Source organism: Paludibaculum fermentans (assembly GCF_051172195.1).
Classification (GTDB): domain Bacteria; phylum Acidobacteriota; class Terriglobia; order Bryobacterales; family Bryobacteraceae; genus Paludibaculum; species Paludibaculum fermentans_A.
In genome coordinates, this window is record NZ_JBPJAQ010000001.1 from 6,095,825 (window position 1) to 6,209,009 (window position 113,185).

At 62.8% G+C, this 113,185-nt stretch carries 107 protein-coding genes and 1 tRNA gene (2 of these 108 cut by a window edge); 60 read left to right on the top strand and 48 right to left on the bottom strand.

Annotation, left to right across the window (positions count from 1 at the left end):
• The 5 genes from ACR9Y2_RS24435 to ACR9Y2_RS24455 all read left to right on the top strand — a co-directional run.
• On the top strand, positions 1-1,150 hold the 3' portion of the coding sequence (locus ACR9Y2_RS24435; RefSeq protein ID WP_435044293.1) for an acyl-CoA dehydrogenase family protein. It extends 1,070 nt beyond the left edge of the window; the window shows 1,150 of its 2,220 coding nt (coding positions 1,071-2,220); its start codon lies beyond the left edge, outside the window; its stop codon occupies positions 1,148-1,150.
• Positions 1,151-1,177: 27 nt separating this feature from the next.
• Positions 1,178-2,953 carry a 4Fe-4S binding protein gene (locus ACR9Y2_RS24440; RefSeq protein WP_435044294.1) on the top strand — a complete coding sequence of 592 codons (1,776 nt, stop codon included), beginning with the start codon at positions 1,178-1,180 and terminating at the stop codon, positions 2,951-2,953.
• Positions 2,954-2,978: 25 nt separating this feature from the next.
• Positions 2,979-3,779: an electron transfer flavoprotein subunit beta gene (locus ACR9Y2_RS24445; protein WP_435044295.1), complete on the top strand. Its 801-nt coding sequence runs from the start codon at positions 2,979-2,981 to the stop codon at positions 3,777-3,779.
• A gap of 11 nt (positions 3,780-3,790) precedes the next feature.
• The gene (locus ACR9Y2_RS24450; protein ID WP_435044296.1) at positions 3,791-4,774 is read left to right on the top strand and encodes an electron transfer flavoprotein subunit alpha; all 984 of its coding nucleotides are present in this window, start codon (positions 3,791-3,793) and stop codon (positions 4,772-4,774) included.
• 86 nt (positions 4,775-4,860) lie between these two features.
• On the top strand, positions 4,861-5,364 hold the full coding sequence (locus ACR9Y2_RS24455; protein WP_435044297.1) for a transposase: 504 nt from the start codon (positions 4,861-4,863) through the stop codon (positions 5,362-5,364).
• A gap of 128 nt (positions 5,365-5,492) precedes the next feature.
• Here the strand turns inward: ACR9Y2_RS24455 and fabG are convergent, their stop codons facing one another.
• Positions 5,493-6,227 (bottom strand): 3-oxoacyl-[acyl-carrier-protein] reductase, encoded by a 735-nt coding sequence (gene fabG / locus ACR9Y2_RS24460; protein WP_435044298.1) that lies wholly within the window; start codon positions 6,225-6,227, stop codon positions 5,493-5,495.
• 59 nt (positions 6,228-6,286) lie between these two features.
• Here fabG and ACR9Y2_RS24465 point away from each other — a divergent pair, with 59 nt between their 5' ends.
• Together ACR9Y2_RS24465 and ACR9Y2_RS24470 are read left to right on the top strand one after the other, a co-directional pair.
• Positions 6,287-7,735 carry a menaquinone biosynthesis decarboxylase gene (locus ACR9Y2_RS24465; protein ID WP_435044300.1) on the top strand — a complete coding sequence of 483 codons (1,449 nt, stop codon included), beginning with the start codon at positions 6,287-6,289 and terminating at the stop codon, positions 7,733-7,735.
• A 23-nt stretch (positions 7,736-7,758) separates the two neighbouring features.
• Positions 7,759-7,835 (top strand) — tRNA-His (locus ACR9Y2_RS24470).
• Between the two features lie 77 nt (positions 7,836-7,912).
• Here the strand turns inward: ACR9Y2_RS24470 and ACR9Y2_RS24475 are convergent.
• Positions 7,913-9,262: an NTP/NDP exchange transporter gene (locus tag ACR9Y2_RS24475; RefSeq protein WP_435044302.1), complete on the bottom strand. Its 1,350-nt coding sequence runs from the start codon at positions 9,260-9,262 to the stop codon at positions 7,913-7,915.
• Between the two features lie 150 nt (positions 9,263-9,412).
• Between ACR9Y2_RS24475 and ACR9Y2_RS24480 the strand changes: the two genes are divergently transcribed.
• A complete protein-coding gene (locus ACR9Y2_RS24480; RefSeq protein WP_435044303.1) occupies positions 9,413-10,582 on the top strand; it encodes a metallophosphoesterase in 1,170 nt (389 codons plus the stop codon).
• Between the two features lie 12 nt (positions 10,583-10,594).
• Here the strand turns inward: ACR9Y2_RS24480 and ACR9Y2_RS24485 are convergent, their stop codons facing one another.
• The 21 genes from ACR9Y2_RS24485 to ACR9Y2_RS24585 form a co-directional block, all read right to left on the bottom strand.
• Positions 10,595-14,512, bottom strand: coding sequence for a phage tail protein (locus tag ACR9Y2_RS24485; RefSeq protein ID WP_435044304.1), 3,918 nt, complete (start codon positions 14,510-14,512; stop codon positions 10,595-10,597).
• A gap of 3 nt (positions 14,513-14,515) precedes the next feature.
• Entirely contained in the window at positions 14,516-15,268 is a 753-nt protein-coding gene (locus tag ACR9Y2_RS24490) for a phage head spike fiber domain-containing protein (RefSeq protein WP_435044305.1), read from the bottom strand.
• 1 nt (position 15,269) lies between these two features.
• A complete protein-coding gene (locus ACR9Y2_RS24495; protein WP_435044306.1) occupies positions 15,270-15,626 on the bottom strand; it encodes a hypothetical protein in 357 nt (118 codons plus the stop codon).
• Between the two features lie 10 nt (positions 15,627-15,636).
• Positions 15,637-16,176: a hypothetical protein gene (locus ACR9Y2_RS24500; protein WP_435044308.1), complete on the bottom strand. Its 540-nt coding sequence runs from the start codon at positions 16,174-16,176 to the stop codon at positions 15,637-15,639.
• Positions 16,154-16,405 carry a hypothetical protein gene (locus tag ACR9Y2_RS24505; protein WP_435044309.1) on the bottom strand — a complete coding sequence of 84 codons (252 nt, stop codon included), beginning with the start codon at positions 16,403-16,405 and terminating at the stop codon, positions 16,154-16,156. Before ACR9Y2_RS24505 ends, ACR9Y2_RS24500 begins: the two co-directional genes overlap by 23 nt.
• Before the next feature lie 68 nt (positions 16,406-16,473).
• Positions 16,474-16,860, bottom strand: coding sequence for a hypothetical protein (locus ACR9Y2_RS24510; protein ID WP_435044310.1), 387 nt, complete (start codon positions 16,858-16,860; stop codon positions 16,474-16,476).
• Positions 16,844-18,013: a hypothetical protein gene (locus ACR9Y2_RS24515; protein WP_435044311.1), complete on the bottom strand. Its 1,170-nt coding sequence runs from the start codon at positions 18,011-18,013 to the stop codon at positions 16,844-16,846. The genes ACR9Y2_RS24510 and ACR9Y2_RS24515 overlap by 17 nt, the downstream gene beginning before the upstream one ends.
• A gap of 43 nt (positions 18,014-18,056) precedes the next feature.
• On the bottom strand, positions 18,057-18,551 hold the full coding sequence (locus tag ACR9Y2_RS24520) for a hypothetical protein (RefSeq protein ID WP_435044312.1): 495 nt from the start codon (positions 18,549-18,551) through the stop codon (positions 18,057-18,059).
• Positions 18,552-18,553: 2 nt separating this feature from the next.
• Positions 18,554-19,291, bottom strand: a complete 738-nt coding sequence (locus ACR9Y2_RS24525) for a hypothetical protein (RefSeq protein WP_435044313.1) — start codon at positions 19,289-19,291, stop codon at positions 18,554-18,556.
• 5 nt (positions 19,292-19,296) lie between these two features.
• Positions 19,297-19,620, bottom strand: a complete 324-nt coding sequence (locus tag ACR9Y2_RS24530) for a hypothetical protein (RefSeq protein WP_435044315.1) — start codon at positions 19,618-19,620, stop codon at positions 19,297-19,299.
• 348 nt (positions 19,621-19,968) lie between these two features.
• Positions 19,969-20,880, bottom strand: coding sequence for a P22 phage major capsid protein family protein (locus tag ACR9Y2_RS24535; RefSeq protein WP_435044316.1), 912 nt, complete (start codon positions 20,878-20,880; stop codon positions 19,969-19,971).
• A 63-nt stretch (positions 20,881-20,943) separates the two neighbouring features.
• Positions 20,944-21,537 carry a hypothetical protein gene (locus ACR9Y2_RS24540; RefSeq protein ID WP_435044318.1) on the bottom strand — a complete coding sequence of 198 codons (594 nt, stop codon included), beginning with the start codon at positions 21,535-21,537 and terminating at the stop codon, positions 20,944-20,946.
• A gap of 28 nt (positions 21,538-21,565) precedes the next feature.
• The gene (locus ACR9Y2_RS24545) at positions 21,566-22,948 is read right to left on the bottom strand and encodes a hypothetical protein (RefSeq protein ID WP_435044319.1); all 1,383 of its coding nucleotides are present in this window, start codon (positions 22,946-22,948) and stop codon (positions 21,566-21,568) included.
• 12 nt (positions 22,949-22,960) lie between these two features.
• Positions 22,961-24,247, bottom strand: a complete 1,287-nt coding sequence (locus ACR9Y2_RS24550; RefSeq protein ID WP_435044320.1) for a terminase large subunit domain-containing protein — start codon at positions 24,245-24,247, stop codon at positions 22,961-22,963.
• Entirely contained in the window at positions 24,244-24,561 is a 318-nt protein-coding gene (locus tag ACR9Y2_RS24555; RefSeq protein WP_435044321.1) for a hypothetical protein, read from the bottom strand. Before ACR9Y2_RS24555 ends, ACR9Y2_RS24550 begins: the two co-directional genes overlap by 4 nt.
• Before the next feature lie 186 nt (positions 24,562-24,747).
• Positions 24,748-25,863 carry a DUF362 domain-containing protein gene (locus ACR9Y2_RS24560; protein ID WP_435044322.1) on the bottom strand — a complete coding sequence of 372 codons (1,116 nt, stop codon included), beginning with the start codon at positions 25,861-25,863 and terminating at the stop codon, positions 24,748-24,750.
• Between the two features lie 5 nt (positions 25,864-25,868).
• A complete protein-coding gene (locus ACR9Y2_RS24565; RefSeq protein ID WP_435044323.1) occupies positions 25,869-27,206 on the bottom strand; it encodes a glycoside hydrolase family 28 protein in 1,338 nt (445 codons plus the stop codon).
• A 21-nt stretch (positions 27,207-27,227) separates the two neighbouring features.
• Positions 27,228-28,376, bottom strand: coding sequence for an iron-containing alcohol dehydrogenase (locus ACR9Y2_RS24570; protein ID WP_435044324.1), 1,149 nt, complete (start codon positions 28,374-28,376; stop codon positions 27,228-27,230).
• Positions 28,366-28,677: a putative quinol monooxygenase gene (locus ACR9Y2_RS24575; RefSeq protein ID WP_435044325.1), complete on the bottom strand. Its 312-nt coding sequence runs from the start codon at positions 28,675-28,677 to the stop codon at positions 28,366-28,368. Before ACR9Y2_RS24575 ends, ACR9Y2_RS24570 begins: the two co-directional genes overlap by 11 nt.
• Positions 28,678-28,694: 17 nt before the next feature.
• Positions 28,695-31,013, bottom strand: a complete 2,319-nt coding sequence (locus ACR9Y2_RS24580) for a hypothetical protein (RefSeq protein ID WP_435044326.1) — start codon at positions 31,011-31,013, stop codon at positions 28,695-28,697.
• Positions 31,014-31,052: 39 nt separating this feature from the next.
• Positions 31,053-32,057: an energy transducer TonB gene (locus tag ACR9Y2_RS24585; protein ID WP_435044327.1), complete on the bottom strand. Its 1,005-nt coding sequence runs from the start codon at positions 32,055-32,057 to the stop codon at positions 31,053-31,055.
• 140 nt (positions 32,058-32,197) lie between these two features.
• Between ACR9Y2_RS24585 and ACR9Y2_RS24590 the strand changes: the two genes are divergently transcribed.
• From ACR9Y2_RS24590 to ACR9Y2_RS24615, 6 genes are all read left to right on the top strand, one after another.
• Complete coding sequence (locus tag ACR9Y2_RS24590) at positions 32,198-32,536, top strand: hypothetical protein (protein WP_435044328.1); 339 nt, start codon at positions 32,198-32,200, stop codon at positions 32,534-32,536.
• Positions 32,537-32,645: 109 nt separating this feature from the next.
• Positions 32,646-34,376: a YcaO-like family protein gene (locus ACR9Y2_RS24595; protein WP_435044329.1), complete on the top strand. Its 1,731-nt coding sequence runs from the start codon at positions 32,646-32,648 to the stop codon at positions 34,374-34,376.
• Between the two features lie 53 nt (positions 34,377-34,429).
• A complete protein-coding gene (locus ACR9Y2_RS24600) occupies positions 34,430-36,658 on the top strand; it encodes a redoxin domain-containing protein (protein ID WP_435044330.1) in 2,229 nt (742 codons plus the stop codon).
• A gap of 150 nt (positions 36,659-36,808) precedes the next feature.
• The gene (locus tag ACR9Y2_RS24605; RefSeq protein ID WP_435044331.1) at positions 36,809-37,033 is read left to right on the top strand and encodes a hypothetical protein; all 225 of its coding nucleotides are present in this window, start codon (positions 36,809-36,811) and stop codon (positions 37,031-37,033) included.
• 9 nt (positions 37,034-37,042) lie between these two features.
• Entirely contained in the window at positions 37,043-38,014 is a 972-nt protein-coding gene (locus ACR9Y2_RS24610) for a DUF6976 family protein (RefSeq protein ID WP_435044332.1), read from the top strand.
• Between the two features lie 8 nt (positions 38,015-38,022).
• On the top strand, positions 38,023-40,842 hold the full coding sequence (locus ACR9Y2_RS24615) for a response regulator (RefSeq protein ID WP_435044333.1): 2,820 nt from the start codon (positions 38,023-38,025) through the stop codon (positions 40,840-40,842).
• Here ACR9Y2_RS24615 and mtgA read toward each other — a convergent pair.
• Positions 40,808-41,617 carry a monofunctional biosynthetic peptidoglycan transglycosylase gene (gene mtgA / locus ACR9Y2_RS24620; RefSeq protein ID WP_435044334.1) on the bottom strand — a complete coding sequence of 270 codons (810 nt, stop codon included), beginning with the start codon at positions 41,615-41,617 and terminating at the stop codon, positions 40,808-40,810. The genes ACR9Y2_RS24615 and mtgA overlap by 35 nt on opposite strands.
• A 21-nt stretch (positions 41,618-41,638) precedes the next feature.
• Here mtgA and gltA point away from each other — a divergent pair, with 21 nt between their 5' ends.
• Together gltA and ACR9Y2_RS24630 are read left to right on the top strand one after the other, a co-directional pair.
• A complete protein-coding gene (gene gltA, locus ACR9Y2_RS24625) occupies positions 41,639-43,060 on the top strand; it encodes an NADPH-dependent glutamate synthase (RefSeq protein WP_435044335.1) in 1,422 nt (473 codons plus the stop codon).
• Positions 43,057-43,896 carry a sulfide/dihydroorotate dehydrogenase-like FAD/NAD-binding protein gene (locus ACR9Y2_RS24630; protein WP_435044336.1) on the top strand — a complete coding sequence of 280 codons (840 nt, stop codon included), beginning with the start codon at positions 43,057-43,059 and terminating at the stop codon, positions 43,894-43,896. Before gltA ends, ACR9Y2_RS24630 begins: the two co-directional genes overlap by 4 nt.
• A 15-nt stretch (positions 43,897-43,911) precedes the next feature.
• Here ACR9Y2_RS24630 and ACR9Y2_RS24635 read toward each other — a convergent pair whose 3' ends face one another.
• Positions 43,912-44,760 (bottom strand): M23 family metallopeptidase, encoded by an 849-nt coding sequence (locus ACR9Y2_RS24635; RefSeq protein WP_435044337.1) that lies wholly within the window; start codon positions 44,758-44,760, stop codon positions 43,912-43,914.
• Positions 44,761-44,845: 85 nt separating this feature from the next.
• Here ACR9Y2_RS24635 and ACR9Y2_RS24640 point away from each other — a divergent pair, with 85 nt between their 5' ends.
• Together ACR9Y2_RS24640 and ACR9Y2_RS24645 are read left to right on the top strand one after the other, a co-directional pair.
• Positions 44,846-45,415 carry an ECF-type sigma factor gene (locus ACR9Y2_RS24640; protein WP_435044338.1) on the top strand — a complete coding sequence of 190 codons (570 nt, stop codon included), beginning with the start codon at positions 44,846-44,848 and terminating at the stop codon, positions 45,413-45,415.
• Complete coding sequence (locus tag ACR9Y2_RS24645) at positions 45,385-47,640, top strand: protein kinase domain-containing protein (protein ID WP_435044339.1); 2,256 nt, start codon at positions 45,385-45,387, stop codon at positions 47,638-47,640. Before ACR9Y2_RS24640 ends, ACR9Y2_RS24645 begins: the two co-directional genes overlap by 31 nt.
• On the opposite strand, the gene ACR9Y2_RS24650 is transcribed toward ACR9Y2_RS24645, so the two are convergent.
• Positions 47,559-49,259, bottom strand: a complete 1,701-nt coding sequence (locus ACR9Y2_RS24650; protein ID WP_435044341.1) for a YcaO-like family protein — start codon at positions 49,257-49,259, stop codon at positions 47,559-47,561. The two genes, ACR9Y2_RS24645 and ACR9Y2_RS24650, sit on opposite strands and share 82 nt — an antisense overlap.
• A 98-nt stretch (positions 49,260-49,357) precedes the next feature.
• On the opposite strand from ACR9Y2_RS24650, the gene ACR9Y2_RS24655 reads away from it, so the two are divergent.
• The gene (locus ACR9Y2_RS24655) at positions 49,358-49,885 is read left to right on the top strand and encodes a hypothetical protein (RefSeq protein ID WP_435044342.1); all 528 of its coding nucleotides are present in this window, start codon (positions 49,358-49,360) and stop codon (positions 49,883-49,885) included.
• A gap of 598 nt (positions 49,886-50,483) precedes the next feature.
• Complete coding sequence (locus ACR9Y2_RS24660; protein WP_435044343.1) at positions 50,484-51,251, top strand: PEP-CTERM sorting domain-containing protein; 768 nt, start codon at positions 50,484-50,486, stop codon at positions 51,249-51,251.
• Positions 51,252-51,418: 167 nt separating this feature from the next.
• Here the strand turns inward: ACR9Y2_RS24660 and ACR9Y2_RS24665 are convergent, their stop codons facing one another.
• On the bottom strand, positions 51,419-52,513 hold the full coding sequence (locus ACR9Y2_RS24665) for an alkaline phosphatase (protein ID WP_435044344.1): 1,095 nt from the start codon (positions 52,511-52,513) through the stop codon (positions 51,419-51,421).
• Positions 52,514-52,600: 87 nt separating this feature from the next.
• Between ACR9Y2_RS24665 and ACR9Y2_RS24670 the strand changes: the two genes are divergently transcribed.
• Positions 52,601-53,302 (top strand): hypothetical protein, encoded by a 702-nt coding sequence (locus ACR9Y2_RS24670; RefSeq protein WP_435044345.1) that lies wholly within the window; start codon positions 52,601-52,603, stop codon positions 53,300-53,302.
• On the opposite strand, the gene ACR9Y2_RS24675 is transcribed toward ACR9Y2_RS24670, so the two are convergent.
• From ACR9Y2_RS24675 to ACR9Y2_RS24730, 12 genes are all read right to left on the bottom strand, one after another.
• Positions 53,299-54,108: a flagellar motor protein MotB gene (locus ACR9Y2_RS24675; RefSeq protein ID WP_435044347.1), complete on the bottom strand. Its 810-nt coding sequence runs from the start codon at positions 54,106-54,108 to the stop codon at positions 53,299-53,301. The genes ACR9Y2_RS24670 and ACR9Y2_RS24675 overlap by 4 nt on opposite strands.
• Before the next feature lie 12 nt (positions 54,109-54,120).
• Entirely contained in the window at positions 54,121-54,978 is an 858-nt protein-coding gene (gene motA, locus ACR9Y2_RS24680) for a flagellar motor stator protein MotA (RefSeq protein WP_435044348.1), read from the bottom strand.
• A 34-nt stretch (positions 54,979-55,012) separates the two neighbouring features.
• Complete coding sequence (locus tag ACR9Y2_RS24685; RefSeq protein WP_435044349.1) at positions 55,013-55,420, bottom strand: response regulator; 408 nt, start codon at positions 55,418-55,420, stop codon at positions 55,013-55,015.
• A 72-nt stretch (positions 55,421-55,492) separates the two neighbouring features.
• Positions 55,493-56,551, bottom strand: a complete 1,059-nt coding sequence (locus ACR9Y2_RS24690; RefSeq protein WP_435044351.1) for an EscU/YscU/HrcU family type III secretion system export apparatus switch protein — start codon at positions 56,549-56,551, stop codon at positions 55,493-55,495.
• A gap of 12 nt (positions 56,552-56,563) precedes the next feature.
• Positions 56,564-57,343, bottom strand: coding sequence for a flagellar biosynthetic protein FliR (locus tag ACR9Y2_RS24695; RefSeq protein ID WP_435044352.1), 780 nt, complete (start codon positions 57,341-57,343; stop codon positions 56,564-56,566).
• A complete protein-coding gene (locus ACR9Y2_RS24700) occupies positions 57,333-57,602 on the bottom strand; it encodes a flagellar biosynthetic protein FliQ (protein WP_194450502.1) in 270 nt (89 codons plus the stop codon). The genes ACR9Y2_RS24695 and ACR9Y2_RS24700 overlap by 11 nt, the downstream gene beginning before the upstream one ends.
• 3 nt (positions 57,603-57,605) lie before the next feature.
• Positions 57,606-58,346 (bottom strand): flagellar type III secretion system pore protein FliP, encoded by a 741-nt coding sequence (fliP, locus tag ACR9Y2_RS24705; RefSeq protein WP_435044353.1) that lies wholly within the window; start codon positions 58,344-58,346, stop codon positions 57,606-57,608.
• Positions 58,346-58,621, bottom strand: coding sequence for a flagellar biosynthetic protein FliO (locus tag ACR9Y2_RS24710; RefSeq protein WP_435044354.1), 276 nt, complete (start codon positions 58,619-58,621; stop codon positions 58,346-58,348). The genes fliP and ACR9Y2_RS24710 overlap by 1 nt, the downstream gene beginning before the upstream one ends.
• Positions 58,622-58,623: 2 nt before the next feature.
• A complete protein-coding gene (locus ACR9Y2_RS24715; RefSeq protein ID WP_435044356.1) occupies positions 58,624-58,896 on the bottom strand; it encodes a FliM/FliN family flagellar motor C-terminal domain-containing protein in 273 nt (90 codons plus the stop codon).
• Positions 58,897-58,899: 3 nt separating this feature from the next.
• Positions 58,900-60,150 (bottom strand): flagellar hook protein FlgE, encoded by a 1,251-nt coding sequence (locus ACR9Y2_RS24720; protein ID WP_435044357.1) that lies wholly within the window; start codon positions 60,148-60,150, stop codon positions 58,900-58,902.
• A 9-nt stretch (positions 60,151-60,159) separates the two neighbouring features.
• The gene (locus tag ACR9Y2_RS24725; protein WP_435044358.1) at positions 60,160-60,474 is read right to left on the bottom strand and encodes a flagellar hook assembly protein FlgD; all 315 of its coding nucleotides are present in this window, start codon (positions 60,472-60,474) and stop codon (positions 60,160-60,162) included.
• Between the two features lie 2 nt (positions 60,475-60,476).
• Positions 60,477-62,660 (bottom strand): hypothetical protein, encoded by a 2,184-nt coding sequence (locus ACR9Y2_RS24730; protein WP_435044359.1) that lies wholly within the window; start codon positions 62,658-62,660, stop codon positions 60,477-60,479.
• A 221-nt stretch (positions 62,661-62,881) separates the two neighbouring features.
• Here ACR9Y2_RS24730 and ACR9Y2_RS24735 point away from each other — a divergent pair, with 221 nt between their 5' ends.
• The 5 genes from ACR9Y2_RS24735 (at position 62,882) to ACR9Y2_RS24755 (ending at position 67,278) form a co-directional block, all read left to right on the top strand.
• Complete coding sequence (locus ACR9Y2_RS24735; protein WP_435044361.1) at positions 62,882-63,622, top strand: flagellar hook-basal body protein; 741 nt, start codon at positions 62,882-62,884, stop codon at positions 63,620-63,622.
• A 12-nt stretch (positions 63,623-63,634) separates the two neighbouring features.
• Positions 63,635-64,429 carry a flagellar basal-body rod protein FlgG gene (gene flgG, locus ACR9Y2_RS24740; protein WP_435044362.1) on the top strand — a complete coding sequence of 265 codons (795 nt, stop codon included), beginning with the start codon at positions 63,635-63,637 and terminating at the stop codon, positions 64,427-64,429.
• Positions 64,426-65,343, top strand: coding sequence for a flagellar basal body P-ring formation chaperone FlgA (gene flgA, locus ACR9Y2_RS24745; RefSeq protein WP_435044363.1), 918 nt, complete (start codon positions 64,426-64,428; stop codon positions 65,341-65,343). Before flgG ends, flgA begins: the two co-directional genes overlap by 4 nt.
• The gene (locus tag ACR9Y2_RS24750) at positions 65,340-66,032 is read left to right on the top strand and encodes a flagellar basal body L-ring protein FlgH (RefSeq protein WP_435044365.1); all 693 of its coding nucleotides are present in this window, start codon (positions 65,340-65,342) and stop codon (positions 66,030-66,032) included. Before flgA ends, ACR9Y2_RS24750 begins: the two co-directional genes overlap by 4 nt.
• A gap of 145 nt (positions 66,033-66,177) precedes the next feature.
• Positions 66,178-67,278, top strand: coding sequence for a flagellar basal body P-ring protein FlgI (locus ACR9Y2_RS24755; RefSeq protein ID WP_435044366.1), 1,101 nt, complete (start codon positions 66,178-66,180; stop codon positions 67,276-67,278).
• Positions 67,279-67,592: 314 nt separating this feature from the next.
• Here ACR9Y2_RS24755 and fliS read toward each other — a convergent pair whose 3' ends face one another.
• Entirely contained in the window at positions 67,593-68,057 is a 465-nt protein-coding gene (gene fliS / locus ACR9Y2_RS24760) for a flagellar export chaperone FliS (protein WP_435044368.1), read from the bottom strand.
• 95 nt (positions 68,058-68,152) lie between these two features.
• Here fliS and ACR9Y2_RS24765 point away from each other — a divergent pair, with 95 nt between their 5' ends.
• The 11 genes from ACR9Y2_RS24765 (at position 68,153) to ACR9Y2_RS24815 (ending at position 78,058) form a co-directional block, all read left to right on the top strand.
• Positions 68,153-69,487, top strand: a complete 1,335-nt coding sequence (locus ACR9Y2_RS24765; RefSeq protein ID WP_435044369.1) for a sigma-54 interaction domain-containing protein — start codon at positions 68,153-68,155, stop codon at positions 69,485-69,487.
• Positions 69,488-69,501: 14 nt separating this feature from the next.
• Positions 69,502-71,613: a flagellar biosynthesis protein FlhA gene (gene flhA / locus ACR9Y2_RS24770; RefSeq protein WP_435044370.1), complete on the top strand. Its 2,112-nt coding sequence runs from the start codon at positions 69,502-69,504 to the stop codon at positions 71,611-71,613.
• 4 nt (positions 71,614-71,617) lie between these two features.
• Entirely contained in the window at positions 71,618-72,943 is a 1,326-nt protein-coding gene (locus tag ACR9Y2_RS24775; protein WP_435044371.1) for a hypothetical protein, read from the top strand.
• A gap of 16 nt (positions 72,944-72,959) precedes the next feature.
• Positions 72,960-73,727 (top strand): FliA/WhiG family RNA polymerase sigma factor, encoded by a 768-nt coding sequence (locus ACR9Y2_RS24780; RefSeq protein WP_435044373.1) that lies wholly within the window; start codon positions 72,960-72,962, stop codon positions 73,725-73,727.
• Between the two features lies 1 nt (position 73,728).
• Complete coding sequence (locus ACR9Y2_RS24785; RefSeq protein ID WP_435044374.1) at positions 73,729-74,115, top strand: FliM/FliN family flagellar motor switch protein; 387 nt, start codon at positions 73,729-73,731, stop codon at positions 74,113-74,115.
• Positions 74,112-74,564 (top strand): hypothetical protein, encoded by a 453-nt coding sequence (locus ACR9Y2_RS24790; RefSeq protein WP_435044376.1) that lies wholly within the window; start codon positions 74,112-74,114, stop codon positions 74,562-74,564. The genes ACR9Y2_RS24785 and ACR9Y2_RS24790 overlap by 4 nt, the downstream gene beginning before the upstream one ends.
• A 61-nt stretch (positions 74,565-74,625) precedes the next feature.
• The gene (locus ACR9Y2_RS24795; protein ID WP_435044377.1) at positions 74,626-74,925 is read left to right on the top strand and encodes a flagellar biosynthesis anti-sigma factor FlgM; all 300 of its coding nucleotides are present in this window, start codon (positions 74,626-74,628) and stop codon (positions 74,923-74,925) included.
• Positions 74,922-75,287, top strand: coding sequence for a hypothetical protein (locus tag ACR9Y2_RS24800; protein WP_435044378.1), 366 nt, complete (start codon positions 74,922-74,924; stop codon positions 75,285-75,287). Before ACR9Y2_RS24795 ends, ACR9Y2_RS24800 begins: the two co-directional genes overlap by 4 nt.
• 16 nt (positions 75,288-75,303) lie before the next feature.
• Complete coding sequence (gene flgK / locus ACR9Y2_RS24805) at positions 75,304-76,716, top strand: flagellar hook-associated protein FlgK (protein WP_435044380.1); 1,413 nt, start codon at positions 75,304-75,306, stop codon at positions 76,714-76,716.
• A 12-nt stretch (positions 76,717-76,728) separates the two neighbouring features.
• Complete coding sequence (locus ACR9Y2_RS24810; RefSeq protein WP_435044381.1) at positions 76,729-77,628, top strand: flagellin; 900 nt, start codon at positions 76,729-76,731, stop codon at positions 77,626-77,628.
• 160 nt (positions 77,629-77,788) lie between these two features.
• Complete coding sequence (locus ACR9Y2_RS24815) at positions 77,789-78,058, top strand: hypothetical protein (protein WP_435044382.1); 270 nt, start codon at positions 77,789-77,791, stop codon at positions 78,056-78,058.
• Here the strand turns inward: ACR9Y2_RS24815 and ACR9Y2_RS24820 are convergent.
• Entirely contained in the window at positions 77,995-78,903 is a 909-nt protein-coding gene (locus ACR9Y2_RS24820) for a FliM/FliN family flagellar motor switch protein (protein WP_435044383.1), read from the bottom strand. The two genes, ACR9Y2_RS24815 and ACR9Y2_RS24820, sit on opposite strands and share 64 nt — an antisense overlap.
• Positions 78,904-79,018: 115 nt before the next feature.
• On the opposite strand from ACR9Y2_RS24820, the gene ACR9Y2_RS24825 reads away from it, so the two are divergent.
• The 16 genes from ACR9Y2_RS24825 to ACR9Y2_RS24900 all read left to right on the top strand — a co-directional run bounded on the left by ACR9Y2_RS24825 (position 79,019) and on the right by ACR9Y2_RS24900 (position 94,311).
• Positions 79,019-79,273: a flagellar FlbD family protein gene (locus ACR9Y2_RS24825; RefSeq protein WP_435044384.1), complete on the top strand. Its 255-nt coding sequence runs from the start codon at positions 79,019-79,021 to the stop codon at positions 79,271-79,273.
• On the top strand, positions 79,260-80,135 hold the full coding sequence (locus tag ACR9Y2_RS24830; RefSeq protein ID WP_435044385.1) for a flagellar motor protein: 876 nt from the start codon (positions 79,260-79,262) through the stop codon (positions 80,133-80,135). The genes ACR9Y2_RS24825 and ACR9Y2_RS24830 overlap by 14 nt, the downstream gene beginning before the upstream one ends.
• Before the next feature lie 12 nt (positions 80,136-80,147).
• A complete protein-coding gene (locus tag ACR9Y2_RS24835) occupies positions 80,148-80,960 on the top strand; it encodes a flagellar motor protein MotB (protein ID WP_435044386.1) in 813 nt (270 codons plus the stop codon).
• A gap of 792 nt (positions 80,961-81,752) precedes the next feature.
• The gene (locus ACR9Y2_RS24840; protein WP_435044387.1) at positions 81,753-82,580 is read left to right on the top strand and encodes a flagellin; all 828 of its coding nucleotides are present in this window, start codon (positions 81,753-81,755) and stop codon (positions 82,578-82,580) included.
• Positions 82,581-83,471: 891 nt separating this feature from the next.
• Complete coding sequence (locus ACR9Y2_RS24845; protein WP_435044388.1) at positions 83,472-84,299, top strand: flagellin; 828 nt, start codon at positions 83,472-83,474, stop codon at positions 84,297-84,299.
• A gap of 1,056 nt (positions 84,300-85,355) precedes the next feature.
• Positions 85,356-86,180 carry a flagellin gene (locus tag ACR9Y2_RS24850; RefSeq protein WP_435044389.1) on the top strand — a complete coding sequence of 275 codons (825 nt, stop codon included), beginning with the start codon at positions 85,356-85,358 and terminating at the stop codon, positions 86,178-86,180.
• A gap of 112 nt (positions 86,181-86,292) precedes the next feature.
• Complete coding sequence (gene fliD / locus ACR9Y2_RS24855) at positions 86,293-87,633, top strand: flagellar filament capping protein FliD (protein WP_435044391.1); 1,341 nt, start codon at positions 86,293-86,295, stop codon at positions 87,631-87,633.
• Between the two features lie 49 nt (positions 87,634-87,682).
• Positions 87,683-87,952, top strand: coding sequence for a hypothetical protein (locus ACR9Y2_RS24860; RefSeq protein WP_435044392.1), 270 nt, complete (start codon positions 87,683-87,685; stop codon positions 87,950-87,952).
• Positions 87,953-88,068: 116 nt separating this feature from the next.
• Positions 88,069-88,407: a flagellar basal body rod protein FlgB gene (locus tag ACR9Y2_RS24865; RefSeq protein WP_435044393.1), complete on the top strand. Its 339-nt coding sequence runs from the start codon at positions 88,069-88,071 to the stop codon at positions 88,405-88,407.
• The gene (gene flgC, locus ACR9Y2_RS24870) at positions 88,404-88,841 is read left to right on the top strand and encodes a flagellar basal body rod protein FlgC (protein ID WP_435044394.1); all 438 of its coding nucleotides are present in this window, start codon (positions 88,404-88,406) and stop codon (positions 88,839-88,841) included. The genes ACR9Y2_RS24865 and flgC overlap by 4 nt, the downstream gene beginning before the upstream one ends.
• Before the next feature lie 20 nt (positions 88,842-88,861).
• Positions 88,862-89,179, top strand: a complete 318-nt coding sequence (gene fliE, locus ACR9Y2_RS24875) for a flagellar hook-basal body complex protein FliE (protein WP_435044395.1) — start codon at positions 88,862-88,864, stop codon at positions 89,177-89,179.
• 17 nt (positions 89,180-89,196) lie between these two features.
• The gene (gene fliF / locus ACR9Y2_RS24880) at positions 89,197-90,828 is read left to right on the top strand and encodes a flagellar basal-body MS-ring/collar protein FliF (RefSeq protein WP_435044396.1); all 1,632 of its coding nucleotides are present in this window, start codon (positions 89,197-89,199) and stop codon (positions 90,826-90,828) included.
• The gene (fliG, locus tag ACR9Y2_RS24885) at positions 90,828-91,844 is read left to right on the top strand and encodes a flagellar motor switch protein FliG (protein ID WP_435044397.1); all 1,017 of its coding nucleotides are present in this window, start codon (positions 90,828-90,830) and stop codon (positions 91,842-91,844) included. Before fliF ends, fliG begins: the two co-directional genes overlap by 1 nt.
• A complete protein-coding gene (locus tag ACR9Y2_RS24890) occupies positions 91,834-92,493 on the top strand; it encodes a FliH/SctL family protein (RefSeq protein ID WP_435044398.1) in 660 nt (219 codons plus the stop codon). Before fliG ends, ACR9Y2_RS24890 begins: the two co-directional genes overlap by 11 nt.
• A 20-nt stretch (positions 92,494-92,513) precedes the next feature.
• Entirely contained in the window at positions 92,514-93,851 is a 1,338-nt protein-coding gene (locus tag ACR9Y2_RS24895; protein ID WP_435044399.1) for a FliI/YscN family ATPase, read from the top strand.
• 7 nt (positions 93,852-93,858) lie between these two features.
• The gene (locus ACR9Y2_RS24900; protein ID WP_435044400.1) at positions 93,859-94,311 is read left to right on the top strand and encodes a hypothetical protein; all 453 of its coding nucleotides are present in this window, start codon (positions 93,859-93,861) and stop codon (positions 94,309-94,311) included.
• Between the two features lie 8 nt (positions 94,312-94,319).
• Here ACR9Y2_RS24900 and ACR9Y2_RS24905 read toward each other — a convergent pair whose 3' ends face one another.
• Positions 94,320-94,790 (bottom strand): bacteriohemerythrin, encoded by a 471-nt coding sequence (locus ACR9Y2_RS24905; RefSeq protein ID WP_435044401.1) that lies wholly within the window; start codon positions 94,788-94,790, stop codon positions 94,320-94,322.
• A gap of 87 nt (positions 94,791-94,877) precedes the next feature.
• Positions 94,878-95,825: a diguanylate cyclase domain-containing protein gene (locus tag ACR9Y2_RS24910; RefSeq protein ID WP_435044402.1), complete on the bottom strand. Its 948-nt coding sequence runs from the start codon at positions 95,823-95,825 to the stop codon at positions 94,878-94,880.
• 492 nt (positions 95,826-96,317) lie between these two features.
• On the opposite strand from ACR9Y2_RS24910, the gene ACR9Y2_RS24915 reads away from it, so the two are divergent.
• The 4 genes from ACR9Y2_RS24915 (at position 96,318) to ACR9Y2_RS24930 (ending at position 99,023) form a co-directional block, all read left to right on the top strand.
• Positions 96,318-96,935 carry an outer membrane beta-barrel protein gene (locus tag ACR9Y2_RS24915; RefSeq protein WP_435044403.1) on the top strand — a complete coding sequence of 206 codons (618 nt, stop codon included), beginning with the start codon at positions 96,318-96,320 and terminating at the stop codon, positions 96,933-96,935.
• Positions 96,936-96,952: 17 nt separating this feature from the next.
• On the top strand, positions 96,953-97,288 hold the full coding sequence (locus ACR9Y2_RS24920) for a hypothetical protein (protein ID WP_435044404.1): 336 nt from the start codon (positions 96,953-96,955) through the stop codon (positions 97,286-97,288).
• A 36-nt stretch (positions 97,289-97,324) separates the two neighbouring features.
• Positions 97,325-98,473: a diadenylate cyclase gene (locus ACR9Y2_RS24925; RefSeq protein ID WP_435044405.1), complete on the top strand. Its 1,149-nt coding sequence runs from the start codon at positions 97,325-97,327 to the stop codon at positions 98,471-98,473.
• A gap of 151 nt (positions 98,474-98,624) precedes the next feature.
• Positions 98,625-99,023 carry a TraR/DksA family transcriptional regulator gene (locus ACR9Y2_RS24930; protein ID WP_435044406.1) on the top strand — a complete coding sequence of 133 codons (399 nt, stop codon included), beginning with the start codon at positions 98,625-98,627 and terminating at the stop codon, positions 99,021-99,023.
• Between the two features lie 28 nt (positions 99,024-99,051).
• Here the strand turns inward: ACR9Y2_RS24930 and ACR9Y2_RS24935 are convergent, their stop codons facing one another.
• The 5 genes from ACR9Y2_RS24935 to ACR9Y2_RS24955 form a co-directional block, all read right to left on the bottom strand.
• Positions 99,052-100,440: an efflux transporter outer membrane subunit gene (locus tag ACR9Y2_RS24935; RefSeq protein ID WP_435044408.1), complete on the bottom strand. Its 1,389-nt coding sequence runs from the start codon at positions 100,438-100,440 to the stop codon at positions 99,052-99,054.
• A complete protein-coding gene (locus ACR9Y2_RS24940) occupies positions 100,437-103,592 on the bottom strand; it encodes an efflux RND transporter permease subunit (RefSeq protein ID WP_435044409.1) in 3,156 nt (1,051 codons plus the stop codon). The genes ACR9Y2_RS24935 and ACR9Y2_RS24940 overlap by 4 nt, the downstream gene beginning before the upstream one ends.
• Positions 103,593-103,595: 3 nt before the next feature.
• Positions 103,596-104,840, bottom strand: coding sequence for an efflux RND transporter periplasmic adaptor subunit (locus ACR9Y2_RS24945; RefSeq protein WP_435044410.1), 1,245 nt, complete (start codon positions 104,838-104,840; stop codon positions 103,596-103,598).
• 58 nt (positions 104,841-104,898) lie between these two features.
• Positions 104,899-105,468: a TetR/AcrR family transcriptional regulator gene (locus ACR9Y2_RS24950; RefSeq protein ID WP_435044412.1), complete on the bottom strand. Its 570-nt coding sequence runs from the start codon at positions 105,466-105,468 to the stop codon at positions 104,899-104,901.
• Positions 105,469-105,602: 134 nt separating this feature from the next.
• Entirely contained in the window at positions 105,603-107,561 is a 1,959-nt protein-coding gene (locus ACR9Y2_RS24955; RefSeq protein ID WP_435044414.1) for a hypothetical protein, read from the bottom strand.
• A gap of 290 nt (positions 107,562-107,851) precedes the next feature.
• On the opposite strand from ACR9Y2_RS24955, the gene ACR9Y2_RS24960 reads away from it, so the two are divergent.
• The 3 genes from ACR9Y2_RS24960 to ACR9Y2_RS24970 all read left to right on the top strand — a co-directional run.
• Positions 107,852-109,528: an ArnT family glycosyltransferase gene (locus ACR9Y2_RS24960; protein WP_435044415.1), complete on the top strand. Its 1,677-nt coding sequence runs from the start codon at positions 107,852-107,854 to the stop codon at positions 109,526-109,528.
• Positions 109,529-109,586: 58 nt separating this feature from the next.
• The gene (locus tag ACR9Y2_RS24965) at positions 109,587-111,923 is read left to right on the top strand and encodes a hypothetical protein (protein WP_435044416.1); all 2,337 of its coding nucleotides are present in this window, start codon (positions 109,587-109,589) and stop codon (positions 111,921-111,923) included.
• Between the two features lie 272 nt (positions 111,924-112,195).
• Positions 112,196-113,185: the beginning of a hypothetical protein gene (locus tag ACR9Y2_RS24970; protein WP_435044417.1), read on the top strand. Its footprint extends 1,989 nt past the window's final position; 990 of the gene's 2,979 nt are visible here — the first part of the coding sequence; it begins with the start codon at positions 112,196-112,198; the stop codon falls past the right edge of the window.

The window sequence follows — 113,185 nt, forward strand, 5'->3', positions numbered from 1 at the left end:
CTCCTCCCTCGGTTTCGCCACGGCTCGCATCTTTGACTCAATCGACCCTGTCGAAAAGGCCAAGGACAAATTGTTCGCTGAGCAGGGCATCGGCGGCGGCACCACCGCCATGAAGGCCCTCCGCAAGCGGATCCCCGACGCCCTGGAGTTCATCGAACTCAACGGCAAGGGCGAGTTGGCCCGCCAGTCCGCCCGCTACGCCGAACTCGCGGCCGACCCCGTGGTCCAGTTCATGATCGTCGACGCCGAAGCCAGCGTCCTGTGCCCGGCCACCAAGCTCTGGAACACCGGTAACGGCTCGCGCGTCATGCGCGAAGCGGTCAGCCTGATGGGCGGCTACGGTATTACTGAAGACTGCCCCGGCTTCCTCGGCTACAAGTGGATGGACACGCAGCTCGAAGCGACGTACGAAGGCCCCGAGGCCGTCCAGCGCCGCCAGCTCTCCGTCACGATGACCAGTGAGGTCTTCCTCGCCCAGTTCCGCCAGTGGACCCAGGAGATGCGCAAGGTCGCGGCCCAAGCCCCCGGCACCGGAGCCTGCACCCTCGCCTCCGCCATGAACCTCTGGGCGTGGACGCTCGACTACCTGCAACACGGCAAGGATGCCTCCGGCCAGCGCCTCTACCAGGGCACCCGCCAGGGCGTCACATTCCCCATGGCCGACGCTCTCTGCTGGCTGGTGTCATCCCGTTGCCAGATCCTCGACGTTGAGAATCTTCGCAAGAACGCAGACCAGTTGCAGGACGGCGCCGAAGGCACCATCCAGTTCCTCACGGACCTCTGCCACATCCAGTCCGCCCACGCCGCCGGCGAAGTCGCCCGCATCTGCACGGAACTCGTCTACGGCTACATGCTGCACCCCTCCTGGACCCGGCCCGAAGACTGCGGCAACTGCTTCCGCGAAGAAGAGCTGCAGCAGATCGAATCCATCATCCCCGGCTCCTCCAGCTTCGTGGTCGACGTCAGGAACGACGACGGCACGCATTCCAGGAAGGCCGGCCCCTGCGTGCACGCCACCGGGCTCAGCGACTTCACCCGCCTGCGCAACAAGCTCGATGGGTGCCTGGCCGGCGCCATGCTCGCCAAGGACCGCGCCGGAGAGTCCCTCCAAAAGGTGATGATCCCGGCCGCCCTGGATTACCCGCTCTAAACCGCGCCGCCGCGGAAAGGAACTCGCATGAATCCTCAGCCCAGCGACGAATCCGAAGTCAAACCGCTTGACGCAGACATCGTATGCGTCGGCTATGGTCCGGCGACAGCGGGCTTCCTCACCACGCTGACGCGCGGCCTGCAGGAAGAATCCGGCCAGGCGCTGGAGTCCCGCGCCATGCCAGGACTGCCGCCGCAGGTGCTCTGCTATGAACGCGCCGACGACATCGCCTTCGGTGTCTCGGGTGTCGTCACGCGCGGCCGCGCCATCCGGGCGTCGTTCCCGGAACTGCCGCTGGAAGAGATCCCGATGGCCACGCGGGTCAGCGACGAGAAGCTCGTTTACCTGCTCGACCCGGTAGGCGCCAGCCGGCGTCCGGCCCTGATGCAGCTCGCCGACAAAGTCCTGCAGGCCTTCGGCATCAAAAACAGCGGCTGGGAACTGCCCTACTGCCCCGCCTTCCTGCACAAACGCGACGGCTTCATCCTCTCCCTCGGCCAGTTCAATCAATGGACCGGCCAACAGGTGATGATGTCCGGCCTGGCGCAGATCTGGCCCTCCACCCCTGTCGCCGAAGCGCTCGTAGAGAACGATAAGGTCACCGGAGTCGTGCTCGCCGGAGACGGCACGGAAGTACGCGCCGAACTCACCGTGGTCGGTGATGGCCCCATCGGTCCGGTGGGCCGCCGCCTCGACGAAACCATGGGCATGCCGGAAGGCCACGCCCGCGACGAATGGGCTGTCGGCATGAAGATGGTCGTCGAGCTGCCCGAGTCCTGCACCCTGCCCGAAGGCACCGTCTTCCACACCATCGGCTATCCGGAACCTGAAATCTTCGGCTTCTTCTATGTCCACCCGGGCCGCGTCGCCTCGGTCGGCATCTTCGTCCCCTCGTGGCTGGAGACTCCGGCCCGCACCGCTTACCGCTACCTGCAGCACTTCGTCCAGCATCCTTACCTCTGGCAACATCTTGAAGGCGGCCGCATGCGCAGTTGGGGCGCCAAGTCACTGCTGGAAAGCGGACGCCGCGGCGAACCGCACCTCTGCGGCGACGGCTATGCCCGCATCGGCGAAGGCTCCGGTTCCACCAACGTGCTTACCGGTTCCGGAGTCGACGAAGCCTGGCTCACCGGCACGCAACTGGCTGAAGCGGTGCTCGAGATCTACCGCGCCGGCCTGCCGTTCTCCAAAGAGAATCTCAAATCCCGCTACGAAGCGCGCCGCCGCCGCTCGTGGCTGGAAGACGAATCGATCATCGCCGAGAAGGCCCGCAACGGCTTCCAGCGCGGGGTCCTCACCGGCTTCATCGGCATGGGCCTGGCCGGGCTCACCAACGGCCGCGTGTTCGTCCCCCGTCCCAAAGAAGACAAGCAGCCCGCCCGCCTGGAAGACTTCTACGTGGGCCGCGTCTCCCACTCCCAGATTGAGAAGATCCGCGAACACTGCAACCGCGACGGCAAGCCGCTACACGACGCCCTGATGGACGCCGCCGGCTGGCCGCCCATCGAGTTCGACGGCCAGTTGCTGGTCTCCCACCAGGACGCGCTGCTGATGGGCGGTAAGGTCCAGGCGCCGTCCGAGACCCCCGACCACGTCATTTTCCTCGAGCCCGACGTCTGCATCGCCTGCCACGACAAGATCTGCATCGAGATCTGTTCCGGCGAAGCGATCCACCCTGGCTCGGGCGTGCCTGCTTTCGATCACGAGAAGTGCGTCCATTGCGGCGCCTGCCTGTGGAATTGCCCGCTGGACAACATTGAGTTCTGTGCCGCCCCGGGAGGCCTGCACAGCGCCGAAAACTGAGGCCCAGCGCCCCAACGAGTTACCTATGCCATACCAAATCATCGTTTGCGGAGGGCTCGCGCCCGATCCGCTACAAACCCTGGAGCCGGTCACCACGCCGGCGGGCCCGGGCCTGAAGAACGAACTGATGCTGCCTGCCGTGTTCGATCCGTGGGCCGGCCATGCGCTGTATGAAGCCGCCAACCTGGCGAAGAACGTGCCCGGCTCCGTCATCAAAGTGGTGAGCATCGCCCCCAAGGCCAAGCTCCAGCAGGTGATGATGACCGTCGCCCAGAAGCTGCCCTTTGAACTCGTGCCGCTCGACGGACCTGGCGGCGGGTTTACTGACTCCGCCTCGGTCGCCGCTGCCCTGGCCGACGCCATCGCCGCCATTCCCGGCCTCGACAAGTCCCAGATGCTGCTCTTCGGTGGTTGGGAATCGGCCACCCGCGGAGCAGGCGTCGTCATGCAGATGGTAGGCGAGAAGCTCGGCATCACCGAACAGTTTCTGGCCGTCGACGAACTCAAGGTCGACGAGTCCGGCGCCCTGATCATCAAGGAACGCGTGGAAGGCGGACGCCACCAGGTGTCGAAATGCGCCGCGCCTCCGGCCGTCCTGGCCTGGGCCACCGGCAATCTGCCCGAACCCTCGAATCACCCCCAGACCGGTATGGCCAACATGCGCGCCATGATGCCTGCCTTGCAGAAGGCCAAGGCCGCGGCGCTGACGACGACAGTGAGCTACGCCTCCGTGGCCCTGCCGGCCGTCACCCGCCAGACGAAGATCGTGAAGGATGTTCCGGCCGCCCAGATCGCCCAGGAACTCGCCGACTGGATCAAGCAATAAGGAGCGCGCCCATGGAACCCATTCTCGTTTTACTCCACACCACCGACGAAGGCGCTCTGCCCAAGGCTGCCCTGGAGACGCTGGCTGTCGCCCGTACGCTCGGTTCGTATCACCTGGCCGTTCTCGGCGCCAATGCAGCGGCCGCCGCCCAGTCTGTCTCGGAAGGCGCCCTCAGCGTTCGCGCCGTCGAAGGCGATATCGTGTCGGTATCCCGCTATGCCACCGACGCCGCGGCCGCCCAGGCCCTCGCCCTGGCCAGCGGAGCCACAGTGATCCTCGCCCCCTGCACCCTGCGCTTCCAGCGCGCGCTGCCCGGCGTGGCTGCCCGCCTCAGCGGAGCCTGCGACACCCATGTCGTCGCCGTGGATCCCGATCTCTCCGTCCACCGCTGGTACTACCGGCAGCGCATGGAAGCCACCCAGAGCCGTACGGCCCGCCCGTGGTTCGTCCTCATCGAGCCCGGCGCCGCGGATCCCTGCAGCACCCAACCCGGTGCCGTCGCCGAGGTGCTGCCCTGCGCTGTGGAGACCCGCACCGAAGTGATCGGCTACCAGTCGCCCAACGCCGACCAGCAGACCATCCGCCCCGACGCGCAACTCCTGTTCGTCGCCGGAGCCGGTTGGACCAAGAAGCAGAAGGACGGCCAGACCCACACCGACGAGGCGGGCAGCCTGATCCTCAACTTCGTCCAGCACAACAAGTCGTCGTTGGGTTCCTCGAAGTCGCTGGTCGATCTGTCGGGCGAAGGCCAGGCGGTGCTGCCGTTCCTGACGCATCTCCATCAGGTAGGCCAGACCGGCTCGACCCCGCGCCACCGCAAGGGCCTGTCGACCTGCTGCCATGGAGAGGAACCGCACGTAGTGGGCTGGCGCTTCATCAACGAGCGCCGTGCCATCAACCTGGACGCGGCCTGCGGCTGGGCGAGGGGCAAAGCAGACGTCCTGTATGTGGCGGACGCCTTCGAAGTGATGCGCGAGCTAGCGAAGCTCCTGTAGCCGCCCGCAAACGGAGCCGTGAGCGTAAGCGAGCGGATATCGACGCCAGCGGCTCCCAGTCCTAAACTAACTTACAAGCGCGAAACGTGACGTACCTGATCACCTTCGCCTGCTATGGATGCCATCTCCACGGCAGCGCCAGCGGCTCGGTCGACCGCCACCACAACAAACCCGGCACGCCAGTCCTCCTGGCCAACACCCTGCGTCATTCCGCCGACACGGCGCGCATGGACCAAGCACCCTACTTGCTAGACGCAATCCGCGGCGAGGCAATCCTGGCAACGACGCGCGAGGTGTGCGCCTACCGAGGTTGGGCTCTACTGGCCGTCCAAGTCCGTACAACCCACGTCCATCTCGTCATCCGTGCGCAGGCGCCGCCGGAGCGTGTCATGAGCGACATCAAGGCCTACTCCAGCAGGCGTCTGAACGCCCTGGACCTGGACGAACCAGACCGCAAGCGCTGGGCGCGTCACGGCAGCACTCGCTGGCTGTGGAAGCCCGAGGAAGTAGCTGCTGCAATCCAATACGTGGCGGAAGAGCAAGGCGCCCCGATGTCCGTCTATCGGGAAGACGATGAAGTCGAGCCGTGAGTGCAAGCGAGCGGCGGAACCCGCGGACTACTTCGAAGTCCGACAAGGGAACTTGCAAGTCTGCGTGGAACTACCCGCTCTCTGACGATCGCGGCTCCGTTTAGGGCGGCTCTGTCTACCGGCCTCCCCTACATATACATCCCGCCATTCACCTTCAAAACCGACCCCGTAATATACCCCGCCTCTTCACTCGCCAGAAACTTCACCGCCGCCGCCACATCCTCCGCCGACCCCAGCCGTTTCAACGGGATGGCCGCCAACAGCTTCTGCTTTACTTCATCACTCAACACCGCCGTCATGTCCGTCGCAATGAACCCCGGAGTCACCGCATTCACCGTCACATTCCGGCTGCCCAACTCCATCGCCAGCGACTTGGTCAACCCAATCAGGCCAGCCTTCGACGCGACATAATTCGCCTGTCCGGCGTTGCCCGATTCCCCCACCACCGACGCGATGTTGATGATCCGCCCCCAACGCTCCTTCAACATCCCCTGCATCACCGCCTGGATGCACAGGAAACTGCCCGTCAGGTTCGTCTGCAGCACCGTGTCCCAGTCCACTTTCTTCATGCGCATCGCCAGCCCGTCTTTCGTGATGCCCGCGTTGTTGACGAGAATCGTAATCGGTCCGGCCTCCTGTACGGCCTGCGCGAAAGCCGCCTTGATCGACTCCTCCGACGCCAGGTCGAGTGAGACGACCGACGCCGCTCCGCCCCCGGCCAGAATTTCCTCCTTCACAGCTTCCAACTTCTGAACGTCACGGGCGGCCAGAACCACCTTGTGTCCGGCCGAAGCCAGGCTCAAAGCGCACGCGCGGCCGATGCCGCGGCTGGCGCCGGTGACAAATGCGATACGGGATGACATAAGAGTGCCTCAAAGCTCCGAAAAGATTCATCATAGTAGAACGAAGGTTTCATTCATACATGGCTTACGCGGATTTGCGCGAATTCGTTCGCACACTGGAAAAGGCGGGAGAGCTCAAACGCATCCCATTCGAGGTCGATCCCTATCTGGAGATCACCGAGTTTGCCGATCGCGCCGTCAAAACCGGCGGGCCCGCCCTGCTGTTTGAGAAGCCCAAGGGCTACGCCGCCCCGGTCCTCATCAACGCGTTCGCCAGCCACAAGCGCATGCGCCTGGCGCTGGAGTGCGAATCGCTCGACGACATCGCCGGCCGCATCTCCGAGATGCTGGAAATGCGCATGCCGCAGGGCCTCATCAACAAACTCAAGATGCTGCCCAAGCTCGCCGACATGGCGAACTTCTTCCCCAAGATCGTCGACCGCGGCCCCTGCAAAGAGGTCATTCGCAAGGACAACTTCTCGCTCAAGGAACTGCCCGTCCTGCACTGTTGGCCCCAGGACGGCGGCCCGTTCATCACCCTGCCCATGGTCTTCTCCCGCAATCCGGAGACCGGCAAGCGCAACTGCGGCATGTACCGCATGCAAGTCTACGATGAGCGCTCCACCGGCATGCACTGGCAGACCCACAAACAGGGCGCGGAACACTACCGCCGCCTGATGCGTGAGGGGAAGACAAAGCGAATGCCGGTCTCCGTGGCCATCGGCGCCGACCCGGCCACCATGTACTCGGCCATCCTCCCCCTGCCGCCCGATCTGGACGAAATGATGATCGCCGGCTTCCTCCGCAATAAACCCGTCGAGATGGTGCGCTGCGAAACCAACGACCTGGAAGTGCCCGCCAATGCGGAGTTTGTCCTCGAAGGCTATGTCGAACTTGGCGAGACCCGCACCGAAGGCCCCTTCGGCGACCACACCGGCTTCTACTCCCTGGAGGATCCTTACCCGGTCTTCCATGTAGAATGCATGACGCATCGCAAGGACCCCATCTACCCCACCACCATCGTCGGTCCGCCGCCCATGGAAGACTTCTTCATGGGCAAGGCGATTGAGCGCGTCTTCCTGCCCCTGATGCGCCTGCAGCTGCCCGAGGTCCGCGACATGTCGATGCCGGCCGAGGGCGTGTTCCACAACCTCATGCTGATCTCCATCCGCAAGTCCTACCCGGGCCACGCGCGCAAGGTCATGCACTCCATCTGGGGGCTCGGCCAAGCAATGTTTTCCAAGGTGATCGTTGTGGTGGACGAGGATGTCGACGTCCAGAACTACAGCGAAGTCGCCTGGCGGGCCCTGAACAATATCGATCCGCAGCGCGACATCGAATTCGCCCTCGGACCCGTGGATTCCCTCGACCACGCCAGCCGCCTGCCCGACTTCGGCTCCAAAATGGGTATCGACGCCACCCGCAAATGGCCGCAGGAGGGCTTCACGCGCCGCTGGCCCGACGTGATCCGCATGGATCCCGCTGTGGTTCAACGGGTCAGCGACCTCTGGAAGAAAGCCGGCCTTTGATGGTAAGATAAAGGGGTACTGCGGCGGGTGTAGCTCAGTTGGTAGTAGCGCCAGATTGTGGTTCTGGATGTCATGGGTTCGAATCCCATCACCCGCCCCAAAAGCCCTTCAGATCGCCTCTCCCTTCCACCAGTCCGGTGGAATCTTCCAGGAACCAAGCTCAACAGCCGCTGTGCGCTAGACAGTCGGTCCGTGAATCTTCCGCTGCCGCGCTTCCAGTGCCAGATGCTCCTTGAAGATCAGGCCCGCGATCGTCAGCCACAACACCGTCATCACCATCGTCACCGCGGCAAAGCTCTGCAGCCCCAGCGCGAACTTCGTACCCGTAAACACCAGCGCCGCCTGCAGCATGTCGCCCATGCGCACCACAAACGTGTCGATGGCCGTCTTCGCCTTGTACTTCGCCTCGCGGCTGGTCATCAGGAACAGCGCCTGCTTTGTCGTGCTCTGGATCGAGTAGTCCGTGCTGTTCTCCAGGATCTTCACCATCCGCACGACCGCCAGCACAGGGTAGACCAGCAGCAGCCCGTACGCGCCGAACGCGATCACCGGCAGGATGAAAAGTGCCCCCCGCACGCCCAGGTACTTCAGCACCCGGGAAGCCAGGAACGCCTGCATCAACAGGCCCAGTAGGTTGACCGCGCCAAAGAACTCACCGTAAAACTGCCCGATGTACTTACCCCGGGCTGCCGCCAGCGCCGCACCAGCCCCGACGTGCTTGATCGCCTCGGCCGTCACCAGCTTGCCCAGCAGGAACTCGCCCGTGCTGTTGACAATGTTCAGCAGCAGCACCAGCGTCGCAATCAGCAACAGGTAGCGGTCATGAAAGATCAGCTCGAAGCCCCCGTCGGAGCTCAACGGCTTGGCGGCCGAGCGCTGCTGCGATGCACTGCCGCTCACCGCCCAGTTGTTGCTCACCCGCGTCAGCAGTACACACAACACCAGGACAATGGCCACCACCAGCATCGTCGGGTAAGGCCCGAAAACACCGATGGAATACTTCGCCGCCTCCGCGCCCAGCCACGCGCCCAGCGAACTCCCGATACCGATCACCGGGAATAGCCGCTTGCCCTGATCCTCGGTGTAAATGTCGTTGGCGAACGCCCAGAACTGCGCGATGACGAAATTGTTGTAAATCCCCAGCCAGAGATAGAAGACGACACCTTCCCGCAGCCCGGCCTGGCCCGCCACGTAGAACAGCACCAAGTTGGTGGCGAAGAACAGGGAAGTCCACGTGATCAGCTTGATGCGGTTCATCCGCGAGGCCAGCGCGCCGTAAGCCGGGATGACAAACAACAGCAGCAGCGCCTGGCCGGCCGAGGCGTAGCTCTTCACCTCGGCTCCGCTTTCGCTGAGGATCAGGGCCTCGCGCACCGTTTTCAGCAGGTAATACGACCCCAGCAGCATGAAGACGTTCAGCGCCAGCAGCAGTGCTCCGGCGCCTTCGCCGGCCCGCACTTCTGTCGCCAACGACATCATCCGGTCCACCCAGGACCGGCGTACTGCTGGAATTACCGCCGTACTCATCTCCGTCATTCTCGCTGATCTGTGCCCCTAGCCGCTGGCCACCCATTTTCGTTCACACTGGTGGAGATGGGTGCTTTCGCCAGAAGAACTCTAAACTTTACCGTCTGGTCTATTATCCTCGCAGCCGCCGTCTCGGCAGCCCCCCAATTCGTGTATGTCGGACCTACCCAATCCCGGAGCGTCCTCATCGCCTGGGGGACCACTGAGGGCGGGGGCCGCAACACCATTGGCCGGGCGTCCAAAGCGATGGGCAATGCCGTGCTCCGCCTCAACGGCGATCACCCCGTCACCGGCCGCAACTGGGAAGAGGTGGGCGGCCTGACACCGGATACGGCCTACCCCTACGAAGTGCTCATCGATGGCAAGCGCATCGGCGGAGGCACCGTTCGCACCTTGCCCGAGCGCGCCACCATCCTCAATTTCTTCGTCATCGGCGACTACGGCACCGGCGATCTCAGCCAGTTGGAAGTCGCTCGCGTCATGGCCCGCGAGTATCAGCGCCTGGAGGCTGCCGGTAAGCACGTCCGCTTTGTCATCACTAACGGCGACAACATCTACGCCAAAAAGGTGTTTGGCGTGCCCACCCGCCGCGGCACCGGCAACGACGACGCCCACTGGGAGAGCCGCTTCTTCCTGCCCTACAAGCCCCTCATCGAGCACATCCCCTTCTATCCGAGCCTCGGCAACCACGACGGCAACGAATCCGAGTCGACCCGCGACCTGCCCGTCTACCTCGACAACTTCTTCTTCCCGGGTAATGTCCCGGCTCGCTACTACACCTTCTCTGTGCCCGGCCTAGCCGATTTCTTCGCCCTCGACACCACCCGCAACGTCGCGCACGACTGGCCAGTACCCGGCTTCGATGTGCGCTCCGCCCAGTATCAGTGGCTCAGGAAGACCCTCGCTGCCTCCTCCGCCCCCTGGAAAATCGCTTACGGCCACCACCCGCCCTTCACTGCCGGTCCCAACCACCCGGCCTCTTACAACGATCTCCTGCCCTTCATGAATCTGTTCCGTGACAATCGTGTGGCGGCCTACTTCTGCGGTCACGAGCACAACTTCCAGCTCGCCACGCCCCATCCAGAGATGGGGAAGGCCATCATGATCCTCTCCGGAGCCGGCGGGGAACTCCGCGCCGGCGATGTCCGGGATCGCATGCGCGCCGCCGGCATCGCCGCCTGGGCCGACACCATCCATTTCCTCAGCGTGGAAATCGAGGGCGACGAGATGCGCATCACGCCCATCTCGCCTTACCCCATGCCCATCCGTGACCCGGAGAGCAAGCAGATTTCGCTCCCCATCGTCATCCACAAGCCCTAGTCGACGTCACCCTCAAACTCGAATCGTGACCGTCAAATCCCGGCCCGGATCACTCCCCCCCGCCGTCCCGACAGCTACGATCTCCACCCTCAACTCATCCCCCTCTCCTAACGGCGCCCGCCCAAATCCGCTCACCTGCTCTGAACCTGTCCATCCGGCCCCTACCGTCAAATCGCAGTACTCCGACCCGTTCACCAGTAAGCGCACCACCACCGGTTCCCCCAGCGGAGCCACACCCATCCGGGCCGAGACGTCACGCACCGCCGTTCGCGCGTCCACCACCAGCGGAGGCGCGATCGACGTCATCACCGCCGGCACCCCCTCATACTGCATCGTGTACTGCCCGCCCGACATCGTCCGCAATCCACCCTCCATCAGGTTGGCGTACGACTGCCCCGTCGCCGGCCCATCCCCCTGCGAATTAGTGAAATGTAGCTCCGCCGCCGCAATCCGCGCCGCCGGCAAAGCCAGCCTCTGGGAATACCCGCCCGCAATCGCGCTCCCGAAGAATCCTGAGGGGAAGGGCAGCACCACCACCCTCGTGGCCAGCGGATACACACTCTCCCCCGCCAGGCGCCTCGCCACGCTGGACTCGTAGCACCCCCGCTCCACCTCGCACGACAGCCCGTCCGCGGCCACCGTCAACACCCGCATCAACTCGTCACCCACCTGCAGCAGGCCGCCTACCTCGGCCCCTGCCGGACTGTTGAACGACACCGTACTCGCCTCAACCGCCGCCTCCGCCTCCGCCGCCAGCGCCAGCAAACTCGGGCTGGTCAACTCATCCCAATAGTGGAGCCGCAATGTGCCCGCCTGGATCGTACGCGTATTCTCCAGGCTCTCAAAACCGATGCCGCCCACTTCCAGTTCGCCGCGGCCAACTGTCGACAACCCGAATGTCGCCACGCCCGGCACAGCGCCATCTCCGCCTTCGGCCGACCCGCCTACTTCAAACCGCGTGACGATCGCCTCCCGCCAGGCACTCTCCACCCCCAGCGCATTCACCGCCACTCCGGTCACCTGCACCCATTGCCCCGCCAGGTTCGGAACCAGGAAATCAATCGAGTCCGTCTGCGTGATCCCAATCGACTTCCAACCCGCCTCCACAATCGTGAAGAAACTGGTGCCGTCCGGAACCACCAGCCAATCCTCGGTCACCGTCAACACTTCATCCGTATGCCCGCTGATCGTCCGCTCCTGTCCTGCCCCCCTTCCTCGAGTAATCCGTACAACACACCCGGCCCACAGGTCTTCTTCCAAGCCCAACCCTTCGTGCCCAATCAACCGGAGTCCGTACGTCGTAGCCGCCACCTCCGGACCCATCTCGAACCGCCACTGGAACCGCGCATGATCATAGTTCCCATCCGGAGCCGCCGCCGCCTGCGCCGCCAACCCCGCATCGACAAAGGGCCCATTCACCGCCGCCTGCTCCGCGATCCGGTCCAGCACGCCCGGCGTCGACCCCCGGTACACTCGCATCCGCTCACTGCCCGGCCCGAACCGCAGCCCCTGCAACTCCACCGAGTACTGCGCCGGACCCGCCGGCAGTGTCGCCCGCACCACAAATGACAAAGCCGACTCGTCTCCCTCCGCATTCAACGCACTCACCGCGTAGTAGTACGTTGCCCCCGCGGCCAGCGTCCCACCGCCCGCGTGCAATGCCGGCGCCAACCCCACTACCGGAGCCGCCAGCCCCGTCAACACAGGCCGCCGAGGCGGACTGAACTTCACCGTCAGTTCGACGAACGCGCCCACGCCGTCTTCGCTTTCGGTCACGCCGAAGTCCTGCCCGCCGTCCGCTCGCACCACAGTCCCGCTCAACGGCCGTGGCGTCCCCAAACCGCCCTGTGGCTCGCTCCCTCGTCCCTGCGCGTCTTCCGCCGCCCCACCCGCCAACGCATACCAACCGTCCTCGTGCCGCTGCGCCGCAATCCGCACCCGCTCGAAATTCACCGCCGGCGTCAACCGCAAAACCCGGTACAGCGCCCGATCCAACCCCTCCTTCGCATGCGACAACGCAATCAGGTCGCCCGGCCGCAGTCCAATCGCCTGCACGCTCGTCTCAAACTCCACATAATGATTCCCCTGGATGTTCTTCTGAATCTGCAGCCGCAGGACACGCGCCGCCTGGTCGAAGTGCGGCAGCCCCATCGCCCCAAACGGAGCCGCCACCTCGCACCCCGACGCCGCCGCATCCTCGAAGTCCACCAGCGACAGGCTGTCCTGCTGGTACTGATTGAACTCATCCTGGAACTCGACGCTCAGCCGGTTCGGACTCTCGCTCTGCCCCCTCCGCGTGATGCGAAACGTGGATTGCCCGCGCCCATCCCGAGCAATGCCCGAGAACCCGTTCAGCCCGTCGCCAAACTCGTACGCCGGCCACCCACCCGCCAGCGGCGCCGTCGAATTGGTCACCTCACTCTTCTCACCCTGCTGCCGCGCCAGCGTTGTCTCCGGCGACAACCGCACCTGCCCGCCTTCGTCCACCGTGATCATCAGCGCCGACGCCAGTCGCAGCCCGCCCACCACGTCGTTCAGGCTCCGCCGCTGCGTCAGCAACAGATTCGTCTCGAACCGCGGAACCTGCACCTCTACGCCCTCCGGAGTCAGCGCCGTCACAAATTCATCACAGTACGCCGCCGTCGCCGCGAAGCTCTTCAGATTGAGTTCACTCTCCGCCCAACCACTGCGTCGCAGCAGGTCCAGCAGCACCCAGGCCGGATTCTTCGTGAACACCACATCCAACGCCGCGCCCTCCGCATCGTATCTCTGCAGCTTCAACCCGTTCGCCAGCACATCCACCTTCGGCAGCGCACCCGTCTTCAATAGTGAGTTCGGCAACACAACTTCCAAACACGCCATGCCCCCATGGGGATCCCCCAACGCCTGCCCCTGCGCATCCGCAAAGCTCAGGTTGAATCCGCCATTCCGTTCACCCCGGCTCAGCACGTTATACCAGCCCGTCCCCGTCATGTCCTGGCCCACCTGGCCCAGCGGCAACTCCACCCCGTTCGCCACCACCTTCAAAACACCCTCAATCGGGCCCGACCCCACCAGCACCTCGGCATGTGTCAGATTCCCATCACTCCGCGCAAAAATCACCGGAGCCGCCAGCCACCCCGTCCCATACAACACCGGTACCGCATCATTCGCCTTCGCCCGCCCATCCACGGCCTCCGCGGTCTTCGTCTGCTCCCCATGCGGCCGCACCGCAATGCTGGGAGGGATGAACGCAAACCCGCCAAACCGCGCCGTAGCCCTGCCCTCCGCGTCCTTCGAGAGCATCCCCCGCGCCGCGCAATCCGCCCGCGTCCGGTTGCACCCCGTGAACGCCGCCCCGTTCTCCAGATTGCCCACCCCACCTTCGACTCCAGCCGAATACCCGCAGTGGAAGAACGGCGAATAGCCCTCGCCACCCGCCGCCTCCGTCCGCTCCTCTTCACTGGAGGGAAATCGCCACGGGCACCGAGCCTGGATCCGCAGCGTCGGCACCGCCACCCTCTGCAGACTGAGCCGGTTCGTGAAACTCAGCCGCGCCGTCGTCTCCGTCAACTCATCCACCGGATTCGCGCTGCCCAGGAACACGCCCGTCAGCTCCGACACCGGCACGCCCGCCTCGATGTCGAAGAACCCGAACCGCACCTTCAACCGCGCACCCTTCCATCCGGCGCTCCGGTCGATCTGCGACACCACGCCATCCACATTCGACAGCTCCAGCCAGAACCGCGACCCCGCGTCAATCGCGTCATCGCCGGCCAGTCGCAAATCGAACCCTCCATGCCGCAGCAGCCGCGGAGCGTACTCCTCGCCCTCCACCATCACCCGGTGCGTCGCCCACCGCTCCACGCGCCCATCGGCCAGCGTGCAATCAAATACCAGCAGCGGAGTGTCCAACACCTCCTGCTTCTTCCTGCTATGAATCGTACCCATGGTTCACTCCGCCACCTTGCTCTTCAAAATCACAATCACCGCATTCCGGTTTGGACCCGTCGCCGAAATCTCCAAACCGTCCGTCGCAAATCTTGTTTGCGGATACACGCCCGCCGCTCCATACGTCGGCTTGTAGGGCGACGGCGCGGCCTGCGCTTCCACCTGCAGGCCGCGCACCATCGCCTGGCCCCCGCCGTCCACGTCCAACCGCGCGGCGGTCCCTTCGCCAAGCCCAAATCCGTTCACCCAAATCCGCTGCCAGCCCGCCGCCGCCGCGAAATGCCGCGACACTCCGCCCAACGACAACGTGACACCTGCCCCCTTCACTTCCGCGCTGAGGCAGCAGGGGGCGCCCGCCGGTAGCGCCACACCCTGCTGCACCCCTTGCGCCGCCAGGCTCCCGTTCGACACTGCGAACTCGCCCGGCCCCGTGACGCTCACATTCAAAAGCGCGTCCCTGCTCCACGCCCCCGTGGTCAGGTCCTCGCTCGCCGCCAGCAGATTCGCCAGCGGATCCACAAATGTGAACGCCATCAACCCGCCCCGAGTCGCCGTATACAGCGCTTCAATCGCACCCGCTTCGCTGTCCGACAACTCGGCATATTCCAACCGCCACGTCACCTCCGCCGGACTGCCTGCCAGCATCCGCGACACATGCCCGCCCGGTGTCACCGTCTCCAATCTCTTCCTGCGCTCAGTCCGCACCAGCGGATACTGCGCCGCCGCGCCCGTCGCCAAAAATGGATAGACCAACATCTCAACCCACCTCCTCAGTCACCACCAGCGCCACTCCGCATTCCACCCGCGAAGCCGCCCGCACCGCGGCTTCGTCCCCTTCCAGCACACACTGCTCGTACACCAACCCGTTCCAGGGATCCCTGAATCGGAACGGCTCCAGCGTGTTCAAATACTGCGCCGCGAACGCCGCCACCCGCATCGCCTCGCCCTCGTCCAACTGCTCCATCCGTACCACCCACCGGCGCCGCATCCGCTGGGACGCGAATCGCTGCTCGCCCCCATCCAGGAACTCCACTACGGTCGTCCCCGTCCGGATCCCCCGTCCCAGCGGATACTGCGCCACCGCCCCTGTCTTCAAATTTGGAAACTCCGGCATCGTCTTTCTCCTAGAACTCCTGCATCACTCCGCTCAATCCCTGCGACTCCAGCAGCGCCCGTTTCACCGCCTGCGCGATCTCCGGTGCCCGGTCGACAAACGACCGGCTGTCCATCGCCTCCACCTGCACCACCACGTTCGCCCCCGCGCTGCGCACACGCCCGTCTTCCCCGCGATCCAACGGCATCATCAGCCCGCCGTCACTCTCTGAAAACGCAACGTCATATTTCTGTTTCAACGGCATCACGAACGGCGATAGCGGTGCCTGTGTGTCGTCCGCCCCTCCCTCGAACAGGCTCATCAACCCGCCCACCAGGGGATTCACCCACGACACCCAACTCGCCGCCCCACCGCCGCTGCTCTTCGAAACCACCGGAGCCAGGCTGTTCGAGACCAGTGACGAGACGGCGCTCGACACACCTGTCCCCATCACCTCCTCCACCTGCCGCGGCATCGGCGCCCCGTCCTGGCCCGAGGTCACCGGCACCGCCACCTCGTCCACCATCCGCCGCAGAATCTCCGCCAAGTCATTTCCTGTGTTGTTGCTCATCTCGCGCTTTCTCCCATTCCCGGTCCAGCAGGATCATGGCCTCCACGTCCCGCGCCCACTCCACCACTTCCTTCCGCGCCTGCCACGCCGGATACAGTTCGAGCCACATCAGGCTCTCCGCCGTAATCTCCGGTTTCGGACACGCAAACCGCACCTCGTCTCCGTGCGCCCACACAATCTTCGACCCCGGCTCGTGCCCCATCCATGCGCACCGCCGCCGCTTCTCCAAACCCTGCCGCCTGCAATCCCCGCACCTCCACCCGGCTGCATTTGCTAGATGGAAATGGAAGGCGAGGATCAGTTTTTTCTTTCTTCTCCGGTCAGGTGGCACTGCTTCCGCACGCACCCCGCAATCTCCCGGCACAGCTCCTCCGGACCCTTTTCCACCAGCAACTCCAACGTCGCCGCCTGCGTGTCGATGACCAGCCCGAGCACGGCCAGCAAGCCCCACTCGATGTACTCTCGATCGATCCGCGCCTCCAGTTCCGTAGCCGCCAATCGGTCCGCCAGGCCGGTGCCCGCCGCCTGAAACTCCAACTCGCTGATCAGCCCGCGCATCCGCCGGCTGATCTCCGCCCGCCGCGCCAGCGACATCTTCGCCACAGCGAAGCGGACCCCCGGCATTACCAGGGAGTCCACAATTTCGCCGCTCGCCCACTCCACCCGCTCAGCCGAATGCGACATAAATTTCATCCTCTCCGCTGCCCAGCGCCTGCGACCCCTTCAGCCGCCACCGCATCCGCGAATCCTCGCCGTCGAACTCCGGCACCGCCGGAACAAAGCTCGGCAGGAACACTCCGCACAGCGCGCCATCCTGCTCGCCCAGTTGCAGCATCAGCGGGATCGGGCTTCTCTGCCGCGCCGCCTGGTAGATCTCCTCGAATACCGGCTGGTCCTGCCCGTACATCTCGAGATCCACACTCACCTCGCGCTGTCCCGGCACCAGGCAGCGTGGAGTCAGCGTCCCGAAATCGCGCGTCCGGAACTCCATGTTGTTCTTCACCACCACCCGCGCATCGCTCAGCGTGAACAACCGGTTCGCGCCATTCCCAATCCACACCTGGCCCAGGTGGCCAGGCACCGGCATCTCGCTCAACCCCTGCAGAGCCGGCTCCACCGGGAACTGCGTCAGCCCGCCTTCGCCGCTCTGGAAACTGGCGCTGTCGATCACGTCCGCCGCCTGCCCGGCAAACCGGATCTCGTGGAAATCCCCATTCACCCGGATCTCCATCTCGTCCACCGCCGCGCCCCGCAAAATGCGCTGCACCGCCGTACCCGGCGTCCAGTAGTCGTGGACACTCACCGTCGCCAAGTCCACGGCCGGCGCATACACAATCGCGCCGCCGCACACCGCCCCCGCCGCCTGCCCTTCCGTGAATGGGGCGTTCACCACCACCGTCAACGCATCCACCACCCCCACCACAAAGCGCATCTCGCCCTGCACCACCACAGCCGACCCCGGCTGCAATCCATGCGCCTGCGCGAACGTCACCGACGTTCCATGGATCGCGCTCACCCCCAACTCCATCGAAGCGATCGGAGCCGCGCCCAACGCCGCCTGCAGCAACGCCCCATAGCGCGGAGCCTCGCTGCCCGACCCGCGTCCATACACATACGTCCGCAGGTCAAAGGACGTCCGCCGCCGCAGCCCGCCCTGGATCCCCTGGAACGTCCGCGACCCCGTCTTGTCTTTCCGCCGCGGAGTCTCTGTCTCCTGCCGCGCCGCCAGGCTCATCGCCGTGAACCTCTCGGCCGCCGTCACGCCCGCCACCACGCCAAAGTCACTCTCCAGCGCCGCATACAGGCGGTTATTATTCGAACTGATATAACAAGCCATCTCTTCATCGCCCTTTCAAATCCATACAAACCACCACCCCGCCTTACCTGCTCACCCCCACCCAACACACCACCCGCCCCACCTGCAGAAAGTTCAAACCACCCTTCTTCACCGCCTCGAAAGCCACCTCATACCCGGGCTCCAGAAATACCCCCTCCCCCAGACACCCTGCATTGCGCTCCACCACATCGCGCACCGCGTCCACATAGAAGTGCAGCCTCTCCGCCAATCCCTCCAGCCGGTCCGTCGACACCCGCACCTCCGTCACCAGGCGCATCCGGCCCGAGAACGCCCGGAACTGCTCGCTCCGCTTGTTCTCGATCTGGTCGCAGTACGTCTGGATCACCGGATACCGCGTCGACCCCGCCTTCTCCTGGAACTCCGCTGGAGCCCGCACCAGGCCCACCGCCACCTCCTGCGTCGCCTCCGGGCTCAACCCGTAGTAGCCCTGCAGCGACGCCATGCTCGTGCCCAGGCCCCACTCGCCGGCCAGCAGACCCTGCAGGCGCGACACCACCTCCATCGTTGGGAACGTCATCGTCAGCCCCTCCTCAGCAGCCCGCTGCGGACCACCGTGAAATCCACCGGTTGCCCGTCGCCGGGCGGCCGGCCCGAAACAAGTCCGCTCGCCGGCAGCACCCACGTCTCGCTCACCGGCATCGGTTCGGCGTTCTGCAATCCAAGCGAGGTCTCCTCAGCCCCCGCATACAGGTTCCAGTGCGTCGCGTTCTCCAGCGGGAACATCAGCGTCGCCTGCATCGAATGCGGCACCGGAGAAGTCAGGACCACCTCTCCACTCGGAGCGCTCTCCCGGCCCTCCGCATCCAGCACCGTTGCTTTCAGCCAGTAGGTCGCCGCCGGATGCAAACCGTCGAGGCCCTCCGCACATACCCGGAACGGCCGGCGCACCGGATGCGTCACCATCTGCACGCCCGCCTCGAAATAGCGCTGCCGCTGCTCCGCGGCCAGCGCCAGGTAGTGCTTCCACTTCTGCCCGTACCGGTCGTTCAGCTGGCTGAAATAGGCATCGCGGTAGACGGCTTCCAGTGTCTTCAGCACATGCCAGCGCTTCAGGCCCGCGCTCGCCATCACCTGCTCCACGCGCCCTCTCTCTTCCCAACTGAGGAACGCTTCCACTTCCACCTGAATTTCCCTGGCCGCCAGATCCAACTTCTCCTGTGGATCGATACCCTCTCCGTTCGTCACATCGGGCAGCTTCGAATCCTCAGCCCGCAGGTCATCGATTTCGCTATAGTTGCCGTCCACCATCAATGCCATGACCCTTACTCCTTTCCCATCTCCGGTTCAGTGCGCAGCAAACCCATCGGATCCGAGATCACCTGGACCTGGATCCGGCTCACCGCTTCCTGCTTCTCGTGCGCCAACCGCCGAGCCGTCTGGTCGCCCTGAAACTTGGCGATCTCTTCATCGGTCGCCTGGCGAGCCTTACCCTCGACAATCAACTGGCAACCCACCCGCCGAGCGACCTGCGTCAACACGCCGGCCCGTCCGCCGTCCTGGGTTGCCAGGCTCATAATGTAAAAATCCCGGTCCTGGATCTTCTTCTCCAGGTCCTTCACTTGTCTGAAATAGCCCTTCAAATCCATACCAATTCCTTTCCAACCAAAAATTCCACCCAAGCCCCAACCACAGCCGCGACCTCAAACGCATCCGCGACCTCAAACGGAGCCGCGACCGTAAGGGAGCGGGGGAGCCCGCAAACGACCCCACCCAACCCCCAATCCCGCCGCGACTCCAATCCCGCCGCGACCAACCGAGCCACGACCTCAAATTGAGCCGCGACCGTAAGGGAGCGGGGGAGCCCGCAAACGACCCCACCCAACCCCCAATCCCGCCACGACCCCAAATTGAGCCGCGACCGTAAGGGAGCGGTGGAGTCCGTATACTCCTCCAGACCCCACCCACCCCCAAACCAGCCGCGACTCCGAGAGCGCCTAGCTCCTCACCTGCACGCCGTGAGCATTCCGCAGAACCCCCACCCCGTACAGCATGTCCACCGTGAACTGCTGCGCCAGCGTATTCGGCTGGTAGCTCATCGTGATGCGCATGCCCAAATTGCCCAATTCGGCGTATTCAGCAATCGCACCAGTCCCCGGCAGAGGCCGCGGCAGCCGGCGAATCGCCAGGCCCAGTGCATTCTTCGCGAACGCAATGTTGTTCGTCGTCGTCGGACCCGTGCCCGTCTTCTTCACGAACTGCGAACGGAACACATAGAAGTCCTTGATCCGTCCGATGCTGCCGTCGATCAGGGCCCGCAGCCCCGCATCGCCCGACGTCTGGTACTCGCTGAACCGCGCAATCTGCCGCAGTTGCGAGTACGCATTCCCGTCCACCACCAGGTACTTCTGCTCGCTCGCCGGAACCTTCGCGTTGAACAGGGCTGTCTCCGCCGAATCCACCACCCCTTCCAACAGCGCCGTGCCGCCCGTACCCAGCGGAGTGTTCGCCGTGAACTGGCTGTACAGGTTCAACAGGTCGCTCTCCACCTTCTCGGCCAGCGCGATCATCGCCGGCTGCATGTACAGCCGCAGAAGATCCGGCACCGCGATCACCTTCGTCACATCCGGGATTTGGAATGTCGCCTCGGCGTGCGTATTCAGCACGATCTGCGCATTCGCCACATCCGGATTCTGGCTCTGCACCGAGCCGCCTTCGGCGATGTTATTCGCCACCATCGTCGGCGGAATCGGCACGTTCACCGTGTCGCCGGCCTGCGCCAGCGTCGGCGAAAAGTCCCGGTTCACCAGGTTGCCCATCACCAGTTGGCCCGACAGGGCCGGCAGGGCGTCCACCGCCACAAGCTTCACAATCGCATTCGCCAGATTGGCTGAAGTAATAGCTGACATTTCTCTTTTCCTCTTTCTCTTTCCCGATCTCTCAAACTGCGCCGCGTCTCTGCAGACCGCGCGCTATTCGCCCCGCAGGCTCTGTGCCGCCACCTGCGAGATGTGCTCACGCACGCGCTGCAGCTCGTCCGCGCTCATGCCCGGATGAATTCGCTCCAGTTCCACGCCGTAGCTGCCACCACCCGCTCTCTGCGGGCTCAATGCACCCGAGCCGCCGGCAATCCGCGCCGGCAGAAACTCGGGGTTCTCCTGTACGAACGACGTCAGGTGCTCGCGCAATCCGCGCTCGCCCTCCGCCGTCTTCGCCATCAGCGCGCCTTCCGCCGTCCGCACAATCTCGTCCTTCACGATCTTGAAAGCGAGGTCGATCTTGGCCACGCCCAGCCGCTGCAGCTCCGCTCGGATCTGCGCGCCCCGGTCCGTCTCCTCCGCCATCTGGCGGCTGCGCTTGTTCTCTTCCACCAGTTCGTTCACACGCCGTTCCAGCGACTCCCGCCGCCGGCGCTCTTCCACGAGTTCGTTCTTGTAGGCCGGCTCCGTCTGGCGCCGCTCCACCGTCACGTACTCCTGAATCACTGAACGCACTACGTTCTTCCAGTCCTCGCCCTGTGTCTGTGAAGACACCTCGGGCGTCTGGTCTTGCGACTTCTGCTCCATTGCTGTCCTTCCTTGTTTGCTCGCGCGCTTAGGCGGTTGCCTGCGCGTCGATCTCCTGCGCGATGCGGTCTTTCACCTGTTGGCTCGCATCGCAGAGATACTTCATCGCCAGCTTCTTCTGGATCTGCGTCTCCAGGGTCTTGGAAGGGATCCCCAGCGACAATAGCCGCTGCGCATCCTCCAACTCGCTGCTGAATTCCCCGATGTCGAATTCATCCAAACCCGACACCCCAATTTCAATCTCGTCCTGGCGGGCCGCTGCCAGCGTGCGCAACAGCCGCTTCAAGGTGTCTTTCACCTTGTCGCCGAAGCCGCGCAACACCTCCTGCGTCACCAGGTAATCCCGTTGCTTGCTCAGGCCCGTCATCGCTGAGTTCTTCGAAAGCGCCCCGCCGGCCTGGCTCATCATGTAGCAGATCCGGTAGATCTCCTCCTTCAGCCGGTCCGTGTTCTGCAGCGCGATCTCGAACACATGCCCCTCCGGCTCGGTCCAACCAAAACGGTCGTCCTTGCCCAGTTGCACGTAGTAGCTCTCGCCCATCGTCTGCTTGAACTCTTTCTCCGAATAGATCACCGGCATCGAGAACAAGCCCATCGTCAACGCCCAGGCCAGCGCGTTCGACTTGTTGAAGTGCTCCAACTGCAGCGACGACGCTTTGTTCATCAGCCACATGCCGTCCCCCAACGTGAACTCGAATACCGGCACCTTGCCTAGCCCGGCCAGGCCGTGCCGCCCTTCGTCCACCTGCACAATCGCCGCCTGGGCGCCGTCCCGCTCGTCCTGCCGGAAAATCGCGAACCGCTCCCGGTCATAACGAACCCACTGCCGCTCAATGTGCCCCGGCTCGTCGCCGCCGCCCACCAGCCGCTCTCCGCGCAGCACCACCCACTCGTACTCGCCGCTCTCGTCCCTCTGCCAGTGGATCGCGCTCTGCGCCGGATACTGGCTGAAGTAGCCTCGCGACAACCCCAGCGCATCCTCCTCCGCCTTTGAGCCCGCCTGCACCCCCAGCCTCGGGAAGTCCAGCACGATGTAGCTGCGCCCCATCACCAGGGCTTCAATAACCTGCTTGCGGAAGAAGTCGCTCAACGTCGACCCCTGCCGGTCGCAGTCCTCCGCCAGCGCGTTGAAAAACTTCCGCGCGCCGTCGTCATGCCCTTCCAGCGTCACCAGCGGCTCGCGCCGGAACAGCGTCGCCGCATACCAGTCGATGATCGAGCCGATATAGTTCTCATAAAACGCCCGGCTCACTCTCTCCTGGTAAACCTCAGGCGGCTCCTTGTGCCTCGGAATCAGATAGCGGTCCGCGTTCGCCGTGAACTGCTCACCGCCCAGGTAGAGGTCGCGATACCGCGGCCACACTCTCTTCCACGCCGTGTATTCGGGATGTTCCCGGTTAATGTCGAACACTGCCTTTCCCCCTTACCAAAACAGCCGTCTGTTTCTTTCGCCAATACTCGCCACCGGCTGGTTCTCCTGCCACAGCAGGTAACCCACCGCATCGCTCAGGTGCGTCCGCTTCAGGTCGCGAGCCTTGTCGATCTCGCCCGTCCCCTCCAGCCACCGCACCCGCTCGAAGTCGAGCATCAGCTCCTTGCACCGCGCATCCACCATCAGCCCCGTTTCGCCGTTCGCCGATCGCAGCTTCGCGTTCACCAATCCCACCCGGTCCCGCACCGGCGGATTCCTCTTCGGAATTCGAAACACCGGTGCGGAACCCCCGTATTCCTCGAAGAATCCCTGCAGAATCTCCCGGTCCGTCGTCCCCGCTGTCTGCAGGTGCGACGCACAGGCGTCCGCAAAGATCTCCAGGCCCGCCGGCCACTCCGGATACCGCCTGGTAAACTCCAGGCACGCATCCCTCGTACTCGCCCGCTGCAGCACGATCTCGTCCAACACCACCAACCGCCCCGCCTGCTGCTGCGCCACAATCGAACTCATCGGATTCACGTTGAAGTCCAATGCCCACAGCACCGGCAGCTCCGCGTCCCACTCCGCCGCACCCACGTTCTCCTTGCGGTCGAACGCGTGGTACACCATCCCGTCCTTGGGGCTCACATACTGCCCCAATACCTCTTGCGCAAAGAACGCCTCGTCGTAGCTCCTCTTCAGCCGGTCGTAAAAATCCGGCACCTTCTCCAACAGGTGCCGGTTCTCATTGGGCTCCGCCTGCACACACTCATACCCGTCCACCGGGTTTTGAATGAAGCGCTCATACACCCAATCGAACCCCTTCGGGGTCCACACCGCGAATCCGCACAGCCTCGCTGCCAGCGGATCCCGCAAGCGCCCTTCCAGCCGGATCCAAGCCTGTTCGGGCGAGTAGGTCAACTCGTCCACCCCGAACCATGCAAGATTCGTCCCCCGCAACCGCTCGAAATCATCGAGCGGGCGGAAAATGATCTTCGAACCCGTGTCCTTCAGCGTCAGCTGGTTCTCCGCCTTGTTGAAATCGAACGGCAACCCGTTGTCCCTCAAGACTTCGAACAGCGACGTTTGCGTCGCGTCCCGCAGCATCGGGTACGTCGGAGCCCCAATCAGCCCCGCCCGCCCCGGATTCAAATACGCCAGCTTGATCGCCTCATTGCACAGCGCCTGGCTCTTTCCTGACCCAATCGGGCCCGAAAATCCTTTAAATCGCGCCGTCGAGTCGTGGAAACGCAACTGCGACGGCAGAGGCTCGTATTGGATTTCGCGGCGGATCTTCATTTGTCCTTCCGCTCCACCCACTCCACCTTCACCGAACTCACCTTCTCCGGTTCCACACTCTCCCTGAGCTGGATCAGCTTAAACGCGTCGTTCACTGAGAACGACATGCTCTCGTCTTCCACCTGTTCGGCAAACTGGACCAGCATCCGGTCCATCAGTTGCCGCATCTGCTTCGCCCGGAACCTGCGCTTCCGCGGCGTCTTCGCAACTTCCTCCACCGGTTTCGCCGGAACAGAGGCCACAGCCTCCGCCACCGGTTCGCCCGCCTTCAGGAAGCGCCCGTTTTTTGCCCGCCCAACCGTTCTCTGTTCCATCAGCCTTTCTCCGTGCGAGTTGCCTCGACGCACAAAGACTACCGGAGCCCAAAAAGCGTTTTTTAAGGAATTTCTGCTAAGTGATTGAAAACAGGCGCACGAATTTTTCTGAAGTCCTGAACCGATTTTCGGGAGACCCCAAAAACCGCCTACTTCTGCCGTTTGTTCGCCTGTTTGGGTTGCCGTTTAGCCGAACTGGTAGGTCGCTTCGGACAGCTTCAGGCCCCGAACTTCGATGTTCTTCAGGTCCGCCGTCCCCAAACCCAGCCCCTCGGCCAGCAGCAGCATGTTGTCGCAAGTCTTGAACGGCCCCGTGCCCTTCACTGAACGCGGGTCGTACCCCATCGCCGCCGTCCCCACCGTGTCCGTCGTCACCGCATTCGTCCCCAGGATCAGCAACCCCGGGTTCACCATCTTCAGCCCGCGGATCCACGGTCCTTCGCCGCCCGTCACCGTCTCGATCCCGTCGATAAACGCGATGTCGATCGGCCGCGCGGTATTCAGCTCCGCCACAATCCTGGGCATGCGATGACCCGGAACCCGGCTCGACTTCGGGTCCAGTTCGCCCGCCGCCGCCGTCGCCGGCTGCCGCTTGCCCTCGTGGCACACGCTCACCCGGCCATTGCCCGGCTTCTCGTTGGGCTCGTCCTTGCCCGCGTCGTCCCCATAGATCGAGGCCGGGGTGATGCCGAACATGTTCTTCATGGCCAGCGTCACGCCGCAGGTCTCGTGGTTCTTCAGCTTGGCCATCGAGACCATGACGTCGGTCTCCTCATAGGCCATGTTCAGGTCATAGCTGGGGAAGATCAGCCCCCCGCCCGGCACCTTGAACCGCGCATACTTCCTGGCCGACCCCAGGGCATTGGTGTTCTCGAAGACGACATTCGGCGCGGCCGACTTCAACGTCCGCACGTTCCAGCCCGACTCCAGCAAATACTCTTCCAGCGGCCCCGACGAGGCCCAGGCGCTTTCCACAAACCGGATCCGCTTCGCCCCGGCCCGCCCCAGCAGATGCGTCATCGCTCCGGCGGTCTTGGGGTGAGTGTAGTGCGTAATGCCCAACGGCCTGCCCTGGAACCGCAAACCCGGGCTCCCGGTCAGGTTCAGCTTGATCGTGACGGTCTTGCCCTTGACCAGCCGCTCCAGTCCGCCCAGCTGGTCGAACATCGTCCCCAGGGTGGAGACCAGGTCTTCGTCATAACTACGGCAGCGCGCCAGCGTCACCGGCGCGGTAGGAGGGGCGGCCTGCAAAGTGCCTGCGGCGGCCGTGCCCAGTACGGCGAGCAGTTCACGTCGGGTCATTGACTCTATTGTAGAGCTTTGCCGTTCACCTGGACGTTGGTCAGCTTCAACCCCTCGACATGCTCCAGCGTGTCCGGCTTCGTGGCAACCTCAAAGACTGAGTCCTTCACCGTCAGGTCCTTGATCGGGGCGCTGGCATACCCTCGCAGGTACAGCACCGACCGCATTTTCTTCACCGTCAATTTCTCCACGTGGATACTCCGGATCACCGGCGGGAACTTGCCTTTGTCGCCCTCTTCGTAAGTCAAGTCGATGTCGATCGCACCCCCAGCCACCTGGCCCACGGTGACATTGCGCAGGTAGATGTCTTCGATGAATCCGCCCCGCACCGAATTCGTCTTGAGCCGCAATACCCGGTCGAGATGAGGGCTATCCATGCGGCAGTCCTCGATGAAGACATTCCTGCACCCGCCCGAGATCTCGCTGCCGATCGTCACCCCGCCGTGGCCGTCCTTCATGTCGCAGTTGCGCACGATGATGTTCTCACTCGGGACGTTGATCCGCCGCCCATCCCGGTTACGGCCCGATTTGATCGCAATGCAGTCGTCGCCCGTGTCGAATTGACAATTCTCAATCAACACATCCGTGCAGCTCTCCGGATCGCAGCCGTCGTTGTTCGGACCATGGCTGTTGATCTTCACCCCGCGCACGATGACGTTCCGGCAATGCAGCGGGTGGATCTCCCACATCGGCGACCCGACGATGGTCACGCCCTCGATCAGTACGTTCTGGCATTCAAAGGGCTGGATGAAGTTCGGACGTAGATTCGAACCCTCGCCGAAGACACGGTCCTTGGCCGGCACGTCCCGCTCCGCCATCTCGGCCAGCGCCAGCCTGGCCTTGTTCTGGTTAGGACCCGAGGCGTTGCCCCGCGACCCCTTCCACATCCACCAGTGCTGGTTGTCGGCCTGTCCGTCCAGCGTGCCCTCACCTGTCACGGCGATGTTCTTCTGGCCCCGGGCGTAGATGAGCGGCGAGTAGTTCATGCACTCCAGCCCCTCCCAGCGCGTCAGCACCAGCGGCAGGTACTTCTTCGGATCCGTGTCGAACTTCAGCGTCGCCCCCTTGGCGAGGTACAGATTCACGTTGCTCTTCAGGTGGACCGCCCCGGTGAGCCATTCGCCCGCCGGCACCACCACCCGTCCACCCCCGGCCTTGGCACAGGCCTCGACAGCCTGGGTTACGGAGTTCCCATACTTTGTGATGACAAAGTCCTTTTTCGGGAACACCGGAGCCTTGATCCTGGCCAGGATCTGGTCGCGCAGCGCCCAGCCCTTGGAGTCAGCGGAAAACAGCGGCAGCGCAGCCAGCGCGGCGGTGAAGCGACGGCGGGTTACAGACATATCAGTCAGATCATACTGAAACTAGAGCGCCGCGGCGAGTGTCTGCCGCAGTTCCTCCGCCGTGAGTACGATCGGGTTCGCCTTCATGCTGCTCGCCTTGGCCGCCTTCTCGCAGACATCGTCGATCTCCGTCGCCGACAGGCCATACGAACCCAGTCCAGGGATCCCCAGGTCCTTCGTCAAGGCCATCAGCCACGGTACGAGATCGTCAGCCTGGGCCTGGTCCCCAATCAGGATCCGTGCCGCCTCGTCATAGCGAGCCAGGGCAGGACTCTCGGGTTGCCTTGCGCGCAGGGCGGCCAGATTCGTCGCCGTGCAGTGTGGCAGCAGGGCGGCGCACACAGCGCCGTGCGGGGCAGGGAACATCCCCCCAATGGGAGCCGCGAATCCGTGCACCGCGCCCAGCCCCGAGTTGGCCAGGCACAGTCCGCCCAGGAGACTGGCGTAGGCCATGGACGTACGCGCGTCCACGTCCTTGCCATTGTCATAGGTCCGTCGCAGGGCGGTCGCCTGGCGCAGGCCGTCCCGGGCCCAGGCATCCGTCATCGGATTCGCCCTGATCGAGGTGAACGGTTCCAGCACCTGCGTCAGTGCATCCAGGCCCGTACTGGCCGTAACCGCGGACGGCAGGTCCAAAGTCAGTTCAGGATCGACCACAGCCAGCGCGGGCAGCATGTGCGGGCTGCGCAGGCTCGCCTTCACGCGATGACCCGGCGAAGCCAGCACGGCATTCCTGGTCACCTCGCTCCCTGTCCCCGCCGTGGTGGGCACGGCAATGAAGGGAGCCGAAGGATTGGGCAAGGCCTTGCCCTTGCCCACGACTTCGAGATAGTCCAGCAGTTCGCCGGGATTGGTCAGCAGCGCGGCGATGGCCTTGCCCGCGTCGATGGAACTGCCGCCGCCGCAGGCGATCACGAAGTTGCAGCGGTCGCGTTTGGCGGCCGCCACCCCTGCCGTGACCACATCGAGCGTAGGCTCGCCATCGATGGGGAAGTGTGCCGCCCCGACGCCCGCCGCATGCAGTTCCACTACCAACCGGGCGGCGTGGCGCGGAGTGCGGCCGCTGACGAGCAACGCCCGCGCGCCCATCGCTTTAGCCGCGGGCGCCACCTCGCGCAGTGCCCCCGCACCGAAGACGATGCGGCGGGCCGTGGCAATGTCAAAGCGCATAGCCGTCATCGCCAGGGAAGCAGTTGGCGTACTTCACGCTGGATCTCGGCTCGGCCATCATTTCAGCGACGGCATCGCGCCAGGTGGCGTAATGGGCCGTCTCCTTGTGAGCGGCCGCGGCCGCTGTGTCGCGATAGATCTCGACCAGCACGAAGCGCGTGGCGTCGTCCTGCTGCTGGAGGACATCGAAACGCGCGATGCCCGGTTCCTGGACACTGTTCCTGGCGTTTTCCAGGGTGGCCTGGCGAAAGGCTTCAACGCACTCGGCCTTGACGTGGACCTGCACATGAACGATGAACATTGCCTTCATTATGCCGCTTACGGCTGGCGGATGAGCCACACCTCGGCCACCTGCGTACCCCGCCCATTGCCGGGCAAGCCGGGCGTCTTCTCCCAGCGCAGCCGCAGCGACCCGCCGGCCGTGGCCTGCCTGGGAATCTCGAACTCCACCGGCTCCGTCACGTTCTCGATCTTGCGGAACGGATGCAGTTCGAAACTGGCGTTGGCCGTCAGGCGCAGGATGCGGCTGGACGATACTTCGCCGCCATACAGGATGCGTACCTTGTAGCTGGCCGTGGGGTCCAGGTGTGGATAGAGCATCTCCATGGGCCCGTCGTACATCACCTCGGCGTGGCTCATGGTGGAGATGCGCCAGTCGACCGCGGGCTGCGACGTACGGGCGAAGGCGTTGCGCGGCGACAGCAGGCTGCCCGGATCCTCTTCATAAGTTTTGGGCCGGACCAGGTGCGGCTGCGCGGCCGGGTTGCCCAGGTCGTCGTAGAAGCCGCCCGGACCCGGGTCTGTCCATTGGACGATCTCGCGCAGCGCGTTGCGGCGGCCGGGTTCGTCCGGCATGGACCGAATGGCGGCGAAGCGTTTCTCCAGCCAGTTGCGGTTGTTGAAGGGGACGTCGATGTTGTCGAGCGTGGCTCCGCGGTCGCGGCCGATCGCTTTGTAGCGCTCGACGCTCAATTGCATGCGGACCGACTGGTAGAGCGCCTCGGCCAGCTCGAACACGCGCTGGCGCAGGGGGGACACCTGACCGGGTTCGTGCAGGATCCGCGAAGCAGCGTCCATGGCCGCCAGGGACCCACTGCGAGACGTTTCGCGCAGGGCGTTCATGGCCGATTCCTCAGTAGCGGTTTCGTTCAGCCAGCGGCGGCGGTTCAAAGCGTCGTAGTAGGCACGGTAGAGCGCCTGCTGGAAGCGCCAGTTCAGCAAATCGGCTGGGGAGGCCTGCCGCTCCAGCGATTGAAACAGGCTGAACGTGGGCTCGACGCTGGTGCTGGTGGCGAGCGCGCCCTGCCAGTTGCGCTCCAACCCCTGCAAGCCTTCGGCGAACGAATCGTCGAAGCGGGCATCGATGAAATAACGGGCATACTCCCGCAGGGCGGTGGGGATGTCGACATCGGGGTTCCAACCCATCTCGCTCCACAGGATCTTGTTGACGTCGTCGTTGCAACCCTCGGAGTAAGTGAGGAAGCCGATCGTCGACGGCTGCTGGTCGTGGAAGATGGCCCGCATCTCGGTGGGCCTGGGGTTGATGCCTTCGCGAGCGTGGGTGAACGCCTCCGGCGCGTCCCAGTTGGGCACGGCGAACTGGCACTGCACGCTGTGCGTGATGTCAGGGTAGTTGCGGATGCCGTAGCGGGCCGGCACGCGCCGGCGCAACTCCTGAATGGAGACGCGCACCTGCGGTCCGTGCACGATGCCGGTGAGCCAGGCCGGCTGCTTGTCAAGGATGGCGTAGAACTCGTCCATCCACTTCTGGTCGAAGCCTTGCGGCGAGACCCACATCTGGGCCTTGGGATGGTACTTGCGGAGGCTGGCGGCCTGCTTTTCCAGCAGCGCCATCAGGGCATCGGGCTTCGTATGGCCGGGATCGCCGCCAGGCACCATCACGGCGTCAAGGCGCGGCAGTTTTTTGAAGACCTCGGCCCACTCGTCGAGCGCCTTGGTCACCGTGGCCGGATCGTTGTAGTCGCGATCCATGGCCGGATACCAGGCCCACACATCCATGCCGTACGAGTCGAGGATGCGTGACATCTCAATCATCATCGGCATCTGCGGAATTGGGAAGTGCGGACTGTCTGAATCGTCGTCGGAGCGCGGCGGAATCAGTTCGACGGCGTTGGTGCCGAAGATGGCGAGGTCGCGGATGTATTGATCCCACATGGCGACGGTCCACGCGTCGTAGCTATTGGTCTTGGGGCGGTAGCCCAACTGGTGGCCGCGCAGTTTGTACTTGGGCGCAGTGGTGAGCTGGAAGCCGTCGGGCAGGATGACGGAGTCGCGGTACATGCGCAGTTCGCGCAGCAGGCGGCCGGCGCCGAAGAGCGTGCCACGTTCATCGTTGCCCAGGATTTCGATAGACGTGCCGGAGGTGCGGATGGTGAACCCATCGGCCGGGCCTCCGGCCGGATTGCGGCGCAGCGTGATGGCGGGGCGTCCGGCTGTGGCGGCTGCGGCAATGGGCCATTGGAGGCGCGAGCGCTTCGCGACCTCTTCGACGAGGACCTGGGCGGCTTTCTTCTCGACAGGCGAGAGGGCGGATGGAGCGACAACGACGGCCTGGGAGAAGTCGGCTGCCGTAAGCGTGGAGACAGTAAGAGCCAGAAGGGCGATGCGTTGGATCATGGGCTCCAATCATCATATGGGACGACGGAGCCCGGATGATTACAGCAACTGGAAGGTGACGAGGATCTGGGCTTCCACGGGGATGGGGCGGCCGTTCTTCAGGCCGGGCTTGAAGCGCCACCTGCGGACGGCCTCCACCGCCTTTTCGTCGAGCCCCATGCCGAGTGGGCCGATGACCCTGACCGCGGCGGTGCGGCCCGCCTCGTCGACGATGATGGCCAGGCGGACGGCGCCCTGGAACTTGGCCTTGCGCGCCTCTTCGGAATATTCGGGTTCGACGCGGAAGATGGGCACGGGCGCACTCACTCCGCCCATGCCGACACGGGCGATGCTGCCGCCGAACGGGTCAGGACCCGGGCCGTAGCCGGGACCATGCGAGGAGCCGACGCCGCTGCGATCGCCATCGCCGATGCCGCCGTTCGAGCCGCGGCCATCAGAGGGGACGGTGGCTTTGCTGAACGGATCGCCAAAGTTGGGCAGGTCGATTTTCGGCAATTGTGCGTCGGGCGCGGCGAGGATGGTGGCTTCCATCAGCAGGCGCGGAGCGGGGTTGTTGCGTTCCGCGGAGGGCGGTACGAACTGGCGCTGCGCCGCGCGCGGGAGGGCGCCCTGGCTGGAGGGCAGGGTAGAGCGGGCGCCGCCTCCTCCGCCGGCGAGAGTGTCGTGCGGCGGTGTGCGCGGCAGGAGGTCCGGCGGCAAGTAGGGCGCAACGACGGGCACAAAATTTCTGACCGCCTGCTGCACTTGCTGATTGCTGCCCAGCGTGAAGAGCAGAGCCACGACGCCCACATGCAAGGCGATGGAGAGCAGTTGCGACGGACCGCGGAGCGGATCGCGCGAGTAGAGTTCGGCCACCTGGACGGGCCGTGCGGTGACGGCCTGCGGGGGCAGCATGGCAGGGAAGAAGAGTTCGCGGCAGGTAGCGCCGAAGCGCTGGTACCAGGGCTCCGCGGCGATTTTTGCGTGAGTTGGCGAGTTGGTGGAAGAGGCTTGATTCGTGGTCGGATCAGGGTCGGGCAAACGAGTGACGGGATGCTCGGACATGCGGGACGGCGGTCCTTTCCGGCCACGCACTCCCTGCGCCTGGAGAGCGTCGGCTTCGAGTGGATGGACGCATGACAACGCGGCGGGTTTCACGAATGTCGTCTACCCGTCCAATACATTTCTCCTTGACATGATTTGAAATGGACTCCACAATCATCGAAGTTTCACACTTTTTTGGGGATTTCCCCTTGATTCACGGAGGTAGTGTAGTGCCTGGTTCCGATCCTAAAATTCTCAAGTCCAAAGTGGTTGCGCTGCAGCGCGACACGGCTGCTCTTCTGAAGCTTCTGGGAGGCGACGGGGATGACCGCCTGCGCTTCTGGGAGATCATCAAGGGCATTACGACGCCGGTGCAGTTGGAGATGGCAAGTCACCAACTCGACGTCATGCAGAACATGGTCAAACAAGTAGCCGCCAGCACCAAGGCCCTGGAGAAAGCGTCCAAGCCCGCAGCCAGAGCCGCCAAGGGTGGCGCGTAGAGACAGTGTTTCCAGCCGTCGGGCGAACCCTGGGGCTCGCCCGCGCCGGCTGGGCCAAGCCAACATCCTCATCCTCGGACCCCCGACTGCCAGTGTGGTGGCCGCGCAGATGCGCAAGGCCTTCGGCGCCAGTGTCGTCCTGAACGAAGCAGGGCCGGATGCGCCGCCTCCCCGGCTGGTCGTGTGCCTGCGCGGTTTCGAACCGTTTGCCGTTCGTGCGCTGGCCGCGGGCGCAGTCTGCCTGGGCGCCGATTTTCGGAATACGGAAACCATCCTCGGGCCCGTCGCCGTGGAAGGCCGCGCCGGCTGTCCGTTGTGTGCGCAGACGCGGCTCTACGCGGCGTCGCAGCAAGTGCCCGCGGACGATGACAGCTTAGCGTCACTGGAACTGGCCCTGCCCCTGCTGATCCGCGAAGCTCGCACGATTCTGCGCAAAGGTCCGCTCGCCTCGCCTCTACTCGACCAGGTACTCATCGTGGATACCCGCGCCCGTACGTCAGCCCTGCACCGGGTGGTGCCTCTGCCCTCGTGCGAGCTGTGCGGCGGGGCATCCCTGCATCCGCGGACCGGACTGCAGGTGGACGGCGGTGTGCTGGAGCAACTGGCGGGCATCCTGGATTTCCGCACGGGCATTGTGTCGCGCCTCGTAGTCGAGAGCCCGGAGGAACTGGGCGTGACCACGCCGCTGGTGGCGACGGCCGCTCCGCCGCATGTGCTGAATGCGGACGGCACGCTGCGGCCCTTGCCGATTGGCTGGGGCAAAGGGTTGGATCTTCCGGGCGCGATTTACTCAGCCGTGGGCGAAGCAGTGGAACGCTATGCGCCCTCGCTGCCGGAGCCTGCGCGTATTGTCTGGGAGGCCGCGTCCCGCCTGCCGGGCGAGTGGCTGGACCTGCATCCGGTGTATTCGGATGACCAATATGAACGGGCCGGATTCCCGTATACGAGGTTTTCGCCAGACGCGGTGCAGCCCTGGGTGGCGGGCGAGTGGCTCGACTGCAAAGAGCCGGTGTGGCTTCCCGCGATTTCGGCTTATCTCGCCATGCAGGTGACGGCGGAGCAATTCCTGTCGCAGGGCACGTCGAACGGGCTGGCTTCACATCCCGGGCGCGAGGAGGCGGCGCTGCGAGCCGTGATGGAACTGGTGGAACGCGACGCGTTTCTGGCCTCGTGGCTGACGGGCAGAGCCGGCACACGGATCGAGCTGGACAACACACTGGAGCCTGCTCTGGCGGCCGTGATCGACGGAGTGCGCGGGCTGGGGGCGGCGGTGGAGCTCTACCGGTTGGAGACGGCGGCCTGCGGCACGGCGGTGATGTGCCTGGCCCTGGGCGATGGAGCGGAGTACCCGGGTGCGACCATCGCGCTGGGCGCGGATCTCGATGCGGCGGGCGCATTGCGGCAGGCGATTCTGGAACTGGGGCAGACCGGTCCGCATCTACGCAAAATGATGCGGCGGGGCGCGCTGACCGTGCCGGAGCGGCCGGAAGACGTCCACGCAATGATGGATCACGCGGCCTGGTATTTCGATGCGCGGCGTGCGGCTGCCTTCGATTGGCTGCGCGGCGGCGGGCCAGTGGCGCTGCGGAGCGTTCTCGAAAGGCCGGCGGAGCGGACCCTGGCTGCCGCTGCCCGGCAGTTGGGACAGGCCGGGATTCGCGTAGCCCTGGTGGATGTCACTTCGTCCGACATTGGTACTACGGGGCTGAGTGTGATGCGCGCGATGAGCGCTGACCTGCAGCCGCTGTGGTATGGGTTCGGGCTGGAACGCAGGGTGGTGCCCCGCCTGCTCAAGTTGGGATTGCGCCAGGATGTGCCCGCGATTCATCCCATCTGGTGAAGGGCGCTGGCGGCTATACTGCTAACAATATGGCTTACCGGGATGCTTGGTTGATGACGGCCCTGCTGTGTTCGCTGGCCCCAGCCCAGACGCTGAGTCCTGCCGATGCTTATAAATCAGGGCATTCCGCCCATGGCGCCGCGTTTGACAGCGGACCCCGGCAGAAGCCCTGGCCGATGACCGGCATCGGGACGGCCCACTTCCCCATCACCACGAAGAACCCCGAGGTTCAGAAGTGGTTCGACCAGGGCAATGCGCTGCTGCACTCCTTCTGGTTCTATGAAGCAGAGCGGTCGTTCCGCTGGTGCCTGAAGCTGGAGCCGGAGAACGCGATGGCCTATTGGGGGTTGGCGGTGGCGAATGCCGACCGCCGCGCCGGAGGCGGCAACCGGCCTGCCGATTTCATCCGTGAGGCTGCGAGACGCAAGGGCAGCGTGAGCGAGCGCGAGCGGCTGTACATCGAAGCCTGGGAGGCGATCCTGATTTCCGATGCGGTGCATGCCGCGGCCGATGCCAAGCAGGATGACGAGGGCTCCTACCAGGCGCAGCGCGCCGCCCACATCAAGAAGCTGGAAACGCTGGCCGTGAAGTTTCCCGATGACATGGAGGCCCGCGCCTACCTGGCGCTGGCCACGCTGGGTGACGCCCGCTATGCCACGGAGATGATCATCCGCGAGATCCTGGCGCGGCAGCCGATGCATCCCGGCGCGCACCACTACCGCATCCACAACTGGGATTACCACGAACCGGCGCAGGCGCTGGTGAGTTGCCGCGCTTACACGGACGCCGTGCCGTCGATCGGCCACGCGCAGCACATGCCCGGCCACATCTACAGCATTGTGGGCATGTGGGACGAGGCGGCGATTTCGATGGACTCGGCCACGCGCGTCGAGAAACAGTACATGCGCGACAGCCTGACGTTCCCCTTCAACAACTGGAACTACGGGCACAATCGCAACTACCTTTCCTACATACAGGAGCAGATGGGGATGGCCGAGGCGGCGTTGTTCGGAGCCCGGCAGTTGATCGACGCTCCGTTGGATCCGAACGACAACAACGAGATTCCGAACAGTAGTCACTCGTACGGACTGCAGGCCGCGGCGCGGGTACTGGTCAAGTTTGAGCGATGGGACGAGCTGCTGGATGCGAAGCTGATTCCGTGGCGCGACATCCCGCGAGAGAAGGCGTCGAAGGCCTATTTCGAGGCCCGCGCTTATCTCGGCAAAGGTAAGCTCGATGACGCCGAAAAGAAGCTGGCCGAATTGCCGCCGCTGCGCAAGGAGTTTGAAAAGGACAACTTCCGGCTGCGGATCTTCGATACCTATGTGCTGGAGTTACGGGCCCGCATCGCGATTGCCAGGGGCGAGACGATCTTCGGGCTGGGGTTGCTGGCCGATGCGGCGGAGCGCGAGTTTGCGCTGCAGCGCGAGTATGCCGATCCGCCGATGTATCCGGAGGCGCTCTACAACACCTTGGGCGAAGCGTACCTGGCGGCGAAGAGTCCGCTGCTGGCCGCGCAGGCCTTCGAGAAGGATCTCACGCTGGCGGCCAACGACATCTTTGCCTTATCGGGCCTGGTGCGCGCCTATGCCGCACTTGGCGAAACGGCGAAGGCTCAGGATGCCATGGCCCGGCTGCTGTTCCAGACGCGTCATGCCGATAGCGGGCTGAAGCTGCTGGAGCAGGCCAGGGCGACAGGGATCACTGCAACGCCGCGCGACTCTTCGCCGGGCCCGCAGCGCGAGTACACGCGGATCCCGCTGGAGTCGCACGGGCCGGCGAAGTGGGCGCCCTATCCGGCTCCGCGGCTGGACGTGAAGGATGCCTCGGGCAAGCCGGTCTCACTGGAACAGTTCAAGGGGAAAAACGTGATCCTGGTGTACTACCTGGGCCAGGAATGCCCGCACTGCATGAAGCAACTGAGCGACCTGGGGAAGAAGAAAGACGACTGGGAGGGGCTGGAGACGGTGGTGCTGGCGGTGAGCAGCGCCGACCCCGCCAAGAACAAGGGCGGGCTGAAGGAGTATGGCGACCTGGCCGTCCGCCTGCTGTCGGATACCAGTCACGAAAATGCGCGCCGTTTTCACTCGTATGACGATTTCGAAGAGATGGAGCTGCATTCCACCCTGCTGATCGACAAGAAGGGCCGTGTGTACTGGGGCCGGCTGGGCGGCGATCCGTTTACAGACATGGGGTTCCTGGAGAAGCAACTGGGCCGGATGAACGAGCTGGTGGAAGCCGAGGCGAAGCAGCCGGCTGTCCGCATGACCGCGCAGAATTAAGGTTTCGACACTTTCCCGGGCTTGGATAGCCGGAATGGGCCTTTGCGGGTCCGACTCCGCAATTAAGTTCCACGGGTACTGCCTGGAGCCCGGGAATCCCCTACTCTTTTCACTCAGCTTGGTCGATAAACCGAGAGACCAGAGGCTTTGATGATTCCACCAGCAGAACATCCCTGTTGGACGCAACTCGTGACCGGCGCCCGAGCTGTGCGTTCGAATAACCTCTCGTTCAACATGCTGTTGTTCACCATCCGGCTGCGTTATCAGGGCAATCCTACGGTCGAGAACCTGGAAGAGCTCTGCCGGCATGCCCGTGAGTTCTGTGTGAAGTTCGAGCGCGTGCTCACGCCTGAGTTGACCGCGCTGGTGGATTAAGGAAGTTCCATGCTCCAAGCTCCTGAAGAGGTCGCGCGGGAAATCAGACAAGGCACGCAGCTGCTGCTGGCCGGCCATGAGGGCGTCTTGCGCGAGCTGCCGAAGGGGAACTGGATCGCCGGGACCACGGACCACTTCATGGACCTGGAGGGCGGGGTGTGTTCACGTGACCGTGTGTTTGTCACGCCTTTACCTGCCTGCGCTACCGGCGCCCGCATCCGTACCTACACCGCTGCCAGCCTGCCGCACCTGCTGGACGAGGCGCCCGAGAATGGCTATACGGCCCTGATCCTGCCCGCCGGCAGCGAAGTGCACGCCGCTTATGCGCACAGCGCCCACGTTTATCCAGGCATGTTCGTGAAGCCTGTGGTGGGCTGGATCTCTGGCAGCTCGCAGAATGGTTCGAATAAGCTCAGTCCCAAGGTGGTGGACGGAGTCACCGGCCTGTTCTCGGGACAGGATGCGGTGGCGATGCATGTGGAATTGCCGGCCGGCAAAATGGCGGAACTCGAGATTGTGAATGTCTTCCAGCCGGGCAGCGGCGCCGGGCTGCGGTTCCCGCGCACCGGATTCCAGGCCAGCACGTGTCTTATTGAGGGAGAGGAAGTTCCTTTCGCGCAGTATCTGGACAGCCGGCAGGGCGACATGCGGCTGCCACTGACGGCCGATTACAACGGCTCAATCATCAACGTCAGCATCGAATCAGTGGATACACGGACGGGGCTGGTGAAGTTCTTCGCACCGGTGTTTGAAGGAGTGGAGTACAGGCTGGCCGCTCCGCTGCCTGGCTACCGCAGTGCTTTCCACACGCTGGCTGAGCCCCGGGGCGAATGCGCGTTTGCCTGCAACTGTGTCCTGAACTATCTCTATTGTCATTTGGAGGGCCGGGCCGCCGGTACGATTACCGGCCCGATCACCCATGGCGAAATCGCCAACCTATTGTTGAACCAGACGCTGGTGCGACTTCTGATCAGAGGCTGACTGAGTAGATGCACGATTCCGAAAAGATTCTGAACGATTCCCAGGTAGCGGATGCAACGGAGGGGGAAGCCTGGGCTCGGCAACTGCGCCAGTTGGGCCAGACCAGGACCACGTGGCCGCAGGAGTCCATTGAAGCAGCGGCCGTCGGCTTTGCGCTGATCACGCTGGACACGCAGAGTTTCCTGCGGACCAACCGGCAAATGTCGGTGATAACCGGCTACTCTCCGGAAGAGCTGGCCGTGTTGCCGCCGGATCATCTGATCCACACCCGCGACCAGGAGTACGCGTTTGGCCAGCACCAGAAGCTGGTCTCCGGCGAGATCAGGGAGTTCAGTACAGAGCGGCGCTGGGTTCGCAGGGACGGCCAGCTGATCTGGGTTTACGCGAAGGCGTCATTGGGAATCGATGCGGGCGGCAGGCCCAACCATATCATCCTGGTTGCCGAGGACATCACGCAGTGGAAGGCGTTGCGCGAGGAGCTGCTGGCGAATCGCGAGCAGTTACGGCTGATCCAGGCCGCGACCGGCGTCGCCACCTGGGAGGTGGATGTCGACCGCAGCGAGTTCCAGATGTCGCCGGAGATGATGCGGCTGTGCGGCCAGACGGCGGAGAAGCTCACCTTTGAACAGACGCTGGAATTCGTGGCCCCGGATGACCGCGGGATTGTGAGCCGCGGCGTGCGGGCGACGATCCGGGACGGCCGGAACTCCAGTTATGAACACCGCGTGGTGCTGCCGGATCAGAGCATCCGGTGGTTGAGCTGTCACTGCCATGTGGTGCCATCCGCCAGCGGAGCAGGGCACCGCATCATGGGCGTATCGCTGGACATTACGGAGCAGAAGGAGTCGCAGCTCAGGCTTGAGAGCAGCGAACAAAGGCTGAGACGGCTGATTGACCGGCTGCCGGCCGGAGCGCTGCATTTCGAAGGCGGGATGCTGCAGCTGAACCGGGCGGCGAAGCGCCTGCTGGGCCATGATCCGGAAGACCTGGAGGCGGTGGCGCAGGCGTTCGCGGCGGCGGAGCAGGAGGTGCCTCTGGATGAACTGGCGCCGGGCGAGGCTCCGCGTTCGATAGCGCACATCAGCCGGCAGGACGGGTCCAGCCGCATTGTGGAGTTCAACGGCTACTCCGATGACGATATCCAGGTGTGGCTGTTGCACGACATCACGGCGCTGCGGCAGGCCCAGGACGAGTTGGAGAAAGCGAAGGAAGCGTCGGAAGCCGCCAGCCGGGCGAAGAGCGAATTCCTGGCCAACATGAGCCACGAGATCCGGACTCCGATGAACGGTGTCATCGGCATGACGGAGCTGCTGAATTCGTCCGAGTTGCAGCCGGAGCAGCGGGAGTATGTCCACATCGTCAAACGCTCGGCCGATTCGCTGCTGACGCTGATCAACGACATCCTCGACTTTTCGAAGATTGAAGCGGGCAAGCTGGATCTCGACTCGGTGGATTTCGCGCTGGGCGAGACGATTCACGATGCGCTGCAGCCGCTGGCGCTGCGTGCTGATGAGAAGGGGCTGGAGCTGTTGTGCCACGTCGCGCCAGGGGTGCCGGAGTATGTGCAGGGCGACCCGACGCGGTTGCGGCAGTTGATCACCAACCTGGTGGGCAACGCGATCAAGTTCACACCGGCCGGAGAGATCCAGGTGTCGGTGACGGTGGAGGCGAGCCTGCCTGGAGCGTGGGACCTGCATTTCCGAGTTAAGGACACGGGGATCGGTGTCCCGGCGGAGAAGCAGCAGGCGATCTTTTCCGCGTTCAGCCAGGCCGACGCCTCGACGACGCGGAAGTATGGCGGTACAGGGCTCGGGCTTTCGATCTGTGTGCGCCTGGTGCAGATGATGCAGGGCCGCCTGTGGGTGGAAAGTGAACCCGGCAGCGGCAGTACGTTCCATTTCACGGCGCGCTACCTGCAGCCGAACGATGCGTCGTGCAAGGTGGCGACACGCAACCCGGTGTGCCTGCGCGGCAAGCGGGTGCTGGTGGTAGACGACAACGCCACCAACCGGCAGATCCTGCAGGAAACGTTCTCGGCGTGGGGGATGCGGCCGGAACAGGCGTGCGGCGTGGAAGCCGCGATGGCCGTGCTGGGGCAGGCAGAGGCGCTGCGCCAGCCCATCGACCTGGTGATCACGGATTGCCATATGCCCGGGCAGGATGGATTCTCGCTGTTGGAGTCGATCAAAGCGATGCCGGCGCAGAGGAACCTGCCAGTGGTCATGCTTTCATCCGGCTACCAGCAGAAGGCGCGCAAACGCGGGCCGGCTTCGGGGCTCTCCGCGCTGCTCACCAAACCTGTGCCAAACCATGCCTTGCTGGATGCCGTGCTGGATGCGGTGTGCACTTCAGAAAAGCGGGCCGAGGTCGCCAGGCCAGGGCGCTTCCAGCCGCAGCCGCCGCTGCGCCGCCTGAGGATTCTGCTGGCGGAGGACAATCCGATCAACCAGCGGGTGGGGACGGCCTTGTTCGGGCGGCTGGGTCATACGGTCGAGGTGGTGGAAGACGGGCTGCAGGCGGTGGCCCGGGTCCATGCCAGTGAGTTTGACGTCGTCTTCATGGATATCGAGATGCCTGAGATGGACGGTTGGGCCGCGTCGCAGGCGATCCGGCGGTGGGAGAACGGACATGGGCAGCGGATTCCGATTGTGGCCATGACCGCGCACGCCATGGCCGGGTACCGCGAGCAGTGCCTGGCCGCCGGGATGGATTCCTATGTGTCCAAACCGGTCAGCCTGGAGACACTATCGCGCGCCCTGGAAGAGGTGCTGCCGCGAGTGGTGCGGCCGGCGGCTAGCGACCCAATTGACCCATCCGGGTCAGAATGATGGCGGAGTAGTGGTCCATGCGGGCCGGGGTGCGGCGCAGGGGGCTGGGCAGAATCGCGGCCAGGCGTGCGCCCTGTTCGCGGGAGATCCTGGACGCGTTCGTGTGGTAGTGATACTGCGCGGCCGCTTCGGCTCCAAAGACGCCGGGCCCCCATTCACTGACGTTCAGGTAAAGCTCGAGAATGCGCTTTTTGCCGAGGATGAGTTCGGCCAGCGGGGTGATGGTGAATTCCAGGCCCTTGCGGATGGCCGAGCCGGCAGTGGTGAAGAACAGGTTCTTGACCAATTGCTGGGAGATGGTGGAGGCGCCGCGGATCCGGCGGTCTTCCATGCCGTCTTCCACCGCATCCTTGATCTGTTCCCAATCGAAGCCATGGTGCTGGTAGAAATGGCCGTCCTCGGCGGCGATCACAGCCCACTGGAAGTTGGGTGAGATGCGCGCCAGCGGGACGAAGTTATAGCGCTTCTGGTATTTGCCTTTTTTGAACCAGGATTCGACACGGCGCTGCGTCTGGACTCCGGTGGAGGGCGGATCGATGAAGCGCAGGCCGGAGAGAGCCAGGACGATGCAGGCGTAGTAGCCGAGGACGAGATACAGAATCCAGACGAGAATACGCCGGAGGGTGGACCGGCCGCCACGAAGTTTGGGGACTTTGCGCACCGCTACCCAGGATAGGGTGTCGGTGTGGGTGGACGCCAGACCTGCGGGGCAGGGAAGTGCCTTGGTGAGCCGTGAGGGCGAAATGCCCCAATCGGCAAAAGAGGACTTTGGCATCTTGATTGCTTAGATCCCACCATGGCCGCGCCGCCCCTGAAATACAAACCCAATCCAAAGGCTCCCAGACAGGCCTTACCCCTTCTGGATCCGCAAGTTAGGGCGCATACCGCGGAAGAGGTGGCATTGGGCTTCACGCCCGAGCAGGTGAGTGTAGAGGCGCAACGGTGCCTGCAGTGCGCCAAACCCACCTGTATCGAGGCCTGCCCGCTGCATATCGACATCAAACGTTTCATCGCCCGGCTGGCGGAAAACGAGTTCCAGGCGGCGCACGACGTCATCAGCGAGCAGAGTCCGTTTCCGGGTGTTTGCGGCCGGGTCTGCCAGCACGAGCTGTTCTGCGAGGACGCCTGTATTGTGGGGCGGAAGTGGGACCCGGTTGCCATTGGGAGCCTGGAGCGCTTTGCGGCGGACCATGCGCGGTTGCGCATGCAGGAGCTGGCCACCAGTTATCCGAAGCCGACAGGACCCAAGGTCGCCCTGGTGGGCAGCGGACCGGCTTCCCTGATTGCCGCCTACGATCTGGTGCGGTGGAACTATCAGGTGACCATCTTTGAGGCGCTGCACAAGCTGGGCGGCGTGCTTGCTTACGGGATTCCAAACTTCCGCCTGCCGCGCGAGATTCTGAAGGAAGAGATCGCCCGGCTGCAGAACATGGGTGTCGAGTTTGTCGTCGACTTCATTGCTGGCAAGACGGCTTCGCTCAAAGAGCTGATGGAAGAGGGGTATCAGGCCATCTTCATCGGGACCGGGGCCGGCCTGCCTCACATGATGGGCATTCCGGGCGAGAACCTGGTGGGTGTGTACACCGCCAACGAGTTCCTGACCCGCATCAACCTGATGGAAGCGTTCAAGTTTCCGGACGCACCGACGCCGGTTCGCGTCGGGAAGCGCACGATTGTCGTGGGGGGTGGGAACTCCGCCATGGACGCCGCGCGCTGGGCGAACCGCATGGGCAGCGAGACGACGATTCTCTATCGCAGGGGCCGGATTGAGCTGAAGGCCCGGCTGGAAGAGATTGAACACGCGGAAGAAGAAGGCGTCAAGTTCGAATTCCTGGCCGCGCCGGTAGCCCTGTTCGGCGACGAGAACGGCTATGTGAAAGAGATCGAGTGCATCCGCATGGAGCTGGGCGAGCCGGATGAGAGCGGACGGCGGGCGCCGGTACCGGTCGAATCCAGCCGGCACCGGATCCCGGTGGACACGGTGGTGGCGGCGATCGGGCAGGCGCCGAATCCCACTTTGCAGAAGGTGACTCCACAGTTGATCACGCGCCGCGGGCGCATCCTGATCGACGAGCACGGTGAGACATCCATGGCCCATGTTTATGCGGGCGGGGACGTGGTGCGCGGCGGGTCGACGGTCATCCTAGCCATGAAGGACGGCCGGGCGGCCGCCCAGGCCATCCATAACGCCATCAGCGGCACTCCGGAGGTGGAATGATGAATCGCGTCCTGGCGAAACGGGAGCTGGCCCCCCTGGTCACCCTGCTGGAGGTGGAAGCGCCGCGCATCCAACGGCGCTGGAAGGCTGGACAGTTCATCATCATCCGGCCGCTGGAGACCAGCGAGCGGATCCCGCTGACCATTGTGGACTCGGATGCGTCGCGGCAATCCATCACGATGGTGATCCAGGCGATCGGAAAGACGACGAAGGAAGCCGTCTCGCTGGAGCCTGAAGCGCTGATGTGCGACCTGGTGGGTCCCTTGGGCGAACCGGCGACGATGAGTACTGGCAAGAACGTGGTGTGCATGGCCGGCGGAGTGGGTGTGGCCGAACTGCTGCCCGTGGCCAAGGCGTTCCACCAGGCGGGCAACCGGGTGACCGCGTTGTGCGGAGCTCGTTCAGAGAACTACCGCATCCTGGACGCCGAGCTGAAGGAAGCGGTGGACGAGCTGCATTGGGCCACCGATGACGGTAGTTTTGGATTCCACGGCAACGTCGTGCAGTTGCTGAACAGCCTGGCGGGTCCGGGCACCTTCCAGGAGGGGCACGTCATCGGTCCGATTCCGATGATGAAGGCCGCGGCGGAGGCGACTCGCGGATGGGGCTTGAAGCTCCACGCCAGCCTGAATCCGGTGATGATCGACGGGACAGGGATGTGCGGCGGGTGCCGGGTGACGGTCGGCAATGAAGTGAAGTTCGCCTGCGTCGACGGGCCGGAGTTCGATGCGCACCTGGTGGATTTTGATGAGCTGACGCGCCGCAACCGCGCCTACCGCGAGATGGAGCAGGAGTCGTTGCACCACAAGTGCCGGGTGGGGCTGGATATTCACTAACCGGCCGGCCCGGGCTCAGCGTGCCCGCTTGCGTTTTGCGGGCGGCGCCTTTTTGGCCGGTGCGGCGGCGGCACAGGCCGTCAGCGGGGCCCATTTGGTGGGATTCACGGCGATGGCGTGAACGTAGAGGCTCCAATGCAGGTGCGGGCCGTTGGCCCGGCCGGTGGCGCCCACATAACCCAGGATGTCGCCCGGCTTGACCGCGTCGCCTTCGTGCGCCGCCGTCTTCGACATGTGTAGATAGATGGACACGACGCCCTGGCCGTGATCGACACCCACAACATTGCCGTGGAGGTTGTAGGACCGGACCATGCGCACCGTGCCGGCGGCCGTGGCGACGATGGGTTTGCCCAGGGGGCCGCGCTGATCGACGCCGGCATGGTAGTTGCCCGTGGGTTTGCCGTTCTGGTAGCGCTGCACGCCGAAGGGCGAGTTCATACAGCCGGGGACGGGGGCCAGGAAGGGTTCGGCCCACAGCTTCGCCGGCGATTCCAGCTTCTTGAGGGCGTTGACGGTCTCCATTTCGCCGGGCGAGGGCGCGAGTTCGACCACCGCCTTGGAGAGGGCCACGTTCTGGGTGAGATAGTGAGCGTCGAGGACGGTGAGGGTGCGAGTTTCGAGGGGTTTCCCATCCACGGAGAGCAGTTCCAGGGGATAGTCGCCGGGTTTGTCAATCACGGCGATGGGGATGAGCGCGGTTCCGTCGTAAATGGGGAACTTGCGGTCGTGAACCCGGGCAAAAGCGGCGTGCGTGGAGAAGCGGAGGACTTCCCCCTGCTTGCCGGCGAGGTGTTCTTGCGCCGGGATCGGGAGCGGCTTCAGTAGGAGGCTGAAGAGGAGGACGATGAACCGCGGAGAACGCATTTCCAAATATGGTAGCGAGAACGCGGGTTTGGCCGGGGTGCCCTGCTTGGTGCGTTAAAATGAAGTTCCGCTGTGGTTAGACGCAATGGGTGAAACGCCTGAGGACCAGATCACGATTCTGCTGCAGAGCATGCGGCAGGGTGATGTGGAGGCGCGGAACCGGCTGGCGGCCGCGGTTTACCCGGAATTGAAGCGAATTGCTGCGAAACAGATGCAGCACGAGCGTCTGGACCACACCCTGCAACCCACTGCCCTGGTGCATGAGGCGTTCATCAGACTGGCCGGCGGCAGCGACTGGGCGATGCGGAACCGTGGGCAGTTCTTTGCCGTGGCTTCGCAGGTGATGCGGCAGATTCTGGTGGATCATGCGCGGCAATACCGGTCGTTGAAACGGGGCGGCGGCGGGGCGGCGGTCGAGGTGCAGGAATGGCACCTGATCACGTCGGAAAAGCCGGATGTGGTGATTGAGGTCGACCGGCTGCTGACGCGGCTGGAGCAGCTGGATGAACGGCTGGCGCAGGTGGTGGTGATGCGCTATTTCGCCGGCTTTGCCGAAGACGAGATCGCCCAGGCGTTGGGCATCTCCGTGCGCACGGTGAAGCGGGACTGGAGCATGGCTCGGGCGTGGCTGCGCAAAGAGCTGGCCGCGTCATGATGGCGGAACGCTGGGCCGCGTTGAAGCAGCTGTTCGAAGAGGCCATGCAGATGGACGAGGCCGAGCGGCTGGCGTTTGTGGACGGAGCCTGCGCGGGCGATCCTTCGATGGAACTCTCGCTGCTGCAACTGCTGGCGCATCACGATGCGGCGGCGTCCGTGCTGGCGGGCCCCGTACTTTCGATGAAGCGGGCGGCGGAGATCGTCGGCTCAGGCATGCGCACGTTTGTGCCGGGCGAAGTGGTCTCCGGGCGGTTCCGCATTGAGCGCTTTCTGGCCGAAGGCGGCATGGGCGAGGTCTATGCGGCGTCGGACCTGGAACTGGGCGGAGAGGTGGCGCTGAAAACGATCCGGCCGCTGCTGACACGCAGTGAGGAGATCCTGGCGCGTTTCAAGCAGGAGATCCAACTGGCGCGGCGCGTGACGCACGCCAACGTGGCGCGGGTTTATGACCTGTTCCGGCACGAGGTGGAGCTGGACGGGCAGCGGCGCTCCATCGTATTCCTGTCGATGGAACTGCTGGAAGGCGAGAACCTGGCGGAGCGGATCCGGCGCGAGGGCGCGTTGCCGCACGAACACGCGCTGTCAGTGGCCCGGCAATTGGCTGAGGCCCTGGACGCGGCGCATGCGGCGGGCGTGGTGCACCGCGACTTCAAGAGCGGCAACGTGGTGCTGGCCAGGAACCTCGACGGTAGCGAGCGGGCGGTTGTCATGGACTTCGGGTTGTCGGCGGCGGCGCGCCCGCTGGCGGACAGTGCGGTGAGCGAATGGGATTCGGGCCGCATGGAACGGGGTGCGATGGAAGGCACGCCGATGTACATGGCTCCGGAGCAGGTGGGCGGAGCGCCGGTGGGTCCGCCGGCGGACATCTACTCTTTCGGGATCGTCGTATACGAGATGTTGACCGGGCAGACGCCATTTCAGGGGACGACCCCGCTGGAGACGGCCTGGCTGCGGATGACGCAGGATCCGCCGGCGCTCCACGGTGTGCCGCGGCGCTGGAACGAGGCGGTGCAGGCGTGTTTGACGCGGGAGCCGGGCGGACGGCCGGGCAGTGCTGTAGCCGTGGTGCGGCGGATAGAAGGGCGGTTTGCCTGGACCCGGGGGCGCCGGTGGTCGGCACTGGCGCTGGTGGCGATGATCCTGCTCGCCGTGGCGGTATGGGTGGTCCGGCGGCCCCACCAACCCACAGCGGAGGCGCAATTGGCCGCGGACGTGGCGCGGGTGAAACAGAGCACGCAGACGAAGCAGGGGCATGTGGAGGCCGTGGAAGGATTCCGCAGGGCGACGGAGTTGGATCCGAAATGGGCGCAGGGCTGGGCGGAACTTTCGTATGCGTATGCGACAGCGGCCAATGCGGCTTCGCTGCCGGCAGCCGTGGCAACGAAAGAGGCGCGGCGGGCGGCCGCGGAAGCGATCCGGCTGGATAGCCATTCGAGCCGCGCGTACGGAGCGCTGGGCTGGGTCCAGTCGTTGGATCTGGAAGAGTGGCCGCAGGCCGGGCAAGCGTTGCAGCGGGCTGTGGAGTTGGACGGCAACGACTGGCAACTGCACTACTGGTATGGCGTGCACCTGCGCAAGCGAGGCCGTTACCTGGATGCCGAGACACACGACCGGCTGGCGCTGACGCTGAGCCAGCAGAAAGAGCCGATGGTGTGGTGCGAGCTGGCGTTTCTCTACTGGACCTCCGGCCGGTTGGACCGCATGGAACAGCACCTGCGCGAGCAACTGGTGGCCTTCCCGAATTTCGGGTTGACGCGCTATCTGAATGCCCGGCTGCTGAAGCATCAGGGACGCTACGCGGAGGCGGCGGAGGAGCTGGACTTCACGGCGAAGCTCCAATACCCGGCGGTGACCGTGATGGCGGAGCGGGCGTCGCTGGAAGCGTTTCGGGGTAAGCCGGACGAAGCGCGGCAACTGCTGGCGCGGCTGGAGGAGATCTCGAAGACGGGTTCAGTGGATGGGCTGCTGATTGCGGGCGTCTATGCGCAACTAGGCGATGCGGACCAGGCGATGGCGTGGCTGAACCGGGCCTACGAACGGCGGGATACGACGCTGCTGTCGATGGCCACGAGTCCGGTATTGAAGCCGCTGCATGGCGATGCGCGATTCGTAACGCTGCTGCGGCGGCTGCACTTTGACGATCAGATCATGCAGCAGATGGGGTTCAGGTCGTCCTCGGTCAATGGCGCGGGCAGCCAGCCGAGGCGCGGCGGAACGCTGTAAAGCCGGCCGGGGGCGCGGCGATTCCAGATGTGGCGTAAGCCGGGTACGATGGCGCGAGCGGTGTGCAGTAAGACATCGGGCCGGCTGTGATCCACGGCATAGGCGCGGAGACCTGCGGCCTGCAGTCGTTCGAGAACGAGTTCAAGCTGCGCGGCGGTAGTCAGCGGAGGCGGTTCCGGCGCCGCGTCGATGGTCCCCAGCGGTTCCAGGTAAGGCTGCGTGGCGAGCGTCTGCTCCAACAGCCACGGCCGCAGCGAATCGGGCAGGCGTCCGGTCGTCTGGGCCGTGGTCCAGACCTGGGCTGCTTCGCTGGCGGCTTTCCAGGCGGCAACACGGGGCGAAGGATGGGCGGCTGAGGCGAAGAGGAGCTCTGAGCCATCGAGGCGCGGGGCGACGGACACATAGACAGGGATGCCAAAGTCGGTGGTGCAGTCGAGCAGGTACAGACGGCGGCCGATGGCGCGCAGGGATTCCGCGGTGTGGAGGAGTTGCGGGTCGTCGAAGGACTCCAGGCGGACAGCGGGCCGGCGGGCGCGGTTGTACCACCAGAGTGACATCGCGTCGCGTTCGATCCATTCCAACAAAGCATGTGCGAGGGCGTCGTCGAACGTGCGTCCGCTGCCGCAGCCTATGGTGTCGGCGCTGGCGAAGCGCGGCTCGCCGGGCTGGAACTGATACCACATGAGGCAGCAGCCGGCGGGGACGAAGCGGGTGGGGCCGCCGTGCAGATCGCGGGCGGGCAGCCAGTCGACGGGGCGGCCGGAATCGAAGGGCTCGGGGATATGGAAGATCTCGTCAGGCAGCGCGTTCCAGCGGTCACGCTGTGCGTGCTGGGCAGCGCTGTAGAGCTGGATGGAATCGGGGTGCAGGGTTTCGAGTTCGGCCGCTTGGGCGCGGACCAGCGATTCGTCGCCGCGATAGACGAGGCTGTAGCGCTCGAGGGCTTCGCCGATAGCCCCGTCGATGGCTTCGGAGGCGGTGCGGCCGCGGCCGTAGGAAGCCTGGCGGCGCAGCAGGGGCCGGACCCTGTCGATGGGCAGCGGACTGTTCCAGACGGCGTGGGCGCGGAAGGCTCCGGCGGAGGGGGCCGCGCTGACTTCGACGCGATTCACGATGCCGGTCAAGGGCGCGCAGTGCGCCTGCAGCGGGAGGTCCGCGGGCAGGGCAGTGCCGGAACAGAGCGGACAGTTGCGGCGTGGATAAACGAATTGCCGGCTGACCTTGGCCGTGGCGAACTCGAGCACGGCAACGGTGCTGGCCGGCGGAGGGGCTGCCTGGTGGGCCGTCTCGAGCAGGGTGCCGATGAGCGGAATCGTGTCAATGGCTGGAGTTTCCCGGGCCTGCTGCCGATTGAATTGGGTAATCGCGAGCCAATGAAGTAGGCATTGGCCACAGGAACCCGAGCCGTTTAAGTGGGCCAGGACGGCACAATCGGAAAACAAGAGCAGCAGGATCGGCGGCTGGGGCGTTTGCTGCAGAAGCTGCCCCAGATCGTGCAGGCCAAAGCAAAGGCACAAATCGGCGCGTTCCGGCGCCTCGGTCCAGTAATGCGAGAGCTCGCCGAGAAACGCCCGGGCGGATTCTGTCAGCTCCACGGTGCTATGGATTGTGCCTGGCATGGATCCGTTCGATGGGCGAAATCGACACAACCGGCTGGCCTGGGGCGAGGGCCCCACCGTCCAGCGCAAGAGAATATGGCCAAGGGAGGAAGTGAATCATGGGCGCAAGAATCGACAAGGGTACAACGGTCACCATCGATTTTAGAGAAAAGGACGGCAGCGCGAGCGACAAGCCGTCCATCGTGACCGAGCATATCGAGCTGTTCGGCACCGATCGCTGCAATGTCCTGACGAAGGGTGGACTCGACATTCCGGCCTACTCGGACCTGGGGAGCCAGGACTGGCTGACCGTGGTCGCCATCGCGGATTCCACTGAGAATCTCCTGCATTTGCGGACTTACCTGGGGGAGCAGGAATACTGCCTGGAGCAACCGCAGACTTCGGCGTCGAGCTATGGGGTCGCCATTGCGGAGTATAAGGCGGATGGCACGATTGAGGTGAGCGATGGGTGCGTCACGCTGGCGACGGGCAACGACGTCATCATCCCGCCGGAAGTGACGGGCGGGCCGGCGGCGCTGTATGTGAACGTCAACCACATTTACGTGTTTCCTCCGGGCACGCGCATGAGTGCGGACAATCCCTTCGGGTTGCCCTGGGCGGCCGTCGCGCCGACTGCCTGCCTGTAGAACGCGGGCAGGTCGGGCCGCAGCGGGTCCCCGTCCAGTAGGAAGTTCCTTATATAAGCAGCCAGCTCCAGATGGGAGGATTCCATCAGGACCTGGCTGCTTTTGCGTTTGATCTCTCCCCTTGATCGAATCATTCTTACAATATTGAATCATTTGATGATCGGTTAAGAATTCGCCCTGAGTATCCCTCAATATAAGATCGATCCAATCTCATCAGTGCAATATCTGTTATTTCCTGTATTGATACTGGGAGGGTGATTGTTGTCACAGCAGATTCGGCCGTTGCTTTGGACTACCCGCCGAGGCGGGCCACAGGCGGACGATCCTGTCTGGATTGCACGAGTGTGTAGAGGGAATTCGTGAGGGCCCTAAGTACTTGGCTTGGTGACTGTTGCCTGGTTCCTGCCGAGGTGGAAGGTAGCATATATCCAGATGGGTGAAGTTCGGAGATGATGCAGACTAAACATTTCAATGAAGATTAGTCAGCCATAAATATATAGAGCTAAAGTATTGACACCCGTATGTATCTGTTGGAGTCTGTTGAGTAGTCCTGACTGTCTACGGCTGATCAGGTCTTTGCCGTTCTTGGAGGAGAACAATGAAACGTCTTATTTCTATAGGCCTGCTTTGCGTGATGTGGTCATTCTGCGCTCAAGGCGCGGTGGTCAAGATTTGGGGTGACTTGTATGACCTGAACACGCTCAACAACTTCTACAGTTCGATACCGGGTACAACGTCGACGATCGCCAGTGGGACCCTGGATACGGTCGATCTGGCGGGCGTGAAGCTGCTGTGGGCCGTGCAGCCGGCCGATGACTACACACCGGCCGAACTGGCCAAGATGGCGAGTTTCCTCTCGTCCGGAGGGCGAATTGCGTTCATGGGCGAGCACGGGCAATACATGCCGGATCAGAACAACCGCATCAATGCCGCGCTCACCGCCCTCGGCGCGACCATACAGATCAACAACACGATGATTGATACAGGGTTCCACGATGCCACGGTGGCCGGCGGCCAGATTCTGGCCAACCCGTTGACGGCTGGAGTGAACCTGTATAACTACGCCTGTTTCGCCACACTGCTGCCGACCGGGACTGCGCAGTCCCTAATGCTTGGCACTGACTTAACCAATGTCATGATGGCGTATCAGAATGTCGGCCCGGGCAGCGTCTTCCTGATCACGGATCAGAATGTCTGGGACAACGTCGGCCTTACCGCCAGCAACGACAACCACCAGATGTTCGAGAATCTGCTGTTGGGCGATACCGGAGCTCCGGTTTCCGGAGTGCCGGAGCCCACCACGTTCGCATTGCTGGGCTGCGGCCTGGTTTCGCTCGTGGTGATGGCCCGCCGCCGGAACTCCTAAGCAACGGAGTCAGTCTAGCGAGGGCGGGCACCGCGCCTGCCCTCGCATTTCCCCTGGGGCCCACTCTTCCGCAAGTCCGCCCGCCTGCCCGGCAACACTTCATCCAACACGCAAAGCCCGAGTCTTGCGCGTGCGGCCAGGCATTGGCGGCCCCAGGAAGGCTCCGCCTAGTCGGCCTTCCAGCCGTAGGCGGACAACATGATCCCGAAAAGGTCCGTGTTCACCAGGAAGCCCTTGACCTTGGACGAACCGGGCCCGGTGGCGGCTACCAGCACCTGTTCGCCCGAATGTTTACCCTGGATGACGACACCTTTGTTGGAGACGGGCTTGCCGTCGGCGCCGGCCGTGAAATAAGGCGTGCCTTTGGCGAGGCCGATGGTGCGCAGGTCAAATGAGTGGTCGGCTGTGAATAGGACCAGGGTGTTCGACTGAAGTTTCGTGGCGGTGCTCTCCACCAGTTTGTCGACGATCGGAATGCGGCCCAGGCCGCGGTCGATCCTGTCGGTATGCAGGTCCGACTCCACCATCAGGAAGAAGCCCTTGGGGTTCTTGGAGAGGATCTCGATGGCGGCGTTCGTGGCGGCAGTCACGTCAAAATCGGCGTCATCGGAGAGCACTACCGCGCGTTTGGCGCCGGCCGGCACGTCTTTCAACACGGAGCCGAAGAAGTAGCCCTTGTTCTTGAGTTCCGTATCGATGTTCAGGCCCAGGGCCTGGGTGGCTGCTGTGATGCCTTTGCGGCCGGGTCCGAAGACGATGTCGACACCGTCGCCGAAGCGCGGCTTCCAGACCTGGGCGAAGATCTCGCCGAGCATCTTGCGGCTGGGGGCATGGGCATAGCAGGCGGCGGGCGTCGCGTCGGCCATGGAGCTGTTGGAGACCACTCCGGTGGAGAGGCCGTGCTGTTCCGCGTATTCCAGGATCGTCTTCAACGCCGCGCCGCTGGTCTGGCCCTGGGCCGGGACTGTTTCCGAGATGACACCGTTATTGGTCTTCTGGCCCGTCACGATGGCGGTCATGCCGGCGGCGGAATCGGTCACCCAATTGTTCGCCGCCGAGGTGTCGGACAAGCCGATGTTGGGCATGCGTTGGATGAACAGGGCGTTGGGCTTGCCGTAGGCCTGAATGCTGCCGGCATGCAGCGTGGGGATGCCGCCCGCGTCGCCCAGGAAGAGCACGATGTTCCTGGCTTTTTTTTCACCAGCGGAAACGAGGGTGGAGCAGGCCAAGGCGAGGGCCAGCGAGGTACGAAGAATGCGCACGATGGTAAAGGAACTCCTCTCTCTAGATTAGTGAGTTTGACCGTCGGAGTTTGGTCTGAGCCGTGCAAGTGATCAGGCTGGACAGCTATGAGAATCGATCGTGCAGGCCAGTCTCTCGGTGAACTGCTCTCGGCCATGGGCCAGGGCAAAGGATTAACCAGCGCTCTGGAAAACAGCCTCAAGAGCAGCTTTAAGGACGAGTTACAGGCGACCAGCGAGGAGACCGCGAGCGCGGCAGCGGCGGAATCTTCGGATGACACGTCGACGCTGGGGATGACTCCGTTCCTGGCCGTGGCGCTGGCCGCAAAGAATGCGGCGTCAAGTTCCCCATCGGCCAGTCAGAATTCTGACGCTACGACGGCCACTAGTGCGGCGAGCGGTTCGGCGGCCGGCAGCACGGCTTCGACGGATAGCGGCTCGACGGTAGCCATCACCTACAGCATGGACAACTCGGCACTCGATCCGAGTCCGGCGGCGCAGTGGAACATGACGCTGGTGAAGCCCTCAGTGCCGTCCGCGCTGGGGCCTGATACGCGCACCGCGCTGAATGCGGCATTGACCAAAGCGGGCGTGGATCCCTCTTCGGTCAAAGTGTCCTACTGGGAAGAGCTGGTCTGGTACCCGGGGGGCAACTACATCAACAAGTCGATCACGGTGCAGACGGCGAACGGGCAGAAGATGGACTTCGATGCGGCGGCCACATTGAGGACCCCGGATGTCACGGTTTCCTCGGTCCAGCAGATGATGAAGATGGCGGACGTGACCGCGGACCAGACTGTCGTCAGCTAGTGGTGGGCGCCCTCGGCCTTGGGCTCTGATTTGGCCTCGCCATGCCCTCCGGCCGGCTCGGCCTTGGGCTCTCCGCCCAGGTCGTCTTCAAATCGCACAATGACGGATACACGCCGGTTGGAGTCTGCCTCGGGATCGTCCTTATTGCGCAGGCGCTGATCGGCGAAGCCGCGCACCTGGGCGATCTGGTGGTTCTCCACACCATGCAGGACCATCAGGCGGCGGGCGGCATTGGCGCGATCGGCCGACAACTCCCAGTTGCTGTAGCCTTCCGGAGTCCCGAACGGCTTGGCGTCGGTGTGGCCTTCGATGACGAGCTTATTCTTCAGGTGCGCTAGCTGCGCGGCGAGCATCTCGATCACTTCCTTACCGTCGCCTGTAGGCTCGGGCCGGCCGCGTTCGAAGAACGTGCTCTTGGCAGACTCCATCAGTTCCACGCGCAGGCCTTCCTCGGTGATGGTGATCTCGACGAACTCGCGGAGCTTGTCGAAATCCTTGATCTCCTTCTTCATGGCCGCCTCAATGCGCTGTTTCAGCTCGGACATATCTTCCTTGCGAATGGAAATGCCTTCGCCGCTGGCTGATTTCGTGCTGCCGACCATCTTGCCCTGGCCCTTGGGATCGTTGAAATAGCCGCCGACGGCCTTCTGGATCTTCTGGTTGGAATTGAGCAGCCAGAGGACGATGAAGAGGGCCATCATGGCCGTGACGAAGTCGGCATAGGCGACTTTCCAGGCTCCGCCGTGGTGGCCGCCGTGGACAATCTTCTTGACGACGATGATGGGCTGTTGGGAGTCGGCTGCCATGGCGTCGCTTCCTTAACCGGCGGACTTGCGGCAGGCCTGGTCCATTTCCTTATAGGTGGGACGCACGTGCGCGGGGATGGCGCGGCGCGCGGACTCGACGGCGATCAGCGGAGCGATGCCTTTGGTGAAGGCGGCAATGCCTTTGCGCAGCACCTGGTAGTAGTGGGCTTCTGATTCGTTGATCTTGGCCATATTGGCGGCGATGGGGCCGACGAAGCCGTAGCAGAGCAGGATGCCCAGGAAGGTGCCGACGAGAGCGGCCGCGACCTTGTGGCCCACCTCTTCCGGCGGGCCGCCCAGCGCGCCCATGGTTATAACGACGCCCAGCACGGCGGCGACGATGCCCAGGCCGGGCAGGCTGTCGGCCATGGTGGAGAGCGACGCCACGGGCACTTCGCGTTCATGCTGCTGGACTTCCATGTCGGATTCCATCATCTGGTCGATGTCGTAGTGGCCCACGGTGCCGCTGGAGTAGGTGCGCAGCGTGTCGCATACGAAATCAAGCGCATGGTGATCGGACAACAATTTGGGGAACTGTGAGAAGACCGAACTGGCCTTGGGATCCTCGACATCGGCTTCCGCCGCGGCCGGGCCCACCTTGCGGATGTAGACGAAGAGGTCATACAGCATCTTCAGCGTTTCGGTGAAATAGGCCTTGCCGAATTTGCTGCCCTTGATCGTGGCGGGCAGGCCTTTCAGGATGCTCATCATGATGTGCGGCGGATTGGCGATGAGCAGCGTACCCAGCGCGGCTCCTCCAATGATGAGCAGTTCGGCGGGCTGCATGAGCACCAGCAGGTTGCCCTTCTCCAGCAGATAGCCGCCGATGATCGCACCGATGACGACCAGGACTCCAGCGATAACCAACATGCGTGTGGATCCTTCCTCTCTTTGCTAAACAGGGCTAAACGGGCCGGGACTGCATGGCGGATTGTCCGGACCGGAGCCCGGCAATCTCTTCGATCTCTGCCCGGACCACGTCGCGCCGCAGGGGCTTTGACATGAAAGAGTCCAGACCGGTGGAGAGCAACTGCTGCACCTGCTCCTCATCCGCGTTGTAAGACATGCCCACGCACGGCAGGGCGCTGTATTGGGCGCTGCTGCGTAACTCGGAAACGAGTTGCGGGCAGCCCTCGAGATCCAGGTCGACAAACACCATGTCGAACCGTTCCCGGGCCAGCAGGCGCTGGGCAGCCTCAGGTCCGCCGGCGGTGAACGAATGCCGCACGACGGAGGGATTGGCGCGGAGCGAGGTTTCCACCACGTGGCGGTCCGCGAATTCATCCATCACAATGAGTGCCGATAAAGACATGCTTTGTTTTTCGATTCATTTCTCTATCGCAGTCCGTTCGGAAGAATTGAGAGAATCTCGACGAGTTCGTCATTAGTACATGGAATTTCGTATACGGTGCACATAGGCGAGCACCTCGGCCACGGCCCGGTACAGTGCGGGCGGGATCTCCTGGCTGATCTTCACGGCCTTGTAGATCGTACGAGCCAGGGGTGGATTCTCGACAATCGGAACGCCGTGCTGCTTGGCGATCTCCTTGATTTTCAACGCTATAAAGCCTCGGCCCTTGGCCACCACGCGGGGCGCCGAGGATTTGCCGTGCTCATACAGCAGCGCGACGGCATAGTGAGTCGGGTTGACGACGACGGCCGTAGCGGTTTCGACATCCTTCATCATGCGGTTGCGCCGCAGCTCGCGCTGCAGGCGGCGAATGCGCATTTTGATGAGCGGATTGCCGTCCGTTTCCTTCATTTCGTCCTTTATTTCCTGCTTGCTCATGCGCAACGACTGCGTATGCCGCTTGAATTGGCGGGCGAAATCAATCACCCCCATGACGAAGAGGATGGACGCACCCTTCCACAGCAGGTCCAGCGACATCTTGGCCACGGCGCTGAGCCCGGCTTCGAAATCGGTCATGGAAAGCAGGATGACGGACTGCAGGCGCGTATCGATCAGCCAGTACAGGGCTCCGATGAAGACCACCAGCAGCACCAGCGCGCTGGCCGCCGACATGAACGATTGCGAGTAGGTGTCCTTGAGCTTCTTGGCCGGATTGAACTTGTTGGCGCTGGGCGCCAGCCGCTTGAAGCTGAACCCCATGCCGGTGGAGGCCAGGTGGAAGGCGACGGTAGCCAGCACCATCACTCCGCCGGCGACCAGCAACGGCTTCACATTGCGCGCCATCAGGAAGATGAGGATGTTCTGGACGGTCTCGACAGTAATGGCCTGCTGGCCGACGCCGGAGAGATGCTGCGCCAAAGTTTCGCGGCATTCGCGGAACCAGACCGCGCCATAGGAGCCGATCAGCATCAGGAAGGCGACGAATTGGAGACTGCTGATGAAGTCACGGGAACTAACCCACTGGCCCTCTTCACGGGCTTTCAGCTTTCGCCGTTGAGTTGGTTGTTCGGTTTGTTGTGACTTATCCGCCATGGGTCAGCGCCCTCACATACCGCCCGGCAGCAGGCGGTAGATGTGCGTCATGCAGCTGTTGGCCAGGCGTTCGAAGACGCGCGGGAACAGCACCAGCACCTGGGAGTAGATGAAGAGGGTCAGGAAGATCTTGGCGGGGAACGAGAGGCTGAAGAGCTGGAGACCTGGATTGATGCGGCCCAGCAGCGACAACGCCATGTCGAGCATAAAGAGAAATGCCATGACAGGCAGTGCCAGGCGCAGGCCGGTGGAGAAGATGGCTCCGGAGTACTGCAGCAGGTCGAGCAGTGTCGCACGGTGAATCACAAAGCTGCCCGGCGGCAGCACTTCCAGGCTGCGGGCGAGCGCCAGGATGATCTGGCGGTGCAATCCGGTGGCGAAAAGCAGCAGGCCGGCGGTCAGGTTGGCGGTCAGGGTGAGGGCGCCGGAATCGGCCAGCGAGTTCGGGTCGACGGACGAAGCGTAACTCAATCCCGACTGCAGGCTGAGCACCTGCGCGGTGAGCAGGAACACCTCCATCACAACCGCCAGGCACAGGCCCACGGCAATCCCAAAGGCCGCTTCCGAAGCGATCCAGCCGAAGTAGACGCCGGTGCTCAGCGAACCGGGCGGCATGGCGGGCCACATCGGCATCAGGGCAAGCGTAAAACTGAGCGCGAAGAAGGCCTTGATGGGCTCTGGACCTTCCTTCAGCCCGGGCAGGGAAAGAAAGGCAAAGACGCCGCTGACACGCACGAGTACTGCGAGGAAACTCAGCAGGGTCGAGGTGCCAATGGCGAACTCAGCGGGCATACTTGCCGAGGTCTCCGAAGATAGACGCGGCGTAAGTGATCATGCGGCTGAGCATCCACGGCAGGATGGCGAGGAACGTGCCCAGGATCGCGGCGAGGCGAGGTACCGTGCCGACGGCGTTGTCCTGAATCGAGGTGGCCACCTGAAAGAGGCTGACCGCGGCGCCGACGACAAAGCCGACCATCAGCAGGGGGGCGCCCAGCAGCAGGGCGAGCAGAAGAGCTTCACGAATGATATTGACTACGGATTCTGGCGTCATGTTTTAGACCTGGAGACTTTTGAGTAAGGAGCCTATCACCAGGCTCCAGCCATCGACGAGCACAAACAACAGCAGTTTGAACGGAGCGGAGATCATCACGGGTGGCAGTTGCACCATGCCCAGCGAGAGTGTCACCGAGGAGACAAGCAGATCGATTACGAGGAAGGGGAGAAAGAGCACGGCCCCGATCTGGAAGGCGGCTTTGAGCTCGGAGAGGATGTAGGCCGGAATGAGGATGCGCAGTTCGACGTCCTGGGGATTGCGCGGGCTGGCGGAATGGGTGGCGTCGAGGAATAGCCGGACGTCGGCTTCCCGGACGAATTTCACGAGGAATTGCTTCAGCGGGATCGCGCCCGCGTCCATCGCCTGGCTGGTGGTGAGCCGCCCTTCTTCCAGCGGCTGCCAGCCGTCCTTATACATCTGCACGGCCACGGGCTGCATCACCAGCATCGCGAGGAAGAGAGAGAGTCCGATGATGATCTGATTGGACGGGGTGGATTGCGTGCCCAGCGCCTGGCGCAGGAAATGCAGGACGACGACCACGCGCAGGAAGGGCGTGACGGACATGATCAGCGCCGGCAGCAGGGTCATCAGTGTCAGCATGATGACGATCTGCATGGGCGTGCTCAGCGTGGCTCCGCCTGCGGCATTGACGCCAAAGGGCGCGAGAACCGGAGCGGCCGGAGCGGCGATGCAGGCCTGGCCGATGAGCAGCCAGGGCAGTGTGCGGACGAGCGTGCGCATCAGCGTTGCTCCCGTGGCTGGCCGGCGTAAGGCTGCAGGTTGCTGGAGCCGGCACTGAAGGAGAGCAGATACTGCTGGTCATCAATGCGGACGATGGCGACGCCCTGTTGGGCTGAAATCATGAGCCGTTCCAGCACTTCCAGGCGGCGGCGTTTGGACGAACCTAGTGAGAGGTCCGGCATCCTGATGGCGCCGCGGCCGCGCAGCAGCTTCAACGTGAGATACAGCGCGGTGATGACGAGCAGGGCCAGGAAGAGCCGGATGTAGAGATCCATGGTCAGCGTTTGCCCCGTATATTGACGTTATTGACGATGCGGACGGCGAATTTTCCGCCGCTCTGGGCGAGCTCGGCGGAGGCCAGCCGGCGGCCTCCGGAGCGCAGTTCGATGGAGTTGCGTGGACCGCTGGTCAGGCGGAGCACGGACCCGGGGCGAAGAGCAGCAATCTCGCGCAAACTCATATCGCGATGGGGCGCGGTGGCTTCCACTTCGATGGAAAGTGAGCGCATCAGATCGGCCGGCAACCGCTTTTCGTTTTCCCGGGCTGCCATGCGTTACCTCTTCAAGCTCAGGATTTCCTGGCTGAGTTCATCACCAGCCGTCACCACACGGGCATTCGCCTGGTAGCTGCGCTGGTAGATGATGATGTTGGTCAGTTCACGAGCCATGTCGACGTTGGAGCTTTCCAGCGCGCTGGCCGTGATGCCGCCGCGGGTGCCGGTGCCGGCTTCGCCATAGCTGACCGGGCCGGAGGCGGGCGTCGTCGAATAGTTGTTGTTGCCCACCGCGACCAGCGAATCGGGATTCTGGATGCTGGCCAGGGCGATCACCGCCACCAGCTTGCTGGTGCCGTTGGAGTACTTCGCCATGATCTTGCCACCGTCGGCCATCACCACCTGCGTCAGCTGCGCGGCCGTCGCACCGTCGCCCGAATTCGAGTTGACGGCGGAAGCCTGGCCATACTGCGTCAGTTCCGGATTGCCGGCTGTGTCAAATAGCTGCCAGTTCACCGTCTGGCCAGCGGCGCCGTTGGTGAAGGCGGGAATGGTGACCGCGACATTAGCCGTCGGCGCGGTGAGCTTGCCGGCCGTGTCGAACGTCAGCGTGCCTTTGGCCAGCGAACTGGGCGTGCCGGCCGTACCGCCGGTAACTTCGCCGCCGTCGATGGTGAGGTCATAGGACCAGTTGTTCGCCGAGGTCTTTGTGAACGAGGCCGTCACCGTGTGGCTGGCGCCCAGCGAGTCGACCACCTGCACCGGAGCCGTAAACGAGCCGGTGGTCGCACCCACCGTCCCCAGCGCATTCAGGTTCAGGTTCAGCCCAAAGAAGGAGGACGGCACCGGCGCATTGGCGGAACCGGGGGGAATCGTGATGTTCGTCGGCACGCCGCCGGGCGTTGCCACGCCGTTGGTGGCCATCCAGCCCTGGATGTTCTCACCCGTAGCGGTGATGAGGTTGCCTGAAGAGTCGAGCTTGAAGTTGCCGGCGCGCGTGTAATACGTGTTGCCGTCGGAAGCCTTGACCGTGAAGAATCCGTTGCCCGAGATGGCGGCATCCAGCAGTCCGCCGGTCACCTGCACGGAGCCCTGGCTGAACTGGCGCGTGGTGATGGGGGCGCCGATGCCGTTGCCATTGGCCGTGGTGGCCGAGTTCAGGCCCATCGTCTGGGTGACCATCTCCTCGAAGGACACCGTGCCGGCCTTGTAGCCGCTGGTGTTGAGGTTGGCCAGGTTGTGCCCGGTCACATCGATAGCCGTGTTGTTAGCGTTGAGCGCCGTGAGCGCGGTGTTGAACATGTTGAGCATGGGTGGTCCTCAATTTCCTGTCGTCGTGGAGTCGCTGCCGGTGTAGGAGTCGGCGGCCGTGGCTGATGCCGTGGCGGTCGTGTTCAGCTCAGTGAGCTGGTCGTTGATCTGGGTCAACTGCTCAAGCTGGCTGAACTGGGCCAGTTGGCCCATGAATGCGGAACTGTCCTGGGGCTCCAGAGGGTTCTGGTTCTTGATCTGGGCCACCAGGAGTTGCAGAAATACGTTTTCGTTCGCGAGGTTTCCAGAGCTCGACGTCGAATTGGATGCCGTGGACGTGCTGTCGGCGCCCAGTTGTGATGCGTAGGAATTGGTGACCTGCATGATCAGTTTGCCTCCTTGTTCTGTTTCCGGCCGTGCTGCAACCATTGCCGCCATTCGTGCGACGGTTGCCGCTTTTCGCGGCCCTGCCCGTGGGCGGGACCATCCTGTTGCGGGTTACCCTGGTCGAAGGAACCAGACTGACGGTTATCAGTCGACTGGGTTCTCACGGGGGCGGAAGTTGTTTCGGTATGAACCGTGGGCTGCGTCTGGAAGTCGGCCTTGAATCCCGACTCTTCCAGGCCGCGAAGAAGCTGCGGCAGATTGGCCTGCATCGATTGGCTCAGCGCGGCGTCCGGGGTCTGGACCGTGATCTGGACGCCCGTCGACTGCTGTACCAGGCGCAACGTGGCGACCAGATTCGCGTCCTGCCCAATGGGGATTGTGAAAGACCGGACGGAGCCTCGCACGGCCGCCTGCGCGGTCTGCAGCGCCTCGATGCGGCTGGTCATTTCGGCGCCGGGCGCGGTACGAATCGCTTCCTGGCGGACAGGAACGTCGGCAGTCTGTACTCGCGGGCCGTCGGCGGCGGCGATCGTGGATTGGTACGGCTTGGAGGTCACGGGTTTCTCTGATCGCTGCTCCGCCTTGCGGGCGGCCGGCGCGATATCGGTGGACTTCAGGCCGGCCACGCTGGGGGGCACGACCGGATTGGCGGTTGCCGGTGGGGCCGGGGCTTCCACTGCGGCGAATCCCTCAGTCATCGGCTTGGCGGAATTGTTGGAAACGGCCGGCCCGGTCGAGTACGCCTCTCCGGTATTGGGCCGTTGGGCGAAGTGAGGCTGGCCAGGTTCCGCAGGTAGCGTGTCGAAGGAGCGCCGGCTGATGGCGTCGGATTCAGCCGTCTTCAGCAGGGAGAGCACCGCGCCGGGTGTGCGCGTCTCGACAACAGCGGCCTCGGCGGGCTCTTCGGTATTCCGCAAGGTGAGCATCCCCACCAGGGCGGTATGCATTTCCGGGCCAACAGGATTGGGAGCAACGGGCCGGGCCGGTTGGGTGCTTTCCACGGCAGTCGCCTCATCCCGGAGTGCGGTGGCGGCCTGCATGGCCCAATCGGGCTCAACTGCCGTCGCGCTGGTCAGCGCGCTTTGCGCCAGTTGGGATGACGTGGACTGTGCACTGGTCCTATCGGTTTGTGGTTCGTCGTTGAGCTGCTGCGGGGGCGCCGGTTCCAGCGCTTGGGGAGCGGAGACTTCTTCAAGGGTCTGACTTTCAGTGTGGATCGCCGTGCGAGACGCTGCGGCGGGTTCGTCGGCGGGATGGGTGGAAGCCGACGGTTGGGGTTCGAATCGCGGTTGCAGGCTGACGGCGCCGGTCTCACCCGGTTGGCTGGTTGGCGCCGACTCACGGAACGGCTTCGCGTCCATGGCCGGCTCTGCCGCCACTGTCTGGAAACTCGCTGTCGCCGGGACGATCTGCTGCCTCGACGGCTCAACTGGCGGCTTCGTCTCCGCCTGGGGTGCAGTGGGCGTCACAATCCCCGGCTGCATTAATAAGGAGTCGGTGGGAGTGCTCTGCTCCGGATTTACTTCACTGGCCGGCTTTGTTTCCCTCGTGCGGACCGTTTGCTTTACGGAATCCGTCTGCGTGGGTTCTGCGGCCGGCAGCGGTTCGGCTGGTTCGACGCCGGCTTGCTGTTTGCTTCCCGTCCAATTCGATACAACAAGTACGGATTGTTCCGTTTTTGAGGCAGTGGGCGGTTGCGGGACCGCGGGCGGTGGGGCAACCAGGCCTTGCGTCACTACGGCCGGATTCTCCCTCTGCTCCAGGCGAAAGGCTCGGGAAGCCCGGGTTTCCGGTGCGGAGGAGGAATCTGGGGCCGAGAAGCGGGGCGGGGCAGCCGACGCGGTCTGCGTGTCCGCGGGCTTGGCGTCGAGCGCAATCGTGCCACTCTCAGGCGCCTCGTCCGTATTGAATGGCCCGGCCGTCTGCGGGTAAAGGCAGATGGGCCTGCAGCTTTCGGGGATCAGGAAGGCGTGTCCGGTGAAAGATTGCGCAGCGTCGCCGGATGTCTGCGGCTCCGTTTGGTTGCCGGGCACGTCCGCTACCGCTTCAGCCGGTTGCTGGGCGCCAAGGATGGTCGAGAAGGAGAGACCGCCGGGCTGCGTCTGCCCGGCCGGAACACCAACAGTCGCGGCAGCAGACACTACCTGCGTGTCGAGGATGCCGGCGGCCAGGGTGCAGTTCATTCCTGTCCATGAATTGCACTTTGCGCGCCATCTCAAAAACCCTTGAAAAATGGCGAATCTGGACAGGAGTAGCGTCAGAGAAATGACGCCTACGGCAGAATTCTGCCGGAGAGATTAAAGGGTACTTATCGTTTCAGCTCTCTTGTCGAGGGAATCGGGAGCGATTTGAGGAAAAACTGCACAGCCGCGTTTGGCACCCGCCGTGCAGTATCCAATGCGTCATGGATAAGCTGTCGATCTTGGCGGCCAGCGGTCTGCGCGGCCGGTTGGAAGCTCTGGACGTGTTGGCCAATAATCTGGCGAACTCGGCTACCAGCGGCTTCAAAGCGGATCACGAGCTGTACAGCACTTATGCTGGTGAGGCGTCCGAATCGATGATGGGCGGCGTAATGTCGGCGCTGCCCGACGTCAATGGCCGGTGGACGAATTTTCAACAGGGCACCCTGGAATTGACCGGGAATCCGCAGGATGTTGCCATCTCTGGTCAGGGATTCTTCACAGTGAAATCGCCCACCGGACCACTTTACTCCCGTGACGGCCATATGAAGGTTGCGAAAGACGGGTCGCTGACCAACGCAGATGGATATCCCCTGTTGGATTCCAGCGGCAAGGGCATCACCCTGGTGGCCTCACAGGCCTTCGAAATAGCCACCAACGGACAGGTGAGGCAGGGCGGCCAGGCCGTCGGCCAGTTGGCGGTGGTCAAGTTCGATAAGCCGGAAGCACTCGAAAAGACCGGCTACTCCTACTTCAAAGCGAACGAAACAAGCGGGAAGCCCGCGCCGGCTACCGATGCCGACGTTCACCAGGGCAAGATCGAGGCGTCCAACGTGGCGCCGGCGGAATCCGCGGTCCGGCTGGTTTCACTCATGCGGCAGGCCGAGTTCCTGCAGCGGGCCATCACCATGGGCGCCGATATGAGCAAGCGGGCGATCGAAGAGGTCGGCCGGGTTGGGAATTAGAGGAGACGACGAATGATTCGTGCACTATTCAGCGCTGCCAGCGGTATGACCGCGCAACAGCTCAATGTGGACAACATCGCGCACAATCTGGCGAACGCGAACACCGCAGGCTACAAGACGCGGCGCGCACAGTTTCAGGACCTTCTCTACCAGAGCATGATCCAACCGGGCGCCTCCGCCGGTCAGCAGACTTCGATTCCCACCGGGCTTCAACTCGGCCTGGGCACACGCGCGTCTTCCAACGAAATCCTCTTCACCCAGGGCAACTTCGCCGCGACCGAGAATCCGATGGACGTCGTGATCCAGGGCCGCGGGTTCTTCCAGGTGCGCACGACAAACGGCGAACTTGCCTATACGCGCGCCGGATCGTTCCATACGGACCGCGACGGCAACATGGTGACCTCGGACGGCGATCCGCTGGAACCCCAAATCACGATTCCGTCCGACGCGCAGGCCATCACCATCGCTCCCGATGGCACCGTCAGCTACAAGCAGCCCAATCAAACCGCCTCGCAGATCGCCGGGCAATTACAACTGGCGTTGTTCGCGAATCCGGCCGGCCTCGATGGCCTCGGCAAGAACCTTTATAAGCCGACGGACGCTTCCGGCGATCCGCAGGTGGGTCAACCCGGCGGCCAGGAAGGCATCGGCGCTCTCCTGCAGGGCTATACCGAGCAGTCGAACGTCAGCGTGGTGGAGGAGTTCATCAACCTGATCGTGAGCCAGCGCGCGTACGAAGCCAATTCGAAAGTGGTCAAGGCCGCCGACGAGATGTACCAACAGGTCAACAATCTCGCAACCAGATGATCACCGCGCTCCTTCTTAGTGTGGTGTTGGGCGTTCCGGAGAGCTGCGTCATCGTGGATGGCGCACGCATCGAGATGCGGCACCTGCGCAGCTTCCTCCAGACTGGTGTCGAGATCCCCAACGAGACCGTATTCGGGGCATCGCCGATGCCTGGGGTTCGCAGGAGAGTGAGTGCTGGTGAGTTGGTGCGCTGGGCCAAGGCACACGGAGCAGAGAATCCTGTCGCCAAAGATGGCTGCTTCGAATGGGAAACCCGCCAAGTCACTGAAAAAGAAGCAACCGAGGCCATGCGCGCGAGCCTGGAGCCGGCAGTGGAGCTGAAGGTTCTTGAATTGAGCCGCTTTAATGTTCCGATGGGCAATGTTGTTTTTCCGCGGACCGGACTTCGTGAACCAAGCTTAATATTGCAGGAGCAACCTTCTATATGGTCGGGGTACGTACAGTACTCACAGAACCAAAGAGCGAAGATCTGGGCCAAGGTAATTCTTAGTGTTTCTTCATCTAAAGTCACCACCGTCACTGATCTGAAAGCCGGCGAGCCCATCAAATCAGAACAAATTAGTCAAGACAACATTAAGGCATTTCCATATTTGCGCAGGCGTCCCCTGACCGTCGCCGACTTCGTGGGGCGGACGGCTCGTCGTAGCATGCGGACGGGCACCGTGTTGAGCGACTCCGACGTGGTGGTAGACCCCGATGTAAAGAAGGGCGATGTCGTGGAAGTGGAAGCGCCCATCGGTGGCGGATTCCTGCGGACTCAAACCGTGGCGGAGGCCTCTGGCCGCATCGGCGAACGCATCCTGCTGCGCAATGCGGAAAGCGGAAAAGTGGTGCAGGCGAAGCTGGTGAGCGCCAACAAAGCCGTGGTGATTCCGGGGTTGATGCCGGTTGGCAGGAAAGGATCAAATCGATGAGAACCGCGATTGCCTGGGGTTTGGCGTTGGCCTTGTTCAGTGCCGGGGCACCGGCCAAGGACAAGAAGAAGACGGCTGCTCCGGCGGCTGCCGAAATCGACCGCTATCGTGAGGAAGTCCAGCGTTCTCAAAGAGCTATGGAGACCCAGCCAGGTTCGTTGTGGACCCCTACCGCCCGTCTGCTGGATGCCGGTGCTGACCTGCGTGCCTCGCGCACAGGCGACATTCTGACCATTGTCGTCCAGGAAGATGCCTCCGCCGTGGCGAAGGGCACCACCAAGACTTCGCGTAGCTCGGCCGTGAAAGCCGGTGTGGGTTCGGTCGCCGGAATCAGCACCCCGGCCCTGTCCGGCCTGGCGCAGGCGACCGCGGATCACAGCCTGAATGGAGACGGCACGACCAGCCGTGAGAATTCGCTGCGAGCCACCCTCACCGCCCGCGTCAGCGAGGTGCTGCCGAACGGCAACATGATCGTCGAAGGGTCGAAGTCGATCACCGTCAACTCGGAGACCCAGGTCGTCACCTTGCGCGGCGTGGCACGGCCGTTTGATATCAGCACCGGAAACATCATTGAATCCAGCCGCCTGGGCTTACTTGACATAAAAGTCAATGGAAAAGGCGTCGTCAATGATGTCATCAGACGCCCGAACTTCGTTTATCGACTTTTGTTAGGCATCCTTCCTTTTTAGCCGAAGGATAGCTCAAACTTTCCAAAAACTCACTTTCAGATCTACAGGCCAGGGCTATCCCGTCGATATACCACTTGTACGCCCGAATAGTCTTTGGTCAGGACCTGGGTGTACATGTGGTCGACGGATGCCGTTTGGAGGATGAATGAGCAGAAGGCTACTGAGCCTTGGATTCTGCCTATTCGCGATTCTTGCCCAAGCTCTGCTGGCAGGCACGCGAATCAAGGACTTCGCGTCCATCGAAGGCGTGCGCGACAACCAGTTGATCGGCTACGGCATTGTCGTCGGCCTGAATCAGACCGGTGACCGCCGTCAAACGGTCTTCTCCACACAAACCCTCACCAACCTGCTGCAGCAGATGGGTGTGCAGGTTTCACCCGCCTCCATTCGAGTCAATAACACCGCCTCGGTCATGGTGACAGCCACGCTGCCTCCGTTCGCGCAGCCGGGCACCAAGCTGGACATCACGGTCGCCGCAATCGGCGATGCGGCGAACCTGCAGGGCGGATTGCTGCTGCTCACCAATCTGAGGAGCGCCGATGGCCAGCCCTACGCCGTGGGCCAGGGCGCGGTGGTGACCGGCGGGTTTGTAGCGGGCGGCGGCGGAACAAAACAGACCACGAATCACCCGACGGTCGGCCGCGTACCCAATGGTGCGACGGTGGAGCGGGCACCTCCTTCGGTGGCGCCGAAAACCGAGATCAAGCTCCAACTGCATCGCAGCGACTTCAGCAGCGCCAACCGCGTGACCGAAGCCATTAATAAGAAGTTCGGCGGCGAGCCCGTAGCGGTCTCCGAGAATTCGGGCCTGGTGCGAGTCAAGATCCCGGCCGCATTCATCGCCAACCCGGTCAGCTTCATTGCCCAACTCGAAACCATCCAGGTGGATACGGATGCCATCTCGAAGGTGGTCATCAACGAGCGTACGGGCACCATCATCATGGGCAAGCAGGTGAAGGTGAGCCCGGTGGCCATCATGCACGGCAATCTCTCGATTCAGATCGAGACCACGATGGAGGTGAGCCAGCCGGCCCCCTTCTCGCAGGGCCAGACGCAGGTTGTGCCTCAAACGGGCGTCGGCGTAAAGGAAGAGAAAGCGCGCAACCTCATGTTGAAGGATGGCGCAACGGTCGAGGAGCTGGTGAAGGGTTTATCGTCCATCGGGTCCACCGCCCGCGACATCATCGCCATATTGCAGAGCCTGCAGGCAGCTGGCGCCCTGGAAGCGGAGATTGAGGTCATTTAATATGAACATCACTTCACCCAGCCTCGACACCAGTGTCCTCTCCGCCTCTACTTCCGCGTTAGAAGGCGCTCGCAAGGCTGACGACCCCAAGAAGATTCGTGACTCCGCCCAACAGTTCGAATCCTTGCTGATTGGGCAGATCTTGAAAGAGGTTTCTGCCTCAGCCCACTCCTCTGGACTGGGTGAGGAAGATTCGGCGTCCGGTTCGATGATGGAGATGGCTCAGGAACATCTCGCCCAGGCAATTGCTACCCGGGGCGGGTTTGGACTGACGGCCATGGTGATGCGTGGACTGGAGGCTAAGCCCTCCAATGCTACAGGGTCCACGAACGGAGGGCCGGGGCAGCTTCCGGTTGCAGCAGCATATGATCGGCCGTAACGCTGTCGTAGCTGCTGGTGTTCTGAGCAGGGCGGGTGGCTTCCCGCCAGCCGTCCAGCATGTTCTGGAGGATGCGCTCTACCTCCACCAGGCCGGCCTCGGTGCCGAAGCGATGAGCTTCGGTCAATTTGAGGACGGAGTATTCGTAGAGCCGCTGCAAATTCAATGCGATCTCGCCGCCCTTTTTGGTGTCGAGCGAGTGAAGCAATTCGTTGATGATCGCTTGGACTTTGGAGATTGCCTGCCCGCGTTCCACTACTTCGCCGGCGCGAAGGTGGAATTGCGCGGAAGCCATATGCTCCAGCGCCTTCTCGTACAGGATCTCGATGAGGCCAGCTGGAGTGGCCGAGAGCACTCTGCTCTCGATGTATTCGCTATCGGTTCCGACGAAGTTTCTCACTGCGTATGCTTTGTCGACGATCCCGGCCTCCGTTTGAGGGCTTTTGTTCCCTCGGCGCCGGAGATTACTCGAAAACTCACAGGAGCACAGGCTCAATGACTGGGAAGATGTACTGCGTGATCGATGAGCTCGCTCACGCCACCGATGACATGTTGCGCATGGTTCAGCCTGGAGACACCATCCAGCGGTTCCAGCGGCTGGAAGACGCCGTCAACACAGCAGTGCGTGAGGACGGGTCGCAGTTCCTGATCCACTGGCCTTACCTGGACTGGACAGAGACCCGCTTGCGGGGCCAACTCCTGAACCTGGCGCGTTCGATCCAAATCTCCATTTACGATCCTCACGAATTGATTGCGGAACACGAGCAATGGCAGGCCTGCAATATCCATGTGTTTGGACGCAGCGGACAATCCCCGGCTCCGGCGCGCGCTGCCGGTGATCCCTGGGCAGGTTGGCGGCGCTGGCTGATCGGCGAAAGCGACACGATGCGGAAGATCGTCGAAATGATCCGCATTGTGGCCGACCGGCGGACGACCGTCCTTCTACTCGGTGAGACCGGCACCGGCAAAGAGGCGGCGGCCCGCGCCATTCACGAAGCCAGCGGACGACGGGAACAGGAACTGGTGCCCGTGAACTGTGCCGCGATTCCCGAATCATTAATAGAAGCCGAGCTGTTTGGCCACGCCAAGGGCGCCTACACCGGTGCCATCGGCGCACGGGCCGGCTATTTCGAACGAGCCCACCGCGGTACCCTGCTGCTGGACGAAATCGGCGAAATGCCGCTGGCCCTGCAGGGTAAGCTGTTGCGCGTGCTGCAGGAGCGCGAAATCCAGCGCGTCGGCGGCGGCGAAACCGTGCCGGTGGATTGCCGCATCATTGCCGCTTCCAACGTCGACCTGGCGGAAGAAGCCCGCATGAAGCGCTTCCGCTCAGACCTGTTCTATCGCCTCAGCGTTGTGGTCCTGCGGCTGCCTCCGCTGCGCGAGCGTCGCGAAGACATCCCGATTCTGGTGGATCACTTCATCGAGAGGATCTGCAAAACCGAAGGGCTCGCCCGCTGCCGGGTGACACCCGATGCCCTGCGGCGGCTGGCCGATTGCGACTGGCCGGGCAATGTCCGGCAGTTGGAACACGCTGTGGAATCCGCTGTGGTCATGTCGGACGGCAGAACCGTCCTGACAGCCTACGACTTCCCCATCGATGTGCCGATGAATCATGCGGCTCCGGTGCCTCAGCCCACCAGCAGTTTCCCGGTTCTCCCCGAGACGGGGCTGGACATGGAAGAGACCGTCCGCCGTTTGGAGATGCACTTGCTCTCAGAAGCACTGGGACGCGCCAACGGCAACAAAGCCCGCGCCGCCGACCTGCTAGGGCTGAAGCGGACCACCTTGCTCTACAAAGCCCGCAGCCTTGGCTTCGCAATCGCCTAGACCTGTGACCATTCATGGCTAACGACCCCACCACCAGCCCGGCCCTGGCGTCCAGCCGGACTCTGCTCCGCAATGCGGAGTGGACCGACATGGCGGTACCTGTCGCGGTACTTTGCATTGTCGTCGCGCTGGTGACTCCGTTGCCTTCAGTGGTGTTGGACTTCCTGCTGGTGCTGGACATCATGACCTCAGTGATCGTGCTGATGGTCGCGATGTACATCCGGAAGGCGGTGGAGTTTAGTATCTTTCCCAGCGCACTGCTGTTGTTGACCCTCTCCCGGCTGGCGTTGAACATTTCGGCTTCCCGGCTGATCCTGTTGAACGGCAACTCGGGCGCGTCGGCGGCAGGCCATGTAATTGAAGCGTTTGGGACTTTCGTCGTTGGCGGCAACTACGTGATCGGCACCGTCATCTTCCTGGTGCTGATCGCCATTCAATATGTCGTGATCAACCACGGTGCGGTCCGCATCTCGGAAGTCACGGCGCGTTTCACGTTGGACGCCTTGCCAGGCAAACAGATGTCGATCGACGCGGACATGAATGCCGGCTTGATCACAGAACAGGAAGCCCGCACGCGCCGCAAGCAGCTGGCGGCCGAAGCGGAGTTCTACGGCGCCATGGACGGCGCGTCGCGGTTCACCCAGCGCGACGCCGTGGCCAGTATCCTCATTACCGGCATCAACATCATTGCCGGGTTCCTCATCGGCGTGCTGCAGCATGGCATGGACCTGAAGCGGGCGCTGGAGACCTACACCATCCTGACTATTGGGGAAGGCCTGGTCTCGGTGATTCCGGCGTTGATGATCTCGATTTCAGGCGGCCTGATCGTCACCCGTTCCAGCTCGGATCAACGGCTGGGCGCCGAGGTGAGCCAGCAGATGTTCTCCAACGCGCAGCCACTACTCTTGTCGAGCGGAGTTCTGGCCGTGCTGGGCATGTTTCCCGGCCTGCCGACCCTGCCGTTCTTCGCGGCCAGCGCGGGCATCGGCTATGCCGGCTGGCGCATCCGTCAAAAAGCTGACGCTTCGGCGGCCATGGTGGCTCCGGTGAAGAAGGAATCGGCGCAAGTCAATGTGGAGTCGCTGCTTAAGGTGGAGCCGCTGGCGTTGGATGTCGGTTTGGGTCTGGTGCAACTGGTTGAGGGCGGCAACGAATCTCCGCTGCTGCTGAGGATCACGGCGCTGCGCCGGCAGTTGGCGGGACAGAGCGGCTACCTGCTGCCGCCACTGAAAGTGAGTGACAACCTGTCGTTGCGTTCACGCGAATACAGGGTGATGCTGCGTGGAGCGGAAATCTCGCGTTATGAACTAGTTGCCGGGCATTCCCTGGCCATCCCAGGGGTCAATGCACAGCCTCTGAAAGACGGTAAACCCACGCGTGACCCGGCGTTCGGGCAGACCGCGTTCTGGATCGCGGCCGGCCTCTCTGACCAGGCCCGGGCATCCGGCTACACCGTCGTGGATGCGGTGAGCATTATCGGTGCACACCTGGCCGAACTGATCCGGAAATATGCCTGCGAACTGTTCAGCCGGCAGGATGCAAAGAACTACTGCGACCGTGTGGCGCAGGAGCATCCCAAGGTCGTTGAGGATTTGGTCCCCAAACTGCTATCACTCTCAGTGATTCAGAAGGTTCTGCAGAATCTGTTGCGGGAGAGGGTCCCTGTCCGCGACTCGGTTCTCATTCTTGAAGCAATGAGCGAAGCGGCGGTCACGACCAAAAACCCGATCCTTTTGACCGAGTTTGTGCGGCAGGCGATCCGGCGTGTGCTGGTGGAACCGTACCTGAATCACGAACGGGCGCTGGAAGTCTTCCTGTTGGCGCCTGAGACAGAGCACCTGATTGAAAAGGCCATTGAGCACCACGAAACGACGAGCAGCCTGGCGCTGGCTCCGACTCGAATCAGGGAAGTGGTGGAAGAGGTCCGCAGGCGGGTGGGCTCGGGCGATAGCAGCGCTGTGCTGCTGACTTCGACGAGCGTACGGTATTTTGTCCGGCAGATTCTAGAGCAGTACATGCCGGGGGTCGCAGTGCTGTCGCACGGCGAGATTCCGGCGGAGGTGAGAATCCATGTCAGCGGTCATCCCGGGGCGACTGCCCAGCTGGAAGCAAAGGCAGGAGCGTGAAGCGATGAAGTCGAAGTCGTTTTTTGCGGACAGGGTCCATGATGCGATGCTCGCGGCGCGGGCAGAGCTGGGCTCAGAGGCTGTGCTTCTCAGCAGCCATCGCACGCCCGCGGAAGTCCGGCACCTCGGTGAATTCGAAGTAGTTTGCGGTTATACAGAGAAGCCGGTGGCGCTGGAATTGAGCGCTCCTCCGGCGAGCCGGCGTACGATCCCGACGGTGCAGGAGCCGCCGCTGGCGCAGGACCGGCTGGCCCCGGTCGCGCCGCGTGTGGAACGCAGGCCGGCCCGTCCGATGGCCACGCCGCTGGAACGCAATGGACGCATGGCCCTGGCTAACCGCTCGCAAAAGGTGGAATGGCGCCGCATTCGGCGCAGCCTGACCGAACAGGGCTTTCCCGGCGCCGTGGCGACCGATATCACCCGTGCCGTCTATCGCCGCCTGACTGGCGAAGACGCTCCGGATGTTGAATTTGAACTGCTGATCGATCCGGAAACAGCCCGCGCCCAGGCGCAGATGCACAATGAGCTGGCTTCGATCCTGCCGCTGCTGGACCTGGAGTCGGTGGCGGTTCTGCGCAACCGGGCGGAAGCGGCCGAGGATGTGATGGCGGAGATGGAAGAGCAGGGCGTAGTGGACGCTCCGGACGCGATGGCAGCCGAAGAAGCGCTGGCGCAGGAGCTGGCCCACCGTCTGCCGATGCTGCGGACGGGCGGCCAGAGTGTGGTGCCCAGCGGCCGTGTGGTGGCCGTGATCGGTCCGGCGGGTGCGGGTAAGTCGTTGACGGCAGCCAAGATCGCGATGACCGCGATTGCTGAGCGGGAACGGCCGGTGCGGATTGTCAGCGTGAGCGGGCGGGGGCCCGGGGCGAGTGCCCGGCTGTCGGCGCTGGCGGCGATCCTGGAAGTGCCGTTCGAGAGCATCGAGTCGCCCGAGGAGTTGGGTCCCGCGCTGACCGAACAGCAGCCGGGCGAGCTGGTGATTGTCGACACCCCGGGTTTTTCGCGGCGGGAAGAGGAGTCGACGCGGCGCTGGGCGCGGGAGCTGTCGAGCTCCGAGATTGCCCATATCACCCTGGTCCTATCGGCAACGACCAAACCTGCCGATCTATTTGCCACGACCCGACAATTCAGTTTGTTTCATCCGGATAGTTTGACGTTCACCCATGGCGATTGCACGGCGGAAGCCGGATGCTGCCTCGCGCTGGCGATCTCGGCCCGGATGCCGGTTGCCTACTGGAGCGAGGGGCAGGAGATACCAGAAGACCTGGGCGTGCCCCAGGCGGACGAATTTGTCAGGAAGACTATGCCGGCCCTGTTGGTGGCGGTGTAGGTGAGCGGAGGCGAAGATGGCATCCTCTCAATTCACAGCGTATGAAAGCGAAGTGGCTTCGGCGACTTCCACACGCGAGACACTGATTCTAGAGCACTTGCCTCTGGTGCGCTGGATTGCCCACCGCATACACGAGCGGCTGCCGCGCGAATTCGCGCTGGACGACCTGATCTCGACCGGGATCCTGGGACTCATCGCGGCCATCGACAGTTACGATCCCATCCACAATGTGAAGCTCTCCACTTTCGCCAGCTACCGTATCCGCGGGGCGATCATGGACAGCATCCGCGGCATCGACGGCATCGCGCCGCATCACCGCAAGGTGGTGAAGCAGGTGCAGGCGGCGATCGGGAAGCTGGAGCAGCGGCTACAGCGGCCGCCGAGCGAAGACGAGATTGCGGCCGAACTGGGCATGGAGCTGGAAGAGTACCAGCAGACCCTGGTGCAGACGCGCGGTGTCTCCATCGGCAGCCTGGACGCCGCCCCGGTGAACACGGACAAGATGACCTTCCTGTGCTTCTTCGCCGATCGCGAAGACCAGGAGCCGGGCCGCATTCTGGAGCGCGCTGAACTCAAGAAAGTGATCGCCGAAGGAATCTCGCGCATGCCGGTCGCTGAGCGCCAGGTGTTGGCCCTGTACTACCAGGAAGGCCTGAACCTGAAAGAGATCGCCTCGATCATGAATCTGCACTACAGCCGCATCTCGCAGTTGAAAACACAGGCGATCTTGCGGTTGAAGACGCTGATGGACAAAAAATGGCCAACCCCGCGAGGAGACATCTGACGTGACTCCCGCCGGTCTGACGAGCGATGGACAGATTTTTCCGGCGCCCGAGCCGGGACTTTGGGAAAACGAGGTGGATCCTTTGCTGGACCTGGACTTGCCGGTGAGCGTGCGATTTGGGAAGGTGCGAATGCCGTTGTCCCAGGCACTCGAGCTGGGAGACGGATCGATTGTTGAACTGGACTCGCGCGTAGACGATCCGGTGGAAGTGCTGGTGCATGGCAAAGTGGTCGCGCTGGGGCAGCTTGTCGTGGTCGACGGCTACTACGGTGTGGAAGTCACCTCGCTGGCGGTCAACGGGACAGCGCGGGTATCCCTGGATGCCGTGTTGAGCGCGAACCCGGCGGTGGCTGAGGTGGGCCAGGAAGAGGAGATGGTGCAGGAATGACACGCTTTTTCGGATTGGTGACAGTTCGGCGGAAGGGGTCCATCGAGGACGAAGAAACCGTCGAGGAGCGTATGGAATCGCCCAGTGTGGATGCGGCGCGTCCCCTGGGTTTGAGCCTGGCTCCGGGGCTGGCGGCTTTGCCCGAGATCTCCCGCCTGGCGGCTGAAGAGCTGAAACGGAAGACGGCGGCCCAGGCGCAGCCGGAACCGGCGGTGGTGCGTGCGACGCCTGTGGAAGCGGCGGAGAAGGCGGTTGCGGTGGAGAAACCTGCGCGGCCCGAGACCCGCTGGGAGCGTGCTGTCCGCCTGCGCGAGCTGGGCATGCGCGAGGAGCGCATTGCGGCGGACCTGGGTGTCCTGCCGTCGGATCTGCGGCTGCGGTGGAAGATGGAAAGCCTGCTGGCCGAGCGGTCGGCGGCACCCGTCGCCAGGCCGCGAATGAATTCCTAAAAGAGTCTTCAGATATTGCGACAGTAGGAATGCACTTCACGAGAATTGAAGGGAGCATCATATGAAAGTCGAAAACAGACCGTTACAAAACACGAGCTCCGGCAAAGTGCAGACGTTGACGTCCTCCGGCAAATCTTTGACGGGCAGGACCGAAGGTGGCGCTGAAACCACTGGGTCGCTGGTGGACCAGATCAACGTCGGCGGGCAGCAGGTACTACTGGCGAAGGCGCGGGAAGCGGGCTCGATCGCTTCGCCAGATCGGTTGCAGGAGCTGTCCGAGCTGGTTGCGGCGGGTAAGTATTCACCCGATCCCGAGGCCGTTAGTGAATCTATTATCAACGACTTGGAGCAGGGTGGATGAAACAGCGTGAGAGGGGCGCCAGTCTTAGCGAGACCACCGGAATCGAGCCTGCCCTGGAGGCGGAGGTAGGAGAGATTCGCCGGTTGCTGGTGGAGTCTTCGCTGGAATCGCTGGGACTGGCCTCCGGATTGCTGGAAGACCTTACGAAGGAGATCCAGCAAGCTGTGGAACAAGGCCTTATTTTTCAGGAATCGGATTTACGGCTGCTATTGCGCGATTTGGATGGTTTGCGCACGTTAGCCGATCAGGGTTCGAATCTGACAGCCGGATATCTGCAGGCCCTATTGGGGCCGGCCATGGATTGTTTCGGCGGCCAGGCGGACCTCGAATCACGGACCGCACGGCTCCACGTTCAGGCCTGAAGCGGAACGGATCATCATGTCAGGGCTGCTCTCCTCATTGCAGACGTCCGCGCAGGCGTTGCGCGTGCTGGACCGCCAGATGGCGACCACGCAGAATAACGTCAACAACTCCCAAACTCCCGGCTATGTAAAGCAGACCGCCAGTACGGCGGCCATGCCGTTTGACCTGAGCGCCGGCCTGACGGGCGGAGTGATGAGCCTGCTGGAGCAATCCAGCCGCAATCAGTTCGCTGAACAGAGCGTGCGCGGCTCGGTCTCGGACTCCGGATCCCAGGACATTCAAAGCCAAATGCTGGCCATGCTGGAAGGCGTGCTGCCGGCCGATTCCACCAAGGGTGTCGGCGCCGCGCTGACCAAGCTATGGGACAGCTTTTCGTCGTGGAGCACGTCGCCCAATTCCGCTACCCAGCGTGACGCGGTGCTGAACGCGGCTAAGAATCTGGCGGCGGCCTTCAACCAGACGGCCGGCCAGCTGAGCCAGTTGCGGCAATCGGCCGACCAGCAGGCTTCGACAACGGTGACGGCGATCAACCAGTTGACGACGCGCATCGCCGAGCTCAACCACAAGCTCCAGACGGACGGTCCGGACGCCGGCGTCGACGCGCAATTGCACTCCGCCCTGGAAGACCTCTCGGGGCTGACCAATATCTCCGTACTGATGCAGGCCAATGGCACTGCTAACGTATTGATGGACGGGCAGATCCCGCTGGTGCTGGGCTCGGAGAGCAAAGCGCTGAGTGTGAGCATCACCCCGCAGGGCACCAGCGTTCCCCCCAAATTCCAGCTCATTTCAGCCGACGGGCAGGACGTGACGAGCCACGCCACCGGAGGCAAGCTGGGCGGGCTGGTCGCGTTCCGCACAGGCCCCCTGGCCGAACTGGAGGGCGACGGGACGCAGACGGGCACGTTGAACACATTGGCTTCGAACGTCGCGGATCGTATTAACCAGTTGCTGACGTCGGGCTACTCGAGTTTGGATCCGGTGCCAGTGGCCGGCATTCCCTTGTTTCAGTACAACTCCGGACAGGATGCGGCACAGAGCCTGCAGGTGGTGGCCGGCTTCCGGTCGAGCGACTTGGCCGCGGCCGACCAGTCCAGTCCGTCAGTCGTCAACGGGATTGCTTTGCAGCTGGCGGGCCTGCGCGATTCGTCCGCGGCGGCCGACCAGATCAATGGCCAGAACTACGGGCAGTTCCTGAGTTCGATGACATCGCGGGTAGGATTCCTTTCCAGCGACGCCACGACCCGGTCTGAAAGCGCGGCGGACGCGGTGATCCAGGCACGCAGCTTGCGCGAGCAGATCTCCGGTGTTTCGCTGGATGAAGAGGCGGCCAAGCTGGTGGAGTATCAGCGCAGCTACCAGGCCAACGCGAAGATGATCCAGGTCCTCAGCGACCTGACCCAGACGCTGTTGCAGAGTGTTTCGTAAAAAGGCTAGCCAATGACCTCAGGGATTAACGCCAACGGACAGCGCTTCCTGCTGGATATGAAGCGGATGCAGCAGCGTGGGGATCGCGCGCAGGCGCAGATCTCGAGCACCAAGCGCCTGGTGACCGCATCGGACGATCCGGTGCAGCTGGGCACGATGCTGGAGCTGAAAGCGCAACTGGCCAAGAGTGTGCAGGGCAGGGCGAACCTGGGGCGGTTCCAGTCGGAAGTCGATACGGCGGAAACCTCGTTGCAGCAGGCTATTACCTACCTCGACAAGGCCGTTACACTGGGCAGCCAGGGCGCCAGCAGCGCCGCGCCGGTGGACCGGGCCGCGCTGGCCCTGCAGGTCAAGGGGCTCCTCTCGCAGATGGTGGGCGTCGCGAATACGAGAGTCGAGGGGCGCTATATCTTCAGCGGCGGCATGGACCAGAAAGCCGCCTACTCAGTGAACCTGAGCTCGCCCAATGGGGTGGACGCCACATCGCAGTTCATTCCGGGCCGCGTGGTACAGGATCCGGCCGGCAATGCACTGCCGACGGGTTTGACCGCGGATACGGTTTTCAATGCCTCCGGCAGCGACGGCGTGTTCAAGGCCCTGAATGACTTGAGGCTGGCCCTGGAGAGTGACAGTGCGACGGACACGCAAGCCGCCACGGTTGCCCTGAGTTCAGCGTCGACCTATTTAAATCAACAGCTTGCGCACTATGGCAACCTGCAGACGCAGATTGCCTCGGCCACAGCGGCCGCGAACAAGTCGGAATTGGCGTGGAAGACCGCGCTGTCGGGCATTGAAGATACCGACATGGCGTCTGCTGCGGTGGAAGTGACTCAGAACAAGACCGCGCGAGAAGCGGCGTATGCGGCCGAATCGAGCCGCCCCAGGACGAGTCTGTTCGATTATCTGAAGTAGCGAAGAATATTTTCTAAAACTCCTCACTATTCTTTCGATGCACTGAGTAGCAGAGAATTGCGCCACTTCCATGACGAATCGTATACATGATCGCGCGGTAAACCTTCTTGAGGTTTCCCGGAGGAGTTGGTCCGGTGCGGCAGGAGCCGCTTCCGGCCTGATGGAGGCTGACGAACGCGCCATGACGGGTCCCGGCAACTCGATGGAAGAAGAACAGATGGAACTGCTGGAGGCGATCGCAGCCAGCATGAACGAATGTTCAGCACCGGGCACCTACACCGCATCCCCGAAGATTCGCCAGATGGCGATCACGGCGCTGTTGGAGCAGGTCTGTGCTCCGCAGCAACTGGAGCGGCCGGCTCCCCGTCAGGACGACTGTTTCTCCTCCTGGATCCGGAACAACCGTTTGGTGCCGTCCCTCAGGACCTGACCTTTCCTGCGGACCGATTGATTGAAGACGGCTTCAGCCTGGCGGTCGACCTTGGAGTCGAGCACCAGCAGGCTGCCGGGCTTGATCTTCGCCAGGGCTGCCAGGGGTAGGGAATTGCCGCTGAGAATTACTTCCACATCCACTTCGCTATGTAGCAGTGTTTCGCGAATCTGCTGTTTCACCGGATCGATTTCCTGATGACTGGAGGCCGCCTGGCCGCCGCAGCCGGAATCGAGCATTTTCACGATGGCGCGCACCGGCAGGACGATGCGCATATCGGATTCGCAGAAGCCCAGTTGGACGCGGCAGGCCATCGTCATCAAATCTTCCTCGCTACCAAACACGCAGGCCATTTCAGGCTTGGCGTGGATTTCCTCGAGGATGACCGGGTCAGTAATCGCGCGTTCCCAGCAGATCTGAAATTCCGGAACCAGCTTGATCAGCAGCGTCTGGAGGAGTTTCACTTCCACCGCGGTGAGCGGCCGGGCGGTTGTATGCTCGGCGGCGGCACCGCCCAGCATGCGCTCGATGATCGACAGTAAGACACTGTTTCCAAAGAAGATACCGGCGCGAAGGTTGTTGCCGGAGTTGAGCACGACGAGTGTGGAATCCTCTTCGATGCGCGTGAGGCAGCCGGCGGAATCGTCACGCTCCATCTTTTCGAGCCAGACGCGGATGGGTTGCCGCAGCAGGGCGCTGAGGCGAGCTGTGAGGGAGGCAGTGAGCGCTTCGTGCAGAAGTTGGGCCTTCCGCAACTGGTCAGAGCTCAGCTCATCCAGCACCGGCAGGCCGGCCGGCAGGGTGTAATCGTTCCGTTTAGGGTCAGCTGGATTCTGATAAGCCACGCGCTGTCTCGCTCCCAATCTATCGGCGGAGAATGAGGTCAGGAATAGAGGGCAACTTAGGCTAAAACTCACGGCAAGTTCTGCGACAGAAGATCGAAGGTATTTGCGCGCAATCATGATCCGACTCACCCGCCTGAACCTCGAACCGATCGTGATCAACTCCGACCTGATCGAGTGCGTGGAGTCGACCCCGGACACGGTATTGAAGCTGACGAATGGTCAGCGGCTGATGGTCCGCGAATCCCTGGATGATGTTGTTGCACGGGTGATTGAGTACAGACGGGCCATCGCAGCCGCACCGCCGGCGGGCGGACGCGGAGGGGCGGGGGCGCCGCTGTTCGCCGGAGAGAGCAAACATGGCTACCGCTGACAACAACCAGGACCAGAAGCCAAAGAAACGGCTGGACTATTCGAGCCTGATGGGCAGCGGACTGGCCGTGGTGAGCCTGGTGGGCGGGCTGATTCTGGAAGGCGGACATTTCGCGGATATCCGCCAGGCTTCGGCGCTGCTGATCGTGCTGGGCGGCACGTTGGGCGCGGTACTGCTGAATACCCCCCTTGAGCTGTTCAAGAGAGTCCTGCGGCGCCTGCCGGAAGTCTTTTATTATGTGCCGGATCAGATGGATGAGCGGTTGAACGACATCGCCCGCCTGGCGCAGAAAGCACGCCGTGAAGGTGTGGTTTCGCTGGAGGACGAACTGGAGAAGATCGCCGACCCCTTCCTGCGCAGGGCGCTGGAACTGGGGGTGGACGGGATGGCCCAGCAGGAGTACCGCGAGACCATGGAACTGGAGCTGGAGCTAGCCGAGCGGCGGGCTGAGGCCGAAGCGCATGTGCTTGAATCGGCAGGTGGTTACGCGCCAACGCTGGGTATCCTGGGGGCCGTATTGGGCCTGATCCAGGTGATGAAGCACATCGAGAATATCGACCAGGTGGGGCCGGGCATTGCCGTGGCCTTCGTGGCGACTCTCTACGGCGTGGGTTCGGCGAACCTGCTGTTCCTGCCGGCGGCCGGAAAGTTGCGGGCGCGGTCCAGATCCGAACTGGTCTGTAATGAGATGGTCATGGAGGGCGTGGCGGCGGTGATGGATGGGTTGAATCCCAAGATGATCCGCCAGAAACTCGCCTCTTTCCAGCAGCGTGGCCTGTCCGAAGTGCGGCGCAAGCCGGCGAAGATGGGCGAGACCGTCAAGGTGAGCGCTCCTGCCGGTGTGCCGACGGTGCAGGGATAGGCTGGGCCAGCCATGCGCCGCCGCAGGAAAACAGACCACCCCATCAGCCACGATCGTTGGCTCATCTCCTATGCTGACTTCATCACCCTGCTGTTCGCCTTGTTCGTGGTGATGTTCGCCGCCTCGCAAACCGACAAATCCAAGATGGCCGCGATCCAGGAATCCTATATCCGGGCGGTGCAGCGCGGCGCGGTGATGGAGGGGCGCAGCGTGGTGGCGCGCATCCTGGGCGGCACGGTGGACGAAAAGGGCATTGGGAATGCGATGTTGAGGGGGCCGGGCGGTACCAAAAAGGTCCCTGTGCCCACCACCCCGCCAATTCCGGTGGAACTGCTGCCGCCGATGAACGCCCTGACGGCGAAGCTCTCCAAGGAGATCGCCGAAGGGAAGCTGAAGGTCAGCCTGGGCGCGCGCGGGCTGGTGATCAGCTTCCGCCAGACGGCCCTTTTCAAGTCCGGCGATGATGCGGTGCAGGCCGAAGCGGTCCAGGTCTTCAAGCCTATCGCGGAAATACTACAACCACTTCCGAATCATATAGTTGTGGAGGGGCACACCGACTCCGTGCCAATCCACAATTCGCGCTTCCGCAGCAATTGGGAGCTCTCCGCGGCGCGCAGTATCGCCGTGATGGATATGCTGATTACGAAGTTCGGGATTGACCGGACACGCGTCGCCATCCTGGGCTATGGTGAGAACCAGGCCAATGGCGATAACGAGTCGGAAGAGGGCCGGGCCAAGAACCGGCGCGTCGACCTGGTCATCCAGAACCTGGGCATTGAAGCCTCTGACCTGACCGCCGCCGTGCAGTCCTCCGGCCGTAAGTAGGCGCGATTCCCCTCGCGCTGGGCGCCGCTTCGCTCCCCGTTTAACGTTCCTCCGCCGGCTCCTTCCACTCCCCGCCTCTTTCCTCGCTCCCTCAATGCACCCGGCAGGCGCTCCGCTTGCGGCCCCGCCTGGAAGGCCATCCTTACTATTGTTGCCCTCGCCTACCAGCGCCATCGGCCAGGCCGAAGCTGGACGGGGCTGTCCAGACAGCGCCAGACGCGGAGGCCGCCAGGGACGGGCCGCTGCCGCGGATGGTGCGGGCAGAAGTTTTAGCGAATTATCTCTCTAATTATGGTTTGTCTAATTCATCGCTATATATAGTGTCAGAAACTTGACGATTTTGACAGAGTGTCAAAAAACTGACGCTGATGACTGTAATCGTTACTCGGTCGTCCGGAATAGAGAAAGAACGTCTACCTAGAGCGGAGGCTTCGAGTACTACCGGAGCATGCCTTGCCCACGGTTTGGCGGCGAGCTGGGCCTGTGGAGTAACAGCATTACAATCAATTACTTAGGATGGCAATGGAATGGCTGGAACAGCACCTGTTGTGGGTCTTGGGACGGCGCGGCTAGAGGGTACACCCTATGCCGGCCGGTGGCGGGACTGAGAGCACTTGATTCTCGGGGGGCTCAGATATCGCAAGTCTGTGGCCAAGTTTGAGGAGAAAGTTCCTGTCAAGCAATTTAATAAAATCACTCAAGCTATTCGAGGTTCTCACGACAACATGAATGTCCTCGGCGAGTTGAACAAGCTGGACCGGGGATACTAAAAACAAGAAGGAAGAGAATAAAATGTCGATCTCAATCCAAACCAATAGCGGCAGCCTGATGGCGCTGGACAACCTCCGTGTGAACACCGACTTCCAGTCGAAGACCATCCAACGGCTGACCTCGGGTTACCGTATCAACGCTTCCGGCGACGATGCCGCCGGCCTGGCAGTGGCCAACAGCTACCGGACACAGGTGGCAGAACTGAACCAGGGCATCCGCAACGCGAACGACGGCCTCAGCCAGCTCCAGATCGTAGACGGCGGTTTGAACAACATCACGAAGATGGTGGACCGGCTGCGTGTTCTGGCGACCCAGGCCGCATCTGACACGTTCAAAGGCGACCTCGCCACGGTGGATAACGAATTCAAGGCGATCCGGACGGAAATCGACCGTCAGGCCGCCAACATCGGTCTGATCACCGGCGGCGCCAACGCGCAGACCGTGGAAGTGTATGTCGGCGGCGGCAGCAATCAGGCGAACTCGATCGTCACCCTCGACCTGACTGCGACGAGTCTGGTGGACCAGGCCGGCCTCGGCATCGATTCCGATGACCTGCTCTCCAAAGCGACCGCGAAGACCGCGCTGGACAACCTCGCGCTCGCCACGGCCACCCTCGGCACCATCCAGGGACAAGTCGGTAGCAGCCAGAACAAGCTGCAGTATGCCGTGAACCTGGCGTCCTCGCAGTCCACCAACATCGCGGCCGCAGAGTCCCGCATCCGTGACGCAGATATCGCTGCTGAAGCTTCGAACCTGACCAAGGCGCAGGTGCTGGCGCAGTCCTCCATGGCCGCCCTGGCGCAGGCGAACTCGGCTCCGCAGAACGTCATGACCCTCCTCCGCCAGTAGTAGGCGCGGGCCGGTCGATCGCGGTGAGATAAGACCGCCCCGTTCAACTTGCTACGCAGCAGTCGAGAGAAAAGCTGTTGCGGAGTGCTGAAGGTCCAATCATGATAGGCAACGCTTTGCTCTCCGCGCCTGGAATTAGGCGAAGGCGCGGATGGGCCGGACGATGCACGGGACCGAAGCACAGCAGGCAGGTTGCAAGCGGCCGTGAAGAGCCACGGGGTAGTCTTCCGTACTGAAATCACAAACCCATCCAGGTTTGACAGGGAGATCGTCCATTCGGACGAGGCTGGGCATGGAGTGTGCCCGGAGTGTTGGTGGAACGCGCCAACCGTCTCCGCGAGAACTGTATCCAGGGTTTCAGTACCCTTCCAGCGAGGAAGTGAAGTCTTCAGGCATTCCGGTGGCGCGGCCCGCCAGCCGTTCCCGTCCGGCAGGCAGATAGGGCTTGCCGGCGAAGATGGCCGCTCTCATGTTCCGGAGGCACTTACTACAATCTGTGCGGGCGGTTCGCCCATGCGGTGCGTGGCTTCCTCCAACGTCCTTCTCAGCAACGGCGAAAAAGTTGATGGCCGGCTGGCATTGTGCACCAGTCCGGCGCCGGACTCCTTGGATTCCGGTGGCTGCCGGCTCCATTTGTTGAGCCCGTCCACCAGGCGGGTAAGGCAGGTGAGTTCCGCGGAGGCGTGGGTACGCCGCTGCGAAAGCAGCCTGGAGACAGGCCGGGCAAGTATCCCCCTGGCGCACCGTCCCGAATTGGCGAGGTATTCGCCAATCTTGACGAGAATTAACTGATTTACTAAAGGAATTCCAGGTGGACACGACAATTCACTCATCCTCGAGCGCTTACCCGGCAGGGGCAGGCGGAAGCAAGGGGATCACGGGAGTGAAGAATTGTCGATCTCGGTTCAAACGAACACCGGCTCTCTGCTGGCCCTGGATAACTTGCGTATGAACACGGACTTCCAGTCCAGGACAATCCAACGATTGACCTCGGGCTATCGAATCAACGCATCGGGTGACGACGCAGCCGGCCTGGCCGTAGCGAACAGCTACCGCACAGTGGTGGCGGAACTGAACCAAGGTCTCCGCAACGCGAACGACGGGCTGAGTGAACTCCAGATCGTGGATGGCGGCTTGAACAACATATCCAAGATGGTGGACCGGTTGCGAACACTGGCGACCCAGGCGGCATCGGACACCTTCGTGGGAGATTTGAGCACCCTCAATGACGAATTCAATGCGATCAAGACGGAAATTGACCGGCAGGCCGCCAACATCGGGTTGACCCCGGAGGCGCCCAACGCCAGGAGTTTGGAAGTGTATGTGGGCGGGGGCAATACCCAGGCGAACTCGATAGTGACCCTGGATTTGACCGACACCAGCGTAGTCGACTCCACCGGGCTAGGGATCAATGGCGACAACCTGACGGGCAAGGCTGCGGCGAAGGCCGCGCTGACCCACCTCACCACCGGCATCACTACCCTCGGAACAATTCAAGGCCAGGTCGGCAGCAGCCAGAACAAGCTGCAATATGCGATCAACCTGGCAGCCTCACAGGCGACAAACATAGCGGCGGCCGACTCGCGAATCCGTGACGCGGATATAGCTTCGGAAGCGTCGAATCTGACCAAAGCGCAGGTGTTGCAGCAGTCGTCGATGGCGGCGCTGGCACAGGCGAACTCCGCACCGCAGTCGATTTTGACGCTGTTGCGCCAGTAGGAATAAAGACCGGAGCGCGATGGGGTGGCCCATTGTGCGAGTCCAGGCGGACGGACCCGCGTGAGCGTGGGTACGACGATTGGGCTGACCAGGCTCGCAGATCGCCGGCAACGAACGGCAGGTCAGCCTGGACGGTCAGAACAATTTATGTTTTTGGCTTCGCAGGGGGATCATCCCGCTGGATCGGGTCCTCTGGGACAGCCCGCATGGGCAGACCAAAGGCCCGTTAGGATTCCGACGGTTATCCCCGCGACATTCTGACGAAGCCTAGGCCGCGGGCCGGGTTTCCGGCTCCGCGGCCTAGATATTTTCGGGAAAGGAGAACAGGACAGGACTACAGAAAGTGGGGCGTGGATTGGCGCCTGGCGGGTCGACTGGCCCGGCTATGCCTGATTTGTGTCCAGCGTGGTGTGAATTCCAAGCAGCTGGCGGCTTGTCCCGGGCTCGAGCAGATCGAGTCAGCAGGGTGAAGTGTGCCGGCGCAGGCCGGAACAGCGAGGGCGGAGCTTCGTCGAAGCTCTAAGTCTTTGTATTCCGGGGGATAGAGCGTTCCTGGAGCTGGCGGGCCGGCGCCTGGGGCAGCTCGGTCCTATTGGTATCTGGTTGGATCCCGGCGAATCAAAGGATGCGTCCGCATCCCTCGCTATTTGTGTGCGCGGTCCTCGCGTACACCCAAATTCCCTCAAACATAGCCACCCGTGTGCGACAAAGGACTAAGTAAATGCATAGGCAGTACCACTTAGGCGGCAGCGGCGGGATCAGGATCCGGATCCGCCTGGTTGGCCGGCCAGCGAGTGCTCCTTATAAAGAAGATGTCGAAGCGCACGAACCTTTATATGCAAGCAGGCGGCCAGGACCGGACGAGCCGGCTGGTGCCGTGCCTTGGAGCTTGGACGATCGGATGACGGCGCTGAGCGCCCCCTTCAAATTTCTGTCAAGAGCCTAAAGAAATTTCTTAAAGGAAATTGGGTCCCTTGCGACAACATGAATGTCCTCGGCGAGCTTAAAAGGATCGACCGGGAATTCAAAAAAAGAAATTAAAAGGGGAGAGTAGAAATGGCGATCTCAGTTCAAACCAATACCGGCTCTTTGATGGCGCTGGACAATCTGCGTACCAACACCGACTTCCAGTCAAAAACCATCCAACGGCTGACCTCGGGCTACCGCATCAACGCATCCGGCGATGACGCGGCTGGTCTTGCCGTGGCCAACAGCTACCGTACGCAGGTTGCCGAGCTCAACCAGGGCATCCGCAACGCGAACGACGGCCTCAGCCAGCTCCAGATCGTCGATGGCGGCCTGAACAACATCTCCAAGATGGTGGACCGGCTGCGCACACTGGCGACCCAGGCTGCTTCCGATACGTTCACGGGCGACCTGACCACGCTGGACGACGAATTCACCGCGATCAAGACTGAAATTGACCGCCAGGCTGCCAACATCGGCCTGATCACCGGCGGCGACAATGCCAAGGCCGGCGAAGTGTTTGTGGGCGGCGGCGACACGCAGCTGAACTCGATCGTGACTCTCGATCTGACCGCGACCAGCGTTGTCGACTCGGCCGGTTTGGGCGTCGACGGTGACGACCTGACCAGCAAGGCGAATGCGAAGACGGCTTTGACGAACCTGACCGCGGCCACTGCGACCTTGGGCACGATCCAGGGCCAGGTCGGTAGCAGCCAGAACAAGCTGCAGTATGCCGTCAACCTCGCGTCTTCCCAGTCCACCAACATCTCGGCTGCCGAGTCCCGCATCCGTGATGCTGATATCGCTGCTGAAGCTTCGAACCTCACCAAGGCTCAGGTTCTGCAGCAGTCGTCGATGGCGGCCCTGGCGCAGGCGAATTCGGCTCCGCAGTCGGTGCTGACCCTGCTCCGGTAGTACTTTCGGTTTGTTCTTGATCAATTTGGGGGCCGATCTTCGGATCGGCCCCATACGTGCATTGTCAGTTGGTTTGGATCGCCGCCCGGCGGGGATGCCAGGAGAGTAAGATATGTCTTCGAGTAGTGCAATTTTCAGCGGTAACAGCCGCTACGCGAGTGACTTTCAGTCAGTGATCGAGCGATCCGTCGCGATCGCGTCGATGCCATTGACTCAACTCCAGAATCAGCGGAGCAATACCGCCAGCGAACAAACGGCGATCAGCAGTCTGGCCTCCAAGTTCTCGACGCTGCGAACTGCGCTGGACAATATTGATTCGGGTACGACAGCCGCACCGACGGCGACGCTGAGCAAATCGGAGGTTGCCCGCGTGACGGCGGCCTCTGGTGCGCTGCCGACGGAAATGAACCTCGAGGTGATCAACCTGGGGTCCTATTCGACATCGTTAAGTAATGATGGCTTGACCAAGGTGACCGATCCCACATCGCAGTCGATCACCAGCGATGAAGTGGTGACGCTCACCATCAATGGGGTGCCGATGGAAATCCATCCGCCGGTGGGCAGCTTGAACGCGTTGGCTCAGGCGATCAATGAAAAGGGCGGCGGTGTGCAGGCCTCGGTGGTGAACATCGGTGGGCCTGGGGCAGCGGATTACCGGCTGGCGCTACGCAGCACCGACCTGGGCGGGGTGACGATCGATCTTGCTGATTCCACAGGTAGCATCGCCACTCAGTACGCCACAGGCACAACCGCGCAATATCGCGTGAACGGCTTCCCCGCGACGGCGGTGGACAGCACTTCGCGCAAGGTGACGATTGCTCCCGGTGTGACGGCGGAATTGGTAGCGGTGGGTTCGACGGACATCTCCCTGACACCGGATGCGACCAAGCTGCAGGATTACATTTCCGCCTTTGTGACTGCTTTCAATGCAGCGGGTTCTGAAATCGATACCCACCGCGGGCAGGGGACTGGCGCGTTGTCAGGACAGAGTCTGGTATCAGAACTGGGCAACACGCTTCGTCAGCTGATGAAGTTCGAAACGACCGGCTCGACGATCAGCAATCCGACTGACCTGGGCTTGTCGCTCGATCGGAACGGCACGCTGCTGTTCAACACTGCCACGTTCGCCACTGCTTTTGCCGACAACAATGATGCTGTTCGGGGCTTCCTGGGCGGCGAGAGTTCCGGTGGATTCCTACAGAGCATGAAGGCCACGCTGGACACGGTGGATGGGCTGACGGGCGGGGTATTGACCGATGCCTCCAGCCAGGTAGCCAAGACGCTGGTGCGGCAAGACGATCAGATTGCGGAGATGCAGAACCGCATCGACGTGATGGAGACGAATCTGAAGGAGCGCATGAGCGCGGCGGACGCGGCGATTGCCCTTTTGGAACAACAGGTTACGCTCATAACGGGGCTCTTCAGTGCCAGCGACAGTAACTCCAACAATTAACTCCGGCATCACACCGGAAGAGCGGTGGCAGGCTTATTACGAGACGTTGATGGCGGCGCTCCAACGCGATGACATGCAGGGTGCGCTGCAGCAGGCGGAACAGGTAGCGGCGGCGGTGCAGCGGTATCTGGCCGAAGCGCCGACGGCGGAAGCGCGGGCCGATCGGGCGGAGCGACTCTTTCACCAGCTAGAGGCCGCGCGCCGGTCCGCGATTGCCACACGGGAATTCCTGCGGAAGCAGGTTCAGACGGTCAAACCCACCACAGCGTACGCGTCCCAGGGCGGGGGCGAACACAAGCCCTGGACCACCAGCTTATAGGCCATTCGTCAGAATCTTGACGGTGATCGTCCGGTTGCTGACGGCGAGAGTGGTTGCAAAGCCCATCCGACTTAACAAAACTCACTTGGCATGCTGATTGCATGGAAGTGAGTGTTATGGTCGACAAACTCGCTGAAGGTATCGAGCGGTACATGGATCTGGTGGCCCTGCGCCAGCGCCTTGTCAGTGCCAACATCGCGAACGCGGAGACCCCCAACTACCGGACCAAGGACGTTGATTTCGCGTCCCAAATGCAGTCCGTGCTGGAAGGGGACCAACCCAAAATCTCGGAACCCGCGGGTCTGGTGGCCAAAACAGACGGTAACAACGTCAGCATGGAGCGCGAGATGCGCCTGCTGTCTGAGAACGCGATGCGTTTCCAGATTGCATCCACACTCCTGAAGACCGAAGTACGCCAACTTAAGACAGCCATACAGGATGGTAAGGGCGCATGAGCCTCTTCACCGCACTCTCCGTCAGCGCCACCGGGCTTTCGGCGCAACGCCAGCGCGCCGAACTGCTGGTGGAAAACCTGGCAAATTCCGAGACAACCCGCACCGCGGACGGCGGACCGTATCGCCGCAAGGACGCGGTGTTCTCCACAGCCTCTGTCGATACTCCCTTCCAGTCGATGTACGCGTCCGAGCTGGGGAACCAGGCGTCGGGCGTACAGGTGAGCGAAATCATCACCGACACACGCGAACCGGAGCGCCGCTACATGCCGGGGCATCCCGATGCCGATACCGAGGGGTATGTGAAGCTGCCGAATGTGAATCCGGCCGAAGACATGGTCGACCTGATGAGCGCGTCGCGCAACTACCAGGCCAATGTGACGGCGATGAGCGCGGTGAAGGACATGATTCACCGTTCGATCGATTTGCTGCGGTGAGTGGCAGGGGAGGACTTTAGATGATACCGCCAGTGACATCGATGGCGAGCATTCCCGGGATTGACAACATCTCCGGGATGGGGTCGGCCAGCCAGGTTACGTCGACCGGACCGGTCAGTCCGGAGTTCGGAAACCTGCTGGAAATGGCGATCGACCGGGTTGAGTTGTCGCACAATACGGCCGAAACCGCGGTGAATCAGTTCGTCAGCGGGGAAGAGAACGAAATCCACTCCACGGTGATGGCGGTGCAGCGCGCGGAGTTGGACTTCGAACTGGCCCTGCAGGTGAAGAATAAAGTCGTTTCGGCCTATCAGGAAATCATGCGGATGCAGATCTGAGGCCGCACTAGGAACCAATGAATCAACTGCGCAGCATCTACGCTTCCCTCACGCCGAAGCAGCGGGGCTCCATCGTCATCATTTGTCTCGCGATCATTGCCGGGTTCTTCTATATCTCCCGCTGGCAGCACGAGCGCGGCTTCGAACCTCTATATAAGGAACTGACCAGCGAGGACGCATCCGCCGTGGTGGCCAAGCTCAAAGAGCGGGGCGTTGAGTTCCGCCTGGGCGAAGGCGGTACGTCGGTGATGGTGGCTTCTGATAAAGCCGCCGAGATGCGGCTGGAGATGGCCGGCGCCGGCCTGGTGCGCAGCGGGCGCCCGGGTTTCGAACTGTTCGATAAGGTCAATTTTGGCGTCACCGACTTCGCGGAGCAGGTGAACTACCGGCGGGCGCTGGAAGGCGAGTTGGAACGGTCTGTGGTTTCGCTGGCGGAAGTGGAGAAGGCGCGGATCCACCTGACCTTTAAGCGCGAATCGGTCTACACGGAAGCTCGGCAGCCGGCGAAGGCGAGTGTCCTGATCAAGCTGAAGCCTTTTGCGAAGCTTTCGCAGCAGAATGTGCAGGCGATTGCCCACCTGATTTCCAGTGCGGTGGAGGGCCTGAGCCCGGATTCCGTCTCGATCCTGGACATGAACGGCAATCTGTTGGGCCGGCCGCGGCGGACTCCGAGCCAGAGCGGGGAAGAGCTCAACGACTACACGCTGGAGTATCAGCAGACGGTCGAGAAGCAACTGCTGTCGAAGATCAATTCGACGCTGGAACCGCTGTTGGGGCCGGATCGTTTTCGCGCCGGGGTTTCCGCCGATTGCGACCTGACGAGTACAGATGAGAGCGAAGAGATCTTCGACCCCGAGCGGTCCGTCATGACCAGCAGCCAGAAGAGTGAAGACAGCTCGTCCCATACGCCGGCGGGCGGAGTGCCGGGCACGGCGGCGTCGCTACCTCGTCCTTCGGGCGAAGGCGCGAAAGGTCCGGTGGGTACCTCGCGCAAGACTGAAAACGTCGCCTACCAGACCTCACGCAAGGTTCGTCATCGCAAGACCCCGCAAGGCTCGCTGCGGCGCGTATCGGTATCGGTGCTGCTGGACAATGAGGTGGAGTGGCAAGGCCAGGGCGCCAACCGGAAAAAGGTGATTGTGCCGCCGACGCCGGAACGTGTGAAGTCGATCCACGACCTGGTGGCGGGCGTAGTGGGTTTCTCGCAGGAGCGCGGCGACCAGATCGTGGTGGAAGTGCTGCCGTTTGAGATGAATCTGCACGGCGACCCGCTGGCCGACCAGGCCCCGGCTCCGGTGGCCAAGGATTGGAAGTCCAAGATCACGAATGTGATGCAGGACCAGAAGCAGCTCGTCCCGTTGAGCGCAATTTTAGCCGCGGTGTTCGTCCTGGGTGTCGGAGCGTGGCAGTTCCGCCGATATAAGAAAGCAAAGAAGGCGCGCAAGTCCACGGTAGTGGAAGCGATGCCGGCCCTGCCCGCCGCGACGGGTACTCCTGGTGCCCTGGCCGAAGCGATGCAGGAACAGCAGGCGCTGGAAGCCGAGGAGGTAGACCCGGTGGCCCGGCTGCTGATGCTGGTGGACGAGAAACCGGAGCAGTGCGCGATTGTGCTGAAGCAATGGTTGGCTGAGCAGGAAGCGGGAGCGTGATGAAGCCAGCAACTGAACCAAATCCCGGCGCGAGAAAAGTGGCGGTGCTGATGGCCGCCCTGGGCCTGGAAGCGAGCTCGAAGTTGTTGAAGCAGTTGGAGCCGGATGAGATCCGGATGGTCAGTGCGGCCCTGAACGCTCTGGGGCCGGTGCCCGTGGACGAAGCACACCTGGTATTGCAGGAGTTCGAAGAGAAAGCCTCGACGCGGCAGATCATGGGCTGCGGCGGGCCCGGCTACACGATGAAACTTCTGTCGGGTACCTTTGGCGAGGAGTTCGCGCGGCAAACTGGCCTGGCCTTGACGGGCGAGGAAGTCAAGAAGACAGCGCTCGACCTGCTGGCCGAGGCGGACAGCGAACAACTGGCGCGAATCCTGGAACCGGAACATCCCCAGACTGTGGCGCTGCTGATGTCGGCCATGGCGCCCGATGCGGGTTCGAAGATCGTCTCCTCGTTCAGCCCGGAACGGCAGTATGACGTGTTTACCAGGATGGCGGTGATCGACCAGTCCGATCCGGCGATGATCGAGCTGATTGCCGAGTCGTTGCTGCAAAGGCTGCCGGCGGGCGGCGCCCCTCAGAAACAGAGGGCCAGCGGTGTACAGTTGGCGGCCGAACTCATCAACCGGCTGGATCCAGAAGACGGAGTGCGGGTGTTGGATTCGGTGGGCTCGCAGGCGCCGGAGCTGGCGGAATCGATCCGGCGGCTGCTGTTTGTATTCGACGACATCCTGAAGCTGGACGCGAAGGCGATGCGCGAGCTGATCTCGCGAGTGGACCGCAAGCTCCTGGTTCTGGGTTTGAAGGGCACCAGCGAAGAGATCCGGCAGAAGTTCCTGGGTTCGATGTCGAAGAACGGCGCTTCGATGCTGCTGGAAGACATCGATGCGGCGGGTCCGGTGAGGCTGCGCGAAGTGGAAGGTGCGCAACAGCAGATTATTTCCGTAGTACGGCAGATGGAAGCCGAGGGGCTGATCGATTTGCGGTCGGCGGGTGCGGAAGAATATGTCGTCTAGAGTTCTGGACAGTTCCGCCGGAAAATCGGTCCGGCCCTGGTTCGAACGGCAGGCGAATGGCGGACACGGTCCGACTGCGTTGTTTGCCAAGGAGCCGGTGAAGCCGGAAGTGGAGCGGCGCGCCGAGGCTCGCAAAGAAGTGGATGAGATCCGCCTGCAAGTGGAGGCGGTGAAGGCGCAGGCTTTCCAGGAAGGTGTCGCGGCGGGTCAGGCGGCGGCGCGGGCGGAAGCGCAGGAAGAACTGCGAGTGGTGCTGGACCGGCTGGCGGTTTCCTCGGCTCAACTCGCGAGTCTCAAGCACAAGCTGCGCAAAGAGGCCGAGCACGAGATTCTCAAACTGACCTTCGCCGTAGCGCGGCGTATCGTGCGGCGCGAGCTGTCCATGGACGCCGATACTGTCCTGGGTTTGCTGAACGCCGGATTGTCGAAGATCTCAAAGAAAGACCTGCAGAAAATCCACGTGCATCCGGGCCATGTCGAGCAGATCCGGGCTGCTTTGGAGGAAGAGGGCGTGATGACGGCGGAAGTGGTGGGCGACAATGCCCTGGCTTTGGGTGACATTCTCTTTGAAACCAAACAAGGCGAGTTGGATGCCCGCCTGGAGACGCAGTTCTCCGAGATTGAGAATGGGTTCGCTGACCGGATGTGATGGGAGTGGGAACGGAGACGATGGTTGCCGAACGCCATTTGCCTGAGCGGTTCAGCGCCGACCGGTATTTGAGTCACCTCGACTCGATTGAGCCGCGTTGTTGGAACGGCACGGTCACACGGATGACCGGGTTGCTGGTGGAATCCCGCGGTCCGGCTACGGCGGTGGGCGATTTCTGCTGTGTGCACACTTCCACTGGCCGTACATTCCTGACTCAAGTAATTGGATTCCGCGAAGGTGCCGTATTGTCCATGCCGCTGGAAGAGCCGACGGGCTTGCGGCCGGGCGACCGGATTGTGGCGCGCAGCGGGCAATCGTTGCTGCACGTCGGGCCGGGCCTGCTGGGCAGGGTGCTGGACGGGCTGGGGCGGCCGATCGACGGCGGACCGAACATCGAAGCCGAAGATCATTACAATCTGTACGCCGCACCTCCGAATCCGCTGCAAAGAGCGATGATCACTCGCAGGGTGACCACCGGAGTGAGGGCCATTGACGGATTGCTGCCGTGCGGCGAAGGCCAGCGGATGGGCATTTTCGGCGGCAGCGGCGTAGGCAAGAGCACGCTGCTGGGCGTGATGTCCCGCGACAATTCGGCGGACGTGACGGTGATCGCCATGGTGGGCGAACGCAATCGCGAGGTAAAGGCCTTTCTCGAGAATGAACTGCGGGGGGATGCCCGCAAGCGGTCGGTGGTGGTGGCGGCGACGGGCGACCAGCCGGCTCCGGTACGAATCCGGGCGGCCTATGTGGCCCTCACCGTGGCGGAGTATTTCCGCGATCAGGGCGCGAAGGTGCTGCTGATCATGGATTCGGTGACGCGTTTGGCGATGGCGCAACGCGAAATCGGATTGGCGGCGGGTGAACCACCCAGCCAGCGCGGCTATACTCCGTCGGTATTTGCCTTGCTGCCCCGGATTCTGGAACGGGTTGGCAACTTTGACCGCGGCTCCATCACGGGCTTCTTCACGGTGCTGGTGGAAGGTGACGATTTCAACGAGCCGATCTGCGACGCGGTGCGCGGCATTCTGGACGGACACATCATTCTTTCGCGTGAGATGGCGGCTTCAGGCCACTATCCGGCGATCGACGTACTGCAGTCGGTGAGCCGGCTGGCGACGGAGATTGCGGCGAAGGATCACCTGGCGGCGGCGCAGAAGGTGAAGGAGTCGCTGGCGGTATACCGGCGATCGGAGGATCTGATCCTGCTGGGTGCGCACGTGAGTGGAGTGAACGCCAAGTTGGATACGGCGATTGCGCGACGGGAGGAGATCCTGTCGTTTCTGAAGCAGAAGCCGGATGCGCGGGCGCGCGAAGACGAAACCTTAAAGCGGCTGACAGCGTTGGCGTCGACGTTGTGAGGCGGGCATGAAGAAGTTCTCCTTCCGCCTGGAATCGGTGCTTCGTTACCGGGAAACGCAGACCAGGCAGCGTGAAGCGGAACTACAGCAACTGCTGGCGCGTCGGGTTCGTTTGGTAGCCTTCCTCAACGATGTGAGGGCGCAGCGGGCTGAGGCGCAGAAGACGGGACGTACGGATGGGGTGAGCGGCGGGGTCTTACAGTTGCTGCACGACTACATCGAAGCGTCGAGGCGCCAGGAGCAGTTGGTGCTGGGGCAGATTGCGGGTGTGGACCGGGAGATTGAAGCGTCTCGCAAGCGGCACCAGAAGGCGCGGAGCGATGAGAAGCTGCTGGAAACGCTGCGATCGAAGGCGCTGGAGTCGTGGCGGCTCGAGAGCCTGCGAGAGGGCGAAATCCTGGCGGGTGAAAGCTATCTGGCCGGACTATACCGGCGGGAGAGCGGCGAATCGGAAGGGTGAATGTCCCGTTATGAGGCAACGGCCTCGAGGAGCCGGGGCAGTTCCAATTTGTGCGTGGGGCGTAGCACCGTCAGCCGTTCATGCATTGGTTTGGCACGCAGGACCAGCGAGTGATCGAAGCTGCTGATGTGGGATTCGAGCCAATCGCCCAATTCTTCAGTGAGTTCGCGGACCAGATTCCGGTCGGCCAGGATGACTGAATCCTCCAGAACGGCGACGCGGTGCTGGAACTCGGCATGTTCCATCAAGTGGCTGCAGGCATTGGGGTCTTGGGTCAGCGCGATGAAGTTTTCTTCACCCCGAAACAGCAGAGAGGCATAGCAGCAGAGGTCTCCGGCGAGGCCTTTCATGACGCTGGTGTGCGAGTTGAAGGCGGCTGCTTCGTGTAGGCGCCCGAGGATCTCAAAGAACATGTAGTGCTGCCGGTCGATGTCTTCAATACCGAGTGACATCTCCTTGCGCCAGTTCAATAGGTTCATAGTCTCCTGAGGTTCCTTGTGTACCTTGTCGACGAGGAATGGCTCAGTTTGAGAATTTCTTGAGATTTTTTTCAGGGAGCGCAGAGATCAGCCGAGGCGGATGAGGTTGCCGCCGCCGGCGACGGATTTTGCGGCCAGGGCGCGGGCGCGCAGGATGACGGCATTGGCGGTATCTTCGCCGCGAACGAGGGTGGCGCCGAGGGACGCGGTTACGTTGACGAGCCTGCCCCACCAGCTGAAGCCGGATTTTTCGATGAGGTCCTTGAGGCGGGTAGCGACCAGTTCGAGGTCGGTGGGCTGCTTGATATCGACAATGACCACGAAGTGGTCGTCTTCCCAGTGGCCGACGAAGTCGGTGACACGCAGGCAGTTGTCCATGGTTTGGGCGACCATGCGCAGGACGCGGTTGCCGCCGTCGGGACCGAGCTGCAGGGTGATCTGATTCAAGCCGTCAATGTCCACATAGATCAGGCCGGTGAGGCGGCGTTTAACCTTGGAGAATTCGATCGCCTCGTCGATGCGGACTTTGGTGAGCACCCGATTGCGAACGCCGGTGTCTGCCTGGATGAATTGGGCGTCGTTGTAATCGCGGCGGCGGCGCTGGCGGACCGGGCTATTGCTGCTGCGCTCGAAGACCTCGACTGCGCCGATGCACTGCTGCTTTTCGTCGAAGATGGGCGTGCAGGTAATCCAGACGGGGACGCGATGGCCGCCTTCATGCAACAGGAAGACTGTTGTGCTGCGGGGTTGGCCGGTGCGGATGGTGGCTATGAGGGGGATCTCTTCGTTGCCGTATTTGCGGACATTGGGTCCACAGTATTGCAGGAAGTGGCACTCGCGGCCCATGACATCCTGGCGTTTGTAGCCGGTGAGTTCCTCAGCGCCTTTATTCCAATAGGTGACGACGGCGTTGGCGTTGACGAAGTAAACACCTTCGGCTATGCCTTCGATGATCTGCAGCAGGATGCCGCGGCTCTGGGTGGGGTCGGAGTCGCGAACAGCCTGGGCCGCGTCGACGCCTTTGCCTAGCGGCATGCTGGAGCCTCCGGCCGGCGCGCAATCACGAAACTCTCGGCGATCGATGGGAAATCGTCAGCATTGCGCATGATTCACTTGCCTCATTGCAGGGACCCGCCCTGGTGGAGCAGGCCGGACGAGCTTGCGCCCCAGCCGAAAGTCCCGCTTAAGTCCCATCCCTCTACAGAAGCCCCAGGACTGTTTCGCCCGATTTGTCCCGGATACCTGGCAGGCCTGAATGCGGCTGCCCCTCTCCACAAGGTCAGGTTAGCAGAATGTCATACGAATCACCGTAGACCGCATCCATTGCGAAGTACTACGTGCGGAGGCGGGTAAATACCGCGTGCACAGGATGGGCGGGTGGCGGCGGAGGGCGTAGGCTGGAACCAGTTCGAAAGTTCTCCACCTTGCAGCCGTATGAGAACGGGCAAGGCGGGTACAAGTTGTAAGCCCGCTTAACGGGCGCTGGCAACTAGCGGACAAACTCAGCGTCGCATGGAGGCGACCTTCATGGTCAGACTGACTCAAACAGCAGTCGTGTGTCTACTCTTCTGTCTCACAGCGATGGCGCAGGAATTCTCGAAGTACACGTTTGAAGGCGGCGGAGGATTCTCGGCGCCCTCAGGCGCGGCTTCCGACCGTTTCAATACGGGTTGGAACCTGTTGTTTGGCGGCGGATACCGGTTCACGAAGAACATTTCCGGCATGCTGGAGTACCAGGTGGACCGGTTTTCGCTGACGAACACATTGCTGCAGAACAACAACCAACCGGACGGCTTCAACACCTACTGGGCTTTCACGCTGAATCCGCGTTACGACTTCCATCCCAAGGGGCATATCAACCCGTACGTGACAGCCGGGTATGGGATCTACCATCGCAGGCTGGCGTTCACGGATCCGTCGCGGGCGACTGGGTACTGCGATCAGTTTAGTGGTTACTGCTATAACAGCGGTGCTCCCGTGGTGGCGGACTTCACCAACTTCAAAGCCGGATACAACGTGGGCGGTGGTTTGAACTATGCGCTGGGCGACAGCGGCATGAAGGTGTTCACCGATGTCCGATTCAACCGATTTATCGCTCACAACACGAACGACTGGGTGAGCGTGACCTTTGGCCTCAGATTCTAGACAGGAAGGTAATTGAAATGTCGAGATTCCTGATAGTTCTAGCGATTTCGGGCTTGTGTGCCGGGGCTGCCAGCGCCGGCACCAAGACATATCACGTGAATGTTCCTGAGAAGGTCGTCGTCGGCTCGGCCGAATTGAAGCCGGGTCCTTACCGGATGAAGCTTGAGGACAACTCGGCGGTCTTCATCGGGGAGGACGCGAAACAAGGCGTGGTTGCACGGGTGGAGGTGACCACGGAGAGCAAAAAGTTCGAGCGCACGGAGGTGAGAATTTCCAGAGGCAGCGGAGACTCGGAAAGGATGACAGGCATTGATCTTGGTGGAACGAAGCTGAAGCTGGTGTTCCCGAACTAGGGGGGGAGCACCGAGCGAGACGAGAGGATTGCCTGAATGCACCGCTGGCAGCAGATGGTCGATCTCGCAATCGTGGCGGTGTCGGTTTATGTGTTTCTCCGCTGGACGGCGGAGAACCGGCTGCGAGTGATGCTGTTGGGGACCTGTGGGTTGTTCGGTCTATCGGCGCTGGCCTCGCGGATGGACCTTCCGCTGGCCGGCTGGGTGTTCGAGGCATTTGGCTTCGTTGCGCTGCTTTTCCTGGTCATCATTTTCCAGCCAGAGCTGCGGCATCTGGCGATGCGGACAGAAGGCAGGTTCCGAAGGCCTTCGCGCGCGGGCAATCCAGCGCTGGCCCACACGGCGGTGGCGGATGCCGCGTTCACCCTGGCGCGCCAGAAGACGGGCGCTTTGCTGATTGTGGTCAGGCAGCACTCTATTCGAGAGCTGGCCGGCGGCGGCGTGGAGATTGGCGCCACGCCCTCGTCCTCGTTATTGCAGGCGATGTTCCACAAGAATTCCCCGATTCACGATGGCGGGGTTGTGATTGAGTTGGACCGGATCACGCGGGCCGGGGTTCTGCTGCCGTTGACGCACCGCACCGATCTGCCTGCCCAATTCGGCACGCGGCACCGGGCGGCGCTGGGCATCAGTGAACGGTGCGACGCGAAGGTGGTAGTGGTCTCTGAAGAGCGCGGGGATGTGACGCTGGTGCACCGTGAGAGCTGGCGCCATGCCGCGGCCGAGGCAGACCTGATCGCGTTCCTGCGCCATGGGGAAGAGGCTCCGGCGCCACGTTCGAGGCCCAGTCTGCGCGGCGTGGTGTTCGGACACCTGAAACAGAAGCTGGCCGCGCTGGCGATCACGGGGCTGGTGTGGGCATTCTCCTTTGTGTCGTCGGGCGCCGCGATCAGGGAGTTCCAGGTGCCCGTGGAGTTCACAAATCCACCAGCCGGCATGGATGTCTCCAAGCCTTCAGCGACACAACTGGAGATGCGTGTGAGGGGTCCACGTTGGGCTGTGGAGGCGCTGCGGCCGGAGCAGATGACGGTGCGGTTCGATTTGAGCCGCGCGGGCATGGGCGCGACGCGCCTGGCGCATCCCAGTGACGTGGTGAACCTGCCGCCGGCGGTCTCAGTTGAATGGTTGCGGCCGGACGAAATCACAGTGACTCTCGTGCCGGCGCGGAGTAGGCGGCTGAACTAGTTTGTGGAGGGCGCCGCCGGGTGAGGGGATCCCTGGAAACCAGGATCGGAAAATACTGTGGAGACAGGATAGTGCGGAATCCGGCACCTGCCCTAGGATGGGGACAAATCAGAGAAGTTCCACAGTGGTTTGAGTGGAGAAGGATGCGGTGATGAAGACACTGGAGTCTCTGCGGCCCAAAGAGATCCTGATGGCGCGGGCGCGCGAACTGGAGCGGATATTGCGCAGCCGGGATCTGACGATCGAGACGTTCGCCGACCCGCTGGATGAGATTCAGCAGGCGGCCGAACTGGAACTGGCCATCGAGACGGCGGACCGGACGTCCGCCAAGCTGGCCGAGATACGGATTGCGCTGGACCGGCTGGCGGACGGGACATACGGAATCTGCAGCGATTGCGACGAGGACATTGCGCCCAACCGGCTGCACGCAGTGCCGTGGGCTTCACGCTGCATTCGCTGCCAGGAGGCGTTTGAGGCGCTGGGCGAAGGAGCGCCAGCCGAATTGGACGACGCTCCGCAGAGGGTCAAGCGACTGCAGGACGCCGCCTAGCCGGGAGACGGCCGGCGCCGGGTGAAGATTACGGCTGCCAGCCACCGCCCAGGGCGTTATAAAGCTGGACGACAGCGACACGTTCGTTGAGCTGCGCCTGGGCGAGGCCGATCTCGGCATCGAACAGATCGGTTTGGCTGGAGAGGACCTCGAGGTAGCTGCTGGCTCCGCCTTTGTAGCGGATGTCCGCGAGCTTCGCGGCCTCGCTGGCCGAATTGGTGAGCGCCGCCTGGCGTTCGCGGTATTCCCGGTTCTTCCGCACCGCTACCAGGGAATCAGATACTTCACGGAAGGCCTGCTGGACCGATTGACGGTAAGTGAGGACCATCTCCTCTTTCTGCGCTTCGCTGAGGCGGACGCCGGAGCGGATGCGCCCGAAGTCGAAGATGGGCGCGGTCATATTGGCGCCGACGTTGTAGACCTTGGAGTCGAACAGGCCGGTCATGGAATAAGCCTGCCAGCCGGCGGAACCGGTGAGCGAGATTTGCGGGAAGTACATCGACTTGGCGACGCCGACCTGCGCATTGGCCGCGACGAGACGCATTTCGGCCTGGCGGATGTCGGGGCGGCGTTCGAGCAGAGTCGACGGCAGGCCTTCGGGGACGGCCGGAGAGAGCTGCATGGCGAGCAGCGGCTGGCCACGCGTGATGGGGCCGGGATTGTTGCCGAGCAGGACACTGATGAGGTTCTCCTGCTGGGCGATGTGGAGCTCGAGGTCGGGAATGCGGCGGGCCGCGGTTTCGACGAGCTTTTCGGCCTGGCGCACGTCGAGCATGGAAGTGGCTCCATTGTGTTCCAGCGTTTGAGTGAGCTTGAGCGACTCCCGGCGTGCGGCGAGGGTGCGTTGAGCGATGTCGAGTTCGAGATCGAATTCACGCAACTGGAAATAGGCAGAGGCCAGGTTGGCGACCAGCGAGGAGATGACCGCTTTGCGGCCCCAATCACTGGCGGCGAGGGTGGCGCGGGCGGCCTCGTTGGCTTTGCGGTAGCGGCCCCAGAAATCGAGCTGCCAGATGGAGGAGAGCCCGAGCTGGCTCATGTTCGATTCGAAGCCGGGGAAGAAGGGCGTGCTGGCGCTCTTCTGGCGCGAGGCGGAACCGCTGGCGCTGATGTTGGGGAATTGCTCGGCGCGGGCTCCGCCAGCCTGTGCCTGGGCCTGCGCGACGCGGGCGGCGGCGATGCGGATGTCAAGATTCTGCGCCAGCGCCGTGCGGACGAGGTTCTGGAGCTCGGGGTCCTGGAAGAGCGTGAACCACTGGACGTCGCCCAGCGACTCGGCTGTGGCGGTGTCGGTGGTGGCTCCGCGATAAGCGCTGGGCACGGGGACGTCAGGACGCTTGTACTTCGGTCCGATGCCGCCGGCTTGGGCCATGCCGGCTGTTGCCAGGAAGGCGGGAATGAGGAAGTGGTACCTCATGCGGGTTCTCCTTCGCCTTCGAGCTGGGCGGGCGCTTTGGCCTTGCCGAACTTCGCGGCGATGTTTTCCACGACTACATAAGTGACGGGGATGAGGAAGATGGCGATGGTGGTGGCGGCGAGCATGCCGCCGATGACCACGGTGCCGAGGATGCGGCGCGAGATGGCTCCGGAGCCGGAGGCTGTCCAGAGCGGGACGCAGCCGAGGATGAACGCGAAGGCCGTCATCAGGATGGGCCGCAGGCGAAGGCGCGCGGCGATCATGGCCGCGTCCATGGCGGATTTTCCTTTGGAGTATTCGGCGCGGGCGAACTCGACAATCAGGATCGCGTTCTTGGCCGAGATACCGATCAGCATGACCAGGCCGATCTGCGCGTAGACGTTGTTCTCAAAGCCACGCAGCCAAAGTGAGAGGTAGGCGCCGAGGACGGCGACGGGCGTGACGAGGAGGACGCTGAACGGCAGCGACCAGCTTTCGTATTGGGCTGCCAGGATCAGGAAGACGAAGAGGATCGACATGCCGTAGATGGCCGCCGGGGGAATGCCCTCGGCCGCCTTCTTTTCCTGGTATGACATGCCGGTGTAATCGAACGCCATGTTGGAGGGCATGGTTTGCGCGAAGACTTCCTCCAGGGCCTCCATGGCCTGGCCGGAGCTGTAGCCCGGGGCGGCGCCGCCGAAGATCTGGGTAGCGCGGTATTCGTTGTAGCGGAAGTTGAACTCCGGTCCGGCGCGGTGCTCCATGGTGGTCACCGCACTCAGCGGGACCATTGTCTTGGCGTTGTTCCGGACGTAGAACTGACCGATGTCTTCGGGCTTGGTGCGGTAGTCGCCTTCGGCGGCGAGGTAAACCTGCCACTGGCGCCCGAAGCGGTTGAAGTAGTTGACGAGATATCCGCCGAGGAACGTCTGCATTGTGTTGTAAACGTCATTGATGGCGACGCCCTGGCGCGCGGTCTTCTCGCGGTCGACGTTGGCGTAGAGCTGCGGCACGCTGGGCAGGAAGGCGGAGTTGATGCCCACGAGTTCCTTGCGTTTGGACGCGGCGCCGACGAACTTGAAGACGTTTTTGGCGAAGTCTTCGGTGCTGCCGCCGGAGCGGTCTTCCAGAACGAAAGTGAAGCCGCCGGAGTTGCCGACGCCGGGAATGGCGGGCGGGGTGATGGGGAAGGCGAAGGCATCGGGCACCTGGGAGATGGCTCCGGCCAGGTTGGCCTGGATGACTTCGAACTGTTCATTGGCGGCCTTGCGCTGGCTCCAGTCCTTGAGCGTGACCCAGAAGATGCCGTTGTAGGTGTTCTGGATGCCGCTGAGGAGGTCGAAGCCGACGACGGAGAAGACGCTGGCGACGCCGGGGATCTTCATGACGCGCTGCTCGATCTTGCGGGCCGCGTCGTCGGTGCGTTCGAGGGAAGCAGCGTCGGGCAGGCGCATGGCGACGAGCAGGTAGCCCTGATCCTCATTCGGCAGGAACGAGGTGGGCAGGCGTCCGCCGATGCCGACGCCGAGGATGGTGACGACGACGAGGAAGCCGAGGCTGAGCGCCGATTTGCGGATCATCGACGTACTGATGTTGATGTAGCGGTCCGTACCGGCTTTGAAGAAGCGGTTGAACCAGTCGAAGAAGCGGGCGAGCGGGCCGCGGGAGGGTTCCTTGCGCTTGAGCAGCAGGGCGCAGAGCGCCGGGCTGAGCGAGAGGGCGTTGAAGGCCGAGATGATCACCGAGATGGCGATGGTGACGGCGAACTGCTGGTAAAGGCGTCCGGTGATGCCGGGGATGAAGGCCGTAGGGATGAACACGGCGGCCAGGATCAGGGCGATGGCGATGACGGGGCCGGAGACTTCCTCCATGGCTTTGAGGGAGGCGTCGCGAGGGGACATGCCCTCTTCGATGTGATGCTCGACGGCTTCGACCACGACGATGGCATCGTCAACGACGAGGCCGATGGCGAGTACGAGGCCGAACAGCGACAGGGTGTTCACCGAAAAGCCGAGCAGCGGGAAGAGCATGAAGGTGCCGACGAGGGAAACGGGCACGGCGAGCAGGGGGATGAGGGTGGCGCGCCAGCCCTGCAGGAAGAGGTAGACGACGAGCACGACCAGCGCCAGCGCCTCGAAGAGGGTGATGGCGATTTCCTTCATGCCCTGGGTGACGACCTTGGTGGTGTCGAGGGTCATGTCGAGAGCGAGATCCTTGGGGAAGCGCTTCTCGAGCTCGTGCAGGCGGGTTGTGACGTTCTTCGCGGTTTCGACGGAATTGGAGCCGGGCAACTGGTAGATGGCCATGCCGGCGGTGGCGCGGCCGTTGAAGCGGCTGATGATGTCGTAGGTCTGGGCGCCCATCTCGATGCGGGCGACGTCCTTCAGGCGCAGGGTGGAGCCGTCGGGATTGGAACGGACGATGATGCCGCCGAACTCCTCAGGGGTGTTGAAGCGGCCCTGGGCCATGACGGTGTAGGTGAACTCCTGCCCCTTGGGGGCGGGCCGGCCGCCGAGCTTGCCGGCCGGGTTCACGCGGTTCTGGCCTTGGATGGCAGCCAGGATGTCGGGCACCGTGACGTTCAGCTTGGCGAGCTGATCGGGCTTGATCCATATACGCATGGCGTACTGGCCGCCGCCGAAGGTCTGGACGCGGGCCACGCCTTTGACGCGGGTCAGCTCGTCGACGAGGCTGATATACGCGTAGTTTGAAAGGAAGAGGTCGTCGTAAGTGCTCTTGGGCGAGTAGAGACTGACGAACATTAGGGGCGACGCCAGCGACTTCTGCACCGTGAGTCCGGTGGTATTCACTTCGACGGGCAACTGAGAGGCTGCCTGCGAGGTGCGGAGCTGGGTGAGCACCTGATCGACGTTGGGGTCGGTCTTGATGTCGAAGTTGACGATGATGCTCGCCGTGCCGTTGTTGGCGGACGTCGAGCTCATGTACTCCATGTTGTCGACGCCGCTGATCTGCTGTTCCAGCGGAGTGGTGACCGACTGTTCCAGCGTATTGGCATCGGCGCCGGGGTAGATGGCGGTGATGTTGATTTCGGGCGGAACGATTTCAGGGAATTGCCCGGTGGGCAGGCTGAAGAGGGCTACGGTGCCGATGACCACCATGAGGATGGAGATGACCATGGCCACGATGGGCCGGCCGATGAAGAATTTTGCCATGAGTTAGTGGCTCCCACCAGCCGGGCGGGCGGCCTGCTGCGGTACGACTGTGCCGCCGTCCATGGCCTTGGCCAGACCTTCGACAATCACGCTTTCGCCTGCGTGCAAGCCGCTTTCGATGACGTAGCGGGAGCCGACGGTGGGACCGAGCGTGACCTGGCGGATCTGCACTTTGTTGCCGGCCAGGACGACGGCGACCTGGTGTTTGCCCTGGATTTCAGTGACGGCGCGCTGGGGCACGAGCAGGGCGGCTTTGCGGGTGCCGGTGAGGGCGTGGATGCGGCCGAACTGGCCGGGACGGAGGATATTGCCAGGATTCGGGAACGAGGCGGCGACGCGGATGGTGCCAGTCTGCGAATCCACCTGGCGGTCTGTGAAGGTGACTTTGCCCTTTTGCGGATAGGTGGTGCCGTTGGAGAGAACGAGTTCGAGGGCGGGCACTTGGTTGGGCGAGAGCAGGCCGGCCGGATCGCCGGGTTTGCGGCCAACGGAGAGATTCAGGTACTCCTGCTCGCTGATGGGGAAGTAGACGCGGATGGGGTCGACTTGAGAAACGGTGGTGAGGGTGGTGTCGGTCTTCACTAAGTTGCCGATCTGGGTCTGGGCCACGCCGGCGATGCCATCGATGAGGGAGTGTACCTGGGTGAAGCCGAGGTTGAGCTCAGCCTGGGACTGTGTGGCTTTGGCGGCTTTGACCGCGGCTTGTGCGGTTTTGACGGCGGCCTGGCTGGTGGCGAGGTTGGCCTTGCTGGCCTGGAGAGCGGCTTCCGCTGCGGCTTTGGCCTGGATCTCGGTATCGAGTTGGCTCTGAGCGATGGCGCGAGCCTGGGCCAGGGGTGTATCGCGCTGGACGTCGAGTTCCGCCTTCCGCAATTGAGCGGCGGCTTGGGCAATCTGGCTTTGGGCCTGTTCCACCTGACTTTGGGCCTGAACGACCTGGCTTTCGGCCTGGGCGTGCTGGGCGCTGGCCTGGTCCACCACTGCCTGGAAGGGGCGCGGGTCGATTTCGAACAGGACTTGGCCTTTGCGGACGAAGGAGCCTTCCTGGTAGAGCTGGCGGACGAGGTAGCCGGTGACCTGCGGCTGGATGATGGCATTGACGCTGCCATCGATGGTGGCGACCCATTCGCTGTTGACCTGGACATCTTCGGCGATGACAGGGGTGACATCGACAGCGGGCGGCTGCATGGGCGGGGGGCCACCGGAGGCCGGGCCGCCGCAGCCGGTCATCAGAATTGCGGACGACAAGAATGGTATTGCTACCGCCGCGAGGCGGAGTGTTGATCGGTTCATTGTTTAGTTCTCTTTACGGTGTCGACGGAGCCTGGAGGCAGTGCGCATCCGCGGCCTGCGTTAACTGCAGGAGCCGCTCGACGATGGCGTCGTAGTTATCGGGTTTCGGCATGCCCCAAAGGGCGGAAAACATCAGGCCATCGCCGGCATAGCGGACGATGGCTGCCACCACGGGGTCGATGCCGTCATTCTCAAGACGCTGCCGCCATGCATCGCAGTGTTGTTGAGCCACAGCGAGGGAAGCGGGGATCGTTCGGGATTCAGATAAGAAAGCAATGCATACTTTGGATGCGTGTTCGTCCGGTTCAAGATTCGCGCGAAGAAAGGCGCGGGTGTAGGCGCCCGGTTCGGCCGGGTCTTCCAGGCGGCGCCTTTCCACGTCCTGCTCGAATTCGTTCATCTGGCGTTGGAGGATGCCGAGAATCAGCTCGTCCTTGCCTGAGAAATGGTGCAAGAGGCCGCCTTTGCTGATGGATGCGGCGGCGGCTACATCTTCGAGCGTCATGCCCCGGAGGCCCTTCTTAATCAGGATCAATTCAGCGGCCGCTAGAATTGCGGCTTTGGTACGTTCGGGTTGGCGCATCGATGGGGACTTGGGCAGATGAACTGGCCTTCACTTAATACATACCGTCCAGACGGTCGGTCAGTCAACCAAATCCGTACCAAATCATGTAACATCTGGCCTGAAGAGGCTTGGCAGCTGTATCGATTGTGCTGTCAGGCTAACGTTTTGTGTGGCTTGCGCCGGTTTTGGGCGAAAGCCCAAAGCAACATCGACAGTGCCAGGAGAGTTGAGAGCGCGGAGGTGAGGGCACCCACGCGGAACCATGTGGACTGATAGGCGACCAGGGCCTCGTTGGTTCCGGGAGGAAGGAGGATTCCGGTCAGTGCCAGGTCCACGGGAACGACCGGCACGGGCTTTCCGGCGACTGACGCGGTCCAGCCCGGGAAATAGGGCACTGCCAAACGAACCCAGGTGGGCGTGGCGGCAGTGTAGCGGAGCCTGTAGCTGTCGCCGGCGTAAGCAATGATTTCGACGTGCGCAGCCGGGTCCTGTGGCACCGCGGCTGGTGCTGATTCGACCACTGCGGACTCCGAGGGAACCAGCTGTGTCAACTGACGGCGGGCCTCCGTTGCGGAGGAAACCCGGGTGATGGAGCGTGGAATGGAAGCGCGCGCAAGCGTGGGGGAGAGTTCGGTGATGGCGCCTGTGCGGGAGTCGATGCGGTGGGTGACGGCGAGTCCTTCGAGGAGACGGGGGTTGGCGGCAGCCGCGGTGCGGTAGTCGGCATAGCGGGCGAGTTCGAGCGGGTTGTAGCCGAATGTGGCCTCTGTCCGCGAATTCAAGGTGGAGTTCATGGGCCCGAAGGAGTTGGTGTCGCGCTCATACCAGATGCGGTGGAGAGGGCTCTGGCGGAGAGGGGCGCAGGCGCGATCGAAGCGGTCGGCGGCCGCGCCATAGAGTTCGTCGTACGAAGCCCTGGCGTAGGCGAGAGGGTTCTGGCTGCTGTTCCAATACCAGAGGTCGGCGAAGGCAACGACGAGGAGGGCGGGGATCAGCCACGATTTGTTCCAGCGTTCCAACGCATGGACAGCGCCGGCGGAGGCTAAAACGGCCAAACCGAGGGTGATGACAAACCAGATGTGCACGGGGGACTGCACGGAGCGGAAGCCGGGTAGTTTCGCGATGAGAAGGTAGAGTCCGCCGCCGGGTCCGAAGGCGTACCAGATGGCGGGGACGAGGAGGGTGAGGGCAACCCAGCGGATCTTGCCGCGCACGAGTCCGGCGAGGGCGAGGAGGGGGGCGAGCAGCCCCTGGTAGAAGTAGAACTGGGTGATGTCTCCCGGCCCTCTGTAGTTACCGGTCAGTGCTCCATAGAAGTCTGGAAAGAACAAGGTGAGCAAAGCGCCAGGAGCGAGTGTGGCGCCAGCCTGGCGGCTGAAGTCCGCCCGGGCGCGGATGGAGTTTGCGGTCAATTCGAGGCCAGGCAGGATGAGGATGGCGGAGATGAGCGCGGCGCCGGCGGTTGTGACCGTCAGGAGAAGAAGTCCGCGTTTGCGCCAGCCGGGCTCCGCGGCCACAACCATGAATACGGTGAACAGGGCGAGGCCGGTGAAGGCGTAGAGGGCGGATTGAAAATGTCCGATGAGCACCATTGCCCCCGCGGCGAGAATGGCTGCCGGGCCATAAGTGCGCCAGTCCTTCACGACGGCACGGTGGAGGAACCACAGGAGCCACGGGAAGAGGGCGGCCGTCTGGAAGATGCCTATGTGGGAACTGTGCCCGGCGAAAAAGCCGGAGAATCCATACAGTACGCCGGCCAGGATAGCAGCGGAGCGATTTTGTAGCAGGTCGCGCGTCAGGAGAAAGACGCCCAGGCAGGCGAGCATCGAATGCAACGCTAATTCCCATTCAATTGAGCGCGGGGTGATTCCTGCGATGAAGAAGGGCCAGTTTAGCGGGTACCAGGCCCCGGTCTGGGGGTCAGCCATAAAAGGCATGCCGGAAAAAACTTGTGGGCTCCAAAGAGGCAGCTTGCCGGCGTGCAAGTTGTCGGAAAAGTACTTTTGGGCGGAGTAGTGGACATCCGCGGCATCCCACTGGATGCTGGCGGAGGAGCTGAGTAGGGGGACTGCGTAGAATACCAGCACCAGCGCCAGGTAGAGCAGGGGCACCGCCCACCACGCCTCCATCCAAGAGGAACCGGGCGGGGGCGCGATCTGAGCGGCGGCGCGGCGTCTGTCCTGAGGTTTTGAAGGGCGCATGGGATTAACGATAGGAACAACCAGCTTACCCGAACTGGCCTGCATGTTGATGTTTTGCTTCACGGATAACTGGATTGAACAGTAATGAATTATCCGGCAACTGTTGGGTGCAGCCAGACCGGTTGGCGAGAGAACCGGAGGGACACGAAATTGCTATATTTGGTGGTTCAATATTGAGGCACGCCGGGCCAACAAAAGCGATGAAGAAGTCGAGGAATCAAGGTGCGTCGAAAGGGCCGGAGGCGCTGCCGTTTGGCCCAAGGATTCTGGCCTGGCTGGACGGCCACGCGCGGGCATCCTTCTGGGTCCTGCTGCTGGTGGCGACGGTGCGCATCGCAGCCACCTACGGGGTTTTCAATCACACGATTGATGAACCGGCGCACATTGCCTGCGGCATGGAGTGGATCGACCAGGGTCGTTATGTTTACGAACCGCAGCATCCACCGTTGGCGCGGGTGGCGGCTGCGATTGGTCCTTACCTGGCCGGCCGGCGGTATGTAGGCCGTCCCGGCATCTATCAGGAGGGGGCGGCGATCCTCTATCGTGACAACCATTACGACCGGAATCTGATGCTGGCCCGAGTGGGGATACTGCCGTTCTTCTGGTTGGGTTGCGCGGTGGTGTATTGGTGGGGGCAGCGCAGCCTGGGCAGGGCGGGTGCGGTGATTGCGACGTTTCTGTTCACATTCTCGCCCTCGTTGCTGGCCCATGCCGGACTGGCCACGACAGACATGGCGCTGACCGCGACCTTGGGTGCCGCATTCCTGGCCACCCTGGTCTGGCTGGAAGAGCCCAGTTTGACCCGTGCGGCCATTGTGGGCGTCAGCCTGGGCTTGGCGGTGTTGTCCAAGTTGTCGGCCCTCGCATTCTATCCCTCAGCCTGCGCGGCTGCGCTGGGCTGGTACCTGTGGTCAGCCAAGCTGAATTGGGCGGAGATGCGAGTGCGCGTGACTCAGCGCCTTCCTGGACTCGGTGTGGCCATTCTGACAGCGGGGCTGGTGATCTGGGCGGGTTACCGATTTTCGTTCGGGTATTCTCCGCTGTTGGGCTTCAGCACACCGGCGCCCGAGTTCTTCCGAGGTGTGAGTGCGGTGATCAATCACAATCGGGAAGGCCATGCCGCTTATCTGCTGGGCCAGCGCAGCCTGACGGGCTGGTGGTATTACTACCCGGTCGTGTTGGCGGTGAAGACGCCCATGGCCTTGATCCTGCTGCTGGCCACGGGTATCTGGCTGCTGGGGGGGAAGGGGCGGCCGGCCAGTGGGATCGTGCTGGCGCTGGCAGGATCCGTGGGCATCCTGGTGTTTTCGCTGTTCACTCACATCAACATCGGACTGCGGCACATTCTCCCTGTGTACTTTGGGTTCATCCTGGTGGCGGCCTACGGCGGAATTCGATTGCTGGAGAAGCCGCCGGCCACGCTTTGGCCGCGCATTACGGTCGGGGTGATGTTATGGATGGGGCTGACTTCGATTCTCAGTCACCCCGATTACCTGCCGTACTTCAACCTGCTGGCTGGGAACGAACCTGAGCAGATCCTGGTGGATTCGGACCTGGACTGGGGGCAGGATATGAAACGATTGAGCGCCAGGCTGCACGAGCTCGGCGTGCGCGAACTGACGTTCAATCCGTTCATCATGGCCTATCTGGAGGTGGCGCACGGTTTCCCGCCGCTGCGGCCAATGGATCCCTCGGAACCTTCGCCGGGCTGGAATGCGGTGAGCCTCACAGTGCTACGGGCCGCCCGGTTGGGTCTGCAGGAGCAATACCCGGGCTTGGTCCTTTGGCCGGAGGTGCGCAAGCCAACCGAAAGAGTTGGTGCTTCGACTCTGTTGTATTACGTGCCGCCCGATTCGTTGCGCCAGCCTGCCAGGTAAGGGGAGAAGGGCCTCGATGGGACTGATCGACAGAGTCTCCTGACATACGCTATAAGCAGTGGTTCGCTATGCTCTTTTCGCGCTGACTTTCGTCCTGACTGGTAGTCTGTTGGCCGGCCCGCCGGGATTGACGATCGACTACCCGGCCGACGGTACTCTCTTCCCTCCCGATTTCTCCGCGCCGCAATTGCTGTGGCACGACTCGAGCAAGGCGGACACGTGGAGAATCGAGATCAGTTTCGGGTCCGGGGCGGCGGCGCTGCGGGCAACGTCGAACGGCGCGGGCGCCGCTGTCCTGGAGATAGACGAAGACTGTATCTCGACCACGAATCAACCGCCGAAGGTGGACACAGAGCAGCGGAGTTGGAGGCCCACACCACAGATGTGGGCGCAGATACAGCGGGGTTCGCTGGAGGCGCCGGCGGCCCTAACTTTCTCTGGCATGAGGGCGGGGCGGGTTGTGTCGAAGGCGGTCGTGCATATTCGAACCTCCCGGGATCCCGTGGGCGCCCCGATCTTCTACCGCGATGTGCCGTTAATGCCTGTTGAGACGGAACCGGGCACGATCCAGCCGCTGTCGCCCTACGCGGTACGGCTGGTGAAGTGGCGGGTGCGGTCAGTGGGGGCGTCGCGGAGCAGGGTAGTGATGGAGGGGCTGCCGGTGTGTGCGAACTGTCACTCCTTTTCCGGCGATGGACGGGTGATGGGTATGGACCTGGACGGACTGCGGAAGAACAAGGGCCAGTATTTCCTGGCGGAAGTCAGCCCAGAGGTGAAGGTTGGGCAAGGGAACATGATCCAGTGGGCTTCGGACCAGGGGCGGCTGGAGAACGCGATTCGCGTCGGATTCATGTCGCAGGTTTCACCGAAGGGCGACGCAGTGGTGACGACGATCGACGCGCCGGGGACCACTTCGAGTAATTACTACGTCGCCAACTTCACGGACTACCGTTTTCTGCAGGTATTCTTCCCGACGCGCGGGCGGCTGGCCTGGTACAGCCGGGCAACGGGCGTATTGAAGCCGTTGCCGGGCGCGGACGATCCGGAGTATGTCCATTTCGGAGCTGTGTGGAGCCCTGACGGGGCGTCACTGGTCTTTGCACGAGCGCGCGCGCAGGATCCGAATCCGCCGGGCCACGCGGCGGCCCGTTTCGCCAATGATCCGAATGAACTGCAGATCCGGTACGACCTTTACCGGATCCCATTCCGGGAAGGGCAGGGCGGCAAGGCTGAGGCGATCGAGGGCGCCTCCAACAACGGGATGAGCAACACGTTCCCCAAGATTTCGCCGGACGGCCGCTGGCTGGTTTTCGTTCAAGCGCGCAACGGGCAACTGATGAGGCCTGACAGCCAGCTCTACATCGTGCCCGCCCTGGGAGGCGAGGCCCGGCGCATGAACTGCAACACGGCGTTGATGAACTCGTGGCACAGTTTTTCGCCGAATGGCCGGTGGATGGTGTTTTCTTCGAAGGCGCGTTCGCCTTACACGCAGATGTACCTGACGCACATTGATGAAGCGGGCAACGATACGCCCGCGGTGCTGATTGAGAATGCGACGGCGGCCAATCGCGCCGTCAACCTTCCGGAGTTCGTGAATGTCAGGGAGGGTGAGCTGCGCAGTATCGGCGGACCGGCGCTGGAGTACTACCGGCTGTACGATCGTGCGGTGTACTTCGAGAAAGAGAAGCAATACGGCGAAGCGGCTGGGCAATGGCGTGCGCTGCTGGAGGTAGCCCCTGAGGACGAAGAGGTGCGGCGGCGGTTGGGACTCAGCCTGCTGCTCGCGGGCCGGCGGGATGAGGCTTCTGTGACGATGGCGGGGTCGAGGGCAGGGCAGGGCGGACAGACCCGGGTGGAGCGGGCCATCCGCTTGCTGGAGTCCGGCCGGGACGCCGAGCCGGTCTCGACCGCTGCTGAGCCGAATGCGCGGGAGCATTATTACCTTGCCCTTGCCGCCCTGCGTCGAGGAGAGAAGGACGTCGCATCATTTCACCTGCGTCAGGCGGTAAGTCTAGACCCGGATTCTGCCGAGGCCCAGCAGCGTCTGGCCGCGATGGCGGTGCGGCCCGCGGAAGCCTTGGCGCATTGGAGGGAGACGATCCGGTTGCGCCCGAACAATGCGGTTGCGCTCTGTGGAGCGGCATGGATCCTGGCAACGAACCAGGAGCTGCGCAACGGGCCGGAGGCCGTCGCCCTGGCTGTTCGCGCCCTGCTGCTGGTGGGCGGAGACAATGAGCGCGTGCTGGATACGCTGGCGGCGGCGTACGCTGAAGCGAACCGGTTTGAAGATGCGGCAGCCACGGTGCGCAGGGCGCTGGCGGCCAAGCCGGTCGATGCGACGCTACTCGAACGGCGGCTGGAGAACTATCTCGTACGGAAGCCGTGGCGGGAGTAGGGCTGCGGGGTTGCAACTACCTGCGTGTCAATCAACCTGCATGTTAGCCGAGGCAACAGGATGAGTCCGGACCCGCGCAAGATTATCGGGCGCGCGAGCGTTGACCTGGAGCAGGCTGGTGACAGGGGCAGCGCTTGATATAAGAGAAGTCTATAATCGGGTCCAAAGGTGTAGTAATGCCTAGATCTGCTTTTGTTCTTACCTGCTGTTTCTGCCTGTTTCGTCTCTCTGCGCAATCCCCTGTTCAACCGGGCCAGCCCATGAATTTTACGTTGCCAGCGGTCCAGAACGCGACTTTGTTCCACGGCGACTACAGTCACGTACTGCATGTGCCCGCCTCGGCGAGCAGTGCAACTGTTGAGATTCGAAGCGGTCTGGCCGATGTCGACGTCGACCTCCATATTCGATTTGGAGCCGACACGGATGTGGCCGCCGGGGCGATCGTCTCGGACTACTCGTCGACCGGTTTGACTGCATCTGAACGAGTTGTGATCGACGCCAATGCTGCCCCGGCGTTGAAGGCAGGCGATTACTACATCTCGTATGCCGTCTATACGGAGGGGGTCGACATACCCATTACGCTAACGGTGACGCTGACAGGCAGCTCCAGCGAGCCAATTGCATTGGTGACATCGGAGATTCCGGACACCTGCCTGCTGAGCTCCTCCAGGGACTTCGTGTTGCCCCAGGCCGCGCGGCTGCGGCGCATTCTGGCGCTGTATCAATGGGAGACAGGGGAAGCACAGGTCGATTACAGCGTTCTTCAAGGTCCGGTGCCGGTGGCAACCGGGTCATTGACACGCGGCGCTTGTGCCGGTGAGGGTTCGGCCTGGTGCCTGGCCGAGTCCGACGTGGATGTGCTGCTGCCCTCCGGGCCATACCGGCTGCAACTGGCGAATCCTCGAGCCTGCTCTGCGATCGAAATGGGGCCCGCGGTTGTTGCCATATATGGGGACCTGTTGCCGGCACCGTCGTGGCAGCCGCTCTCGGAGACCACGGCCGGTCCGCAGGGCGGGACGATTGAGGCGGGACTTTCTATTAAGGTCCCTGCGGGCGCGCTGGCGGCTGCAGTGCCGGTGCGCGTGTCTTCCATGGATTCCAGCGAGCCGGCATCCGCGCAGCGTCTTTCCGCGGTGTACCAAGTGCAGGGACTCGGTTTGAGCCAAGCGAAGCCCCTGGAGATCTCGGTACCACTCAGCGTCGCTCCCCAAGGACCATTGACGCTGGTTTGGTCGACGGAGTTGCCGGCGGGCCTGACGACG

Bases quoted from the DNA above. Each gene is read 5' to 3' on its own strand.
- ACR9Y2_RS24550 (WP_435044320.1), bottom strand. From the start codon at position 24,247: ATGAAGATCCGCCGCGAAATCCAATACGAGCCTCTGCCGTCGCAGTTG.
- ACR9Y2_RS24905 (WP_435044401.1), bottom strand. From the start codon at position 94,790: ATGAACCTATTGAACTGGCGCAAGGAGATGTCACTCGGTATTGAAGAC.
- ACR9Y2_RS24925 (WP_435044405.1), top strand. From the start codon at position 97,325: ATGCACCGCTGGCAGCAGATGGTCGATCTCGCAATCGTGGCGGTGTCG.
- ACR9Y2_RS24585 (WP_435044327.1), bottom strand. From the start codon at position 32,057: ATGTCCGAGCATCCCGTCACTCGTTTGCCCGACCCTGATCCGACCACG.
- ACR9Y2_RS24735 (WP_435044361.1), top strand. From the start codon at position 62,882: ATGGATAAGCTGTCGATCTTGGCGGCCAGCGGTCTGCGCGGCCGGTTG.
- ACR9Y2_RS24850 (WP_435044389.1), top strand. From the start codon at position 85,356: ATGGCGATCTCAGTTCAAACCAATACCGGCTCTTTGATGGCGCTGGAC.
- ACR9Y2_RS24530 (WP_435044315.1), bottom strand. From the start codon at position 19,620: ATGGATTTGAAGGGCTATTTCAGACAAGTGAAGGACCTGGAGAAGAAG.
- ACR9Y2_RS24555 (WP_435044321.1), bottom strand. From the start codon at position 24,561: ATGGAACAGAGAACGGTTGGGCGGGCAAAAAACGGGCGCTTCCTGAAG.
- ACR9Y2_RS24860 (WP_435044392.1), top strand. From the start codon at position 87,683: ATGGCGGCGCTCCAACGCGATGACATGCAGGGTGCGCTGCAGCAGGCG.
- ACR9Y2_RS24465 (WP_435044300.1), top strand. From the start codon at position 6,287: ATGGCTTACGCGGATTTGCGCGAATTCGTTCGCACACTGGAAAAGGCG.
- ACR9Y2_RS24580 (WP_435044326.1), bottom strand. From the start codon at position 31,013: ATGATCCAACGCATCGCCCTTCTGGCTCTTACTGTCTCCACGCTTACG.
- ACR9Y2_RS24490 (WP_435044305.1), bottom strand. From the start codon at position 15,268: ATGTTGGTCTATCCATTTTTGGCGACGGGCGCGGCGGCGCAGTATCCG.
- ACR9Y2_RS24840 (WP_435044387.1), top strand. From the start codon at position 81,753: ATGTCGATCTCAATCCAAACCAATAGCGGCAGCCTGATGGCGCTGGAC.
- ACR9Y2_RS24950 (WP_435044412.1), bottom strand. From the start codon at position 105,468: ATGCGCCAACCCGAACGTACCAAAGCCGCAATTCTAGCGGCCGCTGAA.
- ACR9Y2_RS24710 (WP_435044354.1), bottom strand. From the start codon at position 58,621: ATGGATCTCTACATCCGGCTCTTCCTGGCCCTGCTCGTCATCACCGCG.
- ACR9Y2_RS24590 (WP_435044328.1), top strand. From the start codon at position 32,198: ATGGACTCCACAATCATCGAAGTTTCACACTTTTTTGGGGATTTCCCC.
- ACR9Y2_RS24615 (WP_435044333.1), top strand. From the start codon at position 38,023: ATGCACGATTCCGAAAAGATTCTGAACGATTCCCAGGTAGCGGATGCA.
- ACR9Y2_RS24800 (WP_435044378.1), top strand. From the start codon at position 74,922: ATGAAACAGCGTGAGAGGGGCGCCAGTCTTAGCGAGACCACCGGAATC.
- ACR9Y2_RS24810 (WP_435044381.1), top strand. From the start codon at position 76,729: ATGACCTCAGGGATTAACGCCAACGGACAGCGCTTCCTGCTGGATATG.
- ACR9Y2_RS24640 (WP_435044338.1), top strand. From the start codon at position 44,846: ATGGGTGAAACGCCTGAGGACCAGATCACGATTCTGCTGCAGAGCATG.
- ACR9Y2_RS24825 (WP_435044384.1), top strand. From the start codon at position 79,019: ATGATCCGACTCACCCGCCTGAACCTCGAACCGATCGTGATCAACTCC.
- ACR9Y2_RS24835 (WP_435044386.1), top strand. From the start codon at position 80,148: ATGCGCCGCCGCAGGAAAACAGACCACCCCATCAGCCACGATCGTTGG.
- ACR9Y2_RS24610 (WP_435044332.1), top strand. From the start codon at position 37,043: ATGCTCCAAGCTCCTGAAGAGGTCGCGCGGGAAATCAGACAAGGCACG.
- ACR9Y2_RS24910 (WP_435044402.1), bottom strand. From the start codon at position 95,825: ATGCCGCTAGGCAAAGGCGTCGACGCGGCCCAGGCTGTTCGCGACTCC.
- gltA (WP_435044335.1), top strand. From the start codon at position 41,639: ATGGCCGCGCCGCCCCTGAAATACAAACCCAATCCAAAGGCTCCCAGA.
- ACR9Y2_RS24570 (WP_435044324.1), bottom strand. From the start codon at position 28,376: ATGCGCTTTGACATTGCCACGGCCCGCCGCATCGTCTTCGGTGCGGGG.
- fliP (WP_435044353.1), bottom strand. From the start codon at position 58,346: ATGCGCACGCTCGTCCGCACACTGCCCTGGCTGCTCATCGGCCAGGCC.
- fliD (WP_435044391.1), top strand. From the start codon at position 86,293: ATGTCTTCGAGTAGTGCAATTTTCAGCGGTAACAGCCGCTACGCGAGT.
- flgA (WP_435044363.1), top strand. From the start codon at position 64,426: ATGATCACCGCGCTCCTTCTTAGTGTGGTGTTGGGCGTTCCGGAGAGC.
- ACR9Y2_RS24915 (WP_435044403.1), top strand. From the start codon at position 96,318: ATGGTCAGACTGACTCAAACAGCAGTCGTGTGTCTACTCTTCTGTCTC.
- ACR9Y2_RS24670 (WP_435044345.1), top strand. From the start codon at position 52,601: ATGAGAATCGATCGTGCAGGCCAGTCTCTCGGTGAACTGCTCTCGGCC.
- ACR9Y2_RS24930 (WP_435044406.1), top strand. From the start codon at position 98,625: ATGAAGACACTGGAGTCTCTGCGGCCCAAAGAGATCCTGATGGCGCGG.
- ACR9Y2_RS24790 (WP_435044376.1), top strand. From the start codon at position 74,112: ATGACACGCTTTTTCGGATTGGTGACAGTTCGGCGGAAGGGGTCCATC.
- fliF (WP_435044396.1), top strand. From the start codon at position 89,197: ATGAATCAACTGCGCAGCATCTACGCTTCCCTCACGCCGAAGCAGCGG.
- ACR9Y2_RS24600 (WP_435044330.1), top strand. From the start codon at position 34,430: ATGACGGCCCTGCTGTGTTCGCTGGCCCCAGCCCAGACGCTGAGTCCT.
- mtgA (WP_435044334.1), bottom strand. From the start codon at position 41,617: ATGCCAAAGTCCTCTTTTGCCGATTGGGGCATTTCGCCCTCACGGCTC.
- ACR9Y2_RS24730 (WP_435044359.1), bottom strand. From the start codon at position 62,660: ATGAACTGCACCCTGGCCGCCGGCATCCTCGACACGCAGGTAGTGTCT.
- ACR9Y2_RS24510 (WP_435044310.1), bottom strand. From the start codon at position 16,860: ATGTCGCATTCGGCTGAGCGGGTGGAGTGGGCGAGCGGCGAAATTGTG.
- ACR9Y2_RS24475 (WP_435044302.1), bottom strand. From the start codon at position 9,262: ATGAGTACGGCGGTAATTCCAGCAGTACGCCGGTCCTGGGTGGACCGG.
- ACR9Y2_RS24575 (WP_435044325.1), bottom strand. From the start codon at position 28,677: ATGTTCATCGTTCATGTGCAGGTCCACGTCAAGGCCGAGTGCGTTGAA.
- flhA (WP_435044370.1), top strand. From the start codon at position 69,502: ATGGCTAACGACCCCACCACCAGCCCGGCCCTGGCGTCCAGCCGGACT.
- ACR9Y2_RS24660 (WP_435044343.1), top strand. From the start codon at position 50,484: ATGAAACGTCTTATTTCTATAGGCCTGCTTTGCGTGATGTGGTCATTC.
- ACR9Y2_RS24960 (WP_435044415.1), top strand. From the start codon at position 107,852: ATGAAGAAGTCGAGGAATCAAGGTGCGTCGAAAGGGCCGGAGGCGCTG.
- ACR9Y2_RS24440 (WP_435044294.1), top strand. From the start codon at position 1,178: ATGAATCCTCAGCCCAGCGACGAATCCGAAGTCAAACCGCTTGACGCA.
- ACR9Y2_RS24675 (WP_435044347.1), bottom strand. From the start codon at position 54,108: ATGGCAGCCGACTCCCAACAGCCCATCATCGTCGTCAAGAAGATTGTC.
- ACR9Y2_RS24515 (WP_435044311.1), bottom strand. From the start codon at position 18,013: ATGGCTTGTTATATCAGTTCGAATAATAACCGCCTGTATGCGGCGCTG.
- ACR9Y2_RS24650 (WP_435044341.1), bottom strand. From the start codon at position 49,259: ATGCCAGGCACAATCCATAGCACCGTGGAGCTGACAGAATCCGCCCGG.
- ACR9Y2_RS24780 (WP_435044373.1), top strand. From the start codon at position 72,960: ATGGCATCCTCTCAATTCACAGCGTATGAAAGCGAAGTGGCTTCGGCG.
- ACR9Y2_RS24520 (WP_435044312.1), bottom strand. From the start codon at position 18,551: ATGACGTTCCCAACGATGGAGGTGGTGTCGCGCCTGCAGGGTCTGCTG.
- ACR9Y2_RS24535 (WP_435044316.1), bottom strand. From the start codon at position 20,880: ATGTCAGCTATTACTTCAGCCAATCTGGCGAATGCGATTGTGAAGCTT.
- flgC (WP_435044394.1), top strand. From the start codon at position 88,404: ATGAGCCTCTTCACCGCACTCTCCGTCAGCGCCACCGGGCTTTCGGCG.
- ACR9Y2_RS24750 (WP_435044365.1), top strand. From the start codon at position 65,340: ATGAGAACCGCGATTGCCTGGGGTTTGGCGTTGGCCTTGTTCAGTGCC.
- ACR9Y2_RS24900 (WP_435044400.1), top strand. From the start codon at position 93,859: ATGAAGAAGTTCTCCTTCCGCCTGGAATCGGTGCTTCGTTACCGGGAA.
- ACR9Y2_RS24920 (WP_435044404.1), top strand. From the start codon at position 96,953: ATGTCGAGATTCCTGATAGTTCTAGCGATTTCGGGCTTGTGTGCCGGG.
- ACR9Y2_RS24630 (WP_435044336.1), top strand. From the start codon at position 43,057: ATGATGAATCGCGTCCTGGCGAAACGGGAGCTGGCCCCCCTGGTCACC.
- fabG (WP_435044298.1), bottom strand. From the start codon at position 6,227: ATGTCATCCCGTATCGCATTTGTCACCGGCGCCAGCCGCGGCATCGGC.
- ACR9Y2_RS24450 (WP_435044296.1), top strand. From the start codon at position 3,791: ATGGAACCCATTCTCGTTTTACTCCACACCACCGACGAAGGCGCTCTG.
- ACR9Y2_RS24725 (WP_435044358.1), bottom strand. From the start codon at position 60,474: ATGCAGGTCACCAATTCCTACGCATCACAACTGGGCGCCGACAGCACG.
- fliG (WP_435044397.1), top strand. From the start codon at position 90,828: ATGAAGCCAGCAACTGAACCAAATCCCGGCGCGAGAAAAGTGGCGGTG.
- ACR9Y2_RS24935 (WP_435044408.1), bottom strand. From the start codon at position 100,440: ATGAGGTACCACTTCCTCATTCCCGCCTTCCTGGCAACAGCCGGCATG.
- ACR9Y2_RS24525 (WP_435044313.1), bottom strand. From the start codon at position 19,291: ATGGCATTGATGGTGGACGGCAACTATAGCGAAATCGATGACCTGCGG.
- ACR9Y2_RS24500 (WP_435044308.1), bottom strand. From the start codon at position 16,176: ATGAGCAACAACACAGGAAATGACTTGGCGGAGATTCTGCGGCGGATG.
- ACR9Y2_RS24700 (WP_194450502.1), bottom strand. From the start codon at position 57,602: ATGACGCCAGAATCCGTAGTCAATATCATTCGTGAAGCTCTTCTGCTC.
- ACR9Y2_RS24865 (WP_435044393.1), top strand. From the start codon at position 88,069: ATGGTCGACAAACTCGCTGAAGGTATCGAGCGGTACATGGATCTGGTG.
- flgK (WP_435044380.1), top strand. From the start codon at position 75,304: ATGTCAGGGCTGCTCTCCTCATTGCAGACGTCCGCGCAGGCGTTGCGC.
- ACR9Y2_RS24690 (WP_435044351.1), bottom strand. From the start codon at position 56,551: ATGGCGGATAAGTCACAACAAACCGAACAACCAACTCAACGGCGAAAG.
- ACR9Y2_RS24685 (WP_435044349.1), bottom strand. From the start codon at position 55,420: ATGTCTTTATCGGCACTCATTGTGATGGATGAATTCGCGGACCGCCAC.
- ACR9Y2_RS24485 (WP_435044304.1), bottom strand. From the start codon at position 14,512: ATGGGTACGATTCATAGCAGGAAGAAGCAGGAGGTGTTGGACACTCCG.
- ACR9Y2_RS24895 (WP_435044399.1), top strand. From the start codon at position 92,514: ATGGTTGCCGAACGCCATTTGCCTGAGCGGTTCAGCGCCGACCGGTAT.
- ACR9Y2_RS24940 (WP_435044409.1), bottom strand. From the start codon at position 103,592: ATGGCAAAATTCTTCATCGGCCGGCCCATCGTGGCCATGGTCATCTCC.
- ACR9Y2_RS24655 (WP_435044342.1), top strand. From the start codon at position 49,358: ATGGGCGCAAGAATCGACAAGGGTACAACGGTCACCATCGATTTTAGA.
- ACR9Y2_RS24495 (WP_435044306.1), bottom strand. From the start codon at position 15,626: ATGCCGGAGTTTCCAAATTTGAAGACAGGGGCGGTGGCGCAGTATCCG.
- ACR9Y2_RS24540 (WP_435044318.1), bottom strand. From the start codon at position 21,537: ATGGAGCAGAAGTCGCAAGACCAGACGCCCGAGGTGTCTTCACAGACA.
- fliE (WP_435044395.1), top strand. From the start codon at position 88,862: ATGATACCGCCAGTGACATCGATGGCGAGCATTCCCGGGATTGACAAC.
- ACR9Y2_RS24830 (WP_435044385.1), top strand. From the start codon at position 79,260: ATGGCTACCGCTGACAACAACCAGGACCAGAAGCCAAAGAAACGGCTG.
- ACR9Y2_RS24775 (WP_435044371.1), top strand. From the start codon at position 71,618: ATGAAGTCGAAGTCGTTTTTTGCGGACAGGGTCCATGATGCGATGCTC.
- ACR9Y2_RS24565 (WP_435044323.1), bottom strand. From the start codon at position 27,206: ATGTCTGTAACCCGCCGTCGCTTCACCGCCGCGCTGGCTGCGCTGCCG.
- ACR9Y2_RS24560 (WP_435044322.1), bottom strand. From the start codon at position 25,863: ATGACCCGACGTGAACTGCTCGCCGTACTGGGCACGGCCGCCGCAGGC.
- ACR9Y2_RS24445 (WP_435044295.1), top strand. From the start codon at position 2,979: ATGCCATACCAAATCATCGTTTGCGGAGGGCTCGCGCCCGATCCGCTA.
- ACR9Y2_RS24765 (WP_435044369.1), top strand. From the start codon at position 68,153: ATGACTGGGAAGATGTACTGCGTGATCGATGAGCTCGCTCACGCCACC.
- ACR9Y2_RS24695 (WP_435044352.1), bottom strand. From the start codon at position 57,343: ATGCCCGCTGAGTTCGCCATTGGCACCTCGACCCTGCTGAGTTTCCTC.
- ACR9Y2_RS24605 (WP_435044331.1), top strand. From the start codon at position 36,809: ATGATTCCACCAGCAGAACATCCCTGTTGGACGCAACTCGTGACCGGC.
- ACR9Y2_RS24815 (WP_435044382.1), top strand. From the start codon at position 77,789: ATGGAGGCTGACGAACGCGCCATGACGGGTCCCGGCAACTCGATGGAA.
- ACR9Y2_RS24755 (WP_435044366.1), top strand. From the start codon at position 66,178: ATGAGCAGAAGGCTACTGAGCCTTGGATTCTGCCTATTCGCGATTCTT.
- ACR9Y2_RS24635 (WP_435044337.1), bottom strand. From the start codon at position 44,760: ATGCGTTCTCCGCGGTTCATCGTCCTCCTCTTCAGCCTCCTACTGAAG.
- flgG (WP_435044362.1), top strand. From the start codon at position 63,635: ATGATTCGTGCACTATTCAGCGCTGCCAGCGGTATGACCGCGCAACAG.
- motA (WP_435044348.1), bottom strand. From the start codon at position 54,978: ATGTTGGTTATCGCTGGAGTCCTGGTCGTCATCGGTGCGATCATCGGC.
- ACR9Y2_RS24715 (WP_435044356.1), bottom strand. From the start codon at position 58,896: ATGGCAGCCCGGGAAAACGAAAAGCGGTTGCCGGCCGATCTGATGCGC.
- ACR9Y2_RS24890 (WP_435044398.1), top strand. From the start codon at position 91,834: ATGTCGTCTAGAGTTCTGGACAGTTCCGCCGGAAAATCGGTCCGGCCC.
- ACR9Y2_RS24595 (WP_435044329.1), top strand. From the start codon at position 32,646: ATGCGCAAGGCCTTCGGCGCCAGTGTCGTCCTGAACGAAGCAGGGCCG.
- ACR9Y2_RS24720 (WP_435044357.1), bottom strand. From the start codon at position 60,150: ATGCTCAACATGTTCAACACCGCGCTCACGGCGCTCAACGCTAACAAC.
- ACR9Y2_RS24795 (WP_435044377.1), top strand. From the start codon at position 74,626: ATGAAAGTCGAAAACAGACCGTTACAAAACACGAGCTCCGGCAAAGTG.